Raw genomic sequence first — 113,160 nt, 5'->3', positions numbered from 1 at the left:
GTGCGGTTCTTGCCCTGCTTGCGGCGGTCGGGGCGGTCGTCGTAGCCGTAGCCGCCGTCGTCGGGGCTGACCGGGGGCAGCATCGAGGTGGGCGCCGCGCCGTTCTGCGGGCGCAGCATCGCGGTCTGCTGATCGGCTCCGTAACCGTCGGTCCCGCCGTAGCCGACCGCGCCCATGGCGGCGGTGGCGGCGACGGGCTGCCCGTCGAGGCAGGCCTCGATGTCGGCGCGCATCTCGTCCGCGGACTGGTAGCGGTAGTCCGGGTCCTTGGTGAGCGCCTTGAGGACGATCGCGTCCATCTCGGGCATGATCTCATTGTCGAAGACGCTCGGCGGCTGCGCTTCCTCGCGTACGTGCTGGTACGCGACCGCGACCGGGGAGTCGCCGACGAACGGCGGCCGTACGGTGAGAAGTTCGTAGAGGAGGCAGCCCGTGGAGTACAGGTCGGAGCGGGCGTCGACCTGCTCGCCCTTGGCCTGCTCGGGCGAGAGGTACTGCGCGGTGCCGATGACCGCCGCGGTCTGCGTCATCGTCATACCGGAGTCGCCCATGGCGCGGGCGATGCCGAAGTCCATGACCTTGACCTGGCCGTTGCGGGTCAGCATGACGTTGGCCGGCTTGATGTCGCGGTGGACGATGCCCGCCCGGTGCGAGTACTCCAGGGCCTGCAGGATGCCGACGGTCATCTCCATGGCGCGCTCGGGCAGCAGCTTGCGACCGCTGTGCAGGAGCTCGCGGAGTGTGGAGCCGTCGACGTACTCCATCACGATGTACGGGATGGAGACCTGGTCGACGTAGTCCTCGCCCGTGTCGTACACCGCCACGATCGCGGGATGGTTGAGCGAGGCGGCCGACTGGGCCTCCCGGCGGAACCGGGCCTGGAACGACGGGTCGCGCGCGAGGTCCACGCGCAGCGTCTTCACCGCCACGGTGCGTCCGAGCCGGGTGTCGTGCGCGAGGTAGACCTCGGCCATGCCACCACGGCCGAGCACCTGGCCCAGCTCGTACCGGCCGCCGAGGCGACGCGGCTCTTCCATGGTTACCTACCAGCCCTCTCCGTCGGTCCCGACCGTCCCGTGCGGGGTCGGGCGGTGTGCTGTCCGGGCATACCGTACCCGGCCTGCCCGACGTGACCTGGCCACCACCGTGACCCGTGACAGGACCGGTATCGCCACGTGCGTCTATGTGAAGAGCGGGTGACCGGGCTCACAAGGCGGGGTGAACCGCCTGTGTCCCGGGTCACTCAGCGCTTGTTGCCGATGACCGCTTCCATCACGCTCTTCGCGATCGGGGCGGCGAGACCGCCACCGGAGATGTCCTGGCGGTTGGCGCCGCTGTCCTCGACCACCACGGCCACGGCGACCGGCGAGCCCGAACTCGTCTTCGCGTACGAGACGAACCAGGCGTACGGCTTCTCGCTGTTGTCGACGCCGTGCTGGGCGGTACCGGTCTTGCCGCCGACCGTGACACCCGGGATCTTGGCGTTGCTGCCCGTGCCGCCCGGGTCGTTGACGACCGTCTCCATCATCGACTGGAGCGTCTGCGCGTTCTCCTCGGAGAGCGGGCGGCTCAGCTCCTTGGGCTCCGTCTTCTCGATCGTGTCGAGGTTGGGGGCCTTCAGCTCGTCGACCATGTACGGCTGCATGAGTTTGCCGTCGTTCGCGATCGCGGAGGCGACCATGGCCATCTGGAGCGGGGTGGCGGCGGTGTTGTACTGGCCGATGGAGGACAGCGCCGTCTGCGACGGGTTCATGTCGTCGTCGAAGATCGACGCGTTGGAGCGGACGGGGACGAACTGCTGCTTGTTGAAGCCGAACTTCTCGGCCTCCTCGACCATCGCGTCATTGCCGAGGTCGGAGCCGATCTTGCCGAACACGGTGTTGCAGGACACCTTCAGGGCGACCCGCAGCGTCGCGTTCTTGCACGGGATGGGGCCCTCGTTCTTCAGCGGGGTCTGGGTGCCGGGCATGGTCCAAGGCAGCGGGGTGTCCGTCGCCTTGTCCGCGTCGTAATTGCCGCTCTCCAACGCCGCCGCGGCCGTGACCAGCTTGAACGTCGAACCCGGCGGATACGTCTCGCGCAGCGCCCGGTTCAGGAGCGGCTTGTCCTTGTCCTTGTCGAGCTTCTGGAACGTCTCGCTGTCCTTGGTGGAGTTGCCGGCGAAGACAGAGGGGTCGTACGACGGCGTGGAGGCCAGCGCGAGGATCTTGCCGGTGGAGGGCTCGATGGCGGCGACGGCGCCCTTGCCGCGGTTCTTCAGGCCGTCGTAGGCGGCCTGCTGCGCTGCGGCGTTGAGGGTGGTCGTGACATTGCCGCCCTCCTTCTTCTTGCCCGTGATCATGTCGAGGGTGCGGCGGAAGAAGAGCCGGTCGTCGTTGCCGGTGAGGATGCCGTCCTCGATGGACTCCAGTTGCGTGGCGCCGACGATCTGGGAGGCGTAGCCGGTGACGGGCGACCACATGGGCCCGTTCTTCCAGGTCCGCTTGTACTTGAGGTCGGTGCCGGAGGTTTCCTTGGACCCGGTCACCGGCTTGCCGTCGACGATGATGTCGCCGCGCGGCTGGGCGTAGCGCTCGATCGCGACGCGGCGGTTCTTCTCGTTCGTCTGGAGCGCGTCGGCCTGTACGTACTGGAGCCAGTTGTCGCGGATCAGCAGGGCGAGGACGAGCAGACCGCAGAAGATCGCGATACGGCGCAGGGGCTTGTTCACGGTCGAACCACCTGGGTCATCTCGGCGTCGGGGTTGGGGGCGGGCGAGGGCGCCGGGCGGCGGGCGGTGTCGCTGATGCGGATGAGGATGCCGATGAGGGCCCAGTTCGCGATGACGGAGGAACCACCGTAGGCGAGGAACGGCATGGTCATACCGGTCAGCGGGATGAGCCCCATGACACCACCGGCGACGACGAACACCTGGATGGCGAAGGCGCCGGAGAGACCCACCGCGAGGAGCTTGCCGAACGGGTCGCGGGCGGCGAGGGCGGTGCGCACGCCGCGCTCCGCGATCAGCCCGTAGATGAGCAGGATGGCCATGACACCGGCCAGGCCCATCTCCTCGCCGTACGTCGCGAGAACGAAGTCGGAGTTGGCGGCGAAGCCGATGAGGTCGGAGTTGCCCTGGCCGAGGCCGGTGCCGAGAACGCCACCGGAGCCGAACGCCATCAGCGACTGGGCGATCTGGTCGGTCTGCGCCAGGGTCGCGTCGGAGAAGGGGTGCAGCCAGGCGTCCACACGCTGCTGCACGTGCGGCTCGAAGCTCGCGACACCGACCGCGCCGACGGCGGACATCAGCAGACCGAACACGATCCAACTGGTGCGCTCCGTCGCGACGTACAGCATCACGACGAACATGCCGAAGAACAGCAGCGAGGTACCGAGGTCGGTCTCGAAGACGAGGATCAGGATCGACATCGCCCAGACGACGATGATCGGGCCGAGGTCGCGTCCACGGGGCAGGTAGAGGCCCATGAAGCGGCGCGAGGCCAGGGCAAGGGCGTCCCGTTTCACCATCAGATAGCCCGCGAAGAAGATCGCGATCACGATTTTCGCGAACTCACCGGGCTGGATGGAGAAGCCACCGATGTGGATCCAGATCTTGGCACCGAAGACGTTCATCCCGAGGCCGGGCACCAGGGGGAGCAACAGCAGGATGATGGCGCCGACCATCGAGATGTAGGTGTAGCGCTGGAGGATGCGGTGATCCTTGAGCAGCATCAGCACACCGACGAAGAACGCGATGCCGATCGCCGAGTACAGCAGTTGCTTGGGCGCGGCCGGGCTGAAGGTGGACCGTAGCTGCAACCGTTCCGACTGGTCGAGCCGCCAGATGATGACCAGGCCCAGCCCGTTGAGCAACGTGGCAAGGGGCAGCAGCAGCGGGTCCGCGTACGCCGCGAACTTGCGTACGACGATGTGGGCGACGCCCGCGAGCAGGCCGAGGCCGAGGCCGTAACCGAGCAGGCCCGCGGGCAGCTCGCCGTCGATGGCGAGGCCGACGTTGGCGTACGCGAAGACGGGGATGACCACGGCGAACGCCAGGAGCGCCAGCTCGGTGTTGCGCCGGCTGGGTGCGCCGATGGCGCCGATGGTCGACGTATGGGTCGTGGAACTACTACTCATGGCGTGCTGTGGCCCCCAACGGCTTCTACTGCTGTGCGCACGCCTTGGCCAGCTGCTGCTCTTCCTCGGAAAGAGTGGGGCCAGGGGTGGGCGTAGGAGTTGACGGTGACTTCGCCTTGCCGGACGGCGAGTCGGACGGGTCGGACGGGTTCGGCGTCGGCGTCGCCTTGCGGAAGGACGCGGTGGAGGCGGTGGACGCGGTGGAGGCGGTGGAGGCGGTGCCACCTGTGGCGCTGCCCCCGGCGGTGGTTCCTCCGGTGGTGGTGCCGCCGGCTTCGCCCTCGCCGGTCTTCGCGTTGTTCCCGCTCTCGGCCTGCTGCCGCTCGGCCTGCTTCTTGCACGCGCCGGCCTGCGCGGACAGTTCCACGATCTTGTCCTGGGCCGCCGCCAGGTCACCTTCGGCGATGGTCGCCTCGACCTGCTTCTTCTGGTACGGCGGCAGGTACTTGAGCTCGATCTCCGGGTGGTCCCGCTCGACCTTGGACAGACTCACCCAGGCCAGGTCCTGGTTGATGCCGCGGTAGAGCGCCACGTGCTCGTCGTTCGAGCCGACGTAGTACTGGGTCTGCGTCCAGCGGTAACCGCCGTACAGGCCACCGCCGATGACGGCGAGGGCCAGCACGGTGTAGAGCGATCTCTTGACCCACTTGCGGCCGCGGCGCGGCTTGGAGAAGTCCTCGTCGGAGTAGGCGCCGAAGCCCCCTTCGGGCGCGTAGCCGTCGCTTTCGCCGCTGCCGGGAGGGCCGAACTCGCCCCCGCCGCCGCCACCGCTCTGCCCCGGCACCGGGCGGCCCAGACCCGAGGCGCGGCCGGCGGGGGTCTCCATGGCGCCGCTGTCGTGCGGCTGGTGCTGGTTCTCGGCGACCGCGCCCACGATGACCGGGGCGTCGGAGATCTGACCGGCGAGGGTGTCACCGCTGTCGATGTCCAGGACGTCGGCGACGATCACCGTGACGTTGTCGGGACCACCGCCGCGCAGAGCCAACTGGATCAGGTCCTGGACCGTCTCCTGCGGGCCCTGATAGCTGGCGAGGGTCTCCTCCATCGTCTGGTGCGAGACGACGCCGGACAGACCGTCGGAACAGATCAGATACCGGTCGCCGGCCCGCACCTCACGGATCGAGAGATCGGGCTCGACGTGGTCACCGCTGCCCAGCGCCCGCATCAGCAGCGAACGCTGCGGGTGCGTGGTGGCTTCCTCCTCGGTGATGCGGCCCTCGTCGACGAGGCGCTGCACCCACGTGTGGTCCTGCGTGATCTGCGTGAGCACACCGTCGCGCAGCAGGTACGCGCGCGAGTCGCCGACGTGTACGAGTCCGAGGCGCTGGCCGGTCCACAGGAGAGCGGTGAGGGTGGTCCCCATGCCTTCGAGCTGGGGGTCCTCCTCGACCATCATGCGGAGCTGGTCGTTGGCCCGCTGCACGGCGGTGCCGAGCGAGGTCAGGATGTCCGAACCCGGCACGTCGTCGTCGAGCGCGACGATGGTCGAGATCACCTCGGAGGAGGCCACCTCACCGGCGGCCTGGCCCCCCATGCCGTCGGCGATGGCGAGCAGCCGCGGCCCGGCGTAACCGGAGTCCTCGTTGCCCTCGCGGATCATGCCTTTGTGCGATCCGGCGGCGAAGCGCAGCGACAGACTCATGCGCACCTGCCCCGTCGATTCAGACTCCGGGTACATCCGCACGGTGCCCACCCTCCGGTCGGGAGCGCGCCGGTGTCCTGGTTGTGGACCGCCGCGTCGGCTCGCTCGCTCCGCTCGCGCTCATTCATGATGTAGCACTACTTCCGCAGCTCGATGACGGTCTTGCCGATGCGGATCGGTGCGCCCAGCGGGACCGGCGTGGGGGTCGTGAGACGGGTCCGGTCGAGATACGTGCCGTTGGTGGACCCGAGATCCTCGACGATCCACTGGCCGTCCCGGTCCGGATAGATCCTCGCGTGCCTGCTGGACGCGTAGTCGTCGTCCAGGACGATCGTGCTGTCGTGTGCGCGGCCGAGCGTGATCGTCTGCCCCTGGAGCGCCACCGTCGTACCCGTGAGGGTGCCTTCGGAGACGACCAGCTTGGAGGGGGCGCCACGGCGCTGCCGGCCACCGCCCTGCTGCTGGCGCTGGGGGGCAGGCGGCGCGGCGGCCTGCCGTGCGGTCTGCTGCGGACGCGCGCTGTCACGGCGCGCACCGCGCTGCGTGACGCGCGTACCGAACAGGTCGCTGCGGATGACCTGGACGGCCACGATCACGAACAGCCACAGAACGGCCAGGAAACCCAGCCGCATGACCGTCAGGGTCAGCTCTGACATTGCCCCCGCTTCACCCTTCGGCTTGCCGATAAACGATGGTGGTTTGACCCACGACGATCCGCGAGCCGTCGCGGAGCGTAGCGCGGGTGGTGTGCTGTCCGTCCACCACGATGCCGTTGGTGGACCCGAGATCCTGGATCGTCGAGGGCGTTCCGGTCCGGATCTCGCAGTGCCGGCGCGAGACGCCGGGGTCGTCAATCCGTACGTCCGCCTCGGTGGAACGGCCGAGCACGAGGGTCGGCCGGGAGATCTGGTGGCGGCTTCCGTTGATCTCGATCCAGTGCCGGACACGGGCGCCCGGCATGGGGCCCGCGCCGGGGCGCTGCACCGACGCGGCCGGTACAGGACCCGGCCCCGACGCCACCGAGGCCGGGCGGCCGGGTGGCGGCGCGGACGGCATCGGCGGGGCGGTGGAGGGCTGCTGCTGGTAGCTGTAGCCGCCGGGCGCCTGGTTCGGGCGGGCCGCGGTGGAACGCTCGGGCGAGGAGGACGGGGCCTGACTGGTGGACGACGCGAGAGTACGGCTGCGTACCCGGTACAGGCCCGTGTCCAGGTCGTCCGCCTTCTCCAGGTGCACCTTGATGGGGCCCATGAAGGAGTAGCGCTGCTGCTTCGCGTAGTCGCGCACCATGCCGGACAACTCGTCGCCGAGCTGGCCCGAGTAGGGGCTCAGGCGCTCGTAGTCCGGCGCGCTCAGCTCCACGATGAAGTCATTGGGGACGACGGTCCGCTCGCGGTTCCAGATCGTCGCGTTGTTGTCGCATTCGCGCTGGAGCGCGCCCGCGATCTCGACGGGCTGCACCTCGGACTTGAAGACCTTGGCGAAGGTGCCGTTGACCAGACCCTCAAGCCGCTGCTCGAACTTCTTCAGGACTCCCATGGGGCACCTCCTCCTTCGTAGCCGCCCTGCGTGCCGCTGCTGCGTTGCTTCCTCATGCTGCCCGGCGGGCCCGAACCGTCCTGCTCGCCCGTGCCGCCGTGCTCGCTCGTGCCGTCCTGCTCGCGGCGGCCTTTCGACCGCCTTCTCGGTACTGCTTACTGATCGTATCCACGCGCCGGGAAATCGGCTGGTTCCCCCTGCCTGCCCGGTCGATGAGTGTCGACGCTCACAGCCCTTCTTGTGAAGGATCGTAGAGGTGGCCTCTGAACAGTGTCCCGTACGCGGCTGTGGAGACGTCGAGGTCCGGCTGAGCCGGGCCGGGGAGGCCGGATTCGGGCGACGTCCGGCGAGGTCCGCCGTGTCAGGTGCCCGCCAGGGGGCCCGGGAAACGGATGTGAATCCACCCTCCGCAGCGTGCTAATCTTCTGGATGTCGGAAGGCGCTCACCCCCAAGGCGAGGGACCGGACGACACACCCAATGCGCGGGTGGCGGAATAGGCAGACGCGCTGGATTCAGGTTCCAGTGCCCGAAAGGGCGTGGGGGTTCAACTCCCCCCTCGCGCACAGCGAAAAACCCCGCAGGTCTTCGGATCTGCGGGGTTTTTGCGTTGGTTGGGGTGCGTCGGCTGGGTGCTTGGGCTGGCGTGGCGTCGGCTGGTTGCGTCGGCTGGTGTTGCTCGGGCTGATTGCGGGGCTTGCGGTACTTGCAGGGCTTGCGGGGCTTGCGGGGCCTGGGTCTCTTACGGCGCTCGTGCGGGTGGCCGTAGGGCGTCGAAGGCTGTCTGGCCCGCGACGCCCTGTGGTGTATGTCACCTTCCCGTTCCCGCGCTCGAGCGAGTACGTGCGCGCCGAGACGCGCGCCCTCGCGCGGTGGGCGAGGTGCTCACGCGGTGGGCGGGGTGCTCACGCGGTGGGCGGGGTGCTCACGCGGCGAAGCGCGCGGCGAACTCCTTGCCCTTCGCGCGGGCCGCTTCGAGAGCCGCGTCACGAGAGGCCTCGTAGAGCGGGACGAGCTCGGACATGGCCGGGTTGCTCGGGGCCATCGTCAACTCCGGGACGATGAAGTGCAGATCCAGGCCGAGCCCGTCGCGCAGGATCGCCTCCAGGTAGTTCTGCACGTACTCCATGCCCTCGCGCGGGGTGCCCGGCGCGTAGGAACCGCCACGGCTCGCGACGACGATGGCCGGGGTGCCCTTGGCGGAGGGAGTCTCGACGCCGGCGGTGCGGCCGATGAGCAGCACGTTGTCCAGCCACGCCTTCAGCGTCGACGGGACCGTGTAGTTGTACATCGGGGCGCCGATCAGGATGGCGTCCGCCTGCTCCAGCTCCTCGATGAGCGGTACACGCGCGGCGAAGGCGGCGCGCTGCTCGGGCGTGTGCTCGGCCGGGTCGATGAACCCGGCGAGGTGCGCGTCGGCGGAGATGTGGGGCACAGGCTCCGCGTTCAGATCGCGATAGACGACCGTGCCCCCGGGGTGCTGCTCCAGCCATGCCTCGCGGAACGCGTCCGTGACGGTGCGCGAGGCGGAGGCGGACCCGGAGAAGAGGGACGAGTCGATGTGCAGCAGCGTTGCCATGGGGCGTCTCCCACTGTGATGACGGTGGCGGTGGTGTAGTTGAGTACGTAACTAGTAATAGCACAGGGACTTACTTTTTCTCACCCCCGTACGGGAACGCAGTACCCTGGACGCATGGCGGGCAACTGGGAAGAGACGAGCGGGACATGCCCGGGAACCGGCGCCGCCCGGGAACCCCAGGGATGCACCGGAGTCGACATCGGGATGACGCGCGTCTTCGGGCTGCTCGGCAAGCGCTGGACCGGACTGATCGTGTCGGTCCTGTTGCAGGGACCGGTGCACTTCGCGGACCTGCGCCGAGCGATCCCCGGCATCAGCGAACGCATGCTGTCCGACCGACTCACCGAACTGGGAGCGGCCGGGCTCGTCGTGCGCCAGGTCGACGAAGGGCCCCCGCTGCGTGTCTCCTACCGGCTCACCACGGCGGGCTCGGCGCTCGAACCGTCACTGACGGAGCTCGGGACCTGGGCCGAGAAGTACCTGGGGGCCGAGGGCGGGACGTGTCCGGAGGAATTCCGCAGGTAGGTGGTTCTGTGGGGTGATCCTGCGGAGGTGGCCCTGTGTGTGGGGGCCTGCGGAGGTGGCTCTGCGGGGCTGGTGCGGCGGTGCGCCGGGGTGGGGACGGTGTGGGGAGTTGTGCACAGGCGGCGGGTTATCCACAGGCTCTGACGCTGCTTTCCGTGCGGCGGTACGGTCGTGACCGATCACAGAAATGGGACAGCGGGGCGGGTGAACGCGGTCTCGTACGGGGTGGGAGGCGAGCGTCATGAGCGAGCTTGATGGGGCGAGGGACGGGGTCCGGACAGCCCGGACAGCACGGACAGCACGGCGGCTGCCACGCGTGCCCGGATTCGCGGAGCGGGTCGGCTGGGGCGCGGGGGATGGGTCGGGTTCGGCTTCGGGTTCAGGTTCAGGTTCGGATCTGGGGTCGGGTGCAGGTTCGGGGACAGGTGCAGGTTCGGGGGCGGGCGCTGGTGGGTCGGGTTCGGGCCGGGCGGGAGGATCGCCGAAGGCGGCCGGCAAGGCGCTGCGGCATCAGGTGCCGAGGTCCGCGCACGCCACGTTCGCGGTGAGCACGGACCGGCCGGACGCCGTGCGGGCCGTGGAGGAGTCCAACCGTGGCCGCCTCGCCGAGCTGACCCCGATACGCGTCGGCCGTATGGCCGCCACCCCCTTCGCCTTCCTGCGCGGCTCCGCCGGGCTCATGGCCCACGATCTGGTGCACACACCACTGACCGGCATCGGCGCCCAGATATGCGGCGACGCCCACGCCGCCAACTTCGGGCTGTACGGCGATGCGCGCGGCGGCCTCGTCATCGACCTGAACGACTTCGACGAAACGGTGCACGGTCCCTGGGAATGGGACCTCAAACGGCTCGCCACCTCACTCGTGCTCGCCGGACGCGAGGCCGGAGCGGACGAGGACACCTGCCGAAAGGCCGCCCACGACGCTGCGGGCGCCTATCGGCGCACGATGCGGCTCCTCGCGAAACTGCCCGCGCTCGACGCATGGAACGCGATCGCCGACGAAGAACTCGTCTCACACACCGACGCCCATGACCTCCTCGGCACCCTGGAACGAGTCTCCGAGAAGGCACGGAACAACACCAGCGGGCGCTTCGCCGCCAAATCAACGGAAACCGTCGACGGCGGCGGACGCCGCTTCGTTGACGCGCCACCGGTACTGCGCGAAATACCCGACGCGGAGGCCGAGGCCGTCGCCGCCTCCCTCGGCGCATACCTGCGGACCCTGTCGGAGGACAGGCTGCCGTTGCTCCAGCGGTACGCGATCCACGACGTCGCCTTCCGTGTCGTCGGCACCGGCAGCGTGGGTACCAGGTCCTACGTGGTGCTGCTCCTCGACCATCGAGGCGAGCCGCTTGTCCTTCAGGTGAAGGAGGCGCGACCGTCCGCACTGTTGCCCCACCTGCCCGCCGTCGGGTTCGACGCGCCCCCCGTCGAGCACGAAGGACGGCGCGTGGTGCTCGGGCAGAAACGGATGCAAGTGGTCAGCGACATCCTCCTCGGCTGGACCACCGTCGACGAAAGGCCGTTCCAGGTAAGGCAGTTCAGGAACCGCAAAGGCAGCGTCGACCCCGCCGCGCTCGCCGCTGACCAGGTGGACGACTACGCCCGGATGACCGGCGCGCTGCTCGCCCGCGCCCACGCACACAGCGCGGACCCGCGCCTCATCGCCGGATACTGCGGCAAGAACGAGGAGCTGGACGACGCCGTCGCGTCCTTCGCCGTGACCTACGCCGACCGGACCGAAGCCGACCACGGAGAACTGGTGCGGGCCGTCCGGAAGGGACAGGTCCCGGCGGAGACGGGGGTGTGAGGGCTGGGCTTGAGGCTTGCGGTGGGGCGCGTGGTGTCTGACCGGTGAGGCAGGGCTCGTGTGGGGCGTGGGCTCGTGTGGGGCGTGGGCTCGTGTGGGGTGTGTGCGTGGTGGGGTGGGGGTGGAGGGGGAGGGAGGGGGGAGGGAGGGGGGAGGGGGAGGGCCCCCAGCAGAGTGCAAGCGCGGATCTTCGTGGTGGTGGGTCCTCCGACCGCGCGTTCGGGTTGGTGGTAGGCGCGTGCCCTAGGCTGGTTGGGTGACGACCCCGGAGACCCATGTGGCAGAGCAACCGGAGGAGCAGCCTCAGGAGCGGCCCGAGGCGCGCCTCGAGCGGGCTGTGCTCGCGGCGGAGCAGGCGCTGATCGAGTTCGAGATCGCCGTGGAGACGTTCCGGGTCGAGGTGGAGAATTTTTCCCGGCTCCATCATCAGAAGCTCGGGCCGATGTACACGCGTCTGGACGAGCTGGAGGCGTTGATCGCTGAGGCGACGGCGGCGCGCACGGGTGATCCGGAGGATCGGCGCAAGGCGGACGAGGCGCGGGCGCGGGTGATGCCGATGCCGGGTGTGGAGGAGTTGTTCCACGGGTGGATGGACGGGGACGGTTTGTTCCCGGAGGCCGCCGCGATGTTGACCGAGCAGTCGGTGCGGCCGCCGCAGCGGGTGCGCCCGAGTGATGAGGCGCGCAGGCTTTATCGGGAGCTGGTCCGCAAGGCGCATCCGGATCTGGCGCGGGACGAGCAGGAGCGGGGTCGGCGTGATGAGTTCATCGCGCGGGTGAACGCGGCGTACGCGCGGGGTGACGAGGTTCTGCTGCGTGAGCTGGCCGAGGAGTGGGCGGCGGGCCCGGTGCCGGCCGAGCGGCAGCCGACGCCGAGTGAGGAGCTGTACGCGCGTCTCGAATGGCTGGCGCAGCGCAAGGAGCTGTTGGCCGCGGTGGCGCGTGAGCTGGAGGAGAGCGCGATCGGCGCGATGCTGCGGATGGCGCCGGAGGATCCGGACGCGTTGCTGGAGGAGATCGCCGAGCAGTTGTTGGCGCAGGTTGCCGAGCGTGAGGCCGAGTTGGAGCGGCTGACCGCTTCCTGAGGCGACCGGTGCTCGTCTATGGCTCCATGCCCGTTTACGGGTGCGGGGTGTGCCGTCGGGTTCGGGGCGGGGTCGGGTAGCGTCGGGGCATGGTTTTCGGTTCTGGTGTGCCCACGGTCGGTGTCGATGAGCTCAAGGCGGATGACTTCCTCCTCGATGTCCGTGAGGACGAAGAGTGGCAGGCGGGTCATGCCGCGGGTGCGCTGCACATCCCGATGAGTGATTTCGTCGCGCGTTATGGCGAGTTGACGGAGGCGGCGCCGCAGGACGGCCGGGTCCACGTGGTCTGCCGGGTCGGGGGGCGTTCGGCTCAGGTGACGCAGTATCTGGTGCAGCAGGGTGTCGACGCGGTGAACGTGGCCGGGGGCATGCAGGCATGGGAGGCGGCCGGTCGGCCCGTCGTGGACGACAACGGGCAGCCGGGCACCATCGTCTGATCTGCCGCTGACCTGCCGCTTTCTGTCTTTCCTGTTGCTTTCTGTCTGTCTTTCGGACGGTCGTCTCGGTCCTTGGGGCCTTGGGGCCTTGGGTCCTTGGGTCCTTGGGGCCTTGGGTCCTTAAGTCCTTGAGCCATTGCTCGCGTTGGTGGTCTGCTTCGGCGTTCAGCCCAAGGGGTGGGACGCGAGGAGGTCGCCGAGGGTTTCCTCGTGGGCGGCGGCCGGGCCTAGCGAGAGTTCCAGGTGTTTGGCCCAGGCGTGGTAGCGGTGCAGTGGGTAGTCCGTGTCCGCGCCGAAGCCGCCGTGCAGGTGCTGGGCGGTCTGTACGACGCGTCGTACGCCGTCGGAGGCCCAGGTCTTGGCGACCGCCACGTCCGCGGCGAGCGGCAGCGGGCCGGGGGCTGCGCTGCTCAGTCGCCAGGCGGCCTGCCACAGGGTCGCTTCCATCGCGCGCAGGTCGATGTAGCGGTCGGCGGCCTGGACGGCGACGGCCTGGAACGTGGCGATGGGGTGTCCGAACTGTTCCCGTTTGCTCGTGTAGTCGCTGGTCATCTTGAGGACGGCCTCGCCCAGGCCGAGGGCCTGCGCGCAGGTGCCGGTGGTGAGCAGGTCGTGCAGCAGGGGCCACGCCGCGGGTGAGTCGATGATGTCGTGCGGTGTGAGGCGGGCGCCGTCGAGGTGGAGTTCGGCGAGTCGTTCGCCGGTGGTCGAGATCTGTTCGGCGAGGTGCAGGCCCGGGAGGTCGGTGCTGGGGCCCGGCAGCAGTGCGAGCACGGTGGCGCCGTCGGGGGTGTGGGCGGGCACGATGATCCGGTCCGCGTCGAACGCCCAGGGGACGGCCGTCTGAGCGCCGTCCAGGACCCAGCCGCCGCCTTCCGTCTCGGGTGGGCGGCGGGCGGTGACGGCCAAGTCGGCTCCGTCGTGGCCGGTGCGTCCGGCGGAGGCGACGGTCAGGACGAGCGCGCCGCGTCCCGCGTCGGGGAGGAGCGCCTGCCTCAACTCGTCGCTGCCGTGGGCCTGGACGGCCGCGGTGGCCGCGATGTGTTCGAGCAGCGGTATGCGGGCCAGGACCTTCGCCGCTTCGCGCAGGACGAGGCAGAGTGCGATGGCGTCGAGGCCCGCTCCGCCGTGTTCCGGTGCGATGAGCAGGCTCAGCAGGTCGGCGTCCGCGGTTTTGGTCCACAGGGCGCGGTCGAAGTCGTCGGCCACGGGGCCGGAGGTGAGCGCGGGGCTCGGCACCCCGTCCGGGGCGACCGGTGTGAACACCGCTCGGGCCGCTTCGACGGCCGCCTGCTGCTCCTCGGAGAAGGTGAAGTCCACCGGGCTGTCCTCCCGTTCCTTCTGGCCTGTTCCGCGATCTGACGGGGCGTCAAGATAGAACAGGTTCTATGAGAAGGGAACAGGTTCGCGGCGCCGGTACCTGTGCCGAGAGCCGTGCCGACACCCCTGCTGGTGCTGGTGCTGGTGCCGGTGCCGGGTGTCTCGGGGCGGGCGCGGTTCAGCGGTCGAAGTCCACCTCCACCGTCTCCGTGGACGGGCGGGACTGACAGGCCAGCACGTAACCCGCCTCGGTCTCCTCGGGTTCGAGCGCGTAGTTGCGGTCCATCCGTACGGATCCCGAGACGAGGAAGGCCCGGCAGGTGCCGCACACGCCGCCCTTGCAGGCGTAGGGCGCGTCCGGCCGGTTGCGCAGCACCGCCTCCAGGAGCGATTCGCCGTCCTCGACGGGCCAGGTGCCGGAGCGGCCGTCGAGGTGTGCGGTGACCGTGCTGTGGGCGGGTGCCGGGGTCGTGCCGGCGCGGTCCGCGGCGGGGCCCTCGTCCACGTGGAAGATCTCTTCGTGGATGCGCTCGCGGCGCACTCCCAGGGTGCGCAGTGCCCGCTCGGCGCCCTGGACCAGCCCGTACGGCCCGCACAGGAACCATCCCGCGACCGTGTCCACCGGGAGCAGTGCGGGCAGCAGGGCCGCGATCCGGTCCTGGTCGAGGCGGCCCGAGGCGAGGCCGGCCTGCTGCTCCTCCCGGGACAGCACGGTGACGAGCTGGAACCGGTCCGGGTGGCGGTCCTTCAGGTCGGCGACCTCTTCCAGGAACATCGTCGAGGCGGTGGTGCGGTCGCTGCGTATGAGGCAGAACCGGGCCTCGGGTGCGCGGTCCAGCAGTGTGGTGGCGATGGACAGGACCGGGGTGATGCCGCTGCCGCCGACCACCGCCGCGTAGTGCCCGGGCGCCGGGTCGAGGGTGAAGCGCCCTGCCGGGGTCATCACCTCCAGTTCGTCGCCGACTCCTATCTCCTTGTGGGCGTACGTGGAGAAGGCACCGCCGTCGACGAGGCGTACGCCGACGCGCAGGGTCCGTGGTGCCTCGTCGGCCGGGACCGCCGAGCAGATCGAGTACGTACGTCGGATCTCCGTGCCGTCGGTGGTGCGCCGCAGGGCGAGGTGCTGGCCGGGTGTGTGGCGGTAGGTCTCGCGCAGCTCCGGGGGGACGGCGAAGGTGAGGGCGACGGCGTCGTCGGTGAGCCGGTCGACCGCCGTGACGCGGAGCCGGTGGAAGCGGGCCGGCCCTCTTCCTTCAGCCATCACAGCTCCTTGAAGTGGTCGAAGGGTTCGCGGCAGGACAGGCAGCGGCGCAGCGCTTTGCAGGCGGTGGAGGAGAAGCGGCTGAGCAGTTCGGTGTCGGTGGCGCCGCAGTGCGGGCAGGCGAGGGGGGCTGCCGGGTGTGGTGCGGTGTCGGGTGAGTGTCGGGTCGGGCCGAGGGCGACGGTGACGGGGCCTGTGGCCGTGCGGGTGGTGCGTGGCGGGGCTATGCCGAACTCCTGGAGTTTGCGGCGGCCCTCGGGTGTGATGTCGTCCGTGGTCCAGGCCGGGGCGAGGACGGTGTGGACGGTGACGTCGGGGATGCCGTGTTCGTGCAGGACGCGCTCGATGTCGCCGGCCATGGTCTCGATCGCCGGGCAGCCGGTGTAGGTGGGGCTCAGGTCGACCTCGACGCGGCCGGGGCCGCGTGTGTGGACGGCGCGCAGGACGCCCAGCTCTTCCAGGGTGAGGACGGGAAGCTCGGGGTCGGGTACGGAGCCGGCCAGTCGGCGCAGTTCGGCTTCGAGGGGTGTCTCCTGGCCCTGGGTGGGGGTCACCATGACGCCCCCGGGTGGCTGCGGTGCAGGTGCTGCATCTCGGCGAGCATCCGGCCGAACGGCTCGGTGTGCAGACCCTGGCGTCCGGCTCCGGCGCGCCAGGCCCCGGTCTGTGGGCCGTCGGGGACGGTCAGCGTGGCCCGGCGCAGGACGTCGGTCACCGAGGCCTTCCAACTGCTTTCTACAGTCTCCCAGTTGACGTCCAGGCCGGGGACGGGTCGGAACATCTCGCCGGTATAGCGCCACAGGGCGTCGACGGCTCGCTGCATGCGCGCGTGGCTCTCGTCGGTGCCGTCACTGAGGCGCAGTGTCCATTGGACGGCGTGGTCCTCGTGGTAGGCGACCTCTTTGACGGCCTTCGCGGCGAGCGGGGCGAATGCGCTGTCCCCGGCGGCCAACTGCCCGTACAGGAGCTGTTGGTAGGTGGAGAAGTAGAGCTGGCGGGCGATGGTGTGGGCGAAGTCGCCGTTCGGCTGCTCGACGAGTTGGAGGTTGCGGAAGGAGCGTTCCTCGCGCAGGTACGCCAACTCGTCCTCGTCGCCGGCCATGCTGAGCAGGACGCGGGCCTGGCCGAGCAGGTCGAGGGCGATGTTCGCGAGGGCGACCTCTTCCTCCAGGACCGGGGCGTGGCCCGCCCATTCGCCGAGGCGGTGCGAGAGCACCAGGGCGTCGTCGCCGAGGGCCAGTGCCGCGGCGGTGCCGGTGGGGTCGAGGGTGTCGCGGGTGCTGGTCACAGGTGCTGCACCCCCTCGGGGATCTCGTAGAACGTGGGGTGGCGGTACGGCTTGTCGGCGGCGGGCTCGAAGAACGGGTCCTTCTCGTCGGGTGAGGAGGCGGTGATCGCCGTGGACGGGACGACCCACAGGGAGATGCCTTCGCCGCGGCGGGTGTAGAGATCCCGCGCGTTGCGCAGGGCCAGCTCCGCGTCCGGGGCGTGCAGGCTGCCGGCGTGCGTGTGGGAGAGGCCGCGGCGGGAGCGCACGAAGACCTCCCACAGGGGCCAGTCCTGGCTGCCCGCGGGCGCCTTGGGGGTTGTGGTGTCGCTCATGCCGCCCTTCCTTCCGCGGTCGCCGCCGTGGCGTGCTTGGCCGCGTGTGCCGCGGCGGCCTCGCGCACCCAGGTGCCTTCGTCGTGGGCGCGCCTGCGCTGGGTGATGCGCTGCTCGTTGCACGGTCCGTTGCCCTGGAGGACTTCGCGGAACTCCGTCCAGTCGATCGGGCCGAAGTCGTGCTTGCCGCGCTCCTCGTTCCACTTCAGCTCGGGGTCGGGGAGCGTCAGTCCGAGGGACTCGGCCTGAGGGACGCAGATGTCGACGAAGCGCTGGCGCAGTTCGTCGTTCGAGTGGCGCTTGATCTTCCACTCCATGGACTGCGCGGAGTGCGCCGATTCGTCGTCGGGTGGGCCGAACATCATGAGGGACGGCCACCACCAGCGGTCCACGGCGTCCTGCGCCATCGCGTGCTGGGCGTCGGTGCCCCGGCTGAGCGCGAGCAGCAGTTCGTACCCCTGGCGCTGGTGGAAGGACTCCTCTTTGCAGACGCGGACCATGGCGCGCGCGTAGGGGCCGTAGGAGCAGCGGCACAGCGGTACCTGGTTGGTGATCGCCGCGCCGTCGACCAGCCAGCCGATCGCGCCCACGTCGGCCCAGGTGAGCGTCGGGTAGTTGAAGATCGAGGAGTACTTCTGGCGGCCGCTGTGGAGCTTGTCGAGCAGTTCGTCGCGGCTTGTGCCGAGTGTCTCGGCCGCGCTGTAGAGGTAGAGGCCGTGCCCTGCCTCGTCCTGCACCTTCGCCATCAGGATGGCCTTGCGGCGCAGCGAGGGCGCGCGGGTGATCCAGTTGGCCTCGGGCTGCATGCCGATGATCTCGGAGTGGGCGTGCTGCGCTATCTGTCGCACCAGCGTCGCGCGGTAGGCGTCGGGCATCCAGTCGCGGGGTTCGATGCGCTCGTCGGCCGCCACGGCGGCGTCGAACGCGGCCTGGAGATCGGCGGTGCGGTCCCTGTCCGTCCCGGTTGTCTGTCGCTGCGGGGCTGCTGTCGCCATTCCCGGTCCCCCTCCACCTCGGTCACCTGGATCCGCCGGGCCCTCACCGTTCCCGACCGATCGTTCGGTTCGTCGGATTCAATGGTGGGACGTGGCGCCGTAGGGTGTCAACCCGTACCGCCGGGCCTGTGGATAACCTCGGGCGGCTGTGCTGAGCGGTCGCTCCCCAGTACCGTGCCGGTGCGTCGCACCGCCGGGCGGGACGACGCGGAATCGGTTCGCCGCCGGACGACCGGGCGGGACGGGCCGGGGAACTACGGGACCGGGAAAACGGGGAGCACCGATGGAGACCGAAGCAGGCGCCGCGGGCGAGGCCGCCCGGCGCACGCCACAGGAGGCGACTCCCCTACCTGTGGACCCACCGGACCCCGCCCCCTCGGATGTGCCCGATCCGTCCGAACGCCGGGGCATAGCGGGCCTCTCCCCGCTCAGCCAGATGGTCGCCGCGCTGGCCCTCGCCGGTGTCGTCCTCATCGCCGGCGTCCACATACTCATGGTGTTCCTGCACGTCGCGCCGCCGAACACCGTGTCCAAGCAGTACAACAGCGCGGTCACGTCCTGGATCTATCCCGAGTTCGAGCAGAACTGGAAGCTGTTCGCCCCGAACCCGCTCCAGCAGAACATCGCCGTCCAGACCCGGGCCGAGATCCGCATGCCGGGCGGTGAGTCGCGCATCACCCGCTGGTACGACCTGTCCGCGCAGGACGGCGCCGCCATCGACCACAATCCGCTGCCCAGCCACATCCAGCAGAACGAACTGCGACGCGCCTGGGACGTCTACGTGTCCACGCACGACGCCCGGAACCGGCCCAACGGCCTGCGGGGGACGCTCACCGAGCAGTACCTGCGGCGCGTTCTCGTCCTGCGTCTGGACCGGCTCGGCGCGGCCGGTGAGGGAGAGGTCGTCGAACGCGTCCAGGTCCGCTCGCGGGCGACCGTGGTCCAGCCTCCGAAGTGGAGCGAGGAGAAGGTGAACCAGAAGCCGGCCTACCGGCAAGTGCCCTGGTGGACGGTGACGGCGCGGGACGCGTCGCTCGGCAACGACACGCACCTGCGGGCCGGAACCGCGACGGGCGGTGCCCGATGAGCGGCGTCGAGAAGCGAGCAGGCCACCCGGAGGCAGAACCCGAGGAGGGGAAGGTGACGACCCGCCTGGAGGGCGCCCTGCGCGCCGGTCTCCAGCGGATCACCGCTGCCCCGCTCGGCCGCTACCAGAGCGCGGTGGTCCGCATCGGTTTCGCCATGACCTGGCTGCTGTTCCTGCTGCGCGAGTTCCCGCACCGCCAGGAGCTGTACGGGCCGGACGGGCCCTGGAGCTGGGACCTGGCGCAGCAGCTCATCGCGGACAACCACGCCTTCACCGCGCTGATGTGGTCCGACGGTCGGGCATGGTTCGAGTGCGTCTACGTGCTCGCGGTGCTGTCGGCCGTCCTGCTGATGCTGGGCTGGCACAGCCGCGCCATGTCGGTGCTGTTCATGGTCGGTGTGCTCTCGCTCCAGAACCGCAGCATCTTCGTGGGCGACGGTGGTGACAACGTCATCCACCTCATGTCGATCTACCTCGTCTTCACCCGCTGCGGGCAGGTGTGGTCACTGGACGCGCGCCGCGCCGCACGCGCGCGTGCCGCGCGGAAGTCCCCGGCGGGACCGGTGACCCGGGACCGTGGCGGGATCGTGCTGTGGTGGGTCGCCGGTCTCGCGCTCGCCGCCCTCACGTTCACGGGCGAGGTACGCGGTGGCTGGCTGGCCTTCTTCTGGATGCTGTGGGCCGCCCAGGGCGTGTGGGGGTACGTCGACCGGCGGGCCCGCACCGGCGAGTTGCGGCTGCTGTGCGACGTCGTCGCCAACATCGTGCACAATGCCGCCCTACTGGTGATCATGGTCGAGGCGTGTCTGATCTACGCGACCGCGGGCTGGTACAAGATCCAGGGCAGCCGCTGGCAGGACGGCACGGCCGTCTACTACCCGCTGCACCTGGACTACTTCTCGCCGTGGCCCGCCCTCGGTGACCTGCTGAGCGCGTTCGGGCCGATGGTGCTGCTGGTGACGTACGCGACGGTCGTCGTGCAGGTCGCCTTCCCCTTCACGGTCTTCAACCGGCGCATGAAGAACGTCCTGCTGGTGTTCATGATGCTGGAGCACGCGGTCATCGCCGTCGTGCTCGGTCTGCCCTTCTTCTCGCTCGCGATGATCGCCGCCGACGCGGTGTTCCTGCCGACGTCCTTCCTGCTGCGGCTCGGCGGGTGGGTGGCACGCGCGCGTGGACGCGTGTTCACCGGTCCCACCGGCGCGGAAGTGCCGGGGCCGCGCGTCGCACAGGACGACGAACCGCTGGCGGCGCAGACGCCTGCGGCGCGCACGTAGGCTTCCTGCCATGAGCGGGACGAGCACGGACAGCGGCGCGGACCACAGGCCGCAGGAGCGGCCGGACCAGGGCCCCGAGGGCGCTGTGCGGGCCTGGCGGCGCCGCGCCGACACGGCGGTGCTGCTCGACGGTTTCCACGCCCTCAAGCACGCCCTGCGCTTCGGCGCCGACGTCCCCGTCGCCCTCGCCGCGGACCGGGCGGCCACGCTCGCCCTGGCCGCGGACCTCGCCCCCGACGTGCGGGAGAGCCTGGACGCGCTGCTCGTGGAAGTGGACCAGGACGTCCTGCGGGCCCTCGTGCCGCGCCTCCACCCGACCGGCGTCGCCGCCCTCGCCGGGCGTCCGTCCCGCGCGGGCCACCTGGCCGCACTGCGCCAGGAGCGACGCACCACACCTGTCGTCGTCCTCGACCACCCGCGCAACCTGGGCAACGCGGGCGCCGTCATCCGCCTCGCCGCCGGATACGGCGCCACCGGCGTCGTCACGACCGGCAGCCTCGACCCCTGGCACCCCACGGTCGTCAGGGGAGGGGCCGGGCTGCACTTCGCGACGGCCGTGGAGCGGCTCCCGGTCGACGAACTGCCCGACGGGCCGCTGTACGCGCTCGACCCCGAAGGGGCGGACATCCGCGGCCTGAAGCTGCCCGACGACGCACTGCTCGCCTTCGGCTCCGAGCGCAGCGGCCTGTCACCCGAGCTGCGTGCGCGAGCCGACCAGTTGGTGTCGCTGCCGATGCGCCCCCAGGTCTCCAGCTACAACCTGGCGACCAGCGTCGGCATGACGCTCTTCCACTGGAGCGCGCACAGCACGAACGCGCCGTAGAACGCTGTTCAGACGGCTTCCCGGCGCACCTCCACCACCCGGAAGCGGTTCGCGACGAACGCGGCGTCGCACAGGGCCGCGTTCGCCGCCGGGTTGCCGCCCGAGCCGTGGAAGTCGGAGAACGCCGCCGTCTGGTTCACGTACACCCCGCCCGTGAGGTTGAGCGAGAGCTGCGCGCACTCCTCCAAGCAGACCTCCTCCACGGCCTCGGCGACCTCTTCGGAGGTGGTGTACGCGCCGACGGTCATCGCGCCCTTCTCGCGCACGGTGCGCCGCAGCAGCTCCACCGCGTCCCGCGTGGAGTCGACGGCGACGGCGAAGGAGACGGGGCCGAAGCACTCGCTCATGTAAGCGGCCTCGGAGTCCGCCGCGTCCCAGAACTTCCGCGCCCCGTCCTGCTTCACGATCACCGGGGTGCGTACGACGGCGTCCGGGAAGTCCGGGTGGGCGACGTCCCTGGAGGGCAGCGCGACGTCACCGAGCCCGGGAGCCGCCTCCAAGCGGGCCTTCACGTCGGGGTTGACCAGAGCGCCGAGCAGCCCGTTCGCCCGGGCGTCGTCGCCGAGCAGCCCGCCCACCGCGCGCGCGAGATCCGAGACGACCTCGTCGTACGCCTTGGGGCCCTGGTCGGTGATGATGCCCTCGCGGGGCACCAGCAGATTCTGCGGGGTCGTGCACATCTGGCCGCTGTACAGGGACAGCGAGAACGCCAGGTTCGCCAGCATGCCCTTGTAGTCGTCGGTGCCGTCGATCACGACGGTGTTGACGCCGGCCTTCTCGGTGTACACCTGCGCCTGACGGGCGTGTGTCTCCAGCCAGTCGCCGAAGGCCGTCGAGCCGGTGTAGTCGATGATCTTGATTTCGGGGCGTACGGCCAGGGTCTTGGCGATGCCCTCCCCGTCCCGCTCGGCCGCGAGCGCCACCAGGTCGGGGGCGAAGCCCGCCTCGGCGAGGACTTCCCGGGCCACCCGCACGGTGAGCGCGAGGGGCAGCACCGCGCGCGGGTGCGGCTTCACCAGGACCGGGTTGCCGGTCGTCAGGGAGGCGAACAGGCCCGGGTACCCGTTCCACGTGGGGAACGTGTTGCAGCCGATCAGCAGGGCGATGCCGCGGGCGACCGGGGTGAACTCCTTGGCCAGGACCAGCGGGTCGCGCTTGCCCTGGGGCTTGGTCCAGCGGGCCGTGTCCGGCGTGCGCACCTGCTCCGCGTACGCGTACGCCACCGCTTCGAGGCCGCGGTCCTGCGCGTGCGGGCCGCCCGCCTGGAACGCCATCATGAACGCCTGGCCGCTGGTGTGCATGACGGCGTGCGCGAACTCGTGCGTACGCGCGCTGATCCGGGCCAGGATCTCCAGGCACACCGCCGCGCGCGCCTCGGCGCCCGCGTCGCGCCACGCGCGCATGCCCGCGCGCATGGACGGCAGCAGCGCGTCGACGTCGGCGTGCGGATAGGTGATGCCGAGCTCGATCCCGTACGGCGAGACCTCACCGCCGACGAAACCGTCCGTGCCCGCCTGGCCGAGGTCGAAGCGGGTGCCGAGCAGCGCGTCGAAGGCGGCCTTGCCGTCCGCGGCGCTCAGGCTGCCGTCCTCCCCGTAGGCCTTGGGGTGTTCGGGATGCGGGGACCAGTACGCGCGCGTGCGGATCGCTTCCAGCGCCTTGTCGAGTGTCGGGCGGTGCTGGGCGATCAGGTCGTGCGCGGTGCGTTCGGCGGCGGCCATGGCGGACCAACTCCTCCTGGGCTGCGGCTCCTCGTTGAGCCGGCGAGCCGGTACGGGACTGGGCAGGAACCATCGGTGCACGTTAGAGTAACCGAACGATCGGTCGGTACAAGAGGGTGCGTGAAACCTGTGGAAAACCGATCCGACGGGACCCGGCGCCCGCAAGGGCGGCTGCATGCGGAAGGATCGCGCGCATGACAGCACATGACCGACTGGTCGGCGTGGTCGGCACCGGCACCATGGGCCAGGGCATCGCCCAGGTCGCGCTGGTCGCGGGGCACCCCGTCCGGCTGTACGACGCCGTGCCCGGCCGTGCGGAGTCGGCCGCCGAGTCGATCGCCGCACGGCTCGACCGGCTCGTCGAGAAGGGCCGTATGAGCGCCGAGGAGCGCGCGTCCGCAGGCGCCCGCCTCGCGCCCGTACAGGCGCTCGGTGAGCTGGCGGACGCGGCCCTCGTCGTCGAGGCGGTCCTGGAGCGGCTGGACGCCAAGCAGGAGCTGCTGCGCGACCTGGAGGAGATCGTCGCGGACGACTGTCTGCTCGCCACGAACACCTCGTCCCTGTCCGTGACCGCGATCGGCGGGGCGCTGCGGCTGCCCGGACGCTTCGTGGGCCTGCACTTCTTCAACCCCGCGCCGCTGCTGCCCCTGGTGGAGGTCGTCTCCGGCTCCGCCACCGACGTCACCGCCGCCACGCGCGCGTACGAGACCGCCCGCGCCTGGGGCAAGACCCCGGTCGCCTGCGCCGACACCCCTGGTTTCCTGGTCAACCGCATCGCGCGGCCCTTCTACGCGGAGGCGTTCGCCGTCCATGAGGACCAGGGCGCCGACCCGGCCACCATCGACGCCGTGCTGCGCGAGAGCGGCGGCTTCCGGATGGGCGCCTTCGAACTGACCGACTTGATCGGCCAGGACGTCAACGAAGCGGTGACACGCTCCGTCTGGGAGGGCTTCCACCAGGACGTGAAGTTCCGGCCCTCGCTCGCGCAGCGCCGTCTGGTCGAGGCGGGCCACCTCGGCCGCAAGGCAGGCCAGGGCTGGTACGCGTACGGGAACGGCGAGGAGCGCCCGGAACCGCACACCGCGGCACCCGCCGAGAAGCCCGCCCATGTGGTCGCTGAGGGCGACCTCGGCCCCGCGCGCGAACTGCTCACCCTCATCCGCGAGGCGGGCATCGAGGTGCGCGAACAGGACGAGGACAACGGCACCCGCCTGGTCCTGCCCAGCGGCGGACAACTCGCCCTCGCGGACGGGCAGACGTCGATCGAGTACCGGGACGTCGTCTACTTCGACCTTGCCCTCGACTACCGCGCCGCCACCCGGATCGCCCTCGCCACCGCCCAGGACGCGAACCAGCGCACGGTCAGCGAGGCCATCGGACTCTTCCAGGCGCTCGGCAAGGACGTCAGCGTCATCGGTGACGTGCCCGGCATGATCGTCGCCCGCACGGTGGCCCGCATCATCGACCTGGCCCACGACGCCGTCGCCAAGGGCGTAGCCACCGAGGAGGACATCGACACCGCCATGCGGCTCGGCGTCAACTACCCCCTCGGCCCCTTCGAATGGAGCCGCAAGCTGGGCAAGAACTGGGCGTACGCCCTCCTCGACGACCTGCATCTGCGCGATCCCTCGGGCCGTTACGCGCCGTCCCTGGCGCTCTACCGCCATTCGTACGCCCCGGACAAGCGGGAGGGCTCCTCATGACCACCGCACGACGCGACAACGGCACACGGCGCGACACCTACACGCCCGACACGCTGCTCGCGGTCGCGGTCACCGTCTTCAACGAACGCGGCTACGACGGCACTTCCATGGAGCACCTCTCCAAGGCGGCCGGCATCTCCAAGTCCTCGATCTACCACCACGTGACGGGCAAGGAGGAGCTGCTGCGCCGCGCCGTGAGCCGCGCGCTCGACGGCCTCTTCGGCATCCTCGGCGAGGAACCCGCGCGCGTGGGACGTGCGGTCGAACGCCTGGAGTACGTCACCCGGCGCATGGTCGAGGTGCTGACCGGCGAACTCCCCTACGTGACGCTGCTCCTGCGCGTACGAGGGAACACCGACACCGAACGCTGGGCCATGGAGCGGCGCAGGGAGTTCGACCACCAGGTCGCCGAACTCCTCAAGGCGGCCGCGGCCGACGGGGACGTACGCGGCGACATACCGGTGCGTCTCGCCACGCGGCTCGTCTTCGGGATGATCAACTCCGTCGTGGAGTGGTACCGGCCGGACGGGGGCGGCCTCAGGGACCGTGAAGTGGCGGACGCGGTCGTGCGGTTGGTGTTCGGCGGGCTTCGCAAGGAGGAGTAGGCGGGGCTCTCGGATCCCGTCCTAGGGGCTGTCAGGGCCCAGGTCCTCCTCCTCGAAGACCAGCAGCGTCCGAGTGCTGAGGACTTCGGGGATGGCCTGGAGCTTGGTGAGGACCAGTTCGCGCAGCGCGCGGTTGTCCTCGGTGTGGACCAGGATCAGGACGTCGAAATCACCGCTGACCAGCGCGATGTGCGAGGCCTCCGGCATGCGGCGCAACTGGTCGCGGACCGTGCGCCAGGAGTTCTGGACGATCTTGAGCGTGATGTAGGCGGACGCGCCCTGGCCCGCTCTCTCGTGGTTGACGCGGGCGCCGAAACCGCGGATCACCCCGTCCTCGATGAGGCGGTTGATGCGGGTGTAGGCGTTCGCCCGGGACACGTGGACGCGCTCGGCGACGGAGCGTATCGACGCGCGGCCGTCCTTCTGGAGCATGGTCAGGATGTCGCGGTCGATGGCGTCGAGCGGCCGGACCGTGGCGTCGGGGCCCCCGGGGACCCGGCCGCCGGTACCGTCGGCCATTTGTTCAGATGCCATGTGCCCCCGCCTCCCTACCATGGACGTACTGCGTTCATCACAGGCTGTGGAGAACCGTTTGTCCACAGCCTGGAGGCGCCTGTAGCCAAAATGCGTCGGCGACCGAACAATCGGTAGGTGAGGCGCGTCACACCGAAGCGCCCTCGAAGCCCGCTCCCACGAGGAGGTGCCGTCATGACGGTCACGGAGCAGCGGGGCGCCCACCGCGCCGGTGCGCCCACGTCGCCGCCCGCCTGGCAGCCCCGCACGGACCCCGCGCCGCTGCTGCCCGACACGGAGCCCCACCGGGTCCTGGGCACCGACGCCGCCGCACAGGCCGATCCCGACCTGCTGCGCCGGTTGTACGCGGAAGTGGTGCGGGGACGCCGGTACAACGCGCAGGCGACCGCCCTGACCAAGCAGGGCCGCCTCGCCGTCTACCCCTCGACGACCGGCCAGGAGGCCTCCGAGGTCGCCGCCGCGCTCGTCCTCGAGGAGCGTGACTGGCTCTTCCCCAGCTATCGCGACACCCTCGCCGCCGTCGCCCGGGGCCTCGACCCGGTCCAGGCCCTGACCCTGCTGCGGGGCGACCGGCACACGGGGTACGACCCGCGCGAGCACCGCATCGCACCCCTGTGCACCCCCCTCGCGACCCAGTTGCCGCATGCCGTGGGCCTGGCACACGCCGCCCGGCTCAAGGGCGACGACGTCGTGGCGCTCGCCATGGTCGGTGACGGCGGGACGAGCGAGGGCGACTTCCACGAGGCGCTGAACTTCGCGGCCGTGTGGCAGGCGCCGGTCGTCTTCCTCGTGCAGAACAACGGGTACGCCATCTCGGTGCCCCTGGCCAAGCAGAGCGCGGCGCCGTCCCTGGCCCACAAGGCCGTCGGATACGGGATGCCGGGCCGGCTGGTCGACGGGAACGACGCGGTCGCGATGTACGAGGTCCTTTCCGACGCCGTGGCACGCGCGCGTGGGGGCGGCGGTCCGACGCTGATCGAGGCCGTCACGTACCGGCTGGACGCCCACACGAACGCGGACGACGCGACTCGCTACCGCAGCGACGCCGAGGTCGAGGCATGGCGCGGGCACGACCCCGTCCTGCTCCTGGAGCGGGAGCTGACGGAGCGCGGCCTGCTCGACGAGGCCGGGATACAGGCCGTGCGGGACGACGCCGAGAAGATGGCGGCCGACCTGCGCGCGCGGATGAACCAGGACCCGGAACTCGACCCGACGGACCTGTTCGCCCACGTCTACGCCGAGCGGACAACGCAACTGCGCGAACAGGCCGAGCAGTTGCGCGCCGAGCTGGAGGCGGAAGCTGAGGCCGAGGCGGAGACCACCGAGGGGGGCCTCTCGTGACCACCGTTGCCGACAAGCCGGTCACGAGGCCGGCCACCATGGCGCAGGCCCTCGGGCGCGCGCTGCGCGACGCCATGGCGGAGGACCCGTCCGTGCACGTCATGGGCGAGGACGTGGGCACGCTCGGCGGCGTCTTCCGCGTCACCGACGGCCTCGCCGCGGAGTTCGGCGAGGACCGCTGCACGGACACGCCGCTCGCGGAGGCCGGCATCCTCGGCACCGCCGTCGGCATGGCCATGTACGGGCTGCGGCCGGTCGTGGAGATGCAGTTCGACGCGTTCGCGTACCCCGCCTTCGAGCAGTTGGTGTCGCACGTCGCGAGGATGCGCAACCGTACGCGGGGCGCCATGCCGCTGCCCCTCACCGTGCGGGTGCCCTACGGGGGCGGCATCGGCGGCGTCGAGCACCACAGCGACTCCTCCGAGGCGTACTACATGGCGACCCCGGGCCTCACCGTCGTCACACCCGCCACCGTCGCGGACGCGTACGGGCTGCTGCGGCAGTCGATCGCCTCCGACGACCCGGTGGTGTTCCTGGAGCCGAAGCGGCTCTACTGGGCGAAGGATTCCTGGGACCCCGAGCGGCCGGTGGACGTCGAACCGATCGGCACGGCGGTGGTCCGCCGCCCCGGGACCAGTGCCACGCTCCTCACGTACGGACCGTCCGTGCCCGTCTGCCTGGAGGCCGCCGAGGCGGCCCGCGCGGAGGGCTGGGACCTCGAAGTGGTCGATCTGCGCTCGCTGGTGCCGTTCGACGACGCGACGGTCACCGCGTCCGTGCGCCGCACCGGGCGCGCGGTCGTCGTGCACGAGTCGGGTGGCTTCGGCGGGCCCGGCGGGGAGATCGCCGCGCGCGTGAGCGAGCGCTGCTTCCACCACCTGGAGGCACCGGTGCTGCGCGTCGCCGGGTTCGACATCCCCTACCCGCCGCCGATGCTCGAACGCCACCACCTCCCGGGCGTGGACCGGGTGCTGGACGCGGTCGCACGGCTCCAGTGGGACCAGTGAGGGGATCGGGCTGATGGCGCAGGTTCTGGAGTTCAAGCTGCCCGACCTCGGGGAGGGGCTCACCGAGGCGGAGATCGTACGGTGGCTGGTCTCGGTCGGTGACGTCGTCGCCGTCGACCAGCCCGTCGTCGAGGTGGAGACCGCGAAGGCGATGGTCGAGGTGCCGTGCCCCTACGGAGGTGTGGTGACGGCGCGCTTCGGTGAGGAAGGGACCGAGCTGCCGGTCGGCGCGCCGTTGTTGACGGTGGCCGTCGGTGCGGAGACTCCGCCCGGGGACGGGACGCCGGACCGGCCCGCTGGCTCGGGGTCCGGCGGCTCCGGGGCCGAGAGGCCGACCTCGGAGGGCTCGGGGAACGTGCTGGTGGGGTACGGGACGACGGCCCCAGCGGCGCGGCGTAGGCGGGTCCGCGTTCGCCTCGGGGGATCGGCGCCGACCGAGGCAGCACCGGTACAGACGGCCCCTGCGACCGCCACGACCGCCCCGACCGCCATCGCCGTCCGCACAGCCGAGGCGACCGTGCCGACGGACGCGCGCCCGGACGTGCGCCGCGGCCCCGTCCCCGTCATCTCGCCGCTGGTCCGCAAGCTCGCGCGGGAGTGCGGGATCGACCTGCGGGAGGTGGCCGGGTCCGGGCCCGAGGGTCTCATCCTCAGGTCGGACGTGGAGCGTGCCATGGCGGCCCGCACCGAGACAGTCGCCCCCCAGGCCCCCCAGGCCCCCCAGGTCGCGCAGGCCCCCGCCCCGCAGGGGCACCGCACACCCTTGCGCGGCATTCGGGGCGCCGTCGCCGACAAGCTCTCCCGGAGCCGTCGCGAGATACCCGACGCGACGTGCTGGGTGGACGCCGACGCCACGGAACTCATGCACGCGCGCGTGGCGATGAACTCCGCGACGGGCCCGTCCGCCGGGCCGAAGATCTCCGTGCTGGCGCTGTTCGCCCGTATCTGCACGGCGGCCCTCGCCCGGTACCCGGAGCTCAATGCCACCGTCGACATGGAGCGCCGCGAGATCGTGCGGCTCGACGAGGTGCATCTCGGTTTCGCCGCGCAGACCGAGCGCGGGCTCGTCGTGCCGGTCGTACGCGACGCGCACGCGCGCGGGGCGGAGTCGTTGAGTGCCGAGTTCGGCCGGCTCACCGAGGCGGCGCGTGCCGGGACGTTGACGCCCGGGGAACTCACCGGCGGCACCTTCACGTTGAACAACTACGGGGTGTTCGGGGTCGACGGTTCCACGCCGATCATCAACCACCCCGAGGCGGCCATGCTCGGTGTCGGCCGGATCGTCCCCAAGCCCTGGGTGCACGAGGGCGAGTTGGCGGTCCGTCAGGTCGTCCAGTTGTCGCTCACCTTCGACCACCGGGTGTGCGACGGGGGCACGGCGGGCGGCTTCCTGCGCTATGTCGCGGACTGCGTGGAGCAGCCGGCGTTGCTGTTGCGCACGCTCTGACCGACGGTCACGCGCTCCCCGGGCCCCGGACCGGACACCCCGGGGCCCGGGCCGCGGGGGTGGCAATGATCGCCCCTACGCCCATACTCGGGGCATGACCGAAGCCGCCGACCCCACACGCGTCGTGCCCGCACGCGTCGGCCCGGCCCGCCCCGGACCCGCGTACGACGCCGTCGTCCTGGCCGGCGGGGCCGCGCGGCGGCTCGGCGGTGCGGACAAACCCGGGGTGCGGGTCGGGGGCCGCGCGCTGCTGGACCGGGTCCTCGCGGCGTGCGCCGGGGCCCGCGCCACCGTCGTGGTCGCCGATCCGCGGCCGACCGCGCGCCCTGTCTCCTGGGCACGCGAGGAGCCGCCGGGCGGCGGGCCGCTCGCCGCGCTGGACGCGGGCATCCGGGCGTTGCCCCCGGAGGGCGGCGACGCGGGGGCCGGGAACGTCGTCGTGCTCTCCGCCGATCTGCCGTTCCTGGGCGACCGGACCGTCCCCCTGCTCCTCGAAACACTCGGCGACACGCACGACGCCGCCACCCCGTCCGATCCGCGCGACGCCGACGCTCCGCACGGCGTCGACGGCGTGCTGCTCGCCGACGGTGACGGGCGCGATCAGCCCCTCGTCGCCGTGTACCGCAGAGCAGCCCTGCACCGCGTTCTGGCCGCACTGCGCGCCGAGCACGGGGCGCTCGACGGCCTGCCTCTGCGGGCGCTCGTCCGGAACCTGGAACTCGCCCGTATCACCGACCTCGTCGCGTCCTTCGACTGCGACACCTGGGACGACATCGCCGCCGCCCGGTCACGGATCAGGGAGCATGGTCACGTGTTGGATGAATGGATCTCCGCAGCCAAGGACGAACTGGGCATCGACCTGGACGTCGACACCGGCGTCCTGCTCGACCTCGCCCGCGACGCCGCACATGGGGTCGCCCGCCCCGCGGCGCCCCTGACGACGTTTCTGGTCGGATACGCGGCGGCGCAGGCGGGGGGCGGCCCCGAAGCGGTCTCCGCCGCCGCCGTGAAGGCCGCCGTGCTCGCCAACCGATGGGCACGGGAAGCCGAAGCCGAAGCCGAAGCAACGACCGGATCGGATAACGCCACGACCGGTTCGACCACCGCCGCGCCCGGCAGCGTCGCACCCGGGCAGGACACCGCCGCCCCCGGTTCGACCAGCCCCGTCCCGGGTTCGACCAGCCCCGCGCCCGGCTCGGACACCGCCGCGCCCGGCAGCGTCGCACCCGGGCCGGACACCGCCGCCCCCGGATCGACCAGCCCCGCGCCGGACGCGGGGCGAGACGCGCCATGAGCGGGCTCGAAGGGCGGGCGGCGCAGGTCGATCCCCTGGACGGTGAGGTCGAGCAGGCGCTCGCCCTCGCCAACGACAACAGGGGCGGCCCCCGGACCGGCAGCGGCACCCCGGGCCCGGCCTCCACCCCCGACCCGGCGCCCCGCCAGCCCCCGGGGACCCGACGCTCCGACCCCGCCCCCGGGACCACCGCCGCACCCGCACCCGCACCCGGACCCGACCGAACCGCCCCCACCCCCGAGCGTCACCGCGCGACAGCCTGGCCCGCCGCCCGTCGCGTCGCCAGTGAAGCGGGCCGCCACGCCGCGCAGCACCGGGCCGACACAGCCGGGGCCCCCGACGCCGCGCCGGACGCTCCATTGCCCTTCCCGGAGGCCCTGTTGGCGGGCCCGGAGGCGCAGGGGCCGCGAGGGCTTCCGCGGGGTGCCGTCCGCGTACCCCTCGACCAGGCCCTCGGCCTCGTCCTCGCCGCTCCGCTGACCGCTCTCACCGACCTGCCCTCCTTCGACACGTCCGCGATGGACGGCTGGGTCGTGGCGGGCCCGGGCCCCTGGGTCGTACGGGACGAGGAAATCCTCGCGGGGCACGCGCGGCCCGCGCCGCTGGCCGACGGCGAGGCCGCGACGATCGCGACCGGCGCCCGCATCCCTCCGGACACCACCGCCGTGATCCGCAGCGAGCACGGGCACACCGACGACAAGGGTCAGTTGCATCCGTTGCGCCATGTAGCGCACGGGCAGGACATCCGGCCGCGCGGCCAGGAGTGCCGCAGCGGTGACCTGCTGCTGCCCGCGGGCGGCGTGATCACCCCGGCCGTCCTCGGTCTCGCGGCCGCGGCGGGCTACGACGAGCTGGCCGCCTTCCCGCGCCCGCGCGCCGAAGTCCTCGTACTGGGCGACGAGTTGCTGACCTCGGGGTTGCCCCGCGACGGTCTCATCCGGGACGCGCTCGGGCCGATGCTGCCGCACTGGTTGCGGGCGCTCGGCGTCGAGGTGATCGCCGTGCGCAGGGTCGGTGACGACGCGAAGGCCACGCTCAAGGCCGTCCGCGCCTCCAAGGCGGACCTCGTCGTCACCACCGGGGGCACGGCGTCCGGGCCCGTCGACCATGTCCGTCCCACGCTGCGCGCGCTCGATGCCGAACTGCTCGTGGACGGTGTCGCCGTGCGCCCCGGCCACCCGATGCTGCTCGCCCGCGTCAGGTCCGGCCAGTATCTGGTCGGCCTGCCCGGCAACCCGCTGGCCGCCGTCTCCGGGCTGCTCACCCTCGCCGAGCCCCTGCTGCGGGCGCTCGCGGGCCGGTCCGGGGACGAGGCGCCGTACAGCGCTCCCCTGCGCGGTGCCGTCCAGGGGCACCCGCACGACACCCGGCTCGTCCCGGTCGTGCTGCGCCAGGACGGCGGCAACGGGCCCGACCGTGCGGTGCCGCTGCACTACAACGGCCCGGCCATGCTGCGCGGCATCGCCGCCGCCGACGGTCTCGCGGTCGTGCCACCCGGCGGCGCCCAGGAGGGACAGGAGGTCGAGATCCTCGAACTTCCCTGGACCTGGGGCTCCGCGACCGGCGGCGCCCTCGGCGCCCCTGCCCCGGCACGGAAAGCCACAACGAACCCACCGCAGCAGAACCTGCCAGGCCACAACCCACCGCACCAGAACCCGCCAGGCCACAACCCACCGCACCAGAACCTGCCGGGCCACAACCCACCGCACCACAACCCCCCGAACCGCAACTCGCCGGGCCACGGCGACGAAGGGTGTTTCACGTGAAACTGGCCGGCCATGACGCCATGGCGCGCCAAGCGGACGAGAAGACGATGACCTACCGGGTGAAACTGCCCCGTCGCATCGTCGAGCGTCCGCTGCGCCAGGTCGCCCGCCGGGTCCTGATGGCCCTCGCGGTGCTCGTCCTCACCGCGCTCCTCGTGTGGTTCGACCGCACCGGTTACAACGACAACTCGGACGGCAGGGTCGATCTTCTCGACGCGTTCTACTACGCGACCGTCACCCTCTCCACCACCGGCTACGGCGACATCACGCCGGTCAGTGACGGGGCGCGGCTCACCAATATCTTTCTCATCACGCCGCTGCGTGTACTTTTCCTGATCATCCTGGTCGGCACCACGCTCGAAGTCCTCACCGAACGGACCCGGGAGGAATGGCGACTGAACCGCTGGAGGTCCAACTTGCGTGACCACACTGTCGTCATCGGCTTCGGGACCAAGGGCCGTAGCGCGGTGGAGACCGTCTGTGCGACCGGTCTGAAGCCGGAGCAGGTCGTGGTGGTCGATCCCAGCAGCAAGGTCATCGAGGCGGCGAACAGCCTCGGCTACGCGGGTGTCATAGGCGATGCGACCCGCAGCGACGTCCTGTGGCGGGCCGAGGTGCAACGCGCCCGGAAAATCATCATCGCCACCCAGCGCGACGACACGGCCGTCCTCGTGACCCTCACCGCGCGGCAGCTCAACCGCAGCGCCAAGATCGTCGCCGCCGTGCGCGAGGAGGAGAACGCCCAGCTCCTGCGCCAGTCCGGCGCCGACGCGGTGATCACCAGTGCCAGCGCGGCGGGCCGCCTGCTTGGCCTGTCGGTGCTCAGCCCGCACGCGGGCATGGTGCTGGAGGACCTGATCCAGAAGGGCAGCGGCCTCGATCTGATCGAGCGGCCGGTGATAAAGGCCGAGGTCGGTCTGAAGCCGAAGGAGACGGAGGACCTGGTCGTCAGCGTCGTACGAGGACATCGTGTGCTCGGATACGACGACAAGGCGATCGGGGCGCTCCAGTTGACCGACCGGCTCATCACGATCGTGCGGGTCACACCGACGACACAGGTCGCCCCGAACTCGAAACCCCTGCCGAACGACTGAACCGGGATCCACGCAGGTACGGGAGTAGCCTCGCGGCCATGTATGCGATCACGATTCCGGAACCCGGTGGACCCGAGGCGCTCGTGTGGGCCGAGGTCCCCGACCCCGTACCCGGCGAGGGCGAGGTGCTGGTGGAGGTGGTCTCCAGCGCCGTCAACCGCGCCGATCTGCTTCAGCGCCAGGGCTTCTACAGCCCGCCGCCCGGCAGCTCCCCCTACCCCGGTCTGGAGTGCGCGGGCCGGATCGTCGAGGTCGGCCCCGGGGTGGCGGGCTGGTCCGTCGGCGACGAGGTGTGCGCGCTGCTCGTGGGCGGCGGGTACGCCGAGAAGGTCGCCGTCCCGGCCGGGCAGCTCCTGCCGGTGCCGGACGGTCTCGACCTGGTCAAGGCCGCCGCGCTGCCCGAGGTGACCTGCACGGTGTGGTCGAACGTCTTCATGATCGCCCACCTGCGTCCGGGCGAGACGTTCCTCGTGCACGGTGGCTCCAGCGGCATCGGCACCATGGCGATCCAGCTCGCGAAGTCGGTCGGCGCGAAGGTCGCCGTCACCGCGGGCTCCAAGGAGAAGCTGGACTTCTGCGCGGATCTCGGCGCGGACATCCTGATCAACTACCGCGAGCAGGACTTCGTCGAGGAGATCAGGTCGGCCACGGGCGGCGCGGGCGCGGACGTCATCCTCGACAACATGGGCGCGAAGTACCTGAACCGCAATGTGGACGCCCTCGCCGTCAACGGCCGCCTCGCCATCATCGGCATGCAGGGCGGCGTCAAGGGCGAGCTGAACATCGGTACGTTGCTCGGCAAGCGCGGCGCGATCACCGCGACCACGCTGCGGGCCCGCCCGCTGGCCGAGAAGGCGGCGGTCGTGGCGGCGGTACGCGAGCACGTGTGGCCGCTGATCGAGGGCGGGCACGTGCGGCCGATCGTGGACCAGGAGCTGCCCATGAGCGACGCCGCGCAGGGCCACCGGGTCCTGGAGGAGAGCGGCCACATCGGCAAGGTCCTGCTCACCCGCCGTTGAGGCCTGTTGCGCAACACGCCCCCGCCCCGCGACCGGCCGGGCCGCCCTACCTGCGCAGTCGCAGCGCCAGGAAGCCGATGCCGAGCCCGGTCAGGAGCAGTCCCGCCCCCAGCGGCACCACGTTGACCAGGGGTTCCGTCTCGTCCGCGACCGCGGTGTCCCGCGCGGCGACGGGCCGCTCGGGGCGAGGGCTCGGCGGCGTGGAGGGCGGGTCGGCCCGCGGGGGCGGCGGGATCCCGGGCTCGTCGAAGGTGGGGGCGGGCAGGGGTCGCCCCGGCGGGGTCCGGCCGACGCCCGCCCGGCTGCCGGCGAGCGCGCCGTGCGGGGACGGCTCGGTGGCGTACGCCGGGGGAAGCGGGGTGAGCGGGCAGAGCAGACAGAGCAGGCCCGGCAGGACGAGAAGGACGAGCAGACCCGCCTTGCTGGGTCCCCGCGCACCCGTCCCCTCCATGCCGGTCCCCTTCCGCTTCCGCATGACGTCCGCCCGGCTCCTTGAGCAATCCTCACATGGCGCAACAAAACGGGCACGCCGGATTTTGGGCGGTCCGACACGGTGGATCACTCCGCAAGGGGGGCACCACCGAGAGGTGACAGTTCCGTGCGAGAGAATGGCGGCATGGAGATGCCGAGGAACGAACGGTCGCCGGAGAACCCCCAGATCCTGGTCGTGGGCCAGGACGGAATGGCTCTCGGCGGCGGCGGAGACGACGATTCCCGCGAGGTCCCGGTGACGGAGATGGTGGAACAGCCTGCCAAGGTGATGCGCATCGGCAGCATGATCAAGCAGCTTCTCGAAGAAGTGCGCGCGGCTCCCCTGGACGAGGCGAGCCGGCAGCGGCTCAAGGAGATCCACGCCAGCTCGGTCAAGGAGCTGGAGGACGGGCTCGCGCCCGAACTCGTCGAGGAGCTGGAGCGGATCTCCCTTCCCTTCACCGACGACACGACCCCGAGCGACGCGGAGTTGCGCATCGCGCAGGCCCAGTTGGTGGGGTGGCTGGAAGGCCTCTTCCACGGGATCCAGACGACGCTGTTCGCCCAGCAGATGGCGGCTCGCGCCCAGTTGGAGCAGATGCGCCGCGCACTGCCGCCGGGTGTCGGCGGCGACGACGAGGACCAGGACCCGAGGACCATGGGCCGCTCGGGCGGACCGTACCTGTAGAAGCCGTACGCGCGGGGGCGGTCATCGTCCCCGCGCGCCGACAGGGGCCTTACGCGCCCTCAAGAGGCCGGGTTGCCCGTGGAGACGCTGAGCTGGATGGTGACCTTCTCGGGGTCGACCTCGGTGCCGGCGGCGGGGAACTGGTCCATGACCGCGCCCTCGCCGTACGTGTTCTCGTCGTAGGGCTTGATGGTCTTCTGCCACCCCGCGGCCCGCAGGCACGCCTTCACCGAGTCGATGTTCTTGAGGTAGAAGTCCGGGATCTTGATCTTGTTCTCGTCGTTGGAGCCGTTGTAGGGCTCCGTGCACTCGTCCGTCTCGATCGTCTTCGTCAGGTCGGGCCCCTTGTGCCCGGCGACCGCGGACGTGGACGGCTTGTCGGTGCCGCCCTTGTCGTCGCCCCCGCCGTTCATCGTCAGGGCCGTGATCAGGCCGCCGACGGCGAGGAGCGCGACGACGGTCGAGGCGATGACCACCGCCTTGTTACGCCGCCCGCCACCCGGGATCGACGTGCTGGTCGTCGACTGCTGCCCGTACGGCGGCGGGGTCTGCCCCTGCTGCGCGTACGGGGACGCGGGCGGCGGGGTCTGGTAGCCGCTCTGGTAGCCGCCCTGCATGTTCTGCTGCGGGTAGCCGTACCCGGCCTGGGGCTGCGGCGTTCCGTACGGGTTCGGCTGGGGGGTCGGCTGGTACGGCGTCTGGACCGGGCCCGGGGCCGGGACCCCGCTCTGGTCGACCGGCGGGAAGACGGCCGAGCCGACGCCCGCGCCGCTGGAGGTCTGGGCGCCCGGCACGATGTTCGGCGCGACGGACGGGGTCCCGGCGAGCGACTGGGCCACGCGCAGGCACTCGTCGCGCATCGCCTCCGCGCTCGGGAAACGCTCGTTCGGGTTCTTGCGCAGCGCGCGGGCCACGAGCGCGTCGATGGCCGGCGGCAGCGACCGGTTGATCGAGGAGGGAGCGACCGGCTCCTCCTGGACGTGCGCGTACGCGATGGCCAGCGGCGAGTCCGCCTCGAAGGGGAGGCGCCCGGTGACCAGTTGGAAGAGCATGATGCCGACCGAGTACAGGTCGGAGCGGGCGTCGACGCCGCGCCCCAGGGCCTGCTCGGGCGACAGGTACTGCGGGGTGCCGACGACCATGCCGGTCTGCGTCATCGACGTGACACCCGACTGCATGGCGCGGGCGATACCGAAGTCCATGACCTTGACGACATTGCGCTTCGTCATCATCACGTTGCCCGGCTTGATGTCGCGGTGCACGAGGCCCATCTCGTGGCTGATCTCCAGCGCGGCCAGCACGTCGGCGGTGATCCGCAGGGCCTTGTCGGAGGGCATGGCACCGTGTCGGCGCACGTCCTGGTCGAGCACCGAGCCGAGGGGGAGCCCCTCGACGTACTCCATGACGATGTACGGGGTGATGATCCCGTCGAGTTCGTCCTCGCCGGAGTCGAAGACCGAGACGATGTTCGTGTGCGTGAGCTTGGCCACGGACATGGCCTCGCGCTGGAAGCGCTGGCGGAACGCGTCCTCCCGCCCGAGTTCCGTGTGCAAAGTCTTGATGGCGACGGCGCGGTCGAGCCGGGTGTCGTGCGCGAGGTGCACGGAGGCCATGCCGCCCTGGCCGAGCAGGTCGCGCAGTTGATACCGCCCGTCCGCCACGGAACGACCCGCGTACCTGCCGCCGGCGCCGCCGTCTTGGCTCATCTTCCACGTCCCCCATAGCGCCCCGCGTCGGCGCGGCCGGTGATCGAATTCAGCTATTCCCGGCCAAGTCTGCCCGAGGCCACGGGCACGTCAAGCGCGATGCCCGATCCGTGACCGTACGGGCGGGAAGCGTCGCGCAAGCGTTACAGGAAAGGGGCATGGAACGGTGGGGAACCGGGTGCGAGAATTGCGCGCACGATTTGCAAGGCCTGCACGGCAACGGGTTTGATGTCCGGTCCATCTCGGAACGGGGTCGCGGCCGAAGCCTGTAGCGTGGCCCGACGGAGACCGTAATTCACCACCGCGCGTACTCCGACGCAGGGTTCCGGCGGCAATGGCGGCACGGACAGAAACGACGGCGAGGACTGATGGCACAGCAGCAGCGCGCTCAGGGCCCGTCCGACCCCGAGGCGACTGGCGGCGGTATGTCAGATGCGCCGGAGATGTGGGGTAACGGCGGGCTCGTCGGGGACGGCCGGTACCGGCTGACCCACAGACTCGGCCGGGGCGGCATGGCCGAGGTGTTCGCAGCGGAGGACGTGCGCCTCGGGCGCACCGTCGCCGTCAAGCTGCTCCGCTCCGACCTCGCCGAGGACCCGGTCTCCAAAGCCCGCTTCACGCGCGAGGCGCAGTCGGTCGCGGGCCTGAACCACCACGCCGTCGTCGCGGTCTACGACTCCGGCGAGGACTACGTGAACGGCTCGACCGTCCCGTACATCGTCATGGAGCTCGTCGAGGGCCGCACCATCCGCGACCTCCTGCTGAACGCGGAGGCACCGGGCCCCGAGCAGGCCCTGATCATCGTCTCCGGTGTCCTGGAGGCGCTCGCCTACTCGCACCAGCACGGCATCGTGCACCGCGACATCAAGCCCGCCAACGTGATCATCACCCACACCGGCGCGGTGAAGGTGATGGACTTCGGCATCGCGCGCGCCCTGCACGGCGCGCAGTCCACGATGACGCAGACCGGCATGGTCATGGGCACGCCCCAGTACCTGTCGCCCGAGCAGGCCCTCGGCAAGGCCGTCGACCATCGCTCCGACCTGTACGCGACCGGCTGCCTGCTCTACGAACTCCTCGCGCTGCGGCCCCCCTTCACCGGTGAGACGCCGCTGTCCGTCGTCTACCAGCACGTCCAGGACATCCCCGTGCCGCCCTCCGAGGTCTCGGACGAGACACCGCCGGAGCTGGACGGCCTCGTCATGCGCTCGCTCGCCAAGGACCCCGACGACCGGTTCCAGACGGCCGAGGAGATGCGCGGCCTGGTCCAGTACGGCCTGTCGATGCTGTACGAGCAGGGCGGCCACACCGGCACCTGGAACACCGGCCCGGTCGACGCGCCCATGCACACGGGCGGCAACACCGCGGCGATGGGCCTGGCCGGTACCACCGCGCTGCCGCACCCGGGGGACAACGGCACGGCGGCGCAGCCGATGCTGCGCCCGCCGGGCGCGGACGACGGCGGCTTCGACGGCCGCGGGAACCGGGGCGGGCGCGGCAGGTTGTGGATCGTCGCGGTGCTCGCCGTCATCGCGATCGCGGTGGGTGTGGCGCTGGCGCTCAACGCGAGCAACGGCAAGGGCGGCGGGGGCGGCACCAAGCAGTCGCCGACCGCGACCCGGTCCGAGAAGACGGACAAGCCGAGCAAGTCGGCCGAGGAGAGCGCGACCGAGAGCGAGACGCAGGACCCGGGCCAGGGCACGGGTGGGCAGGGTGACTACACCCCGTCGTACCAGCCCCCCACCGGCAACCCGACGCCGACGCAGTCGCAGACGAACCAGCCGACGCAGCCGTCCGACGAGCCGACGGACCCGGAGACGCCCACGCAGTCGCAGCCGGAGACGCCGCCCGCGTCGCCCACGCAGACGGACGACGAAGGCGGCGACACCACCGGTGGGGCGACCGACGGCGGCACCGGAGTCGTGGCGGGCACCGACGGCGGCGTCAACTGATCGCACGCCCACGGAAGCGCCCGTGCGGCGCTTTTGGGGCGTCCTGGCTTCCGGGGCGTCCTAGAAGCGCCGCACGCGCGCGTGGGGCGGGTGTCCCGCGGATCCGCCCCGCAGTTCGTGCACGGTCACGAACTGCGGGTCGACGCGCAGGTACACCGGGTCGAAGAGGTCCTCGTCCGCGAAGTGCGGAGCGGGCCCGAAGAGTTCCAGTTCGGCGGTGGTCGGCTCGACCTGGACGCAGGTGCCCACGCACTGCACCGACCACTGCCCGGCGCTCTCGGCGACCGCGGCGGCCGGGCCGCCCAGGTTGTCGGCGCCGTAGGCGACCACGCTGCCTACGCAGGCCACGTGGTAGCCGTAGCCGCGGTGCAGGCGCAGCAGGAGCCGGCCGTCCACCACGATGTGGCGGGCGGCGGCGAGGAAGGGCAGGGCGCGCATGCTGGTCGCCACCCGGCCGTAGGGCACGCGGGCGAGCAGTTCGAAGCCGCGCACGAGGTCCTGCGGCTGCGTCTCGGAGGGCATGCCACCACTGTGCGCCGCCGACCGGGTGCCGCAGAAGGGCCTCCCGCCCCCTGCACGAGGGACGTAGGTCCCTTGCGCACGCGCGCGGGGCGCCCGTTCGGGGCCGGGTGGGGGCCGGGCCGCTCAGGACTGTTTCTGGGCCTGCATGCGGGCCACGTAGGCCGCGGCCTGCGAACGGCGCTCCATGCCGAGCTTGGACAGCAGGCTGGAGACATAGTTCTTGATCGTCTTCTCGGCGAGGTGAAGGCGCTCGCCGATCACGCGGTTGGTCAGGCCCTCCCCGATCAGGTCGAGGATCTTGCGCTCCTGGTCGGTGAGGCCCGCGAGCCGGTCGTCGTCCTTGGCGCGGCCACCGTCGCGCAGCCGCTCCAGGACCCGGGCGGTGGCCACCGGGTCGAGCAGGGACCGGCCTGCCGCCACGTCGCGGACCGCGGTGAGCAGCTCGGTGCCCCGGATCGCCTTCAGCACGTATCCGGAGGCGCCGGCCATGATCGCGTCGAAGAGGGCCTCGTCGTCCGAGAACGAGGTCAGCATCAGGCACCGGATCGACTCGTCCTTGGAGCGGATCTCGCGGCACACCTCGACGCCGCTGCCGTCCGGCAGGCGCACGTCAAGGACGGCGACATCGGGCCTGGTGGCGGGGATCCGGACGAGCGCGTCGGCGGCCGTGCCGGCCTCGCCGACGATCTCGATGTCCTCCTCCATCGCCAGCAGCTCGTGGACGCCGCGGCGCACCACTTCATGGTCGTCGAGGAGAAATACCGTGATTTTTCCGTCTTCGCGCACGGATTCAGTCTCACACACCAGCTCTTCCCGCGCCCCGGGTGACCGGGATAACGTGCCGGTGTTCCGGCCCCCTGCCAGGCTGTGACCCAGGACTCAGACCACGGCTGTGACCTGCGGCGCTTCGTCCTTCGTGCGAGTACTAGGAGATCCAAGCAAGGAAGTACTTGGAAATCCAAGCAAAATCGCAGGTCAGATGGGGTTTCGCAGATGTGTGTCGCACTGGGTAACGTGCTGGGTGAAGGGTGCTTGCCGGAGCACAGGTTCTTTTCGTTCTTTCTAGTCACGCCTGAACCCGGCTCCACCGCACCCACCCCGTGCGTGGACGGATCAGGCGAGCCGAGCCGACTGGCCATCCGGCAATCCCGGGGGCCGGACCGACGGAGGAGCACACGTGACCGTAGACAGTGCTGACAGCACTGCCGCCGCGCAGAAGGCACAGCCGCCGCGCAAGCGGGCCGCCGCGAAGAAGTCCCCGAGGAAAACCGCCCCGGCCCGGCCGGAGCTGGTCCAGTTGCTGACCCCGGAGGGCAAGCGGGTCAGGAACGCGCGGACCGCGGTGTACGACGCGTACGTCGACGGGATCACCGACGACGAGCTGCGCGCCCTGTACCGCGACATGGTCCTCACCCGCCGCTTCGACGCCGAGGCCACCGCCCTCCAGCGCCAGGGCGAGCTGGGTCTGTGGGCGTCGCTGCTCGGCCAGGAGGCCGCCCAGATCGGCTCGGGGCGGGCCACCCGTGAGGACGACTACGTCTTCCCGACCTACCGCGAGCACGGTGTCGCCTGGTGCCGCGGCGTCGACCCGACCAACCTGCTCGGCATGTTCCGCGGTGTGAACCACGGCGGCTGGGACCCCAACAGCAACAACTTCCACCTGTACACCATCGTCATCGGCTCGCAGACGCTGCACGCCACGGGCTACGCGATGGGCGTGGCCAAGGACGGCGCCGACTCCGCGGTCGTCGCCTACTTCGGCGACGGCGCCTCCAGCCAGGGCGACGTCCTGGAGGCCTTCAACTTCGGTGCCGTGTACAACGCGCCGGTGGTGTTCTTCTGCCAGAACAACCAGTGGGCGATCTCCGAGCCGACCGAGCGCCAGATGCGGGTGCCGCTGTACCAGCGCGCGCAGGGCTTCGGCTTCCCCGGCGTCCGGGTGGACGGCAACGACGTGCTCGCCTGCCTCGCCGTGACCCGGTGGGCGCTGGAGCGGGCGCGGAACGGGGAGGGCCCGACCCTGGTCGAGGCGTTCACGTACCGCATGGGCGCGCACACCACCTCCGACGACCCGTCGAAGTACCGGGCCGACGAGGAGCGCGTCGCGTGGGAGGCGAAGGACCCGATCCTTCGCCTGCGCACCTATCTCGAGTCCGAAACCGACACGGACGAGGGATTCTTCGCGGAACTCGACGCCGAGAGCGAGACGTTGGGCAAGCGAGTGCGCGATGTCGTACGGGCCATGCCGGACCCGGGCCACTTGGCGATCTTCGAGAACGTGTACGCGGACGGGCACGCGCTCGTCGACGAGGAGCGCGCGCAGTTCGTCGCCTACCAGGCGTCGTTCGCCGACGAAGCGGCTGGGGAGGCCTGAGGTCATGGCGGTACAGAAACTTCCGATCGCCAAAGCGATCAACGAGTCGCTGCGCACGGCGCTGGAGAACGACCCGAAGGTCCTCGTCATGGGTGAGGACGTCGGCGTGCTCGGCGGTGTCTTCCGGGTCACCGACGGCCTCCTGAAGGACTTCGGTGAGGAGCGGGTCATCGACACCCCGCTCGCCGAGTCAGGCATCGTCGGCACCGCGATCGGCCTGGCGCTGCGCGGCTACCGGCCGATCGTGGAGATCCAGTTCGACGGCTTCGTCTTTCCCGCCTACGACCAGATCGTCACGCAGCTCGCGAAGATGCACGCCCGCGCGCTCGGCAAGATCAAGACGCCGGTCGTCGTCCGTATCCCGTACGGCGGCGGCATCGGCGCGGTCGAGCACCACAGCGAGTCGCCCGAGGCGCTGTTCGCGCATGTGCCGGGGCTGAAGGTGGTCTCGCCGTCGAACGCGTCGGACGCGTACTGGATGCTCCAGCAGGCCATCCAGAGCGACGACCCGGTGATCTTCTTCGAGCCGAAGCGGCGCTACTGGGACAAGGGCGAGGTCGACACGGAGGCCGTCCCCGGCGATCTCCACAAGGCCGTCGTCGCGCGCGAGGGCACCGATCTGACGCTCGCCGCGTACGGGCCGATGGTCAAGGTGTGCCTGGAGGCCGCTGCCGCCGCCGCGGAGGAGGGCAAGTCCCTGGAGGTCCTCGACCTGCGCTCGATCTCCCCGATGGACTTCGACGCCGTACAGAAGTCGGTGGAGAAGACGCGGCGCCTGGTCGTCGCGCACGAGGCGCCGGTCTTCCTCGGGGCCGGGTCCGAGCTGGCCGCGCGGATCACCGAGCGGTGCTTCTACCACCTGGAGGCGCCCGTGCTGCGGGTCGGCGGGTATCACGCGCCGTATCCGCCGGCGCGCCTGGAGGAGGAGTACCTGCCGGGCCTTGACCGGGTGCTCGACGCCGTCGACCGCTCGCTGGCGTACTGAGGAGGCTGAGAGTCATGGCGCGCGAATTCAAGATGCCCGACGTGGGCGAGGGCCTCACCGAGGCCGAGATCCTCAAGTGGTACGTCAAGCCCGGCGACACCGTCGAGGACGGGCAGGTCGTCTGTGAGGTGGAGACGGCGAAGGCGGCCGTCGAGCTGCCGATCCCGTTCGACGGGGTGGTCAAGGAGCTGTTGTTCCCCGAGGGCACGACCGTCGATGTCGGCCAGGTGATCATCTCGGTGGACGTGGCCTCCGACGGACCGGCCGCGCCCGAGCCCGTCGCGGAGACGGCCCCCGAGGTGGCGGCGGAGAGCGCCGAGCCGCAGGGCAGGCAGCCCGTCCTCGTCGGTTACGGCGTCGCCGAGACGTCGACGAAGCGGCGGGTCCGCAAGGGCGCCGAGACCCCGGCGGCCAACGGGACGGCGGCCCCGGCCGTCGAGCAGCGTCCGCTGGCGAAGCCGCCGGTGCGCAAGCTCGCCAAGGATCTCGGCGTGGACCTCACGGCGGTGATCCCGTCGAACCCCGACGGCATCATCACCCGTGCGGACGTGCACGCCGCGGTGGCGCCCGCGCCCGAGGTGCCGGCGCAGGATCCCGCGCAGACCCCCGCACCGGCTTCCCCGGTGGCGGCGACCGTGCCCGCGGCGCCCGCCCCGTCGTACGACGGTGTCCGCGAGACCCGCATCCCGGTCAAGGGCGTCCGCAAGGCGACGGCGCAGGCGATGATCGGCTCCGCGTTCACGGCGCCGCACGTCACGGAGTTCGTGACGGTCGACGTGACGCGCACGATGAAGCTCGTCGAGGAGCTGAAGGCCGACAAGGACATGCAGGGGCTGCGGGTCAATCCGCTGCTGCTGATCTCCAAGGCGCTGCTCGTCGCGATCAAGCGCCATCCCGAGGTGAACGCGGCCTGGGACGAGGCCAATCAGGAGATCGTCCAGAAGCACTACGTGAACCTGGGCATCGCCGCGGCGACCCCGCGCGGGCTCATCGTGCCGAACATCAAGGACGCCCACGCCAAGACGCTGCCCGAACTGGCGTCCGCACTGGGTGAGTTGGTGGCCACGGCGCGCGAGGGCAGGACGTCGCCCGCGGCGATGCAGGGCGGCACGGTCACCATCACCAACGTCGGCGTCTTCGGCGTCGACACCGGCACCCCGATCCTGAACCCCGGGGAGTCGGCGATCCTCGCGGTCGGCGCCATCAAGCCCCAGCCGTGGGTCCACAAGGGCAAGGTGAGGCCGCGTCAGGTGACGACGCTGGCGCTCTCCTTCGACCACCGCCTGGTCGACGGGGAGCTGGGCTCGAAGGTGCTGGCGGACGTGGCGGCGGTCCTGGAGCGCCCGAAGCGTCTGATCACCTGGGCGTAGCGCGCGAGCACGCGAGAGGGGCGCCCCGGAACTCCGGGGCGCCCCTCCTGCGTACGGCCGAACCGCCGCTGGGTGCTACTTCTTGAAGCCGTAGTCCATGAGCTTCTTGGCGTCGGACGTACGGGCGTTGACCGACGTCGACTTCAGGACCGTGCCGATCACCGTCTTGCCGCTGCGCGTCGCCGCGAAGACCAGGCAGTAGCCGGCCTCCGGGCCCGAGCCGGTCTTCACTCCGATGGCGCCGGAGTAGGAGCCGAGCAGGTTGTTGGTGTTGGACCACGACATGTACCGGTAGCCACCGGTCTTCGTCGTGACCTTCTGCTTGGTCGACTTCGTCTTCACGACCGTGCGGAACGTGGAGTTCTTCATCGCCGACGACGCGATCTTGGTGAGATCGCGCGGTGTCGAGTAGTTCTTGCCCTTGCCGATGCCGTCGAACGAGTCGAAGTGGGTGTTCTTCAGACCCAGGTCCGTGGCGGCCTTGTTCATCTTGCCGATGAAGGACTTGACCCGGGCGTCCCGCGTCGAGCCCGAGCCGAACTTGTCCGCGAGCGCGTAGGCCGCGTCGCAGCCCGACGGCAGCATCAGCCCGTAGAGGAGCTGACGCACGGTGACCTTGTCGCCGACGATCAGCCGGGCCGACGAGGCGTTGTTCTTCACTATGTAGTCGCTGTACGCCTTCTGGACAGTGACCTTGGAATCCAGGTTGAGGTTCCTGGTGGCCAGGACCACCTTGGCCGTCATGATCTTGGTGGTGGACCCCGTCGATCTGCGGGTGTCCGCCGCCTTGGTGAACAGGGACTTGCCCGTCCCGTTGTTCATCACGAAGCCACCGGCCGCGGCGATCGTGGGTGTGGCCGGAGCCGTGGTGGCGGCCTGTGCGGAGGTGGTCAGAGCTCCGCTGGTGAGCATGGTTCCCGCGACGAGAACGGCGATGCCCGTTATACGAGTATTCAAGGTGAACGCTCCAAGTGCCCCATATGCACCGCCCCTTGGGCGGGACGCGCACTGTTGAGACACCTGAGGCGGCGGAGTGGTTGCACAACAGACGCATGATTCTTGTGTCCCGCATGGTGGACGTGGCCCGGCTTGCGTACGTGTTGTATCTATGATGTGCGCATGCCCTCGACCCTCGCCGAAAAACGCACCGCGGAGAAACGCGCCACCGAGAAACGCACCCCGGCCGCCGAGCGGGTCTACGACCATGTGAAGCGCGGCGTGCTCGAACGCCGCTACGAGGGCGGGACCTTGCTCACCGAGGGCGAGCTCGCCGAGGCCGTCGGAGTGTCCCGCACACCGGTGCGCGAGGCGCTGCTCAAGCTGGAGGTCGAGGGGCTGCTGCGGCTCTACCCGAAGAAGGGCGCCCTGGTGCTGCCCGTCTCGGCGCAGGAGATCGCGGACGTCGTGGAGACCCGGCTGCTCGTCGAGGAGCACGCCGTGCGCAAGGCCGTCCCGGCGCGGCCCCGGCTCCTGGACCGCCTGGAGGAGCTGCTCGACACCCAGCGCGAGCAGGCCGCCGCGGGCCGGTTCGCCGACGCCGCCGCGACCGACCGCTGCTTCCACGCGGAGATCGTCCGCAGCGGCGGCAACGAGATCCTGTCCCGCCTCTACGACCAGATGCGCGACCGGCAACTGAGGATGGGCGTCGCCGTGATGCACTCCCACCCCGACCGCATCGCCAAGACCCTCGCCGAGCACGGCGAACTCCTCGACGCGCTGCGCGCGGGCGACGTGGAGGCGGCGGTCGCCGTGGTGAAGCGGCACGTCGGCTGGTTCCAGAACCTGGCACGGGGAGACGTGCGATGAGCGCCGACGCCTCCTCCCTGCCCGGAGATCCGCCCGGTGGCCGCCGGGCGATCGCGGTGTGGGGCATCGGCGTCGCCGTCTACTTCGTCGCCGTCATCTTCCGTACGTCGCTCGGCGTGGCGGGGCTCGACGCCGTCGAGCGGTTCCACATCAACGCGTCCGCGCTCTCCACCTTCTCCATCCTCCAACTGCTCGTCTACGCGGGCATGCAGATACCCGTCGGCCTGATGGTCGACCGGCTCGGCACGAAGAAGGTGCTGACGTTCGGCGTGGTCCTGTTCACGGTCGGACAGCTCGGCTTCGCCTTCTCGTCCTCGTACGGCATGGCGCTCGCCTCGCGCGCGCTGCTCGGCTGCGGCGACGCCATGACCTTCATCAGCGTGCTGCGGCTCGGTACGCGCTGGTTCCCGGCGCGGCGCGGGCCGCTGGTCGCGCAGCTCGCCGGGCTCGTCGGCATGGCGGGCAACCTGGTCTCCACGCTGGTCATCGCGCGGCTGCTGCACGGCATCGGCTGGGAGGCGGCGTTCGCGGGCAGCGCGCTCGCGGGGGTCGTCGTCCTGGTGCTGATGACGCTGTTCCTCAAGGACCACCCCGAGGGGTTCGAGCCGCCGCCGACCCCGACCTCGCACAAGGGCGCCGCCTTCGTGCGCGGGCAGATCGCGGCGGCCTGGCGGGAGCCGGGGACGCGGCTCGGCCTGTGGGTGCACTTCACGACGCAGTTCCCGGCGATGGTGTTCCTGCTGCTGTGGGGGCTGCCGTTCCTCGTCGAGGCGCAGGGACTCTCGCGCGGCACCGCGGGCGAACTGCTGACGCTCGTGGTGCTCGCCAACATGGTGGTGGGGCTCGTCTACGGGCAGATCGTGGCCCGGCACCACACGGCGCGGCTGCCGCTCGCGCTGGGCACGGTCGGGATGACGGCCCTGGTGTGGGCGGCGCCGATCGCCTGGCCCGGACGGGCGCCGATGTGGCTGCTCGTGGTGATGTGCGTGGTGCTCGGGGCGTGCGGGCCCGCATCCATGATCGGGTTCGACTTCGCGCGTCCGGCGAATCCGCCGGAGCGGCAGGGGACCGGGTCGGGAATCGTCAACATGGGCGGTTTCGTGGCCTCGATGACGACGCTGCTCGCGGTGGGTGTGCTGCTCGACGCCACCGGTGACAACTACCGCGTGGCGTTCGCGGCGGTGTACGTGTTGCAGGCGCTCGGGGTCGGGCAGATCCTGCGCCTGCGCAAGCGGGCGGCTCGCGCCGAGCGGGAGCGGCTCGTCGCCTCCCGGGTCACGTCCGTGCACGTCCCCGCCTGAGCGGGTGGGTGGTGCGCCGGGCCGTGGCGGGCGGGCCCGGCGCCCGGCGCGCTACGGCGTGATGCTCAGGGCCGCCACGATCGCCGAGGCCAGGGCGGGGTCGCCGTCCTTCTTCACGCGGTCCGCGACCGCCTCCGGTGTGACGCGCCCGCAGGACAGGCGCACGTACGTCTCCCAGTCCAGGGCCAGGGTCACCGCCGGGCCGAGGGAGGGGGCGCCGTCGATCGTGCCCTTGCCGTCCGCGTCGACGCGGACGGTGCGCAGGAACTCGACGGGGCCGTGCACGTCGATGACGATCGCCGAGTTCGGCGGGGCGCCCGCGTCCTTGGCGACGATCTTGGGCAGGGCGGCGAGGAGCAGGTCACGGGTGACGTGGGCGCCCGGCGAGTCGAGGTTGCCCGGCTTGCCGAGGGCCCAGCGCAGGTCCTGCTCGTGCACCCAGATGTCGAACGCCCGCCTGCGCATGGCGAATTCGAGGGTCTCCTCCACGGAGCGCGGGCCGCGCACCATGGTCTGGGGGTCGCGGCTCTCGTTGCGGAGCTGACGCGAGCGGCGGATGATCGTGTACTCCAGCTCCGCGACCATCTCCGGCGCCGTGTGGTGGCGGCGGACGTCGACCTGGACCTCGTGGTAGCGCTGCGTCTCGGTCCGGACGTGGTAGAGGTCGCGCGGCAGGGTGTGGATGGGGCGCGGGTCGCCGAGCATCTCGCAGTCCTGCCCGATGACGTGGGAGACGATGTCCCGTACCGACCAGCCGGGGCAGGGCGTCGCCCGGTTCCACTCACCCTCCACGAGCGGTGTGACCAGCTCCGATATCGCTTCCACGGAGTGGGTCCAGGCGTCGGCGTAGGACTGAAGGCTGGGGTGGAGACTCACGGAAAGGGACCCCTTGAGCGGTGTCGTACACGGGCGGTGAGGTAGGCGGCGGCGCGGGCGGTGGGTGGATCGGGTCGCGTCGGTGGGGGTCCGGGGGCTCCCCCGGACTGGCACAGTACGCTGCCCGTAGGCACCCATGCAGTGCTTTCGTGTGACGATCGTAGGCCCGGGTTGACGGCTTCCATGCCAGGACGGTGGTAGTGTGCGCGCCTCCCTCATCCAGATCGCGGTAAACGCCGACGAAGGCGACAAAGCAGCCGAATCGGTCAACGAGCGCCGTGGGCGCGTCAGTTCACTGGTACGGGAGGAGTCCGGCCGCGCCGACCTGGTCGTGCTGCCCGAGCTGTGGACGACCGGCGCCTTCGCCTACGACCTGTTCGCGGAGGAGGCCGAACCGCTGGAGGGGCCCACCTTCGCGGCGATGTCCAAGGCGGCGAGCGACGCGGGCGTGTGGCTGCACGCCGGTTCGATCCCCGAGCGGGACCCCGAGGGCCCCCTCTACAACACCGCGCTGATCTTCTCCCCCGACGGGGAACTCGCCGCCGCCTACCGCAAGATCCACCGCTTCGGCTTCGACAAGGGCGAGGCCGTGCTGATGAGCGCGGGCGAGGAGCTGGTGACCGTCCCGCTGCCGGAGACCGTCCTCGGCGTCAGCACCTGCTACGACCTGCGCTTCCCCGAGCTGTACCGCGGGCTCGTGGACCGCGGCGCCGAGACCCTGCTCGTCTCCGCCGGCTGGCCCGAGCGGCGCCGCGCCCACTGGACGCTGCTCGCGCAGGCACGGGCCGTCGAGAACCAGGCGTACGTGCTGGCCTGCGCGGGCGCCGGGACCCACGCGGGCGTCCCCCAGGCGGGGCACAGCATCGTGGTCGATCCGTGGGGCGAGGTGCTGGCGCAGGCGGGGGCCGGGGAAGAGGTGCTGCGGGTGGAGTTCGACCCCGCCCGCGTCGCGACGACCCGGGAGCAGTTCCCGGCACTGAAGGACCGGCTCCTGGGACTCGCCCCGCCCCGGCGCTGACCGTGCGGGGGCGCCTCAGTCGGCGTCCCCGTCGCCTCCCTCCTTCTCCGCGAGGTGGATGACGCACACCGCGACCGCGATGATCAGGGCCGGATCGGCGTCCTCACGGACCACGTTCACGCCGTACGTGTCGCGCACGCGCAGCCAGCGGCGGGAGATCTCGGCGAGGAGTTCACCCTCGTACTCGACGGCGAACTCCCGGTCCAGGATCTTGCCGCTGACGTCGAGTTCGGTGCCGTCGACCAGCTCCACGCGGTAGTGGTTGCGCAGCAGCGACAGCCGTTTGTGCTTGACCGTGGCGAGTTGTTCGTCCCCGCGCTCGATGACCATGGTGTCGCGCAGGGCGAGCATCTTCTTGTGGAAGTCGATGAGGACACGGCCGTCGGGGCCCTTCAACTGAAAGGTGTCCCGCAGCCGCATCGCCTTCCCGTCGACAAGGAACGCCTTGTTCCCGTTCTCGTCCTCGATCCAGTAGTCCTCGCCGATGGCGAAGATCCGTTCTCTGACTTCGTAGCGCATACGTGGATGAGTGCCCGCGCCCGGGCGCCCGGACGCCTTTCGGAGAACACCCGGGGCTGCTCGGGTGACGCGCGTGGCACCCTTGAAACATGAACGACTCCGCTCCCGCAGCGCCCCGCCGTGCCCGTGTCCGTGCCCCCGAGCTGATCGGCAAAGGCGGCTGGCTGAATACGGGAGGCAAGGAATACACCCTTGCCGACCTGCGTGGACGCATTGTCGTACTGGACTTCTGGACCTTTTGTTGCATCAACTGCCTCCATGTCCTCGACGAGCTGCGGGAGCTGGAGGAGAAGCACCGGGACACGCTCGTGATCATCGGCGTGCACTCGCCGAAGTTCGTGCACGAGGCCGAGCACGCCGCGGTCGTAGACGCCGTCGAGCGGTACGGCGTGGAGCACCCCGTGCTGGACGACCCCGAGCTCGCCACCTGGAAGCAGTACGCGGTGCGGGCCTGGCCGACGCTGGTCGTGATCGACCCGGAGGGGTACGTCGTCGCGCAGCACGCCGGGGAGGGGCACGCGCACGCCATCGCCGCGCTCGTCGCGGAGCTGGAGGCCGAGCACGAGGCCAAGGGCACGCTGCACCGCGGCGAGGGCCCCTATGTCGCGCCCGAGCCGGTCGCGACGGACTTGCGTTTCCCGGGCAAGGCGATCCTGCTGCCGTCGGGGAACTTCCTGGTCAGCGACACCACCCGCCATCAGCTCGTGGAGCTGGCGGCCGACGGGGAGAGCGTCGTGCGGCGCATCGGGAGCGGGGAGCGCGGCTTCGGCCCGGACTCCTTCAACGAACCGCAGGGCCTCGCGCTGCTCGACGAGCGGACGGTCGTCGTCGCCGACACCGTGAACCACGCGCTGCGCGCGGTGGACCTGGCGAGCGGCACGATCAGCACGCTCGCGGGCACCGGCCGGCAGTGGTGGCAGGCGACGGCGAACAGCGGTCCCTCGCTCGAGGTCGACCTGTCGTCGCCGTGGGACGTGGCCGTCTTCGGCGGCAAGGTGTGGATCGCCATGGCCGGTGTCCACCAACTGTGGACGTACGACCCGGCGGCGAGGACGGTCGAGGTCGCGGCCGGGACGACGAACGAGGGGCTGGTCGACGGGCCCGGGCCCGAGGCGTGGTTCGCGCAGCCCTCGGGGCTCGCCGCTACCGAGGAGCGTCTGTGGGTCGCCGACGCGGAGACGAGCTCGCTGCGCTACGTCGATCCGGACGGGGGCGTCCACACGGCCGTCGGCACCGGCCTGTTCGACTTCGGGCACCGGGACGGCGACGCCGGACAGGCCCTGTTCCAGCACCCGTTGGGCGTGACCGCGCTGCCGGACGGCTCGGTCGCGGTCTGCGACACGTACAACCACGCCCTGCGCCGCTTCGACCCCGCGACCGGGCAGGTGACGACGCTGGCGACGGATCTGCGGGAGCCCAGCGACGCCGTGCTCGTGGGCGAGGACATCGTGGTCGTCGAGTCGGCACGGCACCGGCTGACCCGGCTGCGGCTGCCCGAGGAGGCCGTACGCGTCGAGTCGGTGGCCCACCGCACGCGGCGCGCCGCCACCGAGGTGGCGGGCGGCACGCTGGCGTTGGACGTCATCTTCCAGGCGCCGGCCGGGCAGAAGCTCGACACCCGGTACGGCCCCTCGACCCGCCTCCTGGTCTCCGCGACGCCGCCCGAGCTGCTGGTGTCCGGCGACGGCGCGGGCACCGACCTGGCCCGCGAGCTGGTGCTGAACCCCGAGGTCACCGAGGGCGTCCTGCACGTGTCGGCGATGGCCGCGTCCTGCGACGACGCGGCCGAGGAGGAGTACCCGGCGTGCCACGTCCACCAGCAGGACTGGGGCGTGCCGGTCCGCGTCGCCGAGGGCGGGGCGGACCGGCTGCCGCTGGTGCTCGCCGGGATGGACGAGCAGCAGGTCTGACGCGCGGGTCAGTAGTCGTAGGGCTTGCGGGTGTTCCAGGAGAGCACCTCGATGCCGTCGGCCTGCTTGGCCGCGTACTCGACCTCGCCCGGCGTCTTCAGGGTGACGAAGGCGCCGGAGGCGTCGGCGTCGTTCATGACCAGGGAGAGCCGGATCGACGTGAAGTAGTCGTCCTCGGCCTTGATGTCCTGGTAGACGGGGAGCGCGGAGTACACCGCGGCGCCGGGGCGCACCAGCAGCGGCTGCGCGGGCTGCTGGTCGTCCTTGGCGAGGGGGACGTCGCCGTTGGCGTCGCCGGGGGTGACGACCGGGAACTTCTGCACGGTGCAGGCGCTGCCGGACTTGTTGACCGCGGTGATCAGCAGGTGGTCGCCCTGCTGCTCCGGGTTCTTGCGCTGAAGGGTGTAGCCGAGCGACGTCACCTTGCATTCGGGCGCCGACCTGGTGGCGGACGCGCCGGTGGCGCCCTTCGCGGCGGAGCCGCTCTTCGCGGCCTCGGCCTTGGACGCGCCGCCCGCCCGCGTGCCGGTGGTCGCCTTCGCGTCGGCGTCGGTGGCGGTCCCGGCGTCGGTGCCGGTGCCGGTGACCTGGGGGGCGCTCTTGCCCGCCGGCGCGGCGGCCCCTTCGTCCTTGGTGCCGCTCTCGCCGCCGGAGCAGGCGGTCAGGGTGAGGCCGAGCGCCATGGCGGCGGTGGCGAGGACGGTCGTACGGGCGATGGTGCGGGTCATGGTGGTGTTCCCCCGGTTCCGTGCGGCCGCCTGGTCCGGTGGGCCGCTGTGGTTCCTACCGTGCCCGTCGTGGTCGCCGTCCGGTCGCCCTCGCGTTAGCGCCCCGTCGCCGTTTGGCTGTCGACCCGGGTGAGCTGGGCTTTCGCCCCGCGTACGCCCTCGTCGAAGCCGTGGCGCACCGCGTCCTCGTGGGCCCGGCGCAGGCAGGCGCGGGCTTCCTCGGCGCGGTCGAGGGCGAGCAGCGCGGCGCCGCGCGAGATCCGCAGCAGCGTCTGGCGCAGCGGCGCGAGTCCTTCGCCACCGGCCCCGGGCAGGGTCAGCCCGCGCTCCGTGCAGTCCAGGACGGCCGGGTGGTCGTCGAGGGCGAGCAGGCGGCGGGCCCGGTGTTCGAGGGCGAGCAGTTCGGTGAGTACGTCGCCTGCCGCGCGGGCCAGTTCGGCGGCGCGGGCCAGATGGGCGAGGGGTTCGGGGCCTGCGGCGCCGGCGCGGTCCAGGGCGACGGCGAGGTTGATCAGCGCCGTGGCCTCGCTGGAGGGGTCGCCCGCACGGGCCGCCAGTGCGGGGGCGCGCTCCAGGTGCTCCAGGGCCTCGTCGAGGCGCCCTTCCTCGGTGAGGACCCAGCCGCACAGGGCGCGCACCCGCGCCTCGGCGTCCGGGTCGTCGAGGCGGACGGCCGCGGTCAGGCCCGTTTCGAGGAGCGGCATCCAGTCGTCGCGTACGTATCCGACGATGGACGGCCACTGGAGGACGACGAGCCGCCAGGCCCGGTCGTCGAGGCCGGCGGCGAAGGCGGCTCCGGCGGCGGCGGTCAGGTTCTCGCGCTGCCCGGCGAACCAGGCGAGCGCGCTCGCCCGGTCGGGCAGCGGCGGCCCGCCCCGGTCGGTGCGCGCGTCCGGGGGCGGCGCGCAGCAGGGCCGGTCGTCGGGTTCGGCGACGGCGGCGGCGCGCAGCGTGGTGCGGACGTAGTGGTCGAGGAGGCGGACGAGGGGTTCGCCGGGGGGTTCGGCCGTCCCGCTCCCGGGGGCGGGCGCGGGGAGGCGGAGGTGGTCGCGGGCGGGCCCGCGCGCGTACAGGCGGACCAGATCGTGCATCCCGTACCGGCCGGGGGTCCGCTCGGTGACGAGGTGGGCGGCGGCGAGGCGGTCCAGGGCGGTGGCGGCGTCGGCCGGGGTGGTGGCGGTGAGGGCGGCGGCCGCGTAGCGGTCGAGGTCGGGTCCTGGGAGGTCGCCGAGGTGGTGGAAGAGCAGCCGGGCGTCGGCGGGCAGGGCGAGGAGGGTGAGCCGCAGGGCGGCGGCGACCCCGGTGTCGTCGACGTCGAGGAGGGCCAGGCGGCGCTGTTCGTCGGCCAGCTCCTCGGCGAGCGGGGCGAGCGGCCACTGCGGGCGGGCGTTGATGCGGGCCGCCACGACGCGCAGCGCCAGCGGCAGGCCCGCGCAGAGGTCGGCGAGGCGGGCGGCGGCGGCGGGTTCGGCGGCGAGGCGGTCCTCGGCGCCGGCGCCGGTGGCGGCGGCGAGCAGCGTGGCGGAGGCGGGGCCGTCGAGGACGCCGATGTCGACGGTGCGGGCGAGTTCGCTGACCGCGAGTCCGTCGAGCCGCAGCCGTGAGGTGACGAGCACGGCGCTGCCCGGGCCCGCCGGGAGGAGCGGGCGGACCTGGGCCGCGGTGCGGGCGTTGTCGAGTACGACGAGGGGGCGGCGGTTCTCGGTGCGCCTGCGGTAGGCGGCGGCCAGCGCGCCCGGGGTGTCGGGGAGGTCACGCGGCGGGGTGCCGAGGGCGATCAGGAACTCGCGCAGCACGTCGGCCGTCTCCGGGCAGGCGTCACCGGTGCCGGTGCCCTCGTCGCTGAAGCCGTGCAGATCGGCGAAGAGGACGCCGTCGTAGCGCTCGCGGGCGGTGTGCGCCCAGTGCAGTGCGACCGCGGACTTGCCGACGCCCGCGGGGCCCGTGATGACGACGACGGCGTGCTCGCGGCGGGCGGTCGCGGTGATCGCGGCCAGTTCCCGGTCGCGGCCGACGAAGCCGCGCGGCGCGCGGGGCAGCAGGTCGGGCCCGTCGGCGGCGGGTGCGGGCTCGGGCTCGGGCGTGGGCGCGGGCTCGGGTTCCGGCGCGGCGGCGGCCGGTCGGTCCTGGCCGCCCGCCAGGATCTCCGCGTACGCCTCGCGCAGCGCGGAGCCGGGGTCGACGCCGAGTTCCTCGGCGAGCTGGGTGCGGGTGCGGTGGTACTGGTCGATGGCGTCGGACTGGCGCCCCGAGCGGAACAGTGCCCGCATCAGGGCCGCTGCCAGCGACTCCCGCATCGGGTGGGCGACGGCTTCGGCGTGCAGCAGTGAGGCGGCGCGGGCGTGGTCGCCGAACTCTCCGTAGGTGCGGGCCAGTTGCTCGACCGCCGAGATCCTGTCCTCTTCCAGGCCGTCCGCGGCGACCCGTAGCGGGCCGCCGGAGGCGACGCCGACCAGCGCCGGGCCGCGCCACAGGGCGAGTGCCTCGCGCAGGAGGGCCGCCGCGTCGTCGGGTCGGCGCTGGTCGTGGGCGAGCCGGACCAGCTCCTCGAAGCGGTGGGCGTCCAGGAGCGACTCGGGCATCTCCAGGACGTAGGCGTCGCCGCGCGTCACGAGCCGGACGCCCCACACGTCGGCGCCGCCCTGCGCGAGCAGCGCCCGCAGCCGCGACACGTGCCCCTGGGCCACGGTCCTGGCGCGCGCGGGCGGGCCCTCGGGCCACAGGGCGTCGATCAGTTGGTCGAGCGGCACCGCGGTGTTGGGGCGCAGCAGCAGCGCCGCGAGCAGGCTGCGCCGCTTGGCCGGACCGAGCGGGAGCTCCCCGCTCTCCGTGGCCACGGCGACCGCGCCGAGCAGCCGGAACTCCACGACAGTGCTCCCCCCATATGCCCCGATAACCGATGAGAACTGGTCCTGGATCAGGGTACGTGGAGGCAGCTACTGGTGAGTACGCAATGCGGGTGCCCGGGACGGCCGGGGCTCGCGGAACACGCCTCAGATGCGCGGTCCGCGCTCGTCGTCGACGACGGTCGTCTGGGCCGGGGGCACGACGACGCCCCTGCGCCGTCCGACACTGCGGAACACGAAGAGCCCGATCAGGCCGACGATCATCAGGATCCAGCCGACGAGGTCGAGGTTGACTCCCTTCATGTGCCAGTCGGTCGCGAAAGCAAGGATCGCCCCCACGGCGACCAGGATGATGCAACCTCCCATGCTCATGAGGTTCGCCTCCCCAACGGTTGTGTGACGTACGGGTAGTTGAGGCCTCCGGGTACCCGGAGGCCTCGTCGTCACACGGCCCGGCGCGAACCGGCCGGAACTCAGCCCTCCAGGAACGCGGTCAGCGCGTTGGCCAGCAGGAACGGATCGTCGGCGCCGCACAGTTCACGCGCGCTGTGCATCGACAGGATCGCCGCGCCGATGTCGACGGTCTTGATGCCGTGCCGGGCCGCGGTGATCGGGCCGATCGTGGTGCCGCAGGGCATCGCGTTGTTGGAGACGAACGACTGGAACGGCACGCCCGCCTTCTCGCAGGCCGCCGCGAACACGGCCCGGCCGCTGCCGTCGGTGGCGTAGCGGTTGTTGACGTTGACCTTGAGGATCGGGCCGCCGTTGGCGCGCGGGTGATGGGTGGGGTCGTGGCGCTCGCCGTAGTTGGGGTGCACGGCGTGCCCGGTGTCCGACGAGAGGCACACCGTCCCGGCGAAGGCCCGTGCCCGGTCCTCGTAGGAGCCGCCGCGCGCGAGGACCGAACGCTCCAGGACGCTGCCGAGCAGCGGGCCGTCGGCGCCGGTGTCGGACTGCGACCCGTTCTCCTCGTGGTCGAAGGCGGCGAGCACCGGGATGTACGGGAGCGAGCCGCTCTCGGCGCGGCTGCTCACCTCGGCGAGCGCGGCCGTCCCGGCGTGCACGGACAGCAGGTTGTCCATGCGCGGGCCGGCCAGGAGGTCCTTGTCGCGGCCCAGGTAGGCCGGCGGTTCGACGGAGTACGTCATCAGGTCCCAGCCGGTGACGGAGCGGCGCTCCAGGCCGTACTCGTCCTCGACGAAGCCCAGCAGATCGCCCTCGTGCACATCGTCGCCCAGGCCCCAGATCGGCTGCATGTGCCGCTGCTTGTCGAGCTTGAGGCCCTCGGAGGTGACGGAGCGGTCCAGGTGGATGGCGAGCTGCGGGACGCGCAGCAGGGGCCGGTCGATGTCGATGAGCCGCTCGGTGCCGTCGCGCAGCGAGACGCGTCCGGCGAGGCCGAGGTCCCGGTCGAGCCAGGAGTTGAGGAGCGGGCCGCCGTAGACCTCCACGGCCACCTGGCGCCAGCCGCTGTTGCCCATGTCGGGCCGCGGCTTCACGCGCAGGTTGGGGGAGTCGGTGTGCGCGCCGACGATGCGGAAGGGGGTGTGCGGCTGCGCTCCGCCCGGCACGTACCAGGCGATGACGGCGCCGCCGCGCGTCACGAACTTGCCCCCGGTGGTGCCGTCCCAGGCGTCGACCTCCGCGACCTGCTTGAACCCGGCCTCCTCCAGCCGCGCGGCGACGGTCGCCACGGCGTGGTACGGCGTCGGGCTCGCCGCGAGGAAGGACATCAGGTCGTCGGTGTGCCCACGATCGAAGGGGCCGGAGGGAGAGCGCATGCGGTCAGGGTAATGCGGGTGGCGGGGGACCTGCCCGCGGCGGCCCGGCCCCCACCGGGCCGCCGCGGGCAGGCAGAAGGCCCGGCACCCCGAGGGGGCGACGGGCCTCCGCCGAATTTCGGCTCGGCGGAGCCTAGAACGCCGCCTCGTCCAGCTCCATGACGTCCAGGCCCGACTCGCTGGTCGCCTGCGCCAGCTTGCGCGCGCCGATGACGCCCGGCAGGACGTTGGCCGCGAAGAACTTCGCCGCCGCGATCTTGCCCTGGTAGAACGGCACGTCCTTGCCGGAGGCGCCGGCCGCCAGCTTCTCGGCGGCGACGGCGGCACCCTTGAGGAGCAGGTAGCCGACGACCACGTCACCGGAGGCCATGAGCAGGCGCGTGGTGTTCAGGCCCACCTTGTAGATGGAGTTGACGTCCTTCTCGGTGGCGGCCAGGTCGGTGAGCATGACGCCGACGATGGCCTCCAGCTCGACCGCGGCCTTGGCCAGCGACTCGCGCGCGGCGCTCAGCTCCTCGCCGCCCGTCTCGACCGCGAGGAACTTCTTGATCTCCTCGGCGAGGCCGTTCAGCGCGGCGCCCTGGTTGCGGACGATCTTGCGGAAGAAGAAGTCCTGGCCCTGGATGGCCGTGGTGCCCTCGTACAGCGTGTCGATCTTCGAGTCACGGATGTACTGCTCGATCGGGTACTCCTGGAGGAACCCGGAGCCGCCGAACGTCTGGAGCGACTGCGCGAGCTGCTCGTAGCCCTTCTCCGAGCCGTAGCCCTTCACGATGGGCAGCAGCAGGTCGTTCAGGGCGTGCTCGGTGGTGGCGTCCTCGCCCGCGGCCTCCTTGACCTGGATCGCGTCCTGGACGGAGGCGGTGTAGAGCACCAGGGAGCGCATGCCCTCGGCGTACGCCTTCTGCGTGAGCAGCGAGCGGCGTACGTCCGGGTGGTGCGTGATGGTGACCTTCGGCGCCGTCTTGTCCATGAACTTGGCCAGGTCGGGGCCCTGGACGCGCTCCTTGGCGTACTCCAGGGCGTTCAGGTAGCCGGTCGACAGGGTCGAGATCGCCTTCGTGCCGACCATCATGCGGGCGAACTCGATGATGCGGAACATCTGGCGGATGCCGTCGTGCTTGTCGCCGATGAGCCAGCCCTTGGCGGGGTGCTTGTCGCCGAAGGTCATCTCGCACGTGTTGGACGCCTTGAGGCCCATCTTGTGCTCGACGTTGGTGGCGTACACGCCGTTGCGCTCGCCCAGCTCGCCGGTCTCCCAGTCGAACTCGAACTTCGGCACCAGGAAGAGGGAGAGGCCCTTGGTGCCGGGGCCGTGGCCCTCGGGGCGGGCGAGGACGTAGTGGAGGATGTTCTCCGACATGTCGTGCTCACCGGACGTGATGAACCGCTTCACGCCCTCTATGTGCCACGAACCGTCGTCCTGCTGGACGGCCTTGGTGCGGCCGGCACCCACGTCCGAACCGGCGTCCGGCTCGGTCAGCACCATCGTCGAGCCCCACTGCTTCTCGACGGCGATCTCGGCGACCTTCTTCTGCGCCTCGTTGCCCTCCTCGAAGAGGATGCCGGCGAACGCCGGGCCCGAGGAGTACATCCAGACCGCCGGGTTGGCGCCCAGGATCAGCTCGGCGTGAGCCCAGATCAGGGAGCGCGGCGCGGTGGTGCCGCCGATCTCCTCGGGAAGGCCGAGGCGCCAGTACTCGGCGTCCATGAACGCCTGGTACGACTTCTTGAAGGACGCCGGGACGGGCGCCGTGTTGGTCTCCGGGTCGAAGACCGGCGGGTTGCGGTCCGCGTCGGCGAAGGACTCGGCCAGATCGTTCTCGGAGAGGCGGGCGACCTCTTCGAGGATGCTCTTGGCGGTGTCGACGTCCATCTCCCCGAACGGGCCGGTGCCGTACAGCTTGTCGCGGCCGAGCACCTCGAAGAGGTTGAACTCGATGTCGCGGAGATTCGACTTGTAGTGCCCCATGGCGACGGCTCCGTAAAGGCTTGGGAGAAGACCCGACGGGGACCCGTTCGTGTCGGGTGCCGGGATCGTCCTCGTACGCGTACCAACTAGTAATCAATAGGATGCTACCCGTCGGTAATAAGGCGCAACCCCGGCATGCCAACTGTGACGAAGGCGCGCAGGGGTCCGGTTGCGGCGGCCGGGACCTGACCACCCCCGCCCCTCGGTACCCTGTGCCTCATGTACGGATACGAGCAGCACGCCGGGGGAGCCGCTGCCGGGCAGCAGTACGCGCCGCCGCAGCAGGGCGGATACGGGCAGCAGGCGCCGCCGCTGTACCCGGAGCCGTCGCCGCCCTCGCTCGCCGACGCGGTCCGCGCCTTCACCACGGGCTCGATGTCCGCCGAGGACTTCCAGCAGATCTTCGCGTCGTCGAAGGTGTACTGCCCCCGTGGCGACACCCCGGGCTTCCTCGCGCTGCACAACACCCAGCAACCGGTGATCCCCATGTTCACCACGCTCAAGGAGTTGCGCCGGTACGCGGGCAAGGAGTCCAAGTACTTCGTCATCACCGGCGCCGAGGTGATCGACCTGCTGCCCACCGGGTACGGCTTCGTCCTCGACATGGAGGGCGAGCACCGGATGGTCTTCGACGCGAAGGCGGTCGAGCAGATGGTCGACTTCGCGATGCGCCGCATGTACGGCTGAACCCCGTCCGACCAGCACATCTCATCGCTGTCACCGAACGCCCGGAGGGAATTCCCTCCGGGCGTTCGGCGTTCTGGGTGGCAGAAAGTTCTACGTTCAACTAAAGTCGAGGCACGAGGACGCCAAGGAGGCCCCAAAATGCCCGCTGTGACCGTCGAGAACCCGCTGACCCTGCCCCGTGTGGCCGCGCCCGCGGACGCCCTGGCGCGCCCCGTGCTCACCGTGACGACCGCGCCCGGCGGCTTCGAGGGCGAGGGCTTCCCCGTGCGCCGCGCCTTCGCCGGGATCAACTACAAGCACCTCGACCCGTTCATCATGATGGACCAGATGGGTGAGGTGGAGTACGCGCCGGGAGAGCCCAAGGGCACGCCCTGGCACCCGCACCGCGGCTTCGAGACCGTGACCTACATCATCGACGGCACCTTCATCCACCAGGACTCGCACGGCGGTGGCGGCACCATCACCAACGGCGACACCCAGTGGATGACCGCGGGCTCGGGACTGCTGCACATCGAGGCTCCCCCGGAGTCCCTCGTCATGTCCGGCGGCCTCTTCCACGGCCTCCAGTTGTGGGTGAACCTGCCCGCCAAGGACAAGATGCAGAACCCGCGCTACCAGGACATCCGCGGTGGCCAGGTCAAGCTGCTCACCACGGCCGACGGCGGCGCGCTGCTGCGTGTCATCGCCGGTGAGTTCGACGGCCACGAGGGCCCCGGCATCACGCACACGCCGATCACGATGGTGCACGCCACCGTCCGCCCCGGCGCCGAGGCGACCCTGCCCTGGCGCGAGGACTACAACGGCCTCGTGTACGTGCTCGCGGGCCGCGGCACCGTCGGCGCCGAGCGCCGTCCGATCCACAGCGGCCAGACCGCCGTCTTCGGCGCGGGCTCGTCCCTGACCGTGCGCGCCGACGAGTCCCAGGACGGGAACACCCCCGACCTGGAGGTCGTCATCCTCGGCGGGCAGCCGATCCGGGAGCCCATGGCGCACTACGGCCCGTTCGTGATGAACACCAAGGCCGAACTCCAGCAGGCCTTCGACGACTTCCAGGCCGGCCGCCTGGGCGTCATCCCCTCCAAGGAGCGCCTGCCGCACACGTGACCGTGCCCCGTACGCACCGCGTGCGCGCTCCCCTGAACGTGACGGCCCGCCGACTCTGCACCCGGCGGGCCGTCACTCCCTTGTAGGACGCCGATGGGTCGCCCGGTCACCCGGGCGGACCCGCCCGGCGGGTGCGTGCGGCCCGCACATGATCGTCTGGCCGGGTGCCGACCCGTCAGCAGCTCCTGCCCGAACCCGCCCGCCGCGTCGCCGCCTGGTGCGCGGTGGCCCTCCTCGTCGCCGGTGTCGCGTGGGTCGGGATCCGGCTCTGCGTCGAACTGAAGACGGCCGTCGTGCCGGTGCTGCTCGCCCTGCTCGGCACCGCCCTGCTGCGGCCCGTCTACCACGCCCTGCGCCGCGCCAAGGTCCAGCGCTCCCTCGCCTCCGGCCTCACCTGCGCACTGATCCTGGTCGTCGTCGGCGGCGCCGGATACATCGTGGTCGCCGCGCTCATCGACACCGGGGACCAGATCGTGGCCTCCGTGAAGCAGGCCGCCACCGACCTCTCCGACCGGTTCGGGACCGGCGCCCTCGACCTCGACCACCTCGCCGACAACACCCAGGACCTGCTCAAGAAGTACGGCGGCAGCGCCGCGTCCGGCGTCATCAGCGGGCTCAGCGTCGTCGGCGAGGTCGTGGCCATGGCGGTCCTCGCGCTCCTGCTCTGCTTCTTCTTCCTGCGCGACGCCGAGCGCTTCCGCGTCGCCCTGCGCCATGCGGCACCCGGCTCCGGGGAGACCCTGGAGGCCATCGCGCGACGCTCCTTCAACTCGATCGCCGGGTTCATGCGCGGCACCACGCTCATCGCCCTGATCGATGCGACCTGCATCGGCGTCGGACTGCTCGTCCTGCGCGTACCCGGCGCGGTCGGCCTCGCCGCCCTGGTCTTCGTCGGCGCCTACATCCCCTACCTCGGCGCCTTCATCTCCGGCGCGGTCTCCGTGCTCGTGGCCCTCGCCGACCGCGGGTTCGTCATCGCCCTGTGGGCGCTCGGCGTGGTGCTCGCGGTGCAGGTACTCGAAGGGCACGTGCTCCAGCCGATGATCCAGTCGCGCACGGTGCAGATGCACCCGGCGGTGGTCCTGCTCGCCATCACGGGCGGCGCCTCGGTCGCCGGGATCCTCGGGATGCTGCTCGCGGTGCCGCTGACGGCGGCGGCGTTCGGCATCCTCAGTGAACTGCGCGGTCGCTACGAGGCCGGTGGCCCCGTTTCACGTGAAACAGCCGCCGGGCCCTCCCCCGCCTCCGAGGGTTCGTAGAGCTCGAACCAGATGCACTTGCCCTCGCCCTGCGGATCGACGCCCCAGCGCTGGGCCAGCAGCTCCATCAGCACCAGGCCGCGCCCCGACGAGGCCAGCTCCCCCGGCCTGCGCTTGTGCGGCAGGTCGTCCGAGCCGTCCGAGACCTCCACACGCAGCCGCCGCGCCCCCTCGGCGCTCCGGGCGACCTCGGCGACCAGCAGCGCGTCGCCGTCGGTGTGCACCAGCACGTTCGTGGCCATCTCGGAGACGAGCAGCACCGCCGAGTCGACCTGGTCGGCGTCGGCCCAGTCGTGCAGCAGCTCCCGTATCTGCTGACGGGCGGCGGCGATCCGCTCCGGCTCGGCCTGCGCGATCGTCATGGCCGTGCGCCGGGCGGTCGAGGGCCGGCTCGACACGGGCGTGCGCCGCAGGAGCAGCAGCGCTATGTCGTCCTCGCGGCGATCGACGAGCGGGCCCGTGGTGTGGTGCGAGGACGGGCCGTGCACCACCTGGACGAGCGTGTCGGCCAGCTCCTCCAGGGCGTCGGCAGGACCCGCCTCAAGAGCCGTACGCAACCGGGCCCAGCCCGTGTCCAGGTCGTGGCCGCCCGTCTCGATCAGGCCGTCGGTGCAGAGCAGCAGCGTCTCGCCGGGCTCCAGGACGAGCCGGGTCGTCGGGTAGTCGGCGTCCGGGTCGATACCGAGGGGCAGCCCACCGGCCGTGGGCCGCATCAGGACCGTGCCGTCCGCCAGACGTATCGCCGGGTCGGGATGGCCCGCGCGGGCGATCTCCAGGACGCCGGTCGCCGGGTCGGCCTCCACGTACAGGCAGGTGGCGAAACGCGCGTCCTGGGGGCTGCCGCCGTGCACGGTGTCGCCGATGCCGTGCAGGAAGCGCGACGCCCGGGAGAGGACCGCGTCGGGGCGGTGCCCCTCGGAGGCATAGGCGCGCAGGGCGATGCGGAGCTGACCCATCAGGCCCGCCGCGCGCACGTCGTGGCCCTGTACGTCGCCGATGACCAGGGCGATGCGACCGCCCCCGGACTCCGTCCGCGCGGCGCCCCCGGGCAGCGGGATGATGTCGTACCAGTCGCCGCCGACCTGGAGCCCGCCCCCGGTCGGCACGTAGCGGGCCGCGATGCTCATGCCGGGGACCTCGGGGCCGAGGGTGGGCAGCATGGATTTCTGGAGGCCGTCCGTCAGCTCCCGCTCCGACTCGGCGACCCCGGCGCGCGACAGGGCCTGCGCCAGCATCCGGGCGACCGTCGTCAGGACCGAGCGTTCGTCGGGGGTGAACGACACCGGGTAGGCGAAGCCCGCCATCCACGCGCCGATCGTGCGGCCCGCGACGATCAGCGGCAGGAACGCCCACGACTGCCGCTTGAACCGCGCGGCCAGCGGCCAGGCCGCCGGGTAGCGGCGCTGGTAGTCGTCGGGCGAGGAGAGGTAGACCGCGCGCCCCGTCCGGCAGACCTCGGCCGCCGGATAGTCCGTGGCCAGCTCCATGTCGGTGAAGGGTCCCTCGGCACCGGCCTGGTGCCCGTGGTGGCCGATGACGGTGAGCCGGTCGCCCGCCACCCCGAACACCGCGAGCCCTTCCGGCGAGAACCCCGGCATCGAGAGCCCCGCGGCGACCCGCAGCACCTCCTCCGTCGACCCGGCCTCGGCGAGCGCCCGCCCCGCGTCCAGCAGGAACGCCTCGCGCGAGCGCCGCCAGTCACCGGTCAGCGGGGTGCGGGAGGCGGCGCCCGGCTGCGGCTCCGTGACTTCCTGGAGGGTGCCGATCAGCTCGTAGGAGTCGAGGCTGTCACCGTGCAGCACCGGCTTGGAGCGACTGCGTACGGTACGCACGACACGGCCCTGCTCGTCCATGATGCGCAGCCGGGCCTCGGCGAGGGTGCCCTCGGCGACGGCGAGCTGGACGATGCCGTCGACCTCGTTCCAGTCGGCGGGGTGGAAACGGGCCCTGACGCCCGGCTCCGTCAGAGTGACCGGTTTCCCGTCGGGCGAGGGCACTCCGATGAGCCGGGCGGCCTCCACGTCGAACGTGACGAGGCCCGCCCGGTTGTCCCACCGCCACAGGCCGGTCGCGAGAGCGGCGAGGACGTCCTCCACCGGAGGGAGGGGCTCACCAGTGCGCATGGCCCCACTCTAAGAAGAGGTCAACGCGGACGGCCACCGAGACTGATCGGAAACCGATCTTGAGGCGGCCGGTACCCTTGGGGGGTCCGGGCTGTCACCCCGGAACCCCGAATCGCGAAGGCTGGATGAACGACGATGCATCGGTACAGGTCCCACACCTGCGGCGAGCTCCGCGCCTCTGACGTCGGCACCGACGTCCGGCTGAGCGGCTGGCTGCACAATCGCCGAGACCTGGGCGGCATCCTCTTCATCGATCTGCGTGACCACTACGGCATCACGCAGCTCGTCGCCCGCCCCGGCACCAAGGCCGCCGAGGTCCTCGACAAGCTGACGAAGGAGACGGTCGTCCGCGTCGACGGCAAGGTCGTCTCCCGCGGCGCGGACAACGTGAACCCGGAGCTGCCCACCGGCGAGATCGAGATCGAGGCCGCCGAGGTCGAGGTGCTCGGCGCCGCCCAGCAGCTCCCGTTCCAGATCAACCAGGACGACGGGGTCGGCGAGGAGCGCCGCCTGGAGTACCGCTTCCTGGACCTGCGCCGCGAGCGCATGCACCGCAACATCATGCTGCGCAGCGCCGTGATCGCCTCGATCCGCTCGAAGATGGTCGCCCTCGGCTTCAACGAGATGGCGACGCCGATCCTCACCGCGACCTCCCCCGAGGGCGCCCGTGACTTCGTCGTCCCGTCCCGCCTGAACCCGGGCAAGTTCTACGCCCTGCCGCAGGCCCCGCAGCAGTTCAAGCAACTGCTGATGATCTCCGGCTTCGACCGCTACTTCCAGATCGCGCCGTGCTTCCGCGACGAGGACGCACGCGCGGACCGTTCGCCGGGCGAGTTCTACCAGCTCGACGTCGAGATGAGCTTCGTCGAGCAGGAAGACGTCTTCCAGCCGATCGAGAAGCTCATGACGGAGATCTTCACGGAGTTCGGCGGTGGCCGCGAGGTCACCTCGCCGTTCCCGCGCATCCCGTTCCGCGAGTCGATGCTGAAGTACGGCAGCGACAAGCCGGACCTGCGCGCCAAGCTGGAGCTCGTCGACATCACCGACGTGTTCGAGGGCTCGGAGTTCAAGGCGTTCGCGGGCAAGCACGTGCGCGCGCTGCCGGTGCCGGACACCGCCTCGCAGTCCCGCAAGTTCTTCGACGGCCTCGGTGACTACGCGGTCGAGCAGGGCGCGAAGGGCCTGGCCTGGGTGCGGGTCGCCGAGGACGGTTCGCTGACGGGCCCGATCGCCAAGTTCCTCACCGAGGAGAACGTGGCGGAGCTGACCAAGCGCCTCGGCCTCGAAGCCGGTCACGCCGTGTTCTTCGGCGCGGGCGAGTTCGACGAGGTCTCCAAGATCATGGGCGCGGTCCGCGTCGAGGCCGCCAAGCGCGCCGGGCACTTCGAGGAGGGCGTCTTCCGGTTCTGCTGGATCGTCGACTTCCCGATGTACGAGAAGGACGAGGAGACCGGCAAGATCGACTTCTCCCACAACCCGTTCTCCATGCCGCAGGGCGGTATGAAGGACCTGGAGGAGAAGGACCCGCTGGACATCCTGGCCTGGCAGTACGACATCGTCTGCAACGGCACGGAGCTGTCCTCCGGCGCGATCCGCAACCACGAGCCCGAGATCATGCTCAAGGCGTTCGAGATCGCCGGTTACGACCGGGAGACCGTCGAGGCCGAGTTCGCGGGCATGCTCCGCGCGTTCCGCTTCGGCGCCCCGCCGCACGGCGGGATCGCCCCGGGCGTCGACCGCATCGTCATGCTCCTCGCCGACGAGCCGAACATCCGGGAGACCATCGGCTTCCCGCTGAACGGCAACGCGCAGGACCTGATGATGGGCGCGCCCACCGAGCTGGACGAGTCGCGCCTGCGCGAACTCAACATCCAGCTCCGCAAGCCGGTCGAGAAGAAGTAGCACCGGCCCTGCGAGGAGTGCCCGAAGGGCCCGGAACCGCTGAGGCGGCTCCGGGCCCTTCGGCGTGCCGACGACCCGTCCGGAGTCACCTTCTGTGATCGCCGGGCCATTGTCGGAGGCGGCCCGTACGGTGAAAGCGGTACCCGATCCGCGATGACCCGAGTCTTGAAGGAGCGGTCCGCCGTGGTCCTTGAGCAGGACGAGTTCGAGCGACTGGCGCACGACGCCATACGGGCGAACGAGTCATTGCGCAGACGGACATCCGGCGTCTACCTGCTGGTCGACCGCTACACCTGCGAGGTGAAGGCGCACTCCCAGCCCGACGGCGTCCGTTACGAGCAGGTGGTGACCGTGCCGTCCGGCAAGACGGTCGCCCTGCCCGACCCGGTCGGGTTCGAGCTCGACACGGAGCCGTTGAAGGACTGGCCGGGGCAGGGCGGGAGCGGGCTGCCCCGGCGTCCGGTCAGGCGGCGGGGGCGCCGCCGAAGCGCTCCTTGTACGACTCCAGGTCCTCGTCGGTGATCTTCGCGAAGAGCACCGGCGGGACGGTGAAGGCGGTGCCCGCGGGGACCGTGGTCAGCGACTGCGCCTCCTCGGCGCTCACCCAGTTGCGGGTGTCGTCGGCGAGGGCGAACGCGGCGCGCATCGCGGCGGCGGACGCCGGGATGAACGGCTCGGAGACCACCGAGTAGAGGTGGATCAGGTTCATCGCCGTACGCAGGGTGAGGGCGGCGGCGTCCTTGTCCGTCTTGATCTCCAGCCAGGGCGCCTTCTCCTCCAGGTAGGAGTTGCCCGCGGACCACAGGGCACGCAGCGCCGCCGCGGCCTTGCGGAACTGGAGGGCCTCCATCTGGTTCTCGTACTCGGCGAGCAGCTCGGCGATCTGCTCGCCCAGCTTCCGCTCGGCCTCGCCGGGCTCGCCGCCCGCCGGGACGTCGTCACCGAAACGCTTGCGGGAGAAGGACAGGACGCGGTTGACGAAGTTGCCGAGGGTGTCGGCCAGGTCCTTGTTGACCGTCGCCGTGAAGTGCTCCCACGTGAAGGACGAGTCGTCCGACTCCGGGGCGTTGGCGATGAGGAAGTAGCGCCAGTAGTCCGCCGGAAGGATCTCCAGGGCCTGGTCGGTGAAGACGCCGCGCTTCTGCGAGGTGGAGAACTTGCCGCCGTAGTACGTCAGCCAGTTGAAGGCCTTCAGATAGTCGACCTTCTTCCACGGCTCCCGGATGCCCATTTCGGTCGCCGGGAACATCACGCTGTGGAACGGCACGTTGTCCTTGGCCATGAACTCCGTGTACCGGACGTCGGCGGCGCCCTCGGGCTCGTACCACCACGACTTCCAGTCACGGTTGGCCGGGTCCTGGTCCGCCCACTCCTTCGTCGACCCGATGTACTCGATCGGGGCGTCGAACCACACGTAGAAGACCTTGCCCTCGGCCGCCAGCTCCGGCCAGGTGTCCGCGGGGACCGGGACACCCCAGTCCAGGTCACGGGTGATCGCCCGGTCGTTCAGGCCCTCGGTCAGCCACTTGCGGGCGATCGAGGAGGCGAGGTGCGGCCACTCACCGGCGACCTCGTCGATCCACGCCTCGACCTCGCCCTGGAGCTTGGACTGGAGCAGGAAGAGGTGCTTGGTCTCGCGGATCTCCAGGTCGGTCGAGCCGGAGATGGCGGAGCGCGGGTCGATCAGGTCGGTCGGGTCGAGGACACGGGTGCAGTTCTCGCACTGGTCGCCGCGCGCCTTGTCGTAACCGCAGTGCGGGCAGGTGCCCTCGACATAGCGGTCCGGGAGGAAACGGCCGTCGGCCGGGCTGTACACCTGGCGGATCGCCCGCTCCTCGATGAACCCGTTCTCGTTCAGCTTGCGGGCGAAGTGCTGGGTGATCTCCGCGTTCTGCGGCGAGGAGGAACGGCCGAAGTGGTCGAAGGCGAGCGCGAATCCGTCGTAGACCGCCTTCTGCGCGTCATGGGCCTGCGCGCAGAACTCCGCGACCGGCAGGCCCCGCTCCTTCGCGGCCAGCTCGGCGGGGGTGCCGTGCTCGTCGGTCGCGCAGATGTACAGCACCTCGTGGCCGCGCTGGCGCAGGTAGCGGGCGTAGACATCGGCCGGGAGCATGGACCCCACCATGTTGCCCAGGTGCTTGATCCCGTTGATGTACGGAAGGGCGCTGGTGATGAGGTGTCGAGCCATCGGGGGCTGCTCCCAAGTCGTGACGAGGTGGTGCGCGCAGTGACGGTTTTCGGCTGCGGGATCTGGAAATCGTAGCCGACACGGACCGGCCGCCCGCGCGGTGTTTTGCTGCGCGGACGGCCGGGGGGTGTCGGGGGGGTTACGGGCGCCAGGCCGCCAGGACGCCCTCGTAGAGCTCGGCGTCGGTCAGTTCGCGGGGGGTGGGGCCCGCGTGGAAGAAGGCGGCGTTGTCCGCCTTCAGCTTGCGGAGGTAGTCGAAGCCCTTGGCGTCGTGTTCGCCGAACGCGACGAACTGGAAGAACAGCGGGTGGCTCGCCGCCTCGGCCAGGGCCTCGGTCGCCGGGCGCTGCACGTCCGGCGGGCCGTCCGTCTGGAAGACGACCAGGGCCGGGACCGTCGGGTCCGCGCTCTTCTCGTGATGCGCCACGACCTCCTCGACGGCGCGGTGGTAGCTGGTGCGGCCCATCCGGCCGGCCGCGGCGTGCCACTCGTCGATCTTGCCCTCGTACGTGTCGTCCAGAGCGAGGTCACCGGTCGCGTCGATGTCCGTCGAGAAGAACACGGTGTGGACGACCGGGGTCTCGCGGGCGTCGAGGTGGGCGGCGAGGGCGAGGGTCTGCTCGGCCAGGGCGCTCGCGGAGCCGTCCTTGTAGTAGGGCCGCATCGATCCGGACCGGTCCAGTACGAGGTACACCGTGGCCCGGGCCCCGCTGAGCCCCCGCTTCTCCAGCTCGGCGCCGGCGGCCTTGTAGGCGGCGGTGAGCCCCGGCGCGAGCGTCTTGATCTTGTCCCCGGGGTGCGCGGGCCCCGCGCTCGGGTCGACCGCGGCGGCCTTGGCGGCGGTCTTGGCGGCGGGCTTCGGCTTGGAGGCGGTGCTCTTGGGCGCGGCGGTCTTGGTGGCCGGGGCCTTCTTGGCAGGAGCCTTTTTGGCCGGGGCCTTCTTCGCGGGGACCTTCTTGGCAGGAGCCTTTTTGGCCGGAGCCTTCGCCTGCGGTGCGGGCTCGGTACGCGGCTCGGGCTCGGGCTCGGGCTCGGCCGGTTCATCGGCCACCGGCACGTCGGGCTCCGCCTGGGCGGGCGCCTCGGGCTCGGGCTGCGTCTTCGGTTCGGGTTCCGCCTGAGCGGGCGTCTCGGTCTTTACCGGTGCCTCGGCCTGGGCCGGGACCTGGGCCTTGGCCTCGGGCTCGGCCTGAGCCGGTGCCTCCGCCTGAGCGGGGACCTCGGGCTCCGCCTTCTCCTTCGCCTCGGGCTCCGCCGGTGCCTCGGGCTCCGCCTGGGCGGGCGCCTCGGGTTCGGGCTGCTTCTTCGGTTCGGGTTCCGCCTGGGCGGGCGTCTCGGGCTCCGTCGGCGCCTCCGCCTGGGCCGGGACCTGGGCCTTGGCCTCGGGCTCCGCCTGAGTCGGTGGCTCCGCCTGAGCGGGGATCTCGGGTTCCGCCTTCTCCTTCGCCTCGGGCTCCGTCGGCGCCTCGGGCTCCGCCTGGGCGGGACTCTCGAGCTCCGCCGGTGCCTCGGCCTGGGCCGGGACCTGCGCCTTCGCCTCGGGCCCCACCGGCGCCTCCGCCTGAGCCGGGACCTGCGCCTCGGCCTTCGGCGCCTCCGGCTTCGGCTTTTCCGACTCCGGAACCGGGTCCGCCGGGTCCATCGACTCCACCGGATCCGCCGGTTTCGGGACGGCCACGTTGTCGAACGCCGCCGCCACCAGGTCGTCCGCCTCTCCCCGGGACGGCCCGGGTACCTTCGGCGTCTGCGGTGCGGGAGACTCGGCCGGCGGTGCGGCTTCCGGCTCCCCCGCGGCAGCGGCCTCCGCGTCCCCCTTACGGGACCGCCCGAACGCGTTCCGCAGCAGATCCAGAATGCCCATGTGCGCAACCTTCCGCATGAGTTGGTCCCCGAACGTCCCTGGAACCCCTGGCCAGGGCGGACACGTAAGGTTAGCCGCCACTGGGCGTGATCTTGGGAAGGGTCCGCCCGTTCGGCCCCGGCGGATCGAGGCAACCGGGGGACCGCCTACGCGAACGTGCCGCCCTTTGCCCCCTCTTGCGGGGGCTGTATGTCCGGGAACGGGACGGATGCGGGGACGGATGCGGGTACGGACGCACGGGCCGCCGTGAGTTCGGGATCCAGGAAAGAAAGCCGGTCCCGGTAGGCGGGAGCCTGCTGCGCCGCCTCCTCGTACGCGGCCCGCAGATCCGGCAGCACCGCGTCGAGCAGCACGTCCGTACGGGCCGTGAGCAACAGCCGTACGCCCACCGGGTCCCCGTACAGCGGCCGGATCGCCATGTCGGCGCGGGAGCGGGACGTGGGCTGGCACAGGGTGACGACCTCGCCGGTGGCGACGAGGGACGCGGCGGTGAGGTAATCACCGTGCAGGACACGCGGCTTGAGGCCCGCGGAGCGCAGCGCTCGCAGCAGCCCGTCCCATTCACCGTCCACCGTGGGGTCGACCATCCACCGGTCCTCGGCCAGGTCGCTGAGCCGGACGACACTGAGCCGGGCGGCCGGATGGTCGGTGGCCAGGGAGACGAACTGCGGCTCGCGTTCGACCAGGACCCGGCACGCGAGCCCCGGTGGCAATCGCAGGGGGCTGCCCTCCACCTCGTGCACGAACGCCACGTCGAGTCCGCCCTCGGCGACCAGCCGCAGCAGCGCGTGCGCGGAGACGTCCACCCGCAGGGTCGGTTCGGTGCCGAGGAACGCCGCGTTGGTCCGAAGGCGCCGCAGCCACCCCGGCAGGGCGCGGCTCGCGGTGGACCCGATGCGCAGGCGGCCGGGGCCCCCGGCGGTCGCGGCGGCGGCTGCGCGGGTCTCCTCGACGAGGGTGCGCAGGTCGTCGACGAGCGGCCGGGCGCGGGTGAGCAGGACGCGGCCGAGCGGGGTGGGACGGCACCCGGTGCGCTCGCGGGTGAACAGCCGGCCGCCCACGAAGTCCTCGACGCGGCGCAGTTGTGTGCTCAACGCGGGCTGGGTCGTGCCCAGTTGGCGGGCCGCCTTGTGCAGGCTGCCGGTGTCGTCGATCGCGCACAGGGCGCGCAGGTGCCGCACGTCCAGCTCCATGAGCGTCGAGAGTAAGGCGGCCACGGAAGCCGCACCAGTGGGCGTCTCACACCACATGTCGCACCCGCACCTCACCGGCCCCGGGAGCGGTCGCCCGGCGATAACCCCGCGTTATCACCGAATGCCATCATCCCCAGGCGCCCCGCCCGCCCCCACACTCTTCTGCATGACCATGACACAACCCCCCACAGTCATCCGGATCCTCGCGTGCGCGTTCGGCGCGGGGCTCACCGTCACGGCCCTCACGGCAGGGCCCGCCACCGCGCAGACGCAGCCGCAGGCACCGGCGCAGGCGCGGGTCCACTACGACGGGTCCGCCGAGGACGCCGCCGCCAACAAGGCGTTCTTCGAGGCAGTCCTGAAGTCCGTCGCCGAGAAGCGGGCCGCGAACCCCGGCGCCGCGCAGGTCACCGTCCTGTACAACACCGCGAACGCCCCCTCGTTCCGGACGCAGATAGCGAACAGCGCGTCCATCTGGAACTCGTCCGTGTCCAACGTGAAGCTCGCGGCGACGTCGGGCGGCGGTGACTTCGCGTACTACGAAGGCAACGACTCACGCGGTTCGTACGCGTCGACGGACGGGCACGGCAGAGGGTACGTCTTCCTCGACTACGCGCAGAACCGGCAGTACAACTCCACCCGCGTGACGGCGCACGAGACCGGGCACGTGCTCGGTCTGCCGGACCACTACTCGGGGCCGTGCAGCGAGCTGATGTCGGGCGGCGGCCCGGGCCCGTCCTGCACCAACCCGTACCCGAACGCGAACGAGAAGTCCCGGGTGAACTCGCTCTGGGCCAACGGGTTCGCGAAGGCGCTGCGCAAGCTGGAGGCCGCGTCGGCCGATCGGTGAGTCCGAGCCCCACCGGCCCGCTGACGAAGTGGTGTTCTCGCGGGTCTCGCGGGTCTCGCGGGACTCACGGGTCTCACAGGTCTCACGGATCTCGCGGGTCTCGCGGGCCGGTGGGGCCCCCGCGGATTCCGATGGCACGGGTCGCCGCCACCTCCTGGCGGACCTGTTCGAGGACCCCCTCCCGGAGGCCGGGGGCGGCACCGAAATCGGCCCGTACCTCCTCCAGCACCACGGAGTCGCGCAACCCCTGGGCCAGCTCCCGCAATTGCGCGGTCACCTGGCCCACCTCCACCGGAGAGGGCGGCGGGGAACCATGACGGACCCGCACCCGCGCCGCGGTCGTCGCGTCCACGATGCGTTCGACCGAGACGACCAGGGGCCACCAGGCCGCCGCCCGCTTCCCTGTGGGCGGCGGTTCGGTGAGGGCGCGCTGGAACTCGGTGCGGATCACCGACAGGTCCCGGTACAGGCGGCGCCGCATCCGGGCCCGGGCGGCCGGGTCCGCCGTGTCGCCGAACGCGCACTCCACGTACGCCGCCGTGTCGGACACCGCGTCGGCGAGGCGGTCGCCGATGCGGGTGTGCCAGCTCTCCGGCCACAGCAGGTAGCCCGCGACGAGCGCGATGGCGCAGCCCATGAGGCTGTCGAGGAGCCGGGGCCCGAGCAGGGCGGTGCCCTGGTGGTTGAGGAGGTCGGAGAGCAGCAGGATCACCGGGGTGATGGCGGCGGTCTGGAAGGCGTAGCCGCGGGGGGTGAGCGCGGGGATGAGCGGCGCGAGCAGCAGCATGACCGGCACGTCCCACCAGCCGATCGGCACTTCGGACAGGACGGCCGCCGCGACGACGAGCCCGGCCGCCGTGCCGAGGGCGCGCAGGACGGCCCGCGAGAACACCGATCCGAAGTCGGGTTTCATGACGAACGTGATGGTCAGCGCGACCCAGTAGGAGCGCGGCACCGGCACGATCGACACGAGGGTCTGGGCGATGCCGATGCACAGGGCGAGCCGGAGGCCGTAGCGCCAGGAGGCGCCGGACAGGATGACGTTGCGGGCGCCGCGGCGGGCGCGGACCCGCAGGGCGGCGGGGTGGCCGAGCCGGTCGTCGACGTTGGTGAACTCGCTGTCCCCGGTCCGCGCCGCGACCTCGGCGGCGTGCCGTACCGCGTGGTCGAGGGCGCGGGAGGCGGGCCCGTCGGGTTCGGGCAGTTTCAGCGGCGCCCCGTCGGCGGGCCGTCCGGCGGCGATGGCGTCGGCGAGGGCGCGTACGGCGTCCGGCACCTGGGGCGGCAGCGGTACCCCGCACTGGTGGACGGCGGGCGCGGCCTCGACGATGGGTGTCACGGCGTTCAACTGGCTGACGAGCCGCACCAGTTCGGGGTTGCGCCCATGGGCGCGGGCGCGCCGGGCGAGGACGAGGTCGTAGGCGAGGTTGAGGGACTGGGTGACGGCGAGGCGGGTCTCCGCGTACGTGAGCGGGTCCTGGCCCGCGGCTTCGAGGAGGTGGGCGACGCCGCGGTAGGTGGCCGCGACGGCGGCCCGCTCCGGTACGCCGCCCCGCAGCGGCCAGGCGAGCAGGGCGAGCAGCAGGACGAGCAGGCCGCCGCTGTACATGAGCAGCGGTGCGAGCCACCACGCGCCGGGCATGGGCAGCCCCGCGCCGACGACGCAGTTGAGGAGGAGCAGCAGCCCGGAGACGGAGGCGACCGCGCCGATCGTGGAGATCATCCCGGAGACGAGGGCGACGGCCGTGACGGCGGCGACGGCGAACCAGCCCCGGCCGTTGACGAGGGAGCCGACCGTCACGCCCACCGCGCCGAAGAACTGGGGGACGGCGATGTTCAGGATGCGCATGCGGTACGCGTCCGCGGTGTCGCCGATCACTCCGCTGAGGGCGCCCATGGAGGCGAGGGCGCCGTAGGCGCTGTGGCCGGTGGCCAGACCCACCGCGAGGGGGGCCGCCATGGCGATCGCGGCCCGGGACGCCGCCGCCCAGGGGATCGGGGCGCGCTGGGGTCGCAGGGTTCTGACCAGCCAGTCAGGGGGCGCTACGCGGGGCGGCATAGGGCCATTATGCGATCTTCGCTCACCGGTCCCTGTGCTCTGCGTGCAGTGTCAGATCGACCAGCAGAGCCCGGTGGTCGGTGTCCCGCAGCTTCAGGAAACGGGCCGCGTCCGCCGAGAACTGGCCGCTCACCAGGGTGTGGTCGATCTGCGTGCCCAGCGGCGCGGGCGCCGAGGACGGCCAGCTCGGGGTGCGGGTGTGTCCGGTGAGCCGGGCGGTGTCGCGCAGGGGGCCCGCGTCGAGGACGCGGCGGAACGCGGCGTGGTCCTGGGTCGCGTTGAAGTCCCCGGCCAGGATGGTCGCGGCCCCCGGGTCGGCGGCGACGAAGTCCCGCAGCCGGTCCAGTTCACGCCGCCACACCCCGACCTGGCCGGGCAACGGCGGCATGGGGTGCGCGAGCTGGAGGCGTACCGGATGCCCGCGTACGTCCGCGACGGCGCCCGGCATGCCCATCGTGGCGGGCACGGTGGGCGCGGCCCGCAGCGGGAAGGCGCTGAGGATGAGGGAGCCTTCCGAGCCGCCCGCGCGCACGGCCCGCCGGTAGGGGTAGGCGTCCTTCAGGGTGGCGCGGCCGAGGGTGTCCTGGCAGGAGTAGTCGCACTCGGCGACGAACACGAGGTCCGGTTCCTCGCGGGTGAGGATGTCGACGAGGGCGTCGGTGCCGCGTCCGAACTGCACGTTGGAGACGAGGACGCGGACGCCGGAGACGGGCGGGCCCGTGGCCTCCGTGTCGGTGCCGTAGGGCTCCATGGTCCAGGCGAGCGCCCCGAGCGCGACGACGGCCCAGACCATGCCGGTGCGCCAGCGGGCGAGGAGAGCGAGGAGCAGCGCGGCGACGGCCGGGGCGGTGAGCCAGGGCAGGAAGGCGAGGAGTTGCGGGACGGGTGTGACGGCGTCGGTGTCCGCGGCCCGGCAGCCGACGACGGCGCTCACCCCGGCGAGCAGCAGACCGGCCGCCCATGCCCCCGCTCTGTTGACGCGGCGGCGCCCGGCGTCCTGGGGCGGGTACCGCAGGGCGTCGGGCGTCTCGTCCGTGATGTGCCGCTGATGCAAGGCCCGTCCTTCCCTGGGGAGTTCTGTCGAATTCTCCCGGAAGGACGGGACAGCGGGCCCGGTGGTTGTCAGGCGTGGTTGTCAGGCGTGGTCGTCAGGCGTGCTTGGCGGTGCGGTGCGGTGCGGTTCGCCGGCCAGCGCCCAGATGACGAAGACGCCGATACCGATGGAGATGACCGACCACACGGGCGCGTACGGCAGGAACAGGAAGTACTCGACGATGTACAGGGCGGCGAGGGCGATGCCGACGCCGCGCGCCCAGTCGGCGCCCTTGAGGATGCCCCAGCCGGTGAGCGCCACGAGGATGCCGAGGATCAGGTGGATCCAACCCCACGTGGTCAGGTTGAAGGAGTAGACGTAGTCGCCGATGCGGGCGTACACGTCGTCCTTGGCGATGCCCGCGATCCCGTTGAGGATGCCGAGGATGCCGCTGACGAGCATCAGGACACCGGCGAAGACGGAACCGCCGGTGGCCCACGCGGCGCCGGGTCCGTGGCCGTCGTCGCCGGTGGTGGGGGCGGCGGTGCGCTTCCGGTGGTCCCTCGATCCGGTGGCCGGGCCGGGGTCGGGGGTCGGCGGCGGCGTGTTCAAGGGAGTGTTCGGGGGTGTCGACTCGCTCATGGGGTGCCTCCTCGTCTCAGGGGAATGCTCGTCCCGGCACCGCACCGCGGCATTCCGAACGCGGCTGAACGGGTGACGCGTCGGCCGGTCGCCGGCGGGCCGCGCCGGTCGCGGGGGAGCGCCGCCCGCGCCGCCCGGACCAGGACCGGCCCGTCAGCCAGGCCACGACGGCCACCGCCGCGCCCACGCCGACGACCACCCACGACACGGTCCGCATCGAGGACGTCAGGGCGTCGTAGACCGCGCCGGCCGTCGCCTTGTCCGCGTCGGTGTCGAGGTCGCCGAGGGTGAGCGAGCGGGCGATCGTCAGGGCGACGAGCAGCGCCGCCGCGGCCAGGGCCATGCCGAGCGCCGTCGCGACGAGGGCCCGGCGCCGACGCCGCGCCAGGAGCAGCCCGGCGACGGTGAGGACGAGCGACGCGAGGACCGGCCAGGCGCCCGCGAGCTGGAGGACGGGGAACACCTTGCGCAGCTCGGCGAGGTCCCCGGCGGACAGGACGGTGATCTCGGTGTGGGTGACGGGGATCTGCGCCGCGAAGGGCACGCCGTCGTCCAGGAGCTGCTGTTTGACCTGTCGGGTGACGGGCGCCAGGTCGAGGGTGACGGCGCCGGTGCCGCCCTCGTCGAGGGCGCGTTGCACCGCGTCGTGGGCGGCCCGGTTCGCGGTGTTCCAGGCGCCCTGGAAGGCGGCGGTGCCGGTGAAGGAGACGACGGCGTCGTGCAGGTACTGCTCGACGGTGGACTGGAGCGGGCCCACGCTGATGGTCCGCATGATCCCGGTGGTCACGGCGTCGCCGACCGTGTTCCGCACGGCCGGGTCGGTGGCGAGCGGTGCCGTCGTGGACACGTAGCGGTCGCTGTCGCCGATCTCGTACGCGGCCCAGGTGGACAGGGTGGCGAGGGGGACGAGGAGGCAGGCGAGGACGAGGAGGACGGGGGCGAGTGCGGCGCGGATCACCCTTCAAGGCAAGGCCCCGGTCGCGTGGGCCGCGACCGGGGCGCCCGCATACGGGCTACCCGTGGGAGACAGGGCGCCCGGAGCGTGTGGGGCGCGTGGGGCTCGCGGGGTGTGCCTGGCGTGCGGGGCGTTCGGGCGCGTACTCGCTCTGGGAGTAGTAGCGGTAGTACATGGCCACGAACGTCGCGGCGGCCACGATCAGGCCGAGCACCATGGACCAGGGGACGCCGCCGTTGGCGAGGCTGTGCAGGAAGCCGACGGCGATACCGGCGAAGGCGCCCCAGACGAGGGCGCGCAGCCCGATGTGGCGGCTGCCCTGCCGTGCGGACCAGAGGTGGATGCCGAAGCAGAGCGCCGCGACGAGGATGCCGGTGACGAGTCCGAGCGCGATGTTGCCGCCGGTCACCTCGTGGCCGAAGCGCTGGATGTTCGCCGCCCAGAACCCGTAGAGGGCGCCGGTGACCACCGGCAGGACCTTCGCGGTGGTGGTCGCCGACGGGGTCGCGGGGCGGCCGGCCCGCGTGGAGCGGGCCGGTGCGGGTGCCGCGTGAGCCATGACGGGCTCCTTTCAGGTGCCCCCCTGTCCCGTCCTTCCATTGACGGTCGCGCGCGTACGTTCCGCAACGCGGCGCGGACACGGCCCCATCGGTGGGTTCAGTGGACCGGCACGGGCACGAAGCGCGCGGTCACGTGCAGATCGGCGTCGATCGCGGCGCCCGTCTCCCGCAGCGCGTCGCCCCAGGCGTCGGCCGACCCGCGCCCCTGGTGGGCGGTGACGTCGAGCGCGGAGACGGTCCGGCCGTCGAGGTCCCGCACGGGTACGGCCAGGGACCACAGTCCGTCCTCGGGCCCGTCCACGACGGCGAGGCCGGGCGCGGGGAGCGGTGCGCCGCGCAGGACGCGTCCGGCGGCCGTGGCGTCGGCGGGCAGCCGGGAGCCGACGCCGATGTCGACGCTCATGACCCGGCGCGGGGTGACCCGCGCGGTGCACCGCACCCACTCCCCGTCGGGCACCGAGAGCCCCACGGACTCGCCGAGCCGTTCCGACAGCGCGGCGAGGTGGGGTGCGGCGATGCGCGGCAGCGTCGTACGGGACAGCGGGGCGCAGCCCAGGGCGAGGACGCGGGGGGTGAGCCGGAACGTGCGGCCGTTCTGCTCGACGTGGCCGAGGTGCTGGTACGTGAGGAGGGCGCGGCGAGCGGTGGCGCGGGCCAGCCCGGTGCGTCCGGCGATCTCGCTGAGCGTCATGGCGGGGTGTGCGGCGTCGAAGCAGGTGAGCACGGAGAGCCCGCGAGCCAGGGAGACGATCTCGGCGAGACCGGCCCCTCCAGCCCCTGCGGCGCCTACGGACCGCGGTCCGGGGCGGGGGCCCGTGAGCGGAGGCGGGTCGGCGAGCACGCTCTCCATCTCCGCGACACACGTCTCCAGGGCTCCCCGCACAGCGGCCCGCAGCGAGGCGACCCCGTGCCGACTCGTATGGCTGACCACGCTCACCGCGCAGACCACCGCACCGCCGGGCCCCCGCACGGGCGCGGCCACCGCGATCAGTCCCGGCTCGACCAACTGGTCGTCGACGGCGAGCGGCACCCCGTCCCGGAAGACGAGGCCCGGCGCGGAACCGTCGCCCGGCAGGGTGTCACCGACGCGGAAGCTGATGGACAGGGCGCGGCGCCGCAGCACTTGGTGGACGAAGCGGATGTCGGGGCCGTCGGGGACGGCGAGGGAGACGGATTCGTCGAGGTCGTCGGCGAGCCGGTCGGCGAGCGGCCCGAGCAGTTCGGGGACGCGCAGGGCGTCCAGGTAGGCGTTGGCGACGGCCATGAGGGGCGGCGCGAGGGAGGCGTCCCGCCCGTCGAGGCGTACGAAGCCGAGATGGGCCAGGGTCGCGCAGATCCGGTCGACGGTGGAGCGGGCGAGGCCGGTGGCGCGGGCGAGTTCGGCGAGGGCGAGGGTGCCGTCCGCGTCCGTGAGGCGCCGCAGCACGTCGAGGCCCCGGATGAGCGGGGTGACGGCCTCGGCGGGCGGCGGCTGGGTCACGGACGGGGACGACACGGGGGGCACGGGGCAACCGTAAGCGACCGGGTCCCGGACCACGGGCCGGGCTCAGTCGCGCAGCAGCTCCATGACCCGGTCGAGTGTGGCCGGGGCGAGGTGGCGGCGCAGGGCGTCCACCACGTCCTGCGGGGTCGCCCGGCTGTCGATCGTGATTACGCCGTAATCACGCCCGCGCCGCTCCGTGCGGGCCGGGGGCACGGACGGGCCGGGCAGCTCGCCGTACTGGCCGGGAAGGCGCTGGTCCTCGTGGGGGAGGCGGGCGATGCGGCGGGCGTCCTCGACGGAGACGCGGCCGTCGGCGAGCGCTTCCTGAAGGTCCTCGCGCAGCTTCATCAGGGAGAGCCGCTGGGAGACGAAGCCCTGCGTCTTGCCGATCCGGGCGGCGACCTGGCGCTGCGAGTAGCCGTAGGCGGTGATCAGTCCCTGGATGGCCTGGGCCTGTTCCAGCTCGGTGAGGTCGTCGCGCTGGACGTTCTCGATGAGCGCGTCCTCGTCGGAGCGGGAGGCGTCGTCGCGGACGAGGACAGGCACCTCGTCCAGCCCGGCCATTCTGGCGGCGGCCAGACGGCGGTGGCCGTGCAGCACGACGTACGCGGCCTTGCCGACGGCCTTCTCGTGGTGCGGGTGCGCGGTGAGGAACACGGCGGCGGGGACGACGCCGAGTGCCTGGAGCACACCGCGCTCGCGGACCGTCTCGGCGAGGCCGTCCAGGTCGCGCAGCTCATGGCGCGGGTTGTCAGGGTTCTCGGCGAGGTCGGTGACGGGGACGGTGAGCGGGGTCGTGTCCGGCCGGCGCGGGGTGACCGGGGCCTGCGACGCGTCCGCCGCCGACAGCAGCGAGGACAGATCCGTACGGCGCCCCATCAGCCCTTCACCTTCTTCTTCGTACGAGGCTGACCGGCCGGGCGGGACGGGGTGCTCGCGGGGGGCTTCGCCGGGGCCGGGATCGCGGCGAGACCGACCTCGAGGGCGAGCCGGAAGAAGTCCTCACGGGCCTGGAGCGCGACCCGGTTGGCGCCGTACTGGGTGACGACCAGGCCGTCCGCGCTGGCCCGGGTGTGCAGCTTGTAGTGGCGCACGACGGTACGGGCCAGCGGCCAGCCCTGCGCCTCGACGAAGGCGCGGGTCTGCTCCAGGTCGGCCCTCCCGTCGCGCGGATCCCAGTTGTTGATGACGACGCGGAACGGGAGGCCGCGCGGTTTCACCACCCGCTCGATCGTGCGCTGCGTCGGCTGGAAACCGAGCGGCTCGGGCTCGATGGGGACGATGACATCGGTCGCGCTGGAGAGCACCGCGCGCAGGGCGTCGGCGGCGGCGCCCTTGCCGAGGGGATCGGCGCCGTCGTTCTCGGCGAGGTCGAGCCAGCCCGGGGTGTCCACGAAGACGTGCTGCACGGACGGGATACGGGACAGCGCGGCGAGGCCCGCCAGGTCGTTGTGGGCCTGCACGAAGTCGAAGGGCAGTCCCTCGCCGACACGTTCGGACCACCACACGGCGGAGCCCTGCGGGTCGATGGAGACGGCGACGACGGGCGGGTGCTCGCCTTCCCGCCGACTGCCCGCGCCCAGGACGTCGGCGGTGACGGCGGCGAGGTTCACGGCGAGCGTGGATTTTCCCACGCCGCCTTTCTGGTTGAGGATTACGTGTACGTGCGCCACGAAAGCTCCCTGACTGGTGTGTTCGGGGCGGAATGTCGTGGTCACTGTGACAGTGTGGCGCCCCCGTGGCCCGGTGTACACGCCGTCAGGTGGCCGCCTTCGCGTCGCACTCGAACCACACCGTCTTGCCCGGTGGGCTCGGGTGCACGCCCCACCGGTCCGTCACCGCCTCGACCAGCAGCAGCCCCCGGCCGCCCTCCTCCCACTGGGTCGGCTCCCCCACGACGGGCGGGCGCGGGTCCGGGTCCCCGACCTCCACGCGGACGCCTCTGCCCTGCCGCACGATCAGCAGCGAACAGTGCCGACCCGGCACGTGCCGGACCACGTTCGCCAGCAGTTCCGTGACCGCCAGTTCGGCCGAATCCGTCAGCTCCGTCATGCCCCACTGGCATAGGTAGATCCGGACGATCCGGCGGATGTGGTGGGCCGAATGCGTGCCGACCGTGAAATCCATGGCGTGACAGTTCATGACAACTCCTGGCCAAGAGGGACGAGTTGAGGCGTTCGCGATACGAGAGTGGCGACTTGCGACTACTCTCGGCTACCAGTGGAAGCGGACAGTCACTGTCGTTGGGGAAGCCATGGCGAACATCCGGCAACTCGACCCGAGCGCGTCGCCGCTCGATCACTTCGGCTCCGAGTTGCGCCACTGGCGCGAGGCGGCGGGCCTGAGCCAGCCCCAGCTCGGGGCGAAGCTTTTCTGTACGGGGTCCTTGGTGGGCCAGATCGAGACCGCGCACAAGGTGCCGACCCGCGACTTCGCCGAGCGGGTGGACTCCGTCCTGGGTACGGGTGGAACGTTCGGGCGGCTTGCGGGGTTGGTGTTGCGGAGTCAGTTGCCGGGGTGGTTCCAGAAAGTCGCCGGGATGGAGGCGCGGGCCGCATACCTGTCCACGTATCAGGCGCAGGTTGTCTACGGCTTGCTTCAAACCGAGGCGTATGCCCGGTCGGTGATTGGGACACCGCCGCCGGGCAATGCCGACGAGTTGCTGGCTGCCCGGATGGAGCGCCAACGCGTGCTGTTCCGGGAGGGCCCGCCTCAGGTGTGGGTTGTGCTGGATGAGGCGGTACTGCTGCGGAAGATCGGTGGCCGCGAGGTCATGTGGAACCAACTGGCCCACCTGTTGAGCTCTCAACGGCGCGGCCTGGCGCAAGTCGTCGTACAGCGGTAACGCTGGCGGCGAATGCCTAGAAGTCGCCCCCGCCCGCGACGGCCACCGCATCGCTCTCCGGGACTCCAAGAACCCCGAGGGCGGCGTCTTCGCCATCACCCCGCTCGCCTTCGACGCGTTCAAGACGGCCGCCGCGCAGGGCACTCTGTAACCCGGCGCCGCAGCAGCAACGGCGTCCCCAGCAACAGGACTCCCGCCGCGCCCAGCGCCTCCCGCGTACCGATGGTCGCGGCGAGCCCGCCCCACGCCGAGGTCAGCGCGGCGGTCACCGCGCTGCTGGTGACGGACCAGGCCGTCAGGACCCGGGCGACCCGGTCCGACGCGGTGCGCCGGAGGCGCTCGCGGGCCATGACCGGGTTGAAGACGCCGCAGCACGTGATGAGGCCGAGTTCGACGGCCATCACGACGAGCAGGCCGCCCGTGCCGGGGCCCGTGAACGCCAGGCCCACCGGCCAGCACGCCCGCGCGACCCCGCTGACCCGCAGGACCCGGCCGGCTCCGTGACGCCGTACGAGGCGCGGTGCCAGCCTCGAACCGACGAGCCCGCCGAGGCACGGGACGCTGAACGCGAGGCTGTACTGCCAGACGGGGAAGCGGAGTTCGCGGAGCATGAGCACGGCCATCAGGGGGGCGCCGACCATGATGAGCCCGTTGACCAGAGCCGTGTTGAGGAACAGCGCACGCAGATCCGGCCGGTGCCACAGGTACCGCCAGCCCTCGATCACCTCGGCCCGGCCGAACGCGCGACCCCCGGTGGGCGCCGGTTCGGGGGAGCGGATCGCGCGGACGCCGAGCGCCGACAGGACGTAGCTCAGCGCGTCCCCGACGACGGTGGTCAGCGGGCCGAGCGTTCCGATGGCGGCGCCGCCGAGTGGTGGGCCGAGGGCGGTCGCCGTCCACATCGTCGTCTCGAAGCGGGCGCTCGCGACGAGCAGCCCGTCCGCCGGGACCAGCGCCTTCAGATGGGCGCCGCTCGCGGCTTTGAAGACGATGTCGGCGGTGGCGACGACCACCGAGACGAGCACGAGCTGGGTGAAGCTCAGGGCATCGAGGACGTAGGTCAGCGGCAGCGTGAGCAGGGCCGCGCACCGCACGAGATCCGCGCCGATCATCGCGGGACGTTTGCGGCGGAACTCCACCCAGGGGGCCAGCGGCACCGCGATCAGTGCCCCGGCCGCGAGCCCGGCCGCCGCGAGGAACGACACCTGCGCCGTGCCGCTGTCCAGGACGAGGACGGCGATCAGCGAGAACGCGTCGAGGGCCAGCCAGGTACCGGCCGTGCTCACGGCGAACGCCGCCCACAACCAGCCGAAGTCCCGGCCGAGCCGCACCCGTGTCCCCGGTACCCGCGTCTCTGTCATGACCTGCGATCCAAGCCGCCCGGACGGCACCCGGGCAAACAACCGAGAGCCCGGGGTCGTACAACCTGTGGTTGTATGGCGAGGTGGATTCCGAAGCCGTGCGCACCTTTGTCACCGTCGCCGATGAGGGACAGTTCCAGGTGGCCGCGCAGGAGCTGGGCATCAGTCAGCAGGCCGTCTCCAAGCGCGTCGCCGCCCTGGAGCGGGAGCTGGGCGTGCGGCTGTTCACGCGGGTGCCGAGCGGCGCCCGGCTGACCCTGGACGGGCAGGCGTTCCTGCCGCACGCCAAGGCCGTGCTGCGCGCCCTGGCGAAGGCCACCGCGGCCGTCCGGCCCGGGCGGCGCCCGCTCCGCGTCGACGTGATGGGCACCCGCGCCATGACGGCGGGGCTCATCCAGGACTTCCACCGCGCCCACCCCGATGTCGCCCTGTACATCGTGGCCCTCGGCGCCGCCGGGAAGGCCGTGCTCGACGCCGTCCGCGCGGGGAGCGTCGACGCCGCGTTCTGGGCCCGCCGCGTGCCCGTGGACCAGTTGCCGCCGGGGGTGCGCAGCACGCGCGTGGCCGACGAGCCGATCCTGCTCGTGACCGGCGCAGGGCATCCGCTCGCGGGCGCGGACAATGTCGTCCCGGCCGATCTCGCCGGGCACCGGATCTGGATGCCGAGCCTGACGCCGGGCACCGAATGGGCCGCGTACTACGCCGAGTTGGCGGCGGACTTCGGACTGACCATCGACGCCCACGGACCCAACTTCGGCACGGACCACCTGCTCCAGACGGTCGCGGACTCGGCGACGGTCGCCACCTTCATGGGCCCGCGCACCCCGCTCGCGTACCCCGCCGGCCTCGACCTGCGGACGATCCCGGTCCACCGGCCGACGCCCGTCTACCCGCACTCCCTGCTGTGGCGCGAGGACAACCCGCACCCGGGCCTCACCGCCCTGCGCGCGCACCTGGCCCGCGGGTACCGGGCCCCGGCCGCGGACACGCACTGGCTGCCCGGCTGGGCCAGGACACCGCGCGCCCAGTGACATGTGTAGCCCAGTGACATGTGTACCGGCGGGATCGGGACGGCTCGCTCTGCCGGAGCGTGCCCCCGGTCGGCGAAGCTCGGTGTTGTCGGCCCTGTGGAAGAACAAGCGCACCCGGTTCCTCGCGCTCGGCCTGGTCGGCGTCCGGTTCGCGGTCCGGGCCGGACTCGGCGCGGTCGGCTGCGCGCTGGGCACGCAGACCGGCGGGCTGTTCGTCGGCCTCCTGATGGCGGTCCTCGGCACGGTCATGGCCTGGGGCGACCAGTGGCTGGTGCTGCGAACCCTGCGGCGCACCACCGCCGTCCCCGTGACCACCGCCGCCGTCCCCGTGACCACCGCCGCCGTCCCCGTGACCACCACCGCCGCCCCCATGACCACCACCGCCCCCGCCCCCGCCACCGCCGCCTGAACCGCGCGGCCTACTCCACCGGCGGCGCCGCCCCCCGGCGCCTGCGGACGCGGTGCATGCGGAACGCCGCCGCCAGCACGATGAGCACGACACCCGCCACCACCACGGTGATCGCCCCCGTCGACACCGACGTGACGTCCACCTCGAACGTCATCGGCTCACCCCACGGCTTGCCGTCGCCGCGCGTGTAGAGCCGGGCGGTGATCCGCGCCTTGCCGTTGGCCTTCGCCGTGACGTCGATGTGGGTGGTGTGGGTCGAGGAGCCCGCCGCCTCCACCGCGAGCCGCGCGTCGTTGACCCTCAGCCGCTCCGCGTCCCCGGAGGAGACCCGCAGTTCGAGCCCCGCCACCGCCTGCTGCAACCCGTTGTCGACCGTCACCGGGACCGTCGAGTCGCCCGGGGTGAGGGTGAGGGTGGTCTTGGGGACGAGACGCAGCGACTTCACGGAGGTGGCCAGGAAGTCGGACGTGCGCCGCTGGAAGGTCTCCTGCGCGGCGTCGTCCTCCGCGCGCCAGGCCGTGGACAGGGAACGCGCCATGGCCGCGTGCACGGACGCCGTGGTCGCCTTCGGATCGGCCAGCACCTTGACCAGGGTGGCCAGACCGTCCAAGTCGTCGTCCACCGAGGCCAGTTGGGCGGAGGTCAGCTCCCCGGCGCGCGGTCCGGCCGGGTAGGCCGCGGGCGCCGCCGCCCTGCCCTTCACCGGGTCGTCGTCGGCGGCGCGGATGCCCTCCAGGTCCAGCCAGCCGTCCTTGGTCCCGGAGTCGAGCGCGGCACCGAGCGCCCGCGCCGCCGTACCGGACAGGTCGCGGGGCGGTACGAGGACGGGACGGGTGCTCTTCTTGACCAGCGCGGCGAGCCGGGCGACCGTCGCCGGGTCGGGGGCGGCACCGCCCCCGTCCTCGTCGCCGCTCGCGGACCCCGAAGGACTGGAGCGAGAGCTTGAGCCGGAACCCGCCCCACTGCCGGGAGAGGAGTCCGGAGCCGACGATGACGATGACGATGACGATGACGATGACGATGACGACGCCGTCGCCGACGGGAAGGGCGAGGGGGTGAGGGACGGGGACACCTCCGGGTCCGGGCCCGGGTCCTCGATGCGGGACAGCGCCGCCGTGACACCGGAGTCGTAGGGGAGCGCCGTGACCTTGCCGTCGCTCCCGGACCCGGTGTCGAGCGTCACCGGGTCCGGGCCCGCCGGGCTGAGACCCGGCCCGGACACGAGGAGCCGGGTGACCCCGAACTCCGTACTCAGTTGGGTGATCGCGGTGTCGACGGCGCCGTCGGCGGGCCAGCCGAGGCCCGGCCGGGTCCCGGTGCCGAGCGCCCGGTCGACCCGCTCCTTCGCGTCGTCCGTGATCCCGGTGACGACCTCCGTCAGATCGTCGGTGGCGGAGCCCGGACGGTGGGACAGCGAGGCCAGATCCGTGTCCGCGTACGGCAGCAGCCACACGTCACGCCCCTCGACCGCCTCCTTGAGCTCGGCCAGCCAGGACCGCGCGACGCTCTGCCCGGTGCCGCGCGTGCTGTCCTGCGGGTTGCTGGAGTCGGCGCTGTCCGCGAGGCGGTACCCGTTCGCCATCGCCTGCGCCGCGATCACCAGATCCGGGTCGACGACCCAGCTCACGTCACGGCCCTTGCCCGCGTCGACGATCTCGCGCAGCCGCCCGCCCGCCGCGAACAGGGTCGCCAGGGTGTCGTCGTCGAAGACGGGCTGCGCCCCGGGACCCGAACCGAGGGCCGCCGCCGTCATGTGCGGAGTCGCCACGACCGGCCAGACGACGGCCGCGTGCACGGTGTCGGCGTCGGCGTCCGCCTCGGCGGCCCGCGCCGACGGCAGGGCCGGGACGCCCAGTGCCCCGAGCAGCACGGCGGACACGACCCAGGCCCGCGCCGCCCCGTATCTCGTCATGTCGTCCCGTACCTCCCGCTCGCTGTCACCTGGTGCCGAGGTAACACCGTGCGCGAGGCCCCTCCGGGTACCGCGCGGCCGGGCGGCGCGTCGGCCCCCGCCCCCGAAACGCCCGCCCCGGGCCCTCGCTCAGCCCTCCGTCGCCTCCAGGCGCGCACCGATCCGCAGCAGGTTCCCGTCCGGGTCGACGAGCGCGAACTCCCGCATCCCGTACACCGTGTCGTCCGGCTCGACGAGCCGCGGCGTCGCATACGGATCAGCGCTCAGCCCCGCCTCGCGCCACTCCTCGTACAGCGCGTCCGCCACGTGCGCACCACCGTCGAGCCGCAGGTACGCGGCGTGCGCGGTGGTCAGCGGGTCGGTGTCGGGGGCGTGGAAGAAGTGCAGTTCGGTCGCGCCGCGCAGGAGGATCAGATAGCCGTCGTCAGGGTGGTGCGCGTCGGCGGTGAACCCGAGCGCCGTGTAGAAGGCGAGGGTCGCCGCCAGATCGCGGCCCGGCATGATCGGGGCGATGCGGCCGGTGAGAACAGTGCGGGACATCGGCGCTCCAGGGGCGTCGGCGGGGGAGCCGATGTCGCCCGATAGAGTGCGGCTCCCTTGGCTTCACGTAACCCTTCCGAGCATGACGCACCCCGTACGAGGTACCTGGCAGTGACTCCCCCGGCTCGCCCGACTCCCGTCCCGCCCGCGGTGAGCGTCGTCGGGATCGGCGCCGACGGCTGGCCGGGACTGCCGGAGACCTCGCGCTCCGTCCTGCGGGCCGCCGAGGCGGTCGTCGGCGGCCCGCGCCAGCTCGCCCTGCTGCCCGCCGGTGAATGCGCGGCGGAGCGCGTGCCGTGGCCGTCACCGCTGCGGCCCGCCGTGCCCGGCCTGCTCGCCCGGTACGCGGGACGCCGCCTCGCCGTCCTGGCCAGCGGCGACCCCATGTTCTACGGGATCGGGCGCACCCTCACCGAGATCGCGGGCCCGGCCGCCGTCGAGGTCCTGCCGCACCCGTCCGCCCTGTCCTACGCGTGCGCGCGGCTCGGCTGGCCCGTCGAGGAGACCGAGGTCGTCACCCTGGTGGGGCGCCCGGCGGACCGGCTCGCCGCGGCGCTGCACGACGGGCGCCGGGTCCTGGTCCTGTCGGCGGGGGCGGACACCCCGGCCGAGGTGGCGGAGCTCCTCACCGAGCGGGGTTTCGGGCCCAGCCGGCTGACGGTCCTGGAACAGCTCGGCGCCGAGAACGAGACGGCGTACCAGGGTGTGGCCGAGGACTGGTCCCGGGCGCCCGGTGACCCCCTGAACGTGATCGCCGTCGACTGCCGCCGCGCGCCCGACGCCCTGCGCCTCGGCGCCGTCCCCGGCCTGCCCGACGCCGCGTACGAGAACGACGGGCAGCTCACCAAGCGCCACGTCCGCGCCGCGACCCTCGCCGCGCTCGCGCCCGCCCCCGGCGAACTGCTCTGGGACATCGGCGGCGGCTCCGGCTCGATCGGTGTCGAGTGGCTGCGCACCCACCCCTCCTGCCGCGCCTACGCCGTCGAACGCGACCCCGGACGGGCCGAGCGGATCGGGCGCAACGCGGCCCGGCTCGGCGTGCCCCACCTGACCGTGGTGACGGGCCCGGCACCGGATGTACTCGCCGAACTCCCCACCCCCGACGCCGTGTTCATCGGCGGCGGTCTCACGGCGCCCGGGCTCCTCGACGCCTGCTGGGACGCGCTCCCCGCGGGCGGGCGGCTCGTCGCCAACACGGTGACGCTGGAGTCGGAGGCGCTGCTCGCCACCTGGTACCGGCGCCACGGCGGCGAACTGGTGAAGCTGGCGGTCGCGCACGCGGTGCCGGTCGGGGGATTCACGGGGTGGCGGCAGGCGATGCCGGTCACGCAATGGTCCGTAACCAAGAACGACGAAACCGGGGCTGAACGACGATGACCGTGTACTTCATCGGGGCGGGCCCCGGCGCCGCCGACCTGATCACGGTGCGCGGCGCGCGCACCCTCGCCGCGTGCCGGGTCTGCCTGTACGCGGGCTCCCTCGTCCCGCGCGAACTCCTGGCCGAGTGCCCGCCGGACGCCCGTCTGATCGACACGGCCGACCTCGACCTCGACGCCATCGAACGGGAACTGGTCGCGGCCCACGAGGCGGGCCACGACGTCGCCCGCCTGCACTCGGGCGACCCGTCCGTGTTCAGCGCGGTCGCCGAGCAGATGCGCCGCCTCGACGCGCACGGCATCCCGTACGAGGTCGTGCCCGGTGTCCCGGCGTTCGCGGCGGCGGCGGCGGCGCTCAAGCGCGAGCTGACCGTCCCCACGGTCGGCCAGACCGTCATCCTCACCCGCATCGCGCAGCAGGCCACGCCGATGCCGCCCGGTGAGGACCTGGCCACCCTCGGCGCGAGCGGCGCGCTCCTGGTCCTGCACCTCGGCGCCCGCTACGTCGACCGGATCGTCTCGGAACTCCTCCCGCACTACGGCGCGGACTGCCCGGCCGCGGTCGTCGCCTACGCCAGCCGCCCCGACGAACTCGTCCTGCGCGGCACGCTCGGCGACATCGCGGACCAGGTGAAGTCGGCCGGAATCCTGCGCACGGCGGTGATCCTGGTGGGCCGCACCCTGGCCGCCTCCCAGTTCAGGGACAGCCACCTGTACTCGACGGAACGCGACCGGCACATCTGCTGACGCGGCGCCCCGCCGTCAGGTGTTCCGGGAGGTCACCGTTCTGAGGTGGGTGCTGCGGGAACCCGTTCGTCATTCCCTGTGGGGCGTGTCGGAGAGCAGGCGAGGGGCGACGCGGCCCGCAGAGTGCGCGGGGGTCCGCGGGGAGAACGGGTGACCGCAGATCGCGGACAGCCCGAGGACGGTGTCGCCGTTCCTTCCATCCAGTGATTCTCGTCGGGGGTTCGCGGGCTTCGCCGATCTGGCAGGGCACGCCTATGTCGTCAGGTAAGAGATCATGCGCGGGGCCCGGCACGGCGGGCGCACTGTGCCATCGGGGCCACAGGCCCATCGACGGTGTCCTCCCCGGGCGACGCAAGCCCCTTCAGGAGGCTCATCATGAGAAGTTCACGACTGCGGCTGCCCGCAGCGGGCATCGCTGTGGCCCTCGCTGCCGCTGGAGCGGTCATCACGACCGCTCCGACGGCGGCAGCGGCCACGTCCTGGAAGTGCGCCTACTACATGCCCCTGGCGGTGCCCGCGGGCTCCCACGTCGGTTTCGGCTGCAAGCCGCCGACCGGCGACGGCAAGGCCCCGCACACCATCGAACCCGCTCCCGACTACTTCCTGCGGTGCACGAGCTACGAGGAGGCCGGCCTGGGTGCGAACACCATCCAGTTCAACGGATGCGTGCGCGTACGGGCGTAGTACGTCCAACCCTCGAACAGCGCGGGGCCCTCGGCGCCGCGGAGCGCGTGACCCGGTTGGCACGTAGAACCGGACAACCGCACAGGACCTAACCCCGCACGCCGCTGCGCCCCACCACATCCCCCGCCCGGTCGATGCAGATCACGTCCACCGCGACCGGTGCCCCGCGCAGCACGAGCAGGGACTGGTCGCGGGCCTCCTGGGCCACCAGGTCGCCCAGGGGGACGTCCGCCGCCGCGCACAACTGGAGCGCGGCGAGGCCCGTGTTCGCGGTGGCGACCTGCGCGGCGAGCTCCGGGGACGCCCCGCCCCGCAGCGCCAGCTCCGCCAGGAAGCCCTTGTCGACCTGGGAGCGGCCCGAGTGGAGGTCCAGGTGGCCCGCCGCCAGTTTGGAGAGCTTCGCGAAGCCGCCGCAGATCGTGAGGCGGTCCACCGGGTGGCGCCGGATGTACTTGAGGACGGCGCCCGCGAAGTCACCCATGTCGAGCAGCGCGTCCTCGGGCAGGCCGTGTTCGCGGACGACCGTCTTCTCGGAGGTCGAGCCGGTGCAGCCCGCGACGTGCGTCCGGCCCGCCGCCCGCGCCACGTCCACGCCGCGCCGGATCGAGTCGATCCACGCCGAGCAGGAGTACGGGACGACGATGCCCGTCGTGCCCAGGACCGACAGCCCGCCGAGGATGCCCAGGCGCGGGTTCCAGGTGGACCGGGCGATCTCCTCGCCGTGGTCGATGGAGACGGTGACCTCCACGTCGCCGCTGCCGCCGTGCGCCGCCGCGACCCGCGCCACGTGCTCCCGGATCATCTGGCGCGGAACCGGGTTGATCGCGGGCTCGCCGACGTCGAGGGGCAGCCCCGGACGGGTGACCGTGCCGACGCCCGGGCCCGCCCGGAAGACGACGCCCGAACCGGGGGGCAGCACCCGCACCGTGGCCCGGACCAGCGCCCCGTGCGTGACGTCCGGATCGTCGCCCGCGTCCTTCACCACCCCGGCCGTCGCCGTGTCCCCGGCACGGTCCTCGACGGCCAGCGCGAACGCCGGGGTCTGACCCTTCGGCAGGGTGATCGTCACCGGGTCGGGGAAGTCGCCGGAGAGCAGCGCCGTGTACGCGGCGGTCGTCGCGGCCGTCGCACAGGCCCCGGTCGTCCAGCCGGGCCGCAGACCCGTGTGCTTGAGTTGGGCGCCGCGCCCGCCCTTCGCCTCAGGCATGTCACCCATGGAGTTCCCCGATGCGTCCGTCGCGTCCGATGCACGTCCTCGTCCTCGGCGGGACCACCGAGGCCCGGCGCCTCGCCGAGGTCCTGCACCCGCGCCCCGGGCTGCGCGTCACCAGCTCGCTCGCGGGCCGGGTCGCGGCGCCGCGGCTGCCGCCCGGCGAGGTGCGGATCGGCGGGTTCGGCGGGGCCGCGGGCATGGCGGCGTGGCTGCGCGAGCACGCGGTGGGCGCGGTCATCGACGCCACGCATCCCTTCGCCGAGACGATCAGTTTCAACGCGGCCGAGGCGACCGCCACCACCCATGTTCCCCTGCTGGCGCTGCGTCGGCCCGGCTGGGTGCCGGGCGAGGGCGACGACTGGCGGGAGGTCACCTCGCTGGCCCAGGCGGCGCGGGCCGTCCGCGACGCGGGCCGGCGGGTGTTCCTGACCACGGGCCGGATGGGGCTCGCCGCGTTCGCCCCCATCAACGACGCCTTCTTCCTCGTCCGCTCCGTCGACGCGCCCGAGCCGCCGTGCCCGCCCCACATGGAGCTGCTGCTCGACCGGGGCCCCTTCACCCTCGACGGCGAACGCGAGGTCATCGCCCGCCACCGCCTCGACGTCCTGGTGACGAAGGACAGCGGCGGCGCCGCCACGGCCCCCAAGCTGACGGCGGCGCGGGAGGCGGGCCTCCCTGTGATCATCGTGCGGCGCCCGCCCACCCCCGGCGGCGTACCGGTGGCCGCCACCGTCGAGGAGGCCGCCACCTGGGTTCAGACGCTGTCCGGCGCGCCCTTCGGTTCCGCCTCCGGATAGCGGCGCGGCGTCCACGTCACCGTCCGGCCGTCGCCCCGTACGACGGCCTGCGTCTGCGACGAGCCCACGATCAGCAGCGTGCGCATGTCGACGACGGCCGGGTCCAGGTCGGCGAGACGGACCGTGCGGACGCTCTCCTCGGGGCCGCCGACATCGCGGGCGAGGACGACCGGGGTGTCCGGCAGCCGCAGTTCGAGCAGCAGCTCCCGCGCCTTGCCGACCTGCCAGTTACGGCTGCGCGAACCGGGGTTGTACAGCGCCAGCACCAGATCGGCCGCCGCCGCCGTGCGCAACCGCTCCGCGATGACCTCCCACGGCTTGAGCCGGTCGGAGAGCGAGATCGTGGCGTAGTCGTGGCCGAGCGGGGCCCCGGCCTTCGCGGCGGCGGCGTTCGCGGCCGTCACCCCGGGCAGCACCCGTACGGGCACCTCCGCGTACGCCTCCTGCGACGCGACCTCCAGGACCGCCGTCGCCATGGCGAAGACGCCCGGGTCGCCGCCCGAGACGACGGCCACGCGCCGCCCGCGCCGCGCCAGGTCGAGCGCGAACTCGGCGCGCTCGGACTCCACCTTGTTGTCCGAACCGTGCCTGCGCTGCCCCGGCCGCTCCGGCACCCGGTCGAGATACGTGGTGTAGCCGACCAGGTCGTCGGCGTTGGCGAGCGCGCCGCGCGACTCGGGGGTCAGCCACGGCGCCCCGGCGGGACCGGTACCGACGACCACGACCTCGCCCCGGCCACCGTCGTCGGTGGGCTCGGCGTCGATCCGCGACGGCAGGACCGCGACGGAGAAGTAGGGCACCGACTCCGGGTCGATGTCGGCGAGGCGGCCGGTGCGCTCGCCCGCCATGAACGCCCGCTCCACATACCGGGCGTCGTCGAGCCGGCCCGCGCGCTCCATCGCCGCGCGGACCTTGGTGAAGGTACGGCCCAGCTTCATCACCACCGCCGAGTCCGCGGCGGCGATCCGCGCCGTCAGCTCGTCCTCGGGGAGCGTCCCCGGGATGATCGTCAGCGTCTCCTTGTCCTCGCAGAGCGGCTCGCCGAGGCGGGCCGCCGCCGCGCTGACGGAGGTCACACCGGGGATGACCGTCGTGTCGTACCGGTCCGCGAGCCGCTTGTGCATGTGCTGGTAGGAGCCGTAGAACAGCGGATCGCCCTCCGCGAGGACGGCGACCGTGCGGCCCGCGTCGAGATGCGCGGCGAGCGTCGCTGCGGCCTCGGCGTAGAAGTCGTCGAGCGCCCCCCGGTAGCCGCCCGGGTGGTCCGTCGTCTCGACCGTGAGCGGATACATCAGCCGCTCCTCGATCTGCCCTTCCCTGATGTGCTCCGCGGCGATCGAGCGGGCGATGGAGCGGCCGTGGCGGGCGCAGTGGTACGCGACGACGTCGGCACCCTCGATGGCGCGGACGGCGGCGACGGTCATCAGCTCCGGGTCGCCGGGCCCGAGCCCGACCCCGTACAGCTTCCCCGTCTTCGTGGTCGGGTCGCTCATGCCTGGATCTCCACCTCGGTCGCTATGGCGTTGATCGCGGCGGCGGTGATGGCGCTGCCGCCCCGGCGTCCGCGCACGATCAGGTACTCCAGGCCGAACTCGTTCGCGGCCAGCGCGTCCTTGGACTCGGCGGCGCCCACGAACCCGACCGGGATGCCGAGCACGGCCGCCGGTCGCGGCGCGCCCTTGCCGATCATCTCCAGGAGGTGGAACAGCGCGGTCGGGGCGTTGCCGATGGCGACGACCGCCCCGTCCAGCCGGTCCCGCCACAGTTCGAGGGCGGCGGCGCTGCGCGTCGTCCCCAACTCGGCGGCGAGCGCCGGTACTTCCGGCTCGTTGAGGGTGCAGATCACCTCGTTGTCGGCGGGCAGCCGCTTGCGGGTGACGCCGCTGGCGACCATCCGCGCGTCGCACAGGATCGGCGCCCCGCCGCGCAGCGCGGCCCTCGCCTTCGCCACGACACCGGGCGAGTGGCCGATGTCCTGCACGAGATCCACCTGACCGCAGGCATGGATCATGCGGACCGCCGCCTGGGCGACGTCGGCGGGCAGCGCCGCGAGGCCGGCTGCCGCCTCGGCACGGATGGTGGCGAAGGACTCGCGGTAGATCGCGGCGCCGTCCTTCTCGTAGTCATACACGGGTCGGCTCTCTCAACTGGGTTGGTGGGTCAGGTACGTGCCGTCGGGCTGGGCGACGACGTCCACGTACGGCCCGACGGGATGCCCGCACTTGCGTTCGCAGCCGGACCAGTAGGTGGGCAGGGTGGGGTGCGGGGTGCTGCTCGCGGCGTCCGTGCGGACGTCCGTGTGGGACTTGGCGCATCCGGGGCGGCCGATGCACGCGCCCAGGCGTGACCAGGGGGAGTCGGGGTCGGTGCTCAGCCCGCTCGCGGTGAGGAGCGGGACGTGTCCGGGCCCGGCGCCGGGTACGACGATCCGTCGCCACGGGGTCAACCGCAGTTCCCGCGCGGGAAGTTCAGCGGCGAGGCCGGTAAGAGCGCCCCACTGCGAGCCGGTGACGGTTCCGAACGGGGGGACACAGACAAGCCCCCGCGGCGATCGGGGAGCGGGGGCCGGGGCGGAGCCGGGCGCGCGGTTCCCCGCGCCCCTGACGGGGCTCGCCTCCACGCCCGCCGCGGACAGCCGCTCGGCGATGAGCGAGGACAACCGGGCCGCGGGCAGGCCCAGTTCGGACACCCGCCACACCCGCCGCCCCGAAACCTCCCGCGCGGCCTCGACGAAGACCTCCGCCGCGACCACCGCCCCCCGCGCCGCGTCCTCGTGGCGCAGCGCGAACTCCGCCCCGCCGACGACGAGTACCGCCGAGCCGTCCGCGCGCCCGCGCAGCAGCACATCCGGACCCAGCCCGGCCACGTCCCCGCGGCCGTCGTCGAGCCCGAAGAGGAACCGGCCGGACAGCCCCGGTGTCACCGCGCTCGCGCACAGGGCCGCGTCGAGCCCCGTCAGCCAGGGCCGCACCGCCACGAACCCCAGCCCGTCGAGCCCGGACATCGGCGAGGCCACGACGTTGCGGACCCGTTCGTGCGCGGCGGACGGCAGAAGACCGGCCGCGCCGAGCACTTCCGCCAGTTCCCCGCCGCACCCCTCGCGCAGGCCGCGGAGCTGCACATTGCCCCGGGACGTGAGGTGCAGCGCCCCGTCCCCGAGCCGCGAGGACGCCTCGCCGAGGGCCCGCGCCTGAGCCGCGGAAAGGACCCCGCCGGGGATGCGGACCCGGGCCAGGAACCCGTCGTCCGCCGCGTGCAGGCGCAGCGCGCCGGGGCATGCGTCACCCCGGAACGTTCCGGATGTTCCGGGCGTACCGGGATCATCGGGCAGGGGGGAGGCGGGCATGCGTCGGAGCATACCCATCGCCTGTGACCGGCATCCCGTACCAGGTCACGCCCTCGACCCGTACGATGAACCGCGGCGGCCCCGTCCGGTCCGCCGCCATCGCCAGCGACGGCGACTGGGGAGGAAGCCGGTGCGAGTCCGGCGCGGTCCCGCCACTGTGAGCCCATCCACTCGGAGGGCGAGCCAGGAACTCCCGCCGTCACACGACCACCCGGGGCGCGGACACCCCGAGGAAGGCCAGACGACGCATGCCCCAGCAGCCCACGGAGCCCGCACAGCCGTCGCAGCTCCTGCTCCTGTCGACGTCCGACACCGACCTGCTCAGCGCCCGCGCGGCGAACGCCGCCAACGCGGCCCGGGCCGCGGACGACCCGGAAGGACCGGACGCCCCGGTCACCTACCGCTTCGCCAACCCCTCCCGGCTCGACGTCGAGACCGAGCTGCCCGCGCTCCTCGACGGCGTCGCCCTCGTCGTCGTACGCCTCCTCGGCGGTGTCCGCGCCTGGCAGGACGGCATCGACCTGCTGACCGCCGCCGGGACACCCCTGGTGGTCCTCAGCGGTGAGCAGGCCCCCGACGCCCAGCTCATGGCGGCCTCCACGGTCCCCGTCGGCATCGCCGCCGAGGCCCACGCCTACCTGGCGCACGGCGGCCCGGCCAACCTCGCCCAGTTGGCCCTCTTCCTCTCCGACACGGTGCTGCTCACCGGCCACGGCTTCGAACCGCCCGCCCCCGCCCCCACCTGGGGCCCGCTGGAGCGCACCCCCTCCGAGGCAGACGGCCCGACGGTCGCCGTGCTCTACTACCGCGCCCACCACATGAGCGGCAATACGGCCTTCGTGCACGCCCTCTGCGACGAGATCGAACGGGCCGGGGCCCGCCCCCTCCCCCTCTACGTCGCCTCGCTGCGCGCCCCCGAACCCGAGCTGATCGACGCGCTGCGCCCCGCGGGCGCCATCGTCACGACGGTCCTCGCGGCCGGTGGCACCCGCCCCGCCGAGGCGAGCGCGGGCGGCGACGACGAGTCGTGGGACGCGGGCGCCCTCACCCACCTCGACGTGCCGATCCTCCAGGCCCTGTGCCTGACCTCGTCCCGCGCGGACTGGGAGGAGAACGACGAGGGCGTCTCCCCGCTGGACGCCGCGAGCCAGATCGCGGTCCCCGAGTTCGACGGCCGCCTCATCACCGTCCCCTTCTCCTTCAAGGAGATCGACGAGGACGGCCTCCCCGCCTACGTCGCCGACCCCGAGCGCGCCGCCCGCGTCGCCGGGATCGCCGTCCGCCACGCCCGGCTGCGGCACATCGCCCCCGCCGACAAGAAGCTGGCCCTGGTCCTGTCCGCGTACCCCACCAAGCACTCCCGGATCGGCAACGCGGTCGGCCTCGACACCCCGGCCTCCGCGATCGTCCTGCTCAAGCGACTCATCGCCGAGGGCTACGACTTCGGGGACACGGCCGAACTCCCCGGCCTCGCCTCCGGCGACGGCGACGAACTGATCCGCGCGCTCATCGACGCGGGCGGCCACGACCAGGAGTGGCTGACCGAGGAGCAGCTCGCCCGCAACCCCGTCCGCATCCCGGCCGCCGACTACAAGCGCTGGTACGCGACGCTGCCCCGGGAACTGCGCGAGAACGTCGAGCGGCACTGGGGCCCGCCGCCCGGCGAGATGTTCCTCGACCGCTCCCGCAACCCCGAGGGCGACATCGTGCTCGCGGCCCTGCGCCGCGGCAACCTGCTCATCCTCATCCAGCCGCCGCGCGGCTTCGGCGAGAACCCCATCGCGATCTACCACGACCCCGATCTGCCGCCCTCGCACCACTACTTGGCGGCGTACCGCTGGATCGCGGCCTCGTCCGCCGACGGCGGTTTCGGCGCCGACGCGATGATCCACCTCGGCAAGCACGGCAACCTGGAGTGGCTGCCCGGCAAGAACGCGGGCCTGTCCGCCGCCTGCGCCCCGGACGCCGCCCTCGGCGACCTGCCGCTCGTCTACCCGTTCCTCGTCAACGACCCCGGCGAGGGCACCCAGGCCAAGCGCCGCGTCCACGCCACCCTCATCGACCACCTGGTCCCGCCGATGGCGCGCGCCGACTCCTACGGCGACATCGCCCGCCTCGAACAACTCCTGGACGAGTACGCCCAGATCGCCGCCATGGACCCGGCGAAGCTCCCGGCGATCCGGGCGCAGATCTGGACCCTCATCCAGGCGGCGAAGCTCGACCACGACCTGGGGGTCGAGGACCGCCCCGAGGACGAGGGCTTCGACGAGTTCATCATGCATCTCGACGGCTGGCTCTGCGAGATCAAGGACGCCCAGATCCGCGACGGCCTGCACGTCCTCGGCCAGGCCCCGGCCGGTCCCGACCGCGTCAACCTCGTCCTCGCCATCCTCCGCGCCCGCCAGATCTGGGGCGGCACGCAGGCCCTGCCGGGGTTGCGGGAGGCGCTGGGCCTGGACGAGTCGAAGGCGACCCGCACGGCGGCGGACGAGGCGGAGGAACTGGCCCGCACGCTGGTCGAGGCCATGGAGGCGGCGAACTGGGACCCCTCCCAGGTGGGTACCACCCTGGGCAGTCTGCCGCCCGGGGCGGCAGGGTGGGCAAGGCGGCAGGCCCCGGGCACGGATGGATCGGGCGCCCAGGACAGCCCCGTCCACCAGATCCTCACCTTCGCCGCCACGGAAGTGGTCCCGCGCCTCAACGCGACCACCGCCGAACTCGACAACGCCGTACGCGCCTTGGAAGGCCGCTTCGTCCCGGCGGGACCCAGCGGCTCCCCCCTCCGCGGCCTCGTCAACGTCCTCCCGACCGGCCGCAACTTCTACTCCGTAGACCCCAAGGCGGTCCCGTCCCGCCTCGCGTGGGAGACGGGCCAGGCACTGGCCGACTCCCTCATCGAGCGCTACCGCACGGACAACAACGGCGAGTACCCCACCTCCGTGGGCCTCTCCCTCTGGGGCACGAGCGCCATGCGCACCGCGGGCGACGACATCGCGGAAGCCCTGGCCCTCCTCGGCATCCGCCCGGTCTGGGACGACGCCTCCCGCCGCGTGACGGGCCTCGAAGCGATCCCGTACGAGGAGCTGAACCGCCCCCGCATCGACGTCACCCTGCGCATCTCCGGCTTCTTCCGCGACGCGTTCCCGCACACCATCGGCCTCCTCGACGACGCGGTCCGCCTCGCCGCGTCCCTCGACGAACCGGCCGAGCACAACCACGTCCGCGCCCACACCCAGGCCGACCTCGCCGAGCACGGCGACGAACGCCGCGCCACCACCCGCATCTTCGGCTCGCGCCCGGGCACGTACGGCGCGGGCATCCTCCAGCTCATCGACTCCCGCGACTGGCGCACGGACGCCGACCTCGCCGAGGTCTACACCGTCTGGGGCGGCTACGCGTACGGCCGCGGCCTCGACGGCAAGTCCGCCCGCTCGGAGATGGAGACGGCGTACAAGCGCATCGCGGTCGCGGCCAAGAACACGGACACCCGCGAGCACGACATCGCCGACTCCGACGACTATTTCCAGTACCACGGCGGCATGGTGGCGACGGTCCGCGCGCTGCGCGGCACGGCCCCCGAGGCGTACATCGGCGACTCGACACGCCCCGAGACGGTCCGCACCCGCACCCTGGTCGAGGAGACGTCCCGCGTCTTCCGCGCCCGTGTCGTCAACCCCAAGTGGATCGAGGCGATGCGCCGCCACGGCTACAAGGGCGCCTTCGAACTCGCCGCCACCGTGGACTACCTGTTCGGCTACGACGCGACGACCGGCGTGATCGCCGACTGGATGTACGACAAGCTCACGGAGACCTACGTCCTCGACGAGACGAACCGCCGGTTCCTCTCCGAGGCCAACCCCTGGGCCCTGCACGGCATCGCCGAACGCCTCCTGGAGGCCGAGTCCCGCGGCATGTGGGAGAAGCCGGACCCGCAGGTCCTGGCGGCGCTGCGCCAGGTCTACCTGGAGACCGAGGGCGACCTGGAGTCCGACGAGTAGGCGCCCGGGAAAGGTTGTACGCGGCCCGCGCGAAAGATGTCACAGCCGTCCCCGGCCGACCTCCCTACCCGCGGGCCCCTCGGACGTCCTACGATGAGCCGTCTTTCAGCCGCGTCGACCAGCGGCCTTTTCGGTGGGGGGTTCTCCGGAGGCCTCGGCGTCCGCGTGCTGCCACCCGTACCGGCCGCGTGAGCGCCGCCGGTCCGCCCAGGGGGGTCATCACCCATGCGCAGACGCGCTCTCTCCACCGCGACCGCACTCGCGGTCCTCGCCGGCTCCGCCGCGCTCAGCGTGGCCCTGCCCGGCACCGCCGTGGCCGACTCCGACAAGGAACTCGCCGTCAAGACCGTCGCCGACATGGCCGTCGACGGGGTCCACCAGCGGGTCTACCTCTCCGCCCCGGAGGACGACGCCGTCGTCGTCACCGACTACGCGGGCACCGAGCTCCGGCGCATCACCGGCCTGGACGGCGTGAAGGGCCTCGCCCTGTCCACGGACTCCACCCGGCTGTACGCGGCCGTGTCGGAGACGAACACCATCGCCGCGATCGACACCGCCACCGACACCCGAGCCGCCACCTACGAGCTGGGCGGGGCGCAGGCCCCGCTGGACCTCGCGGTGGCCGGCTCCACCGTGTGGTTCAGCTACGGCGGGTCAGGCAAGGGCTCCATCGGCTCCCTCGACCCCACGCGGGAGACGCCCGAGGTCACCCTCGGCCAGACCGGCCGCTACACCTTCTACGGCGCGCCCGTCATCGCCACCTCGCCGGACGGCACCGAACTGGCCGCGGCCGAGAAGGAGACCAGCGGCGGTGTCGTCTCGGTCTACGACCTGTCCGGCACCACCGCCACCGAGCGGGTGACCAAGGCCCTGGACGGCGCCTTCTACGACCAGCTCGCCTTCTCGCCCGACGGCACGCAGTTGGTCACGGCCAGCGGCGCCCCGTACGAGCACCCCGTGTACTCGACCACCGACCTCAGCAAGGTGCACACCTACCCGTCCGGCGACTACGGCGCGGGCGTCGCCATCTCGCCCGCCGGCACGGTGGCCGCGGGCACCTCCTCCTGGTACGGCGACGACCTGCACATCTACCGCCAGGGCGGCACCACGCCGATCCGCACCTACGAGTTCGGCAACACCTCCAGCACCTCCGGCGGCGACACCCTGGTCGACGGGGTGCTGTCCTGGTCCCCGGACGGCGCCGAACTGTTCGCCGTCTCGGACAACTACGACGGCAACATCCGCTTCCACGCCTACACCGAGCCGGCCCGCACCGCCCCCACCCTGACGGTGGACACCCCGGCCAAGGCGACGCGCGGCAAGCCCCTGACGGTCACCGGCAAGATCAGCTCCACCGTCCCCTTCACCGCACCGGTGACGCTGACCGTCACCAGGACGGACGTCGAGAACCCGTCCGGCACGGTCCTCAAGACCGTCACGGCCGCGGCCGACGGCTCGTACTCCTTCACCGACACCCCGGCCGCCGGCGGCAAGGTGACGTACAAGGTCGCCTACGCGGGCGACGCGGACCACGCCCCGGTCGGCACGTCCGCCTCGGTCGAGGTCTCCCGCACCGCCACCACGCTGACGCTCGACAAGAACAAGAAGGTCTACGAGTACGGTTCCGACGTCTCCTTCACCGCCCACCTGGGCACCACGTACAAGAACCGCAAGGTGGAGATCTACGCCGACCCCTACGGCGGTGACAAGCCGAAGAAGCTGGTGAAGTCCGGCACGGTCAACGCCGCCGGGAACCTCTCCGTCACCCTCGACCTGACCCGCGACGCCACGCTCACCGCGGTCTACGCCGGTGACGCCCGCTACGAGCCCAAGACGGTCACCAACACCGTCTACACCCGCGCCCGCGCCTCGGTCGCCCTCTCGGGCCACTACAAGTCGGGCACCATCGGCTCGACCACGTACGCGTACTTCCACAAGAAGTCGCCGGTCTACGCGACGACGTCGATGAACTACTACCCGGGCCGCAAGTTCCGCCTCGACCTCCAGGTCTACAGCGGCGGCGCCTGGCAGTCCGGCAACAGCGAGTACTTCAAGCTCGGCAGCACCGGCACCACCAAGATGAACCTGGGCGCCCCCGGCAGCGCGGGCCACAAGTTCCGTATCCGCACCGTGTACGTCAACGAGACCTCGGGCGACTACGTCAACTCCACCAAGTACAGCGGCTGGAAGTACTTCTACTCGACGAACTGACCCAGCGTCACCGTGAAGCTCCGCCCGTAGGCGTGGCGCGTCCGCACGTCGACCCGGGTGCCCCCCGGCACCCGGGTCACCCGGACCGCCTCGTCACCGGCGACCTTCCCGAGGGCCCGCCCGCGCAGCACGACCGTCACCGAGTCCCGCGTCGTCGTCGGGTCGGACACGGCGACCGTGACGTCCCGGCCCCGCCGGACCAGCACGGACGCCGGACCCTCGACCGTGAGGCCCGCCGTGTGATGCGCACCGCCCGTGAACGTGTTGACGCCGGTCAGCCCGAGCCCGGCATGGCGCACGGCCTGGAGGCGGGGCGTGTTGGCGAGGACGCGCACGGCGTCGTACGAGCGGAGCGCCGCCTCGGCCGCGTTCGGCAGCAGGGCGTAGGCGAACGCGACGGGCCGGGCCCCGGCCGCCTGCTCGACCGCCAGCGAGAACACCTGCCGGGTCACGGCCGTGTCCGGGTTCGCGGTCCGTACGACGCGGCGGCTGCGCGTCACCGTGGAGAGCCGCGCCGCCGGACGCGGCCCGGCCAGGAACGCGTACCCGACGGCTGTGCCCTGCGTGGCGTCGGCGTACCGCACCCAGCCCCCGCCCTCCTCGCCCTCCGCCACGGTCACCTCGTCGTCCGCCGCCGCGATCCGCGCGTCCAGCGTCGTCGTCACGGCCCGGCCCGCGCCCGGCGCGTCCCCGACCCCCGCCGCGAGCACCACGATCTCGTCGTCGAACAGGAACCACGACTTCGTCGCCCGCGCACTGCGGTACGCCACGAAGTCGTCGGGCAGGATCCCGGCCCGCTCGTCCCGCCACGGCACATCGTCGGAGAGCACCCACCCGACCGCCCCGTACACGCCGAGCACGGCACCGCCCGAGTGGTCCTGGGTGGCGGTCGGGAAGTAGACGTAACGGTTCTGGGACTCGCTGGACGCCGTGAAACCCAGCGGATGACCGGGGTTGTCGTAGAACAGCTTGCCGTCGTACGACTCCGGTACGGTGCCCCGGTGTTCGACCGGCGCGGTCACCCCCGCGAGCCCGTAGGGGGAGACGACGGTGAGGTAGTCGACGCCGTACGCCCGCGTCTGGTCCTGCCCCGACAGATACAGGTGGTGCGCGCCGTCGCCCTGGAACCAGGGCATCAGGTTCTCCCCGCTCATGTACTCGTACTTGCTGATCCGCCGCGAGCTGCGGGCCAGCGCGAACGCGTATCCGGGCCTGCGGTGCACGGTCCGGTCCATGGCGTTGAAGGCGACACAGCGGGCGGCCGGGTTGAGGTCGGCGGCGGGTACGGAGGCGTCGGCGAGCAGATCGGCGTAGCGGACGATGCTCAGCGGCGAGACGAAGACGGCCGGGTCGAGCGGGGCGCGCGAGGCGGCCCGCAGATGCTTCACGTACGCCCTGAGCGCGCTCGCCGTGTCCCCGTCGGCCAGCGACGCGAGATCGACGACGGCCTCGACGATCGTGGCGACGTCGGCGTACCCGGTCCCGGGCCTTGCGACGGCCCGCCCCTTCACCGCCTCCATCATCCAGCCCTCGAAGATCAGCGGCGCGAACCCGTCCCGCACCCACCCGAACACGGTGGGCACCAGTTCCCCGCCGTGCGCGAACCCGGTCCCGTCGAGCAGCTTCAGCGTCTGCACGACCCGGCTGAGCAGCCCCTTCCCGTACGAGCCCGTGTACGCGACGGAGGCGTGCTGGAGGAAGGACCCGTCGGCGTAGTACCCGTCCGTCACGCCGTGCCGCAGCGCATACGGGTCGATGGTCGCGAAGACGGTGAGCTGGTCGGTCAGCGCCTTGCGGATACGTGCCTCGTCGCCGGTCAGTGCGCCCTGGAGGATGCGGTTGGTGGTGATGTCGGCGAGATTGGCGCCCGTGTGGAAACGGGAGTCGAGGTCGACGTCACCGTTCTCGCCGTTGCGCAGATAGGCGTCCATGGAGGCGATGTAGGAGGCGACCAGCGCGGCGGGGGCGCGGTCGGCGAGCAGTACCAGCGTCCTGCTGATGTGCTGCGCGAGGCCGATCTCCCAGGTGAACCAGTTGCCGTAATACCCCGCGCCCTGGTCACCGTAATAATGCGCGTGCAGCCACGCGAGCCCGTCGAGCACCCGCTCCTGAATGCCCGCATCGCCGTACAGATCACTGCCGGTCCCCGGGGTCCGGGTGGCGAGGGCGATCTCGTACAGGCGCTGGAAGGTGGTGTTGAGGTTCGGGTCGCTGGTGCCGAGGGGCAGTCCGGCGAAGAGTTCACCGGCGCCGGACGCCGCGTCCATCGAGGCCAGGTGGGTGCGGGCCGCCTTCCCGCCGGCTGCGAGCTTCCCGGCCACCTCCGGCCGGGAGTTGGACTCGGCGGTGCCCGCGAACACCGCGACCGTGTTGGCGAGCAACCGCGCGGACCCCTGCGCCACCTCGTCGGCGCCCGCCCACTCGGTGGGCACGGCGGCGAGCACCCCGGCGGCGCCCAGCGCGCCCAGCAGACGTCTGCGAGTGATCTCCATCGGGCAACCTCCGTCGGGGTGGACGACTGACGGGCGCGCCGCCGGAGTCAAGCAGACAGGGTGATCGCCGACAAGAGGCGGAGGCGGCGGGGTTTTCCCGTCGCCTCCGCCCGGTGGCCGCGCGTCGCGGCTACAGCGTCACCACCTTGCCGCCGAGGGTCACGACGAGCTTGCCGTCCGAGGCGTACGACCACTTGAGGGCGCCGCTGTAGGAGGAGCAGCGGGAGCCGTTCGTGCCCGTCCAGAACTGGTTCGTGCTGTCGGCGGTGCCCACGGTCTTGTCGTTGGACCCGGAGACGGAGAAGCGGCACGAGGTGTTGCTCTTGAAGACGGACGTCCCCTTGTCGAAGCTGTAGTTGCGCTCCTTGTTGTCGATGCTGAGGTTGTTGGAGATGGCCATGGAGCCCGGGTTGGAGTTGTACGTGAACCCGTGGTGGCCGTTGCCGAAGGCGATGGAGCGGCGCACGACGTGGTTGACGGCGATGTCGTCACCGCCGAGCTTGTAGCCGTTGCGGTCACCGTTGCTGTTGACGGTGCCGTTGGAGAGGGTCCCGTTGGAGTAGGCGAGGGAGTCCTCGATGGTGACGGGACCGATGGCACCTGTATCGGTCTTGGTGTACAGATCCCAGCCGTCGTCGATGTTGTTGTGCGAGACGGCGTACCGGAAGACGTTCCCCGTCCCGGTGGTGAGCTTCGCGGCGAACCCGTCGGCGTCCTCACCGTCGGAGTCGGCGTTGTCGTGCGACTCGGCGCTGACGACGAGGTTGTTGGCGGGCCAGGCGCTCTTGGGCGTGGTGGAGGCGATCCGGCCGAGCTGGAGCCCGGTGTCGCGGTTGTAGCGGGTGACGGTGCCCTCGATGACGTTGTTGCTGCCGCCGACGTAGATGCCGTTGTCCCCGGCACGCTCCACGACGATGCCCTTGACGTGCCAGTACGAGGCGAAGAGCTGGAGCCCGCGGTTGGTCGAACTCTCGCTCTGCGCCTGGAAGTTCAGTACCGGCTTCTCGCTCTGGTACGGGGCGATCGTGGTCCGCGCGGAGGAGGTCCCGTCGGCGGCGTCGGGCACGGTGACAGTCTGCGCGTACGCGTACGTCCCACCGCGCAGATAAATGGTGCCGCCGGGCGCGACGCGGCTGATCGCCGAGGTCAGCGTGGTCGGGGCGGACAGCGTACCGGCGGCCGAGTCGGTCCCGGACGGCGCCACGTACACCGTCGTCAGCGCCTGCGCGGCGGCCTGCGCCGAGGTGCCGGACGCCACGGTGGCGAGGGTGCCGGCCAGCAGGCCGAGGGAAGCGACGAGAGGTTTCAGTTCCATGGTTCGGTCTCCATGTGTGGGGTGCCGTGAGGGGATGCGGGGTGCCGACGGGCCCTGCGATGCGGAAGATGGCTGGTTCGTGTGCATGAACCTCGTGCACCATCCGGGCACCATGGGCCTGCCGTAGAAAGCGCTCTCTCGCCTGGAAGGTAAGCGCTTGCCGTGTACGCGTCAAGGTTCACGTACATATCTGTGCGGCGCCTATGTGAACACGGTGGATGGATGTGTCCGCTCGTGTGGCCGCGACTGGGTTTCATGTCGGCCCAGTAGCGCCGTGGCGGGCCGGATCCCGCGGGGGGCGAGAAGTGAGTGAAGTGTCAGACGGGCCGGGTCGGAAGCGGACAGGCAGTCATGGTCATCCGAACCAGGGCGGCGCGACCTTGGCGGATGGTGACCTGACCTGGCTCTCGCCGGCGCGGGCCGGGGGCCTTCCTGACGCCTGACCAGCAAAGTAGAGGAACTTGGTGATAAACGCTGGTCCTAGGCCGTCCAACACCTGCAGCCTCTCGTAGGCTGCGGACACACCTTCGTCGGTGAGCAGGGATACGGCTTCTGTGAAGGCTTCCTCAGCACCTGGCTGGGCGAGCACCTGACCCGTGCGGTACGGGCCGTAGCCCGTGAGGCCGTAGCCCCAGACCTGGGTGGCCACGAAAGCCTCGGCCCAACTTTGTGATTGTTCCGCGGCTCGGACTGTGGCCACGACGTCGGCCCGGCTTACGGAGGCTGAAGCAACCACTGCCCGGTCGGCGAAAGCGTCGGGCCACGGGGTTATGGCCATCCAACTGGCAGGCGAGTAAGGAATGGTGTGAGCGCCGCTTCCGTGTATGTACCGTCGGCCTCTCTCCGGGTCGGTCAGCCACCCGCCCAGTGACTTCACCGCGTCTTCCGGCAGCCGCTGTGCGTGCATCGTCGCGTCGAGCTTGTCTGCCAGGTTCTGGTCGAACCTCATGGAAACGCCCCCTACCTGCTTGACACAACATCGTGGCAGGCCGCGACGGCAGCGGCCACGATATGCGCATGCGCTGAAACGGCTCCGGAGGGCCCTTCAGACTTCGGCGTTGTTGCTGGCCAGGGGCTTCTGTCGGGTAGGTGTGCCGAGACGAGTCCACGGATAGTCCGAAGCTGCCTGCGGCGACGGTCTAGCTCCGCCAGGGCGGCTGCTACTCATTCCGGTGATCTATCGCGTACAGCCTTCCGGAATACTGTCGCAACAGTATGGTTCCGTTCACTGCGCGTGTATGGGGGTGAGCGGCTCGATGTGCAAGGCTGGGACGAAGGGAGGTGCCGTCGATGGTGGACAAGTTCCGGGACCCGATCATGACCCCACTGGAGACTGCGAGGCATCTTCGGATCAACGAGCGAACCCTCTACCGCTGGTTGCACGAGAAGGCAGCGGGGGAACCGCTGGTGCATGCGGTCGAGGCCGAGAAGCAGGGCTGGCCGTCTGTGCCGTTTGTTGCCGTGGTCGAGGCCTACGTACTGCACGCGCTACGGGACCTCGGGCTCAGCTTCAGCAAGATTCGAGAGGCCGTCGGCGCTGTACGCAGGGAGTTTGGCGAGCCCTATGGGCTAGCCACTCGCAGGATTGCTACAGACGGAGTCGAGATCTTCGTGGACTACGCTGGCGACCTCGCCAGGGCCCGGGACGGGCAGCGCCCGATCCGCGAAGTCATCGAGGACTACCTGCGCTACATCACGTGGGAAGCCGACGGCCGAACGCCTCAACGGTTGAGGTTGAAGCAGTACCCGGATGTTGCCCCTGTGATCATCGATCCACGATTCGGGTGGGGCGCTCCAGTAGTTGCGTCGAACAAGGTCCAAGTGGACGCAATCGTGAATCTTTGGCAAGCGGGCGAGCCACTGGAAGTGGTGGGCGACGAGTACGGCCTGTCACGTGACGAGGTCGAGGCCATTCTCCGAGCCGCTCAAGCAGCCTGAGTTCCTCTTCGATCGCAACCTTGGAAAGAGCGTCCCGGCGAAGCTGACGGAACTTGGGTGGTGCATCCACCTGATCGCTGAAGAGTTCCCTGACGATGCGCAAGACATTCCAGATGAGGAGTGGATTGCGTACGGGTTGCAGCGCGGTTGGCACCCTTTGTGCAAGGACGGGCGCATCAAGACGCGCGCGCACGAACGGCAACCCCTCGTGGAAGAATCAGGTGTTCTCTTCTACTTGGACAATCAACAGTTGCCGATCGCTGAAATGGTGCGCCGTATTCACGTTTCGCAGGCGGAGATCTACCAGTCTGCCTCCCGGAAGGGTCCCGCCGCCTACGCGATTGGAAGCGACGGTATCCGCAAGACTTGGCCATAGTGTCGGGCCGTACGTGGCAGCGAGGAGCAAGTCGAGGCACGGACAGGCGCTCTAGAGGGTGTGGGTAATAGCCGGTGCGTTGGCCTCAGTCGGTGCTTCGCAGGCGTCGCTGTGTTCAGAGCCAGGGCGGTTACCGGTCGGTCCATGCCATGCAAGCCCTGGCACGGCCTCACGTTCCCCGGACACGCCGACGTCGACCGACCGGTTCGGCCGCGTCTGCTCGGCTCTGCCTGGGTCGATGGTGGACGGGATGGGAGCCCACCACGCTCGCCACGATGCGCCCGCGGCCGGGAACGGCGCCCCCTCCATCCCGGTGCCGGCCGATCCCCGCCGGAGGCATCGTCTTGATCGCGGGCCGAAGGCAGGAGCGCAGCCCCGAGCGGAGCCGGGAAGCCCGCCCGGCGGAGCGAAGCGCAGCCGGGGCTTGAACCCGTAGAGAAAGTTGTGACTCGGTCTGGCCAGCGGGCCTTGAAGGACACGATGGTCCGCGCCGGCCAGTCCTTCGAGAAGGCGGCGATGATCTACCAGCACCTCCGAGGAGGAGCGTCAGCAGGGGGTCGCGGGGATGATCGACCGGGCCGTTCGGAAGGCTCGGCGGGCTGTGGCACGGAAGCCGGATGATCAAGCGTCTGGCACGGATGTGGCACGCGACCGCTGAGCCAAGCGGAAGCGGACAGCAAAAAGGCCCGGGTCAGTACTGACGACCTGGGCCTTGCTCATGGAGCGGGTGACGAGAATCGAACTCGCACTCTCAGCTTGGGAAGCTGATGTTCTACCACTAAACTACACCCGCACAGTATCGCCGCCGAAGCGGCTTTGTACTGGCGGACACTCTACCTCATGCCGGGTCCCGGGCGCTCACGCCACGGGGCCCGGCTGCATTGTGAGGCGTGGATGTGACTGCGGGTGAAGGGAGTTGAGGCGTACGGTGGGGGCACCGCGAGAGGGTTGTCCAGGGGCGGAGTGCCGCCTGGAATGCCGTCCCTTTCATCCCGTAACGTGGCCTTTCGTCGTCGGCCAGGAAACTGGCCATATGGCTCGTGGGGAAGGGACTCCGGGACTTTGATGGACTCGATGGAACGCACCGTCGTCCGTTGTGCCGAAGGGCACGTGTTCAGCACCGCGTCGTTCCCGATGCAGAAGGCCGACCGTCTCGGTCCCGGCCGGCTCATCCGGTGTCCGCGCTGTGCTCGACTGCGGCATGCCGTTCCTGTGGGGCCCGGCAAGCGGTAGCCGGAGCGGTAGCGGAGCGGAAGCGACAGCAGTAGCGAGAGCAGTAGCGAGAGCAGCAACGGCAGTAGTAGCGACAGCAGTGGTCAGAGCGCGTGGGAACGCCGATTGTGGCGGGTCCGCGCGCTCTGCGTATCCTCGCTACGTGCTTCTCTCAGACAAGGACATCCGGGCCGAGATCGACGCCGGGCGGGTCCGGATCGATCCCTATGACGAATCCATGGTGCAGCCGTCGAGCATCGACGTACGTCTCGACCGCTACTTCCGGGTGTTCGAGAACCACAAGTACCCGCACATCGACCCCAGCGTGGAGCAGGCCGACCTGACGCGGCTCGTGGAGCCCGAGGGCGATGAGCCGTTCATCCTGCACCCGGGCGAGTTCGTGCTCGCGTCGACGTACGAGGTCATCTCGCTTCCCGAGGATCTCGCCTCGCGCCTCGAAGGCAAGAGTTCGCTGGGGCGGCTCGGGCTCGTGACGCACTCGACCGCCGGGTTCATCGACCCGGGATTCAGCGGCCACGTCACCCTTGAGCTGTCGAACCTCGCGACGCTCCCCATCAAGCTGTGGCCGGGCATGAAGATCGGGCAGCTCTGCATGTTCCGGCTGTCGTCGCCCGCCGAGTTCCCGTACGGCAGTGACCGGTACGGGTCGCGTTACCAGGGGCAGCGCGGTCCCACCGCCTCCCGTTCCTTCCTCAATTTCCATCGGACCCAGGTGTGAGCAGCAGCGACATGAGTGACGTGCGCGAGAACCTTACGTACGAGAAGTTCGGCGTCGCGATCCGCGAGCTGGCGCAGACCATCGCCGACGACGGGTACCAGCCCGACATCATCCTCAGCATCGCGCGCGGCGGCGTCTTCGTCGCGGGCGGGCTCGGGTACGCGCTGGACGTGAAGAACCTCCACCTGGTGAACGTCGAGTTCTACACGGGGGTCGGGACCACGCTCGACATGCCGGTCATGCTCGCGCCGGTGCCGAACGCGATCGACTTCAGCGACAAGAAGGTGCTCATCACCGACGACGTCGCCGACACCGGCAAGACGCTGAAGCTCGTGCACGACTTCTGCCTCGACACGGTGGCCGAGGTGCGCTCCGCCGTCGTCTATGAGAAGTCCCACTCGCTCGTGAAGTGCGAGTACGTGTGGAAGCGGACCGATGACTGGATCAACTTCCCGTGGAGTGTCGACGAGCCGGTCGTGAAGCGCGCCGGGCAGGTACGCGACGCCTGAGCCTGTCCGCGAACTCCTGTAGAGGACAACCATCGCCGCGTCTCGCGGGTCTTGCCGGTGTCGTTGTCCCCTGAACATCAGGAGAACTCCCGTGCAACACAGGTATCGCCGCGCCGTCCTGGCCGCATCCGTCGTCGCCGCAGTCGCGGGTGGGTTGCTCACCGTGGCGCCGGGGGCGGCGGTCGCGGCGGGGTCCGGTGTCCCCAGCGACTTCAACGGTGACGGGGTGCAGGACCTGGCGGTCGGCGCGCCGGGTGCCCGGGTCGGCGGCAAGGTCTTCGGCAAGGGCAGCGACGGGATCCCCGGTGCCGGTGCCGTCGTCGCGTACTACGGCGGGGCGGACGGGGTGTCACCCGCGCGCCACACCTACGTGGACCAGGACGCGGCCGACGGAGCCGGTAGCTCGGAGTCGTACGACCTGTTCGGGACGTCGACCGCGACCGGTGACTTCGACGCGGACGGGTTCGCGGACCTCGCGGTCTCCGCGCCGCGCGAGGACGTGCCCGGCGACGTCGACAACGGCGAGGTGCAGATCCTGTGGGGCTCCCCGGACGGCCTCGGCAGGGGAACGGTCCTCGCGGACCCCGCCCCGGCCCGGCACGACCACTTCGGGGCGGCGCTCGCCGCCGGTGACTTCGACGGGGACGGGAGGACCGACCTGGTGGTCGGCTCCTCCTCCGCCACCCTGGACATCTACAAGGGTGGTATGACCCGCGACGGCACGCCGGGCGAGATCGCCTCGCGTGCCCTGCCGCTGCACGGAGCCGCGGACGCGGGGATCCTGGGCCTCACCGCCGGGGATGTCGACAAGGACGGCCGCACGGACCTGGTCGTGGACGGTCTGAGCGACAAGGCGGACGAGGCCGGCGTCCACCACAACACCAATTACTACCTGCCCGGTTCGCCGAGCGGCCTGACCGCGATCGGCAGCAAGCGGCTCTCCGGCGGTGAGAGCCAGGCCATCGGTGACATCGACGGCGACGGCTTCGGTGACATCGCCATCGGCGCCTTCTGGGGGCGGACCACGGCGGACGGCCCGGTCGGCGGCCGGGTCGTCATCAACTACGGCTCCGCCGACGGCGTTTCGGACCGTACGCAGACCCTCACGCAGGAGTCGGGGAACATACCAGGCGACTCGGAGCAATGGGACAAGTTCGGCGCTGCTGTCGCGCTCGGTGACATCGACGGCGACGGCAGGATGGACCTGGCGGTCGGCACCGAGCAGGAGGACTACCGGGGCAGCGACGGCCAGATGTACTACGGGAAGGGCTCGGTCACGCTGCTGTACGGCGGCTCCCAGGGTGTCGACACCACCGACCGGGTGCAGTACTTCCACCAGGCCAGCCCGGGTGTCCCCGGCGCGTGGCAGTCCGGCAGGGGGTGGGGTTCGGGCCTGCTGATGAACGACCTGACCGGCGACCACCGGGCCGACGTGACAGTCGGTTCCCTGTGGGACGACAACGGCGACGGTTCGGCGACCGTACTGCCCTCGGACGGCCAGAAGGCCAGCGCCGAGGTGCCCGGAGTGGTCCGGCTGCGCGGCAAGGAGGCCGGCATGGACCCGGTGGACTACCCGCAGTTCAGCGCCTCGCTGCACACCTCGCGACCGCTGAAGGACCTTGTGTACCAGAACGCGCCTGCTCAGTGATCCGTGTCCCTGCCCGGTTCGGTCCGGGCAGGGCCGGGCAGGGAGGTCGGCCTCGCAGGGGTCAGAACGTGCCGAGCTTGATGATCGACAGCAGTGCGATCAACTGGATCGCGGACGCCGCGAGCGCCTTCGGCCACGGCAGGTCGTGGGACTTGGCGACCATCGTGGTGAGCAGGGCGCCCGCCGCCAGCCAGGTGGCCCAGCCGAGGAGCTGGACGAAGCCCTCGTCTCCGCCGAGGAACATGCCGACGATCAGGCGCGGGGTGTCCGTGAGGGACGCGATCAGCATGGAGAGGCCGACCGTGGGCTGCCAGGCGCCGTCGCCACCGAGCTGGCGGGCCAGCGTGTGGGTGACCACGCCGAGCACGAAGAAGCTGAGTGTGATCGCGATGCCCGTGAACAAGACGTAGGGGATCGCCGTGCCGAGCGTGGCGTTGATCACGTCCTCGCGGGCGCCGTCGAAACCGAAGACCGCGAGCAGGCCGTAGAGGAACGTGACGATGAGGGCCGGGGCCCACATCGCGTAGTCGCGCATCTGGAGGTAGGTGGGGGCGGGGCGCAGGATCACGCCGCTCAGGAGCTGCTTCCAGTGCAGGCGGGGGCCGACGGGGCCCGGTGCGGCGGAACCGGCCTGGTACATGGCGCCCTGGGTGTAGGAGTCCTGGGCGGGCGGGGCCTGCGGCGGGTACGGGTCGTCGTTCACGGAGAACGCCTGGGTGTGGCCCGGGTTGTTCGCCGCGTACGGGTCGTAGCCGCCCTGCGGGTGCTGGGGCGTGCCGGGGTCGCCGAAGTACTCCGGCTCGCCGTGCCCGTTGCCACCCTGGGGCCACTGTGGGGCCCCGTAGTGCTGCGGTTGCCCCTGCGGCGCTTCGCGGTTGTCCCGGCCGCGTCCGTTCCTGAATCCAGCCACGTATCGAACGTACCTGTTTTCGGCGGGGTGAATGCCTGGCCCGGGGCTCTGGCCCCGGCATTGCGGCTGACCTGTGACATCCCCTACGGGAGTTTGAAGACAGGCCCTAGGTCGTGTCCGCAAAGTGGTTGGGTCGTTGGTGTCTTCGTGGTGCGTCGACATGAGCTGACTGATGAATCGTGGGCGGTGATCGAGCCGTTG

General features: G+C 71.5%; 94 protein-coding genes, 2 tRNA genes, 3 pseudogenes and 1 riboswitch (1 of these 100 only partly in view). Of the genes and pseudogenes, 47 read left to right on the top strand and 52 right to left on the bottom strand.

All coding sequences use genetic code 11. The annotated features are described in order from the left end of the window. The 6 genes from pknB to ACIRF8_RS24510 all read right to left on the bottom strand — a co-directional run. On the bottom strand, positions 1 to 1,037 hold the 5' portion of the coding sequence (gene pknB / locus ACIRF8_RS24535; RefSeq protein ID WP_404217669.1) for a Stk1 family PASTA domain-containing Ser/Thr kinase. The gene continues 991 nt to the left of window position 1, outside the view; only the first 1,037 of its 2,028 coding nucleotides appear in the window; its start codon is at positions 1,035 to 1,037; its stop codon lies off the left edge, out of view. A gap of 206 nt (positions 1,038 to 1,243) precedes the next feature. Further along, positions 1,244 to 2,710 carry a peptidoglycan D,D-transpeptidase FtsI family protein gene (locus ACIRF8_RS24530; RefSeq protein ID WP_404217667.1) on the bottom strand — a complete coding sequence of 489 codons (1,467 nt, stop codon included), beginning with the start codon at positions 2,708 to 2,710 and terminating at the stop codon, positions 1,244 to 1,246. After that, positions 2,707 to 4,116 (bottom strand): FtsW/RodA/SpoVE family cell cycle protein, encoded by a 1,410-nt coding sequence (locus ACIRF8_RS24525; protein WP_404217665.1) that lies wholly within the window; start codon positions 4,114 to 4,116, stop codon positions 2,707 to 2,709. Before ACIRF8_RS24525 ends, ACIRF8_RS24530 begins: the two co-directional genes overlap by 4 nt. Before the next feature lie 25 nt (positions 4,117 to 4,141). Further along, positions 4,142 to 5,758 (bottom strand): Stp1/IreP family PP2C-type Ser/Thr phosphatase, encoded by a 1,617-nt coding sequence (locus ACIRF8_RS24520; RefSeq protein WP_404217663.1) that lies wholly within the window; start codon positions 5,756 to 5,758, stop codon positions 4,142 to 4,144. Positions 5,759 to 5,895: 137 nt separating this feature from the next. Next, positions 5,896 to 6,414 (bottom strand): FHA domain-containing protein, encoded by a 519-nt coding sequence (locus ACIRF8_RS24515; protein ID WP_404217661.1) that lies wholly within the window; start codon positions 6,412 to 6,414, stop codon positions 5,896 to 5,898. 10 nt (positions 6,415 to 6,424) lie between these two features. Then, the gene (locus ACIRF8_RS24510; RefSeq protein ID WP_404217659.1) at positions 6,425 to 7,294 is read right to left on the bottom strand and encodes an FhaA domain-containing protein; all 870 of its coding nucleotides are present in this window, start codon (positions 7,292 to 7,294) and stop codon (positions 6,425 to 6,427) included. A 480-nt stretch (positions 7,295 to 7,774) separates the two neighbouring features. Between ACIRF8_RS24510 and ACIRF8_RS24505 the strand changes: the two genes are divergently transcribed. Beyond that, positions 7,775 to 7,858, top strand: a tRNA-Leu gene (locus ACIRF8_RS24505). A 359-nt stretch (positions 7,859 to 8,217) separates the two neighbouring features. Here ACIRF8_RS24505 and ACIRF8_RS24500 read toward each other — a convergent pair. Continuing rightward, positions 8,218 to 8,871, bottom strand: a complete 654-nt coding sequence (locus tag ACIRF8_RS24500; RefSeq protein WP_404217657.1) for an FMN-dependent NADH-azoreductase — start codon at positions 8,869 to 8,871, stop codon at positions 8,218 to 8,220. Between the two features lie 204 nt (positions 8,872 to 9,075). Between ACIRF8_RS24500 and ACIRF8_RS24495 the strand changes: the two genes are divergently transcribed. The 4 genes from ACIRF8_RS24495 (at position 9,076) to ACIRF8_RS24480 (ending at position 12,730) form a co-directional block, all read left to right on the top strand. Further along, a complete protein-coding gene (locus tag ACIRF8_RS24495) occupies positions 9,076 to 9,396 on the top strand; it encodes a winged helix-turn-helix transcriptional regulator (protein WP_404218187.1) in 321 nt (106 codons plus the stop codon). Positions 9,397 to 9,637: 241 nt separating this feature from the next. Further along, entirely contained in the window at positions 9,638 to 11,209 is a 1,572-nt protein-coding gene (locus tag ACIRF8_RS24490; protein WP_404217655.1) for a DUF2252 domain-containing protein, read from the top strand. 256 nt (positions 11,210 to 11,465) lie between these two features. Next, positions 11,466 to 12,293: a hypothetical protein gene (locus tag ACIRF8_RS24485; RefSeq protein WP_404217653.1), complete on the top strand. Its 828-nt coding sequence runs from the start codon at positions 11,466 to 11,468 to the stop codon at positions 12,291 to 12,293. 89 nt (positions 12,294 to 12,382) lie between these two features. Beyond that, on the top strand, positions 12,383 to 12,730 hold the full coding sequence (locus tag ACIRF8_RS24480; RefSeq protein WP_404217651.1) for a rhodanese-like domain-containing protein: 348 nt from the start codon (positions 12,383 to 12,385) through the stop codon (positions 12,728 to 12,730). Positions 12,731 to 12,895: 165 nt separating this feature from the next. Here the strand turns inward: ACIRF8_RS24480 and ACIRF8_RS24475 are convergent, their stop codons facing one another. The 6 genes from ACIRF8_RS24475 to paaA all read right to left on the bottom strand — a co-directional run bounded on the left by ACIRF8_RS24475 (position 12,896) and on the right by paaA (position 17,908). Next, a complete protein-coding gene (locus ACIRF8_RS24475; RefSeq protein ID WP_404217649.1) occupies positions 12,896 to 14,050 on the bottom strand; it encodes an acyl-CoA dehydrogenase family protein in 1,155 nt (384 codons plus the stop codon). A 178-nt stretch (positions 14,051 to 14,228) separates the two neighbouring features. Next, entirely contained in the window at positions 14,229 to 15,311 is a 1,083-nt protein-coding gene (gene paaE / locus ACIRF8_RS24470; RefSeq protein WP_404217647.1) for a 1,2-phenylacetyl-CoA epoxidase subunit PaaE, read from the bottom strand. Then, positions 15,311 to 15,868: a 1,2-phenylacetyl-CoA epoxidase subunit PaaD gene (gene paaD, locus ACIRF8_RS24465; RefSeq protein ID WP_404217645.1), complete on the bottom strand. Its 558-nt coding sequence runs from the start codon at positions 15,866 to 15,868 to the stop codon at positions 15,311 to 15,313. The genes paaE and paaD overlap by 1 nt, the downstream gene beginning before the upstream one ends. Then, positions 15,862 to 16,599: a 1,2-phenylacetyl-CoA epoxidase subunit PaaC gene (gene paaC, locus ACIRF8_RS24460; RefSeq protein ID WP_404217643.1), complete on the bottom strand. Its 738-nt coding sequence runs from the start codon at positions 16,597 to 16,599 to the stop codon at positions 15,862 to 15,864. Before paaC ends, paaD begins: the two co-directional genes overlap by 7 nt. Next, positions 16,596 to 16,913 carry a 1,2-phenylacetyl-CoA epoxidase subunit PaaB gene (paaB, locus tag ACIRF8_RS24455; protein WP_404217641.1) on the bottom strand — a complete coding sequence of 106 codons (318 nt, stop codon included), beginning with the start codon at positions 16,911 to 16,913 and terminating at the stop codon, positions 16,596 to 16,598. Before paaB ends, paaC begins: the two co-directional genes overlap by 4 nt. Then, positions 16,910 to 17,908, bottom strand: coding sequence for a 1,2-phenylacetyl-CoA epoxidase subunit PaaA (gene paaA / locus ACIRF8_RS24450; RefSeq protein ID WP_404217639.1), 999 nt, complete (start codon positions 17,906 to 17,908; stop codon positions 16,910 to 16,912). Before paaA ends, paaB begins: the two co-directional genes overlap by 4 nt. A 283-nt stretch (positions 17,909 to 18,191) precedes the next feature. Here paaA and ACIRF8_RS24445 point away from each other — a divergent pair, with 283 nt between their 5' ends. The 3 genes from ACIRF8_RS24445 to ACIRF8_RS24435 are packed head-to-tail and all read left to right on the top strand — an operon-like array spanning position 18,192 to position 21,095. After that, positions 18,192 to 18,995 (top strand): DUF5819 family protein, encoded by an 804-nt coding sequence (locus ACIRF8_RS24445; RefSeq protein ID WP_404217637.1) that lies wholly within the window; start codon positions 18,192 to 18,194, stop codon positions 18,993 to 18,995. A gap of 53 nt (positions 18,996 to 19,048) precedes the next feature. Continuing rightward, the gene (locus ACIRF8_RS24440; RefSeq protein WP_404217635.1) at positions 19,049 to 20,272 is read left to right on the top strand and encodes an HTTM domain-containing protein; all 1,224 of its coding nucleotides are present in this window, start codon (positions 19,049 to 19,051) and stop codon (positions 20,270 to 20,272) included. Positions 20,273 to 20,282: 10 nt separating this feature from the next. After that, positions 20,283 to 21,095: a TrmH family RNA methyltransferase gene (locus tag ACIRF8_RS24435; protein WP_404217633.1), complete on the top strand. Its 813-nt coding sequence runs from the start codon at positions 20,283 to 20,285 to the stop codon at positions 21,093 to 21,095. A gap of 8 nt (positions 21,096 to 21,103) precedes the next feature. On the opposite strand, the gene paaN is transcribed toward ACIRF8_RS24435, so the two are convergent. Further along, on the bottom strand, positions 21,104 to 22,816 hold the full coding sequence (paaN, locus tag ACIRF8_RS24430; RefSeq protein WP_404217631.1) for a phenylacetic acid degradation protein PaaN: 1,713 nt from the start codon (positions 22,814 to 22,816) through the stop codon (positions 21,104 to 21,106). Positions 22,817 to 23,010: 194 nt separating this feature from the next. Here paaN and ACIRF8_RS24425 point away from each other — a divergent pair, with 194 nt between their 5' ends. Next, positions 23,011 to 24,519 (top strand): 3-hydroxyacyl-CoA dehydrogenase, encoded by a 1,509-nt coding sequence (locus tag ACIRF8_RS24425; protein ID WP_404217629.1) that lies wholly within the window; start codon positions 23,011 to 23,013, stop codon positions 24,517 to 24,519. Next, entirely contained in the window at positions 24,516 to 25,124 is a 609-nt protein-coding gene (locus ACIRF8_RS24420) for a TetR/AcrR family transcriptional regulator (RefSeq protein ID WP_404217626.1), read from the top strand. Before ACIRF8_RS24425 ends, ACIRF8_RS24420 begins: the two co-directional genes overlap by 4 nt. Before the next feature lie 21 nt (positions 25,125 to 25,145). On the opposite strand, the gene ACIRF8_RS24415 is transcribed toward ACIRF8_RS24420, so the two are convergent. Continuing rightward, a complete protein-coding gene (locus ACIRF8_RS24415; protein WP_404217624.1) occupies positions 25,146 to 25,658 on the bottom strand; it encodes an Lrp/AsnC family transcriptional regulator in 513 nt (170 codons plus the stop codon). 174 nt (positions 25,659 to 25,832) lie between these two features. Here ACIRF8_RS24415 and pdhA (ACIRF8_RS24410) point away from each other — a divergent pair, with 174 nt between their 5' ends. The 7 genes from pdhA (ACIRF8_RS24410) to ACIRF8_RS24380 all read left to right on the top strand — a co-directional run bounded on the left by pdhA (ACIRF8_RS24410) (position 25,833) and on the right by ACIRF8_RS24380 (position 34,626). Next, on the top strand, positions 25,833 to 26,999 hold the full coding sequence (gene pdhA, locus ACIRF8_RS24410; RefSeq protein WP_404217622.1) for a pyruvate dehydrogenase (acetyl-transferring) E1 component subunit alpha: 1,167 nt from the start codon (positions 25,833 to 25,835) through the stop codon (positions 26,997 to 26,999). A gap of 38 nt (positions 27,000 to 27,037) precedes the next feature. Continuing rightward, positions 27,038 to 28,006: an alpha-ketoacid dehydrogenase subunit beta gene (locus tag ACIRF8_RS24405; RefSeq protein WP_404218185.1), complete on the top strand. Its 969-nt coding sequence runs from the start codon at positions 27,038 to 27,040 to the stop codon at positions 28,004 to 28,006. A 13-nt stretch (positions 28,007 to 28,019) separates the two neighbouring features. Continuing rightward, entirely contained in the window at positions 28,020 to 29,453 is a 1,434-nt protein-coding gene (locus ACIRF8_RS24400; RefSeq protein ID WP_404217620.1) for a dihydrolipoamide acetyltransferase family protein, read from the top strand. A 94-nt stretch (positions 29,454 to 29,547) separates the two neighbouring features. Then, a complete protein-coding gene (locus ACIRF8_RS24395; RefSeq protein ID WP_404217618.1) occupies positions 29,548 to 30,747 on the top strand; it encodes a DUF6457 domain-containing protein in 1,200 nt (399 codons plus the stop codon). Beyond that, entirely contained in the window at positions 30,744 to 32,513 is a 1,770-nt protein-coding gene (locus ACIRF8_RS24390) for a molybdopterin-binding protein (protein ID WP_404217616.1), read from the top strand. The genes ACIRF8_RS24395 and ACIRF8_RS24390 overlap by 4 nt, the downstream gene beginning before the upstream one ends. Beyond that, positions 32,510 to 33,607, top strand: a complete 1,098-nt coding sequence (locus ACIRF8_RS24385) for a potassium channel family protein (RefSeq protein WP_404217614.1) — start codon at positions 32,510 to 32,512, stop codon at positions 33,605 to 33,607. Before ACIRF8_RS24390 ends, ACIRF8_RS24385 begins: the two co-directional genes overlap by 4 nt. 38 nt (positions 33,608 to 33,645) lie before the next feature. Further along, positions 33,646 to 34,626: an NAD(P)H-quinone oxidoreductase gene (locus ACIRF8_RS24380; RefSeq protein ID WP_404217612.1), complete on the top strand. Its 981-nt coding sequence runs from the start codon at positions 33,646 to 33,648 to the stop codon at positions 34,624 to 34,626. A 46-nt stretch (positions 34,627 to 34,672) separates the two neighbouring features. Here the strand turns inward: ACIRF8_RS24380 and ACIRF8_RS24375 are convergent, their stop codons facing one another. Next, positions 34,673 to 35,101 carry a hypothetical protein gene (locus ACIRF8_RS24375; protein WP_404217610.1) on the bottom strand — a complete coding sequence of 143 codons (429 nt, stop codon included), beginning with the start codon at positions 35,099 to 35,101 and terminating at the stop codon, positions 34,673 to 34,675. A gap of 141 nt (positions 35,102 to 35,242) precedes the next feature. Between ACIRF8_RS24375 and ACIRF8_RS24370 the strand changes: the two genes are divergently transcribed. Beyond that, positions 35,243 to 35,785 carry a bacterial proteasome activator family protein gene (locus ACIRF8_RS24370; protein WP_404217609.1) on the top strand — a complete coding sequence of 181 codons (543 nt, stop codon included), beginning with the start codon at positions 35,243 to 35,245 and terminating at the stop codon, positions 35,783 to 35,785. A 59-nt stretch (positions 35,786 to 35,844) separates the two neighbouring features. Here ACIRF8_RS24370 and ACIRF8_RS24365 read toward each other — a convergent pair whose 3' ends face one another. Further along, positions 35,845 to 37,491 carry a protein kinase gene (locus ACIRF8_RS24365; protein ID WP_404217608.1) on the bottom strand — a complete coding sequence of 549 codons (1,647 nt, stop codon included), beginning with the start codon at positions 37,489 to 37,491 and terminating at the stop codon, positions 35,845 to 35,847. A gap of 368 nt (positions 37,492 to 37,859) precedes the next feature. Here ACIRF8_RS24365 and ACIRF8_RS24360 point away from each other — a divergent pair, with 368 nt between their 5' ends. Then, positions 37,860 to 39,443, top strand: coding sequence for a protein kinase (locus ACIRF8_RS24360; protein ID WP_404217607.1), 1,584 nt, complete (start codon positions 37,860 to 37,862; stop codon positions 39,441 to 39,443). 60 nt (positions 39,444 to 39,503) lie between these two features. Here the strand turns inward: ACIRF8_RS24360 and ACIRF8_RS24355 are convergent, their stop codons facing one another. Together ACIRF8_RS24355 and ACIRF8_RS24350 are read right to left on the bottom strand one after the other, a co-directional pair. After that, on the bottom strand, positions 39,504 to 39,965 hold the full coding sequence (locus ACIRF8_RS24355; RefSeq protein WP_404217606.1) for a pyridoxamine 5'-phosphate oxidase family protein: 462 nt from the start codon (positions 39,963 to 39,965) through the stop codon (positions 39,504 to 39,506). Between the two features lie 123 nt (positions 39,966 to 40,088). Further along, complete coding sequence (locus ACIRF8_RS24350; RefSeq protein WP_404217605.1) at positions 40,089 to 40,751, bottom strand: response regulator; 663 nt, start codon at positions 40,749 to 40,751, stop codon at positions 40,089 to 40,091. Between the two features lie 391 nt (positions 40,752 to 41,142). Between ACIRF8_RS24350 and pdhA (ACIRF8_RS24345) the strand changes: the two genes are divergently transcribed. Genes pdhA (ACIRF8_RS24345) through ACIRF8_RS24335 form a run of 3 tightly spaced genes read left to right on the top strand, consistent with a single transcriptional unit; the run spans position 41,143 to position 44,694 of the window. Continuing rightward, positions 41,143 to 42,339, top strand: coding sequence for a pyruvate dehydrogenase (acetyl-transferring) E1 component subunit alpha (gene pdhA, locus ACIRF8_RS24345; protein WP_404217604.1), 1,197 nt, complete (start codon positions 41,143 to 41,145; stop codon positions 42,337 to 42,339). 4 nt (positions 42,340 to 42,343) lie between these two features. After that, positions 42,344 to 43,324: an alpha-ketoacid dehydrogenase subunit beta gene (locus ACIRF8_RS24340; protein ID WP_404217602.1), complete on the top strand. Its 981-nt coding sequence runs from the start codon at positions 42,344 to 42,346 to the stop codon at positions 43,322 to 43,324. Positions 43,325 to 43,338: 14 nt separating this feature from the next. After that, the gene (locus ACIRF8_RS24335) at positions 43,339 to 44,694 is read left to right on the top strand and encodes a dihydrolipoamide acetyltransferase family protein (RefSeq protein WP_404217601.1); all 1,356 of its coding nucleotides are present in this window, start codon (positions 43,339 to 43,341) and stop codon (positions 44,692 to 44,694) included. Positions 44,695 to 44,769: 75 nt separating this feature from the next. On the opposite strand, the gene ACIRF8_RS24330 is transcribed toward ACIRF8_RS24335, so the two are convergent. Then, complete coding sequence (locus ACIRF8_RS24330) at positions 44,770 to 45,606, bottom strand: D-alanyl-D-alanine carboxypeptidase family protein (protein WP_404218183.1); 837 nt, start codon at positions 45,604 to 45,606, stop codon at positions 44,770 to 44,772. A 207-nt stretch (positions 45,607 to 45,813) separates the two neighbouring features. On the opposite strand from ACIRF8_RS24330, the gene ACIRF8_RS24325 reads away from it, so the two are divergent. Then, on the top strand, positions 45,814 to 46,500 hold the full coding sequence (locus tag ACIRF8_RS24325; RefSeq protein ID WP_404217600.1) for a GntR family transcriptional regulator: 687 nt from the start codon (positions 45,814 to 45,816) through the stop codon (positions 46,498 to 46,500). Continuing rightward, positions 46,497 to 47,801: a nitrate/nitrite transporter gene (locus tag ACIRF8_RS24320; protein WP_404217599.1), complete on the top strand. Its 1,305-nt coding sequence runs from the start codon at positions 46,497 to 46,499 to the stop codon at positions 47,799 to 47,801. The genes ACIRF8_RS24325 and ACIRF8_RS24320 overlap by 4 nt, the downstream gene beginning before the upstream one ends. A 51-nt stretch (positions 47,802 to 47,852) precedes the next feature. Here the strand turns inward: ACIRF8_RS24320 and ACIRF8_RS24315 are convergent, their stop codons facing one another. Continuing rightward, positions 47,853 to 48,677: a maleylpyruvate isomerase family mycothiol-dependent enzyme gene (locus tag ACIRF8_RS24315; RefSeq protein ID WP_404217598.1), complete on the bottom strand. Its 825-nt coding sequence runs from the start codon at positions 48,675 to 48,677 to the stop codon at positions 47,853 to 47,855. A gap of 202 nt (positions 48,678 to 48,879) precedes the next feature. On the opposite strand from ACIRF8_RS24315, the gene ACIRF8_RS24310 reads away from it, so the two are divergent. Next, positions 48,880 to 49,695 carry a carbon-nitrogen family hydrolase gene (locus tag ACIRF8_RS24310; protein ID WP_404217597.1) on the top strand — a complete coding sequence of 272 codons (816 nt, stop codon included), beginning with the start codon at positions 48,880 to 48,882 and terminating at the stop codon, positions 49,693 to 49,695. 15 nt (positions 49,696 to 49,710) lie between these two features. On the opposite strand, the gene ACIRF8_RS24305 is transcribed toward ACIRF8_RS24310, so the two are convergent. Next, the gene (locus ACIRF8_RS24305; protein ID WP_404217596.1) at positions 49,711 to 50,214 is read right to left on the bottom strand and encodes an LURP-one-related/scramblase family protein; all 504 of its coding nucleotides are present in this window, start codon (positions 50,212 to 50,214) and stop codon (positions 49,711 to 49,713) included. Between the two features lie 89 nt (positions 50,215 to 50,303). Between ACIRF8_RS24305 and ACIRF8_RS24300 the strand changes: the two genes are divergently transcribed. Continuing rightward, positions 50,304 to 52,124, top strand: a complete 1,821-nt coding sequence (locus tag ACIRF8_RS24300) for an NHL domain-containing thioredoxin family protein (protein ID WP_404217595.1) — start codon at positions 50,304 to 50,306, stop codon at positions 52,122 to 52,124. Positions 52,125 to 52,132: 8 nt separating this feature from the next. Here the strand turns inward: ACIRF8_RS24300 and ACIRF8_RS24295 are convergent, their stop codons facing one another. From ACIRF8_RS24295 to ACIRF8_RS24275, 5 genes are all read right to left on the bottom strand, one after another. Beyond that, positions 52,133 to 52,852, bottom strand: coding sequence for a DUF4232 domain-containing protein (locus ACIRF8_RS24295; RefSeq protein WP_404217594.1), 720 nt, complete (start codon positions 52,850 to 52,852; stop codon positions 52,133 to 52,135). A gap of 95 nt (positions 52,853 to 52,947) precedes the next feature. After that, the gene (locus ACIRF8_RS24290) at positions 52,948 to 55,719 is read right to left on the bottom strand and encodes a BTAD domain-containing putative transcriptional regulator (protein ID WP_404217592.1); all 2,772 of its coding nucleotides are present in this window, start codon (positions 55,717 to 55,719) and stop codon (positions 52,948 to 52,950) included. Positions 55,720 to 55,845: 126 nt separating this feature from the next. Then, on the bottom strand, positions 55,846 to 56,070 hold the full coding sequence (locus ACIRF8_RS24285) for a DUF6458 family protein (protein WP_404217591.1): 225 nt from the start codon (positions 56,068 to 56,070) through the stop codon (positions 55,846 to 55,848). Between the two features lie 101 nt (positions 56,071 to 56,171). Next, entirely contained in the window at positions 56,172 to 57,479 is a 1,308-nt protein-coding gene (locus ACIRF8_RS24280) for a M18 family aminopeptidase (protein WP_404217590.1), read from the bottom strand. Between the two features lie 133 nt (positions 57,480 to 57,612). Then, positions 57,613 to 59,451 carry an acyl-CoA dehydrogenase gene (locus ACIRF8_RS24275; protein WP_404217589.1) on the bottom strand — a complete coding sequence of 613 codons (1,839 nt, stop codon included), beginning with the start codon at positions 59,449 to 59,451 and terminating at the stop codon, positions 57,613 to 57,615. 219 nt (positions 59,452 to 59,670) lie between these two features. Between ACIRF8_RS24275 and ACIRF8_RS24270 the strand changes: the two genes are divergently transcribed. The 3 genes from ACIRF8_RS24270 (at position 59,671) to ACIRF8_RS24260 (ending at position 62,501) form a co-directional block, all read left to right on the top strand. Beyond that, a complete protein-coding gene (locus ACIRF8_RS24270) occupies positions 59,671 to 60,138 on the top strand; it encodes an SseB family protein (RefSeq protein ID WP_399059865.1) in 468 nt (155 codons plus the stop codon). 138 nt (positions 60,139 to 60,276) lie between these two features. Further along, positions 60,277 to 61,242 carry a pirin family protein gene (locus ACIRF8_RS24265; protein ID WP_404217588.1) on the top strand — a complete coding sequence of 322 codons (966 nt, stop codon included), beginning with the start codon at positions 60,277 to 60,279 and terminating at the stop codon, positions 61,240 to 61,242. A 164-nt stretch (positions 61,243 to 61,406) separates the two neighbouring features. After that, positions 61,407 to 62,501, top strand: a complete 1,095-nt coding sequence (locus ACIRF8_RS24260; RefSeq protein ID WP_404217587.1) for an AI-2E family transporter — start codon at positions 61,407 to 61,409, stop codon at positions 62,499 to 62,501. Here ACIRF8_RS24260 and ACIRF8_RS24255 read toward each other — a convergent pair. Further along, complete coding sequence (locus ACIRF8_RS24255) at positions 62,432 to 64,624, bottom strand: SpoIIE family protein phosphatase (protein ID WP_404217586.1); 2,193 nt, start codon at positions 64,622 to 64,624, stop codon at positions 62,432 to 62,434. The two genes, ACIRF8_RS24260 and ACIRF8_RS24255, sit on opposite strands and share 70 nt — an antisense overlap. 135 nt (positions 64,625 to 64,759) lie before the next feature. Here ACIRF8_RS24255 and aspS point away from each other — a divergent pair, with 135 nt between their 5' ends. Both aspS and ACIRF8_RS24245 read left to right on the top strand, forming a co-directional pair. Beyond that, positions 64,760 to 66,526 carry an aspartate--tRNA ligase gene (gene aspS / locus ACIRF8_RS24250; RefSeq protein ID WP_404217584.1) on the top strand — a complete coding sequence of 589 codons (1,767 nt, stop codon included), beginning with the start codon at positions 64,760 to 64,762 and terminating at the stop codon, positions 66,524 to 66,526. Between the two features lie 267 nt (positions 66,527 to 66,793). Continuing rightward, positions 66,794 to 66,952, top strand: a pseudogene (locus ACIRF8_RS24245) (Uma2 family endonuclease); the annotation flags it as partial. 37 nt (positions 66,953 to 66,989) lie between these two features. Here ACIRF8_RS24245 and metG read toward each other — a convergent pair. The 3 genes from metG to ACIRF8_RS24230 form a co-directional block, all read right to left on the bottom strand. Continuing rightward, positions 66,990 to 68,714: a methionine--tRNA ligase gene (gene metG, locus ACIRF8_RS24240; protein ID WP_404217583.1), complete on the bottom strand. Its 1,725-nt coding sequence runs from the start codon at positions 68,712 to 68,714 to the stop codon at positions 66,990 to 66,992. 139 nt (positions 68,715 to 68,853) lie between these two features. Further along, the gene (locus ACIRF8_RS24235) at positions 68,854 to 70,575 is read right to left on the bottom strand and encodes a VWA domain-containing protein (protein WP_404217582.1); all 1,722 of its coding nucleotides are present in this window, start codon (positions 70,573 to 70,575) and stop codon (positions 68,854 to 68,856) included. A 146-nt stretch (positions 70,576 to 70,721) separates the two neighbouring features. Then, positions 70,722 to 71,768: a LysR family transcriptional regulator gene (locus ACIRF8_RS24230; RefSeq protein WP_404217580.1), complete on the bottom strand. Its 1,047-nt coding sequence runs from the start codon at positions 71,766 to 71,768 to the stop codon at positions 70,722 to 70,724. 166 nt (positions 71,769 to 71,934) lie between these two features. Between ACIRF8_RS24230 and snpA the strand changes: the two genes are divergently transcribed. After that, positions 71,935 to 72,618 (top strand): snapalysin, encoded by a 684-nt coding sequence (gene snpA, locus ACIRF8_RS24225; RefSeq protein ID WP_404217579.1) that lies wholly within the window; start codon positions 71,935 to 71,937, stop codon positions 72,616 to 72,618. Positions 72,619 to 72,700: 82 nt separating this feature from the next. Here the strand turns inward: snpA and ACIRF8_RS24220 are convergent, their stop codons facing one another. The 9 genes from ACIRF8_RS24220 to ACIRF8_RS24180 form a co-directional block, all read right to left on the bottom strand. After that, positions 72,701 to 74,677 (bottom strand): FUSC family protein, encoded by a 1,977-nt coding sequence (locus ACIRF8_RS24220; protein WP_404217578.1) that lies wholly within the window; start codon positions 74,675 to 74,677, stop codon positions 72,701 to 72,703. A 22-nt stretch (positions 74,678 to 74,699) separates the two neighbouring features. Then, on the bottom strand, positions 74,700 to 75,716 hold the full coding sequence (locus ACIRF8_RS24215; RefSeq protein ID WP_404218181.1) for an endonuclease/exonuclease/phosphatase family protein: 1,017 nt from the start codon (positions 75,714 to 75,716) through the stop codon (positions 74,700 to 74,702). Between the two features lie 96 nt (positions 75,717 to 75,812). After that, positions 75,813 to 76,352, bottom strand: coding sequence for a hypothetical protein (locus ACIRF8_RS24210; protein WP_404217577.1), 540 nt, complete (start codon positions 76,350 to 76,352; stop codon positions 75,813 to 75,815). A 16-nt stretch (positions 76,353 to 76,368) separates the two neighbouring features. After that, positions 76,369 to 77,310 (bottom strand): hypothetical protein, encoded by a 942-nt coding sequence (locus ACIRF8_RS24205; RefSeq protein ID WP_404217576.1) that lies wholly within the window; start codon positions 77,308 to 77,310, stop codon positions 76,369 to 76,371. A gap of 55 nt (positions 77,311 to 77,365) precedes the next feature. Then, positions 77,366 to 77,866 carry a hypothetical protein gene (locus tag ACIRF8_RS24200; RefSeq protein WP_404217575.1) on the bottom strand — a complete coding sequence of 167 codons (501 nt, stop codon included), beginning with the start codon at positions 77,864 to 77,866 and terminating at the stop codon, positions 77,366 to 77,368. A 98-nt stretch (positions 77,867 to 77,964) separates the two neighbouring features. Beyond that, positions 77,965 to 79,371: a helix-turn-helix domain-containing protein gene (locus ACIRF8_RS24195; RefSeq protein WP_404217574.1), complete on the bottom strand. Its 1,407-nt coding sequence runs from the start codon at positions 79,369 to 79,371 to the stop codon at positions 77,965 to 77,967. Between the two features lie 42 nt (positions 79,372 to 79,413). Further along, entirely contained in the window at positions 79,414 to 80,229 is an 816-nt protein-coding gene (locus ACIRF8_RS24190) for a ParB/RepB/Spo0J family partition protein (RefSeq protein WP_404217573.1), read from the bottom strand. Further along, entirely contained in the window at positions 80,229 to 81,023 is a 795-nt protein-coding gene (locus ACIRF8_RS24185) for a ParA family protein (protein ID WP_404217572.1), read from the bottom strand. Before ACIRF8_RS24185 ends, ACIRF8_RS24190 begins: the two co-directional genes overlap by 1 nt. A gap of 85 nt (positions 81,024 to 81,108) precedes the next feature. After that, positions 81,109 to 81,492, bottom strand: a complete 384-nt coding sequence (locus tag ACIRF8_RS24180) for an ATP-binding protein (RefSeq protein ID WP_404217571.1) — start codon at positions 81,490 to 81,492, stop codon at positions 81,109 to 81,111. A 112-nt stretch (positions 81,493 to 81,604) separates the two neighbouring features. Here ACIRF8_RS24180 and ACIRF8_RS24175 point away from each other — a divergent pair. Both ACIRF8_RS24175 and ACIRF8_RS24170 read left to right on the top strand, forming a co-directional pair. Then, positions 81,605 to 82,150: pseudogene (locus ACIRF8_RS24175) on the top strand (Scr1 family TA system antitoxin-like transcriptional regulator); the annotation flags it as partial. Between the two features lie 73 nt (positions 82,151 to 82,223). Then, a pseudogene (locus ACIRF8_RS24170) lies at positions 82,224 to 82,346 on the top strand (DUF397 domain-containing protein); the annotation flags it as partial. Here ACIRF8_RS24170 and ACIRF8_RS24165 read toward each other — a convergent pair. After that, the gene (locus tag ACIRF8_RS24165) at positions 82,315 to 83,556 is read right to left on the bottom strand and encodes an MFS transporter (RefSeq protein ID WP_404217570.1); all 1,242 of its coding nucleotides are present in this window, start codon (positions 83,554 to 83,556) and stop codon (positions 82,315 to 82,317) included. The pseudogene ACIRF8_RS24170 and the gene ACIRF8_RS24165 overlap by 32 nt on opposite strands. An 83-nt stretch (positions 83,557 to 83,639) precedes the next feature. Between ACIRF8_RS24165 and ACIRF8_RS24160 the strand changes: the two genes are divergently transcribed. Together ACIRF8_RS24160 and ACIRF8_RS24155 are read left to right on the top strand one after the other, a co-directional pair. Further along, positions 83,640 to 84,587, top strand: a complete 948-nt coding sequence (locus ACIRF8_RS24160) for a LysR family transcriptional regulator (RefSeq protein WP_404217569.1) — start codon at positions 83,640 to 83,642, stop codon at positions 84,585 to 84,587. 82 nt (positions 84,588 to 84,669) lie between these two features. Beyond that, positions 84,670 to 84,996: a hypothetical protein gene (locus ACIRF8_RS24155; protein WP_404217568.1), complete on the top strand. Its 327-nt coding sequence runs from the start codon at positions 84,670 to 84,672 to the stop codon at positions 84,994 to 84,996. 10 nt (positions 84,997 to 85,006) lie between these two features. Here ACIRF8_RS24155 and ACIRF8_RS24150 read toward each other — a convergent pair whose 3' ends face one another. Next, on the bottom strand, positions 85,007 to 86,908 hold the full coding sequence (locus ACIRF8_RS24150; protein ID WP_404217567.1) for a hypothetical protein: 1,902 nt from the start codon (positions 86,906 to 86,908) through the stop codon (positions 85,007 to 85,009). Positions 86,909 to 87,037: 129 nt separating this feature from the next. Next, a complete protein-coding gene (locus ACIRF8_RS24145; protein ID WP_404217566.1) occupies positions 87,038 to 87,448 on the bottom strand; it encodes a bleomycin resistance protein in 411 nt (136 codons plus the stop codon). Between the two features lie 150 nt (positions 87,449 to 87,598). Here ACIRF8_RS24145 and cbiE point away from each other — a divergent pair, with 150 nt between their 5' ends. The 3 genes from cbiE (at position 87,599) to ACIRF8_RS24130 (ending at position 90,255) form a co-directional block, all read left to right on the top strand. Continuing rightward, positions 87,599 to 88,825, top strand: coding sequence for a precorrin-6y C5,15-methyltransferase (decarboxylating) subunit CbiE (gene cbiE / locus ACIRF8_RS24140; RefSeq protein WP_404217564.1), 1,227 nt, complete (start codon positions 87,599 to 87,601; stop codon positions 88,823 to 88,825). Beyond that, the gene (cobM, locus tag ACIRF8_RS24135; protein WP_404217563.1) at positions 88,822 to 89,571 is read left to right on the top strand and encodes a precorrin-4 C(11)-methyltransferase; all 750 of its coding nucleotides are present in this window, start codon (positions 88,822 to 88,824) and stop codon (positions 89,569 to 89,571) included. The genes cbiE and cobM overlap by 4 nt, the downstream gene beginning before the upstream one ends. 375 nt (positions 89,572 to 89,946) lie before the next feature. Further along, a complete protein-coding gene (locus ACIRF8_RS24130; protein ID WP_404217562.1) occupies positions 89,947 to 90,255 on the top strand; it encodes a hypothetical protein in 309 nt (102 codons plus the stop codon). 88 nt (positions 90,256 to 90,343) lie between these two features. Here ACIRF8_RS24130 and ACIRF8_RS24125 read toward each other — a convergent pair whose 3' ends face one another. Further along, entirely contained in the window at positions 90,344 to 91,462 is a 1,119-nt protein-coding gene (locus ACIRF8_RS24125) for a cobalt-precorrin-5B (C(1))-methyltransferase (protein ID WP_404218179.1), read from the bottom strand. Between the two features lie 38 nt (positions 91,463 to 91,500). Here ACIRF8_RS24125 and ACIRF8_RS24120 point away from each other — a divergent pair, with 38 nt between their 5' ends. Further along, positions 91,501 to 92,265, top strand: a complete 765-nt coding sequence (locus ACIRF8_RS24120) for a cobalt-precorrin-6A reductase (RefSeq protein WP_404218177.1) — start codon at positions 91,501 to 91,503, stop codon at positions 92,263 to 92,265. Here ACIRF8_RS24120 and ACIRF8_RS24115 read toward each other — a convergent pair. Genes ACIRF8_RS24115 through ACIRF8_RS24105 form a run of 3 tightly spaced genes read right to left on the bottom strand, consistent with a single transcriptional unit; the run spans position 92,223 to position 95,611 of the window. Beyond that, on the bottom strand, positions 92,223 to 93,758 hold the full coding sequence (locus ACIRF8_RS24115) for a precorrin-2 C(20)-methyltransferase (RefSeq protein ID WP_404217561.1): 1,536 nt from the start codon (positions 93,756 to 93,758) through the stop codon (positions 92,223 to 92,225). The genes ACIRF8_RS24120 and ACIRF8_RS24115 overlap by 43 nt on opposite strands. Next, positions 93,755 to 94,396, bottom strand: coding sequence for a precorrin-8X methylmutase (locus ACIRF8_RS24110; RefSeq protein WP_404217560.1), 642 nt, complete (start codon positions 94,394 to 94,396; stop codon positions 93,755 to 93,757). The genes ACIRF8_RS24115 and ACIRF8_RS24110 overlap by 4 nt, the downstream gene beginning before the upstream one ends. Before the next feature lie 12 nt (positions 94,397 to 94,408). Continuing rightward, positions 94,409 to 95,611: a cobalamin biosynthesis protein CobG gene (locus tag ACIRF8_RS24105; RefSeq protein WP_404217559.1), complete on the bottom strand. Its 1,203-nt coding sequence runs from the start codon at positions 95,609 to 95,611 to the stop codon at positions 94,409 to 94,411. Positions 95,612 to 95,731: 120 nt separating this feature from the next. Then, a riboswitch (cobalamin riboswitch) is annotated at positions 95,732 to 95,804 on the top strand. Positions 95,805 to 95,859: 55 nt separating this feature from the next. On the opposite strand from ACIRF8_RS24105, the gene cobN reads away from it, so the two are divergent. Continuing rightward, the gene (cobN, locus tag ACIRF8_RS24100) at positions 95,860 to 99,609 is read left to right on the top strand and encodes a cobaltochelatase subunit CobN (protein WP_404217558.1); all 3,750 of its coding nucleotides are present in this window, start codon (positions 95,860 to 95,862) and stop codon (positions 99,607 to 99,609) included. 225 nt (positions 99,610 to 99,834) lie between these two features. Next, entirely contained in the window at positions 99,835 to 101,820 is a 1,986-nt protein-coding gene (locus ACIRF8_RS24095) for a WD40 repeat domain-containing protein (protein WP_404217557.1), read from the top strand. On the opposite strand, the gene ACIRF8_RS24090 is transcribed toward ACIRF8_RS24095, so the two are convergent. The 3 genes from ACIRF8_RS24090 to ACIRF8_RS24080 form a co-directional block, all read right to left on the bottom strand. Further along, a complete protein-coding gene (locus ACIRF8_RS24090; RefSeq protein ID WP_404217556.1) occupies positions 101,805 to 104,312 on the bottom strand; it encodes a polysaccharide lyase family 8 super-sandwich domain-containing protein in 2,508 nt (835 codons plus the stop codon). The genes ACIRF8_RS24095 and ACIRF8_RS24090 overlap by 16 nt on opposite strands. A gap of 130 nt (positions 104,313 to 104,442) precedes the next feature. Continuing rightward, positions 104,443 to 105,741, bottom strand: coding sequence for a right-handed parallel beta-helix repeat-containing protein (locus tag ACIRF8_RS24085; protein WP_404217555.1), 1,299 nt, complete (start codon positions 105,739 to 105,741; stop codon positions 104,443 to 104,445). A 241-nt stretch (positions 105,742 to 105,982) separates the two neighbouring features. Beyond that, positions 105,983 to 106,576, bottom strand: coding sequence for a hypothetical protein (locus ACIRF8_RS24080; protein WP_404217554.1), 594 nt, complete (start codon positions 106,574 to 106,576; stop codon positions 105,983 to 105,985). A gap of 341 nt (positions 106,577 to 106,917) precedes the next feature. On the opposite strand from ACIRF8_RS24080, the gene ACIRF8_RS24075 reads away from it, so the two are divergent. After that, entirely contained in the window at positions 106,918 to 107,565 is a 648-nt protein-coding gene (locus tag ACIRF8_RS24075) for a DUF433 domain-containing protein (protein ID WP_404217553.1), read from the top strand. After that, the gene (locus tag ACIRF8_RS24070; RefSeq protein ID WP_404217552.1) at positions 107,522 to 107,941 is read left to right on the top strand and encodes a toxin-antitoxin system, toxin component, PIN family protein; all 420 of its coding nucleotides are present in this window, start codon (positions 107,522 to 107,524) and stop codon (positions 107,939 to 107,941) included. The genes ACIRF8_RS24075 and ACIRF8_RS24070 overlap by 44 nt, the downstream gene beginning before the upstream one ends. A 719-nt stretch (positions 107,942 to 108,660) precedes the next feature. On the opposite strand, the gene ACIRF8_RS24065 is transcribed toward ACIRF8_RS24070, so the two are convergent. Further along, a tRNA-Gly gene (locus tag ACIRF8_RS24065) sits at positions 108,661 to 108,734 on the bottom strand. 582 nt (positions 108,735 to 109,316) lie between these two features. Between ACIRF8_RS24065 and dcd the strand changes: the two genes are divergently transcribed. The 3 genes from dcd (at position 109,317) to ACIRF8_RS24050 (ending at position 112,049) form a co-directional block, all read left to right on the top strand. Beyond that, a complete protein-coding gene (gene dcd / locus ACIRF8_RS24060) occupies positions 109,317 to 109,892 on the top strand; it encodes a dCTP deaminase (RefSeq protein WP_164300500.1) in 576 nt (191 codons plus the stop codon). Positions 109,893 to 109,903: 11 nt separating this feature from the next. After that, positions 109,904 to 110,401 (top strand): phosphoribosyltransferase, encoded by a 498-nt coding sequence (locus ACIRF8_RS24055; protein WP_404217551.1) that lies wholly within the window; start codon positions 109,904 to 109,906, stop codon positions 110,399 to 110,401. Between the two features lie 91 nt (positions 110,402 to 110,492). Next, on the top strand, positions 110,493 to 112,049 hold the full coding sequence (locus ACIRF8_RS24050; protein ID WP_404217550.1) for an FG-GAP-like repeat-containing protein: 1,557 nt from the start codon (positions 110,493 to 110,495) through the stop codon (positions 112,047 to 112,049). A 61-nt stretch (positions 112,050 to 112,110) separates the two neighbouring features. On the opposite strand, the gene ACIRF8_RS24045 is transcribed toward ACIRF8_RS24050, so the two are convergent. Continuing rightward, entirely contained in the window at positions 112,111 to 112,959 is an 849-nt protein-coding gene (locus tag ACIRF8_RS24045; protein WP_404217549.1) for a Yip1 family protein, read from the bottom strand. Between the last annotated feature and the right edge of the window lie 201 nt (positions 112,960 to 113,160).

Source organism: Streptomyces sp. NPDC102406 (assembly GCF_044765725.1).
Lineage (GTDB): Bacteria > Actinomycetota > Actinomycetes > Streptomycetales > Streptomycetaceae > Streptomyces.
This window is presented reverse-complemented; position numbering and strand designations above follow the sequence as displayed.

Bases quoted from the DNA above. Each gene is read 5' to 3' on its own strand.
- ACIRF8_RS24255 (WP_404217586.1), bottom strand. From the start codon at position 64,624: ATGCGCACTGGTGAGCCCCTCCCTCCGGTGGAGGACGTCCTCGCCGCT.
- ACIRF8_RS24130 (WP_404217562.1), top strand. From the start codon at position 89,947: ATGAGAAGTTCACGACTGCGGCTGCCCGCAGCGGGCATCGCTGTGGCC.
- ACIRF8_RS24305 (WP_404217596.1), bottom strand. From the start codon at position 50,214: ATGCGCTACGAAGTCAGAGAACGGATCTTCGCCATCGGCGAGGACTAC.
- ACIRF8_RS24080 (WP_404217554.1), bottom strand. From the start codon at position 106,576: ATGAGGTTCGACCAGAACCTGGCAGACAAGCTCGACGCGACGATGCAC.
- ACIRF8_RS24105 (WP_404217559.1), bottom strand. From the start codon at position 95,611: ATGCCCGCCTCCCCCCTGCCCGATGATCCCGGTACGCCCGGAACATCC.
- ACIRF8_RS24210 (WP_404217577.1), bottom strand. From the start codon at position 76,352: ATGAGCGAGTCGACACCCCCGAACACTCCCTTGAACACGCCGCCGCCG.
- ACIRF8_RS24230 (WP_404217580.1), bottom strand. From the start codon at position 71,768: ATGGAGCTGGACGTGCGGCACCTGCGCGCCCTGTGCGCGATCGACGAC.
- paaE (WP_404217647.1), bottom strand. From the start codon at position 15,311: ATGGCTGAAGGAAGAGGGCCGGCCCGCTTCCACCGGCTCCGCGTCACG.
- ACIRF8_RS24395 (WP_404217618.1), top strand. From the start codon at position 29,548: ATGACCGAAGCCGCCGACCCCACACGCGTCGTGCCCGCACGCGTCGGC.
- ACIRF8_RS24375 (WP_404217610.1), bottom strand. From the start codon at position 35,101: ATGCGGAAGCGGAAGGGGACCGGCATGGAGGGGACGGGTGCGCGGGGA.
- ACIRF8_RS24145 (WP_404217566.1), bottom strand. From the start codon at position 87,448: ATGTCCCGCACTGTTCTCACCGGCCGCATCGCCCCGATCATGCCGGGC.
- ACIRF8_RS24150 (WP_404217567.1), bottom strand. From the start codon at position 86,908: ATGACGAGATACGGGGCGGCGCGGGCCTGGGTCGTGTCCGCCGTGCTG.
- ACIRF8_RS24390 (WP_404217616.1), top strand. From the start codon at position 30,744: ATGAGCGGGCTCGAAGGGCGGGCGGCGCAGGTCGATCCCCTGGACGGT.
- ACIRF8_RS24400 (WP_404217620.1), top strand. From the start codon at position 28,020: ATGGCGCAGGTTCTGGAGTTCAAGCTGCCCGACCTCGGGGAGGGGCTC.
- metG (WP_404217583.1), bottom strand. From the start codon at position 68,714: ATGGCTCGACACCTCATCACCAGCGCCCTTCCGTACATCAACGGGATC.
- ACIRF8_RS24500 (WP_404217657.1), bottom strand. From the start codon at position 8,871: ATGGCAACGCTGCTGCACATCGACTCGTCCCTCTTCTCCGGGTCCGCC.
- ACIRF8_RS24360 (WP_404217607.1), top strand. From the start codon at position 37,860: ATGGCACAGCAGCAGCGCGCTCAGGGCCCGTCCGACCCCGAGGCGACT.
- ACIRF8_RS24510 (WP_404217659.1), bottom strand. From the start codon at position 7,294: ATGGGAGTCCTGAAGAAGTTCGAGCAGCGGCTTGAGGGTCTGGTCAAC.
- ACIRF8_RS24435 (WP_404217633.1), top strand. From the start codon at position 20,283: ATGAGCGGGACGAGCACGGACAGCGGCGCGGACCACAGGCCGCAGGAG.
- ACIRF8_RS24075 (WP_404217553.1), top strand. From the start codon at position 106,918: ATGGTGGACAAGTTCCGGGACCCGATCATGACCCCACTGGAGACTGCG.
- ACIRF8_RS24355 (WP_404217606.1), bottom strand. From the start codon at position 39,965: ATGCCCTCCGAGACGCAGCCGCAGGACCTCGTGCGCGGCTTCGAACTG.
- ACIRF8_RS24190 (WP_404217573.1), bottom strand. From the start codon at position 80,229: ATGGGGCGCCGTACGGATCTGTCCTCGCTGCTGTCGGCGGCGGACGCG.
- aspS (WP_404217584.1), top strand. From the start codon at position 64,760: ATGCATCGGTACAGGTCCCACACCTGCGGCGAGCTCCGCGCCTCTGAC.
- ACIRF8_RS24515 (WP_404217661.1), bottom strand. From the start codon at position 6,414: ATGTCAGAGCTGACCCTGACGGTCATGCGGCTGGGTTTCCTGGCCGTT.
- ACIRF8_RS24090 (WP_404217556.1), bottom strand. From the start codon at position 104,312: ATGGAGATCACTCGCAGACGTCTGCTGGGCGCGCTGGGCGCCGCCGGG.
- ACIRF8_RS24180 (WP_404217571.1), bottom strand. From the start codon at position 81,492: ATGAACTGTCACGCCATGGATTTCACGGTCGGCACGCATTCGGCCCAC.
- ACIRF8_RS24220 (WP_404217578.1), bottom strand. From the start codon at position 74,677: ATGCCGCCCCGCGTAGCGCCCCCTGACTGGCTGGTCAGAACCCTGCGA.
- ACIRF8_RS24320 (WP_404217599.1), top strand. From the start codon at position 46,497: ATGAGCGCCGACGCCTCCTCCCTGCCCGGAGATCCGCCCGGTGGCCGC.
- ACIRF8_RS24325 (WP_404217600.1), top strand. From the start codon at position 45,814: ATGCCCTCGACCCTCGCCGAAAAACGCACCGCGGAGAAACGCGCCACC.
- ACIRF8_RS24055 (WP_404217551.1), top strand. From the start codon at position 109,904: ATGAGTGACGTGCGCGAGAACCTTACGTACGAGAAGTTCGGCGTCGCG.
- ACIRF8_RS24300 (WP_404217595.1), top strand. From the start codon at position 50,304: ATGAACGACTCCGCTCCCGCAGCGCCCCGCCGTGCCCGTGTCCGTGCC.
- ACIRF8_RS24330 (WP_404218183.1), bottom strand. From the start codon at position 45,606: ATGCTCACCAGCGGAGCTCTGACCACCTCCGCACAGGCCGCCACCACG.
- pdhA (WP_404217622.1), top strand. From the start codon at position 25,833: ATGACGGTCACGGAGCAGCGGGGCGCCCACCGCGCCGGTGCGCCCACG.
- ACIRF8_RS24365 (WP_404217608.1), bottom strand. From the start codon at position 37,491: ATGAGCCAAGACGGCGGCGCCGGCGGCAGGTACGCGGGTCGTTCCGTG.
- ACIRF8_RS24095 (WP_404217557.1), top strand. From the start codon at position 99,835: ATGCGCAGACGCGCTCTCTCCACCGCGACCGCACTCGCGGTCCTCGCC.
- ACIRF8_RS24085 (WP_404217555.1), bottom strand. From the start codon at position 105,741: ATGGTGCCCGGATGGTGCACGAGGTTCATGCACACGAACCAGCCATCT.
- paaB (WP_404217641.1), bottom strand. From the start codon at position 16,913: ATGAGCGACACCACAACCCCCAAGGCGCCCGCGGGCAGCCAGGACTGG.
- ACIRF8_RS24445 (WP_404217637.1), top strand. From the start codon at position 18,192: ATGGAGACCGAAGCAGGCGCCGCGGGCGAGGCCGCCCGGCGCACGCCA.
- ACIRF8_RS24415 (WP_404217624.1), bottom strand. From the start codon at position 25,658: ATGGCATCTGAACAAATGGCCGACGGTACCGGCGGCCGGGTCCCCGGG.
- ACIRF8_RS24285 (WP_404217591.1), bottom strand. From the start codon at position 56,070: ATGAGCATGGGAGGTTGCATCATCCTGGTCGCCGTGGGGGCGATCCTT.
- ACIRF8_RS24120 (WP_404218177.1), top strand. From the start codon at position 91,501: ATGCACGTCCTCGTCCTCGGCGGGACCACCGAGGCCCGGCGCCTCGCC.
- ACIRF8_RS24370 (WP_404217609.1), top strand. From the start codon at position 35,243: ATGGAGATGCCGAGGAACGAACGGTCGCCGGAGAACCCCCAGATCCTG.
- ACIRF8_RS24275 (WP_404217589.1), bottom strand. From the start codon at position 59,451: ATGGGGCACTACAAGTCGAATCTCCGCGACATCGAGTTCAACCTCTTC.
- paaA (WP_404217639.1), bottom strand. From the start codon at position 17,908: ATGGCGACAGCAGCCCCGCAGCGACAGACAACCGGGACGGACAGGGAC.
- ACIRF8_RS24270 (WP_399059865.1), top strand. From the start codon at position 59,671: ATGTACGGATACGAGCAGCACGCCGGGGGAGCCGCTGCCGGGCAGCAG.
- ACIRF8_RS24340 (WP_404217602.1), top strand. From the start codon at position 42,344: ATGGCGGTACAGAAACTTCCGATCGCCAAAGCGATCAACGAGTCGCTG.
- cobN (WP_404217558.1), top strand. From the start codon at position 95,860: ATGCCCCAGCAGCCCACGGAGCCCGCACAGCCGTCGCAGCTCCTGCTC.
- ACIRF8_RS24165 (WP_404217570.1), bottom strand. From the start codon at position 83,556: ATGACAGAGACGCGGGTACCGGGGACACGGGTGCGGCTCGGCCGGGAC.
- ACIRF8_RS24420 (WP_404217626.1), top strand. From the start codon at position 24,516: ATGACCACCGCACGACGCGACAACGGCACACGGCGCGACACCTACACG.
- ACIRF8_RS24405 (WP_404218185.1), top strand. From the start codon at position 27,038: ATGGCGCAGGCCCTCGGGCGCGCGCTGCGCGACGCCATGGCGGAGGAC.
- paaN (WP_404217631.1), bottom strand. From the start codon at position 22,816: ATGGCCGCCGCCGAACGCACCGCGCACGACCTGATCGCCCAGCACCGC.
- ACIRF8_RS24265 (WP_404217588.1), top strand. From the start codon at position 60,277: ATGCCCGCTGTGACCGTCGAGAACCCGCTGACCCTGCCCCGTGTGGCC.
- cobM (WP_404217563.1), top strand. From the start codon at position 88,822: ATGACCGTGTACTTCATCGGGGCGGGCCCCGGCGCCGCCGACCTGATC.
- ACIRF8_RS24125 (WP_404218179.1), bottom strand. From the start codon at position 91,462: ATGCCTGAGGCGAAGGGCGGGCGCGGCGCCCAACTCAAGCACACGGGT.
- ACIRF8_RS24280 (WP_404217590.1), bottom strand. From the start codon at position 57,479: ATGCGCTCTCCCTCCGGCCCCTTCGATCGTGGGCACACCGACGACCTG.
- ACIRF8_RS24490 (WP_404217655.1), top strand. From the start codon at position 9,638: ATGAGCGAGCTTGATGGGGCGAGGGACGGGGTCCGGACAGCCCGGACA.
- ACIRF8_RS24520 (WP_404217663.1), bottom strand. From the start codon at position 5,758: ATGAGTCTGTCGCTGCGCTTCGCCGCCGGATCGCACAAAGGCATGATC.
- ACIRF8_RS24335 (WP_404217601.1), top strand. From the start codon at position 43,339: ATGGCGCGCGAATTCAAGATGCCCGACGTGGGCGAGGGCCTCACCGAG.
- ACIRF8_RS24425 (WP_404217629.1), top strand. From the start codon at position 23,011: ATGACAGCACATGACCGACTGGTCGGCGTGGTCGGCACCGGCACCATG.
- paaD (WP_404217645.1), bottom strand. From the start codon at position 15,868: ATGGTGACCCCCACCCAGGGCCAGGAGACACCCCTCGAAGCCGAACTG.
- ACIRF8_RS24495 (WP_404218187.1), top strand. From the start codon at position 9,076: ATGACGCGCGTCTTCGGGCTGCTCGGCAAGCGCTGGACCGGACTGATC.
- ACIRF8_RS24235 (WP_404217582.1), bottom strand. From the start codon at position 70,575: ATGGGCATTCTGGATCTGCTGCGGAACGCGTTCGGGCGGTCCCGTAAG.
- ACIRF8_RS24295 (WP_404217594.1), bottom strand. From the start codon at position 52,852: ATGACCCGCACCATCGCCCGTACGACCGTCCTCGCCACCGCCGCCATG.
- ACIRF8_RS24480 (WP_404217651.1), top strand. From the start codon at position 12,383: ATGGTTTTCGGTTCTGGTGTGCCCACGGTCGGTGTCGATGAGCTCAAG.
- ACIRF8_RS24525 (WP_404217665.1), bottom strand. From the start codon at position 4,116: ATGAGTAGTAGTTCCACGACCCATACGTCGACCATCGGCGCCATCGGC.
- snpA (WP_404217579.1), top strand. From the start codon at position 71,935: ATGACCATGACACAACCCCCCACAGTCATCCGGATCCTCGCGTGCGCG.
- ACIRF8_RS24380 (WP_404217612.1), top strand. From the start codon at position 33,646: ATGTATGCGATCACGATTCCGGAACCCGGTGGACCCGAGGCGCTCGTG.
- ACIRF8_RS24115 (WP_404217561.1), bottom strand. From the start codon at position 93,758: ATGAGCGACCCGACCACGAAGACGGGGAAGCTGTACGGGGTCGGGCTC.
- ACIRF8_RS24200 (WP_404217575.1), bottom strand. From the start codon at position 77,866: ATGGCTCACGCGGCACCCGCACCGGCCCGCTCCACGCGGGCCGGCCGC.